The 115,343-nt window shown below is 71.6% G+C and carries 97 protein-coding genes and 4 pseudogenes (2 of these 101 only partly in view); 51 read left to right on the top strand and 50 right to left on the bottom strand.

Annotated elements, in window-relative coordinates:
• Positions 1-539, bottom strand: the beginning of a protein-coding gene (locus tag CEB94_RS31855) for a DUF2264 domain-containing protein (RefSeq protein ID WP_175435465.1). The gene continues 1,144 nt to the left of window position 1, outside the view; 539 of the gene's 1,683 nt are visible here — the first part of the coding sequence; its start codon is at positions 537-539; the stop codon falls past the left edge of the window.
• 79 nt (positions 540-618) lie between these two features.
• Positions 619-1,662 (bottom strand): rhamnogalacturonan acetylesterase, encoded by a 1,044-nt coding sequence (locus CEB94_RS31850; protein WP_175435464.1) that lies wholly within the window; start codon positions 1,660-1,662, stop codon positions 619-621.
• 190 nt (positions 1,663-1,852) lie between these two features.
• Here CEB94_RS31850 and CEB94_RS31845 point away from each other — a divergent pair, with 190 nt between their 5' ends.
• A complete protein-coding gene (locus tag CEB94_RS31845; protein WP_175435463.1) occupies positions 1,853-3,517 on the top strand; it encodes a rhamnogalacturonan lyase B N-terminal domain-containing protein in 1,665 nt (554 codons plus the stop codon).
• 24 nt (positions 3,518-3,541) lie between these two features.
• Here the strand turns inward: CEB94_RS31845 and CEB94_RS31840 are convergent, their stop codons facing one another.
• Complete coding sequence (locus CEB94_RS31840) at positions 3,542-4,954, bottom strand: RICIN domain-containing protein (protein ID WP_175435462.1); 1,413 nt, start codon at positions 4,952-4,954, stop codon at positions 3,542-3,544.
• Position 4,955: 1 nt separating this feature from the next.
• Positions 4,956-6,077, bottom strand: coding sequence for a glycoside hydrolase family 43 protein (locus CEB94_RS31835; RefSeq protein ID WP_175435461.1), 1,122 nt, complete (start codon positions 6,075-6,077; stop codon positions 4,956-4,958).
• Between the two features lie 218 nt (positions 6,078-6,295).
• Between CEB94_RS31835 and CEB94_RS31830 the strand changes: the two genes are divergently transcribed.
• Positions 6,296-8,386 (top strand): autotransporter, encoded by a 2,091-nt coding sequence (locus tag CEB94_RS31830; protein ID WP_175435460.1) that lies wholly within the window; start codon positions 6,296-6,298, stop codon positions 8,384-8,386.
• 13 nt (positions 8,387-8,399) lie between these two features.
• On the opposite strand, the gene CEB94_RS31825 is transcribed toward CEB94_RS31830, so the two are convergent.
• From CEB94_RS31825 to CEB94_RS31815, 3 genes are read right to left on the bottom strand one after another with little or no spacing between them, the layout of a single operon-like run.
• A complete protein-coding gene (locus tag CEB94_RS31825; RefSeq protein WP_175435459.1) occupies positions 8,400-9,227 on the bottom strand; it encodes an MOSC domain-containing protein in 828 nt (275 codons plus the stop codon).
• Positions 9,228-9,245: 18 nt separating this feature from the next.
• On the bottom strand, positions 9,246-10,364 hold the full coding sequence (locus CEB94_RS31820; protein WP_175435458.1) for an aminoglycoside phosphotransferase: 1,119 nt from the start codon (positions 10,362-10,364) through the stop codon (positions 9,246-9,248).
• Positions 10,365-10,373: 9 nt separating this feature from the next.
• Positions 10,374-11,750, bottom strand: a complete 1,377-nt coding sequence (locus CEB94_RS31815) for an amino acid permease (RefSeq protein ID WP_175435457.1) — start codon at positions 11,748-11,750, stop codon at positions 10,374-10,376.
• A 132-nt stretch (positions 11,751-11,882) separates the two neighbouring features.
• Between CEB94_RS31815 and mmuM the strand changes: the two genes are divergently transcribed.
• Together mmuM and CEB94_RS31805 are read left to right on the top strand one after the other, a co-directional pair.
• Positions 11,883-12,794, top strand: a complete 912-nt coding sequence (gene mmuM / locus CEB94_RS31810; RefSeq protein WP_175435456.1) for a homocysteine S-methyltransferase — start codon at positions 11,883-11,885, stop codon at positions 12,792-12,794.
• Between the two features lie 156 nt (positions 12,795-12,950).
• The gene (locus CEB94_RS31805; RefSeq protein WP_175435455.1) at positions 12,951-14,009 is read left to right on the top strand and encodes a LacI family DNA-binding transcriptional regulator; all 1,059 of its coding nucleotides are present in this window, start codon (positions 12,951-12,953) and stop codon (positions 14,007-14,009) included.
• Positions 14,010-14,012: 3 nt separating this feature from the next.
• On the opposite strand, the gene CEB94_RS31800 is transcribed toward CEB94_RS31805, so the two are convergent.
• The 8 genes from CEB94_RS31800 to CEB94_RS31765 form a co-directional block, all read right to left on the bottom strand.
• A complete protein-coding gene (locus CEB94_RS31800; RefSeq protein WP_175435454.1) occupies positions 14,013-14,825 on the bottom strand; it encodes a MerR family transcriptional regulator in 813 nt (270 codons plus the stop codon).
• Positions 14,826-14,900: 75 nt separating this feature from the next.
• Positions 14,901-16,418 carry a carboxylesterase/lipase family protein gene (locus tag CEB94_RS31795; protein WP_175435453.1) on the bottom strand — a complete coding sequence of 506 codons (1,518 nt, stop codon included), beginning with the start codon at positions 16,416-16,418 and terminating at the stop codon, positions 14,901-14,903.
• A 102-nt stretch (positions 16,419-16,520) separates the two neighbouring features.
• On the bottom strand, positions 16,521-17,768 hold the full coding sequence (locus CEB94_RS31790) for an alginate lyase family protein (protein ID WP_175435452.1): 1,248 nt from the start codon (positions 17,766-17,768) through the stop codon (positions 16,521-16,523).
• Positions 17,769-17,793: 25 nt separating this feature from the next.
• Entirely contained in the window at positions 17,794-21,135 is a 3,342-nt protein-coding gene (locus CEB94_RS31785) for an alginate lyase family protein (RefSeq protein WP_175435451.1), read from the bottom strand.
• The gene (locus tag CEB94_RS31780) at positions 21,132-22,655 is read right to left on the bottom strand and encodes a glycosyl hydrolase family 28 protein (protein WP_175435450.1); all 1,524 of its coding nucleotides are present in this window, start codon (positions 22,653-22,655) and stop codon (positions 21,132-21,134) included. Before CEB94_RS31780 ends, CEB94_RS31785 begins: the two co-directional genes overlap by 4 nt.
• 33 nt (positions 22,656-22,688) lie before the next feature.
• The gene (locus CEB94_RS31775) at positions 22,689-23,552 is read right to left on the bottom strand and encodes a carbohydrate ABC transporter permease (protein ID WP_175435449.1); all 864 of its coding nucleotides are present in this window, start codon (positions 23,550-23,552) and stop codon (positions 22,689-22,691) included.
• Entirely contained in the window at positions 23,549-24,547 is a 999-nt protein-coding gene (locus tag CEB94_RS31770; protein ID WP_175435448.1) for a carbohydrate ABC transporter permease, read from the bottom strand. Before CEB94_RS31770 ends, CEB94_RS31775 begins: the two co-directional genes overlap by 4 nt.
• Complete coding sequence (locus CEB94_RS31765) at positions 24,544-25,896, bottom strand: ABC transporter substrate-binding protein (protein WP_175435447.1); 1,353 nt, start codon at positions 25,894-25,896, stop codon at positions 24,544-24,546. The genes CEB94_RS31770 and CEB94_RS31765 overlap by 4 nt, the downstream gene beginning before the upstream one ends.
• A gap of 419 nt (positions 25,897-26,315) precedes the next feature.
• Here CEB94_RS31765 and CEB94_RS31760 point away from each other — a divergent pair, with 419 nt between their 5' ends.
• From CEB94_RS31760 to CEB94_RS41190, 8 genes and pseudogenes are all read left to right on the top strand, one after another.
• A complete protein-coding gene (locus tag CEB94_RS31760; protein WP_175435446.1) occupies positions 26,316-27,329 on the top strand; it encodes a hydroxyacid dehydrogenase in 1,014 nt (337 codons plus the stop codon).
• Between the two features lie 544 nt (positions 27,330-27,873).
• Entirely contained in the window at positions 27,874-28,962 is a 1,089-nt protein-coding gene (locus CEB94_RS31755) for a LacI family DNA-binding transcriptional regulator (protein ID WP_175435445.1), read from the top strand.
• 423 nt (positions 28,963-29,385) lie between these two features.
• A complete protein-coding gene (locus CEB94_RS31750) occupies positions 29,386-30,723 on the top strand; it encodes an ABC transporter substrate-binding protein (RefSeq protein WP_175435444.1) in 1,338 nt (445 codons plus the stop codon).
• Between the two features lie 8 nt (positions 30,724-30,731).
• Positions 30,732-31,616, top strand: a complete 885-nt coding sequence (locus CEB94_RS31745) for a carbohydrate ABC transporter permease (RefSeq protein WP_175435443.1) — start codon at positions 30,732-30,734, stop codon at positions 31,614-31,616.
• Positions 31,616-32,530, top strand: coding sequence for a carbohydrate ABC transporter permease (locus tag CEB94_RS31740; RefSeq protein ID WP_175435442.1), 915 nt, complete (start codon positions 31,616-31,618; stop codon positions 32,528-32,530). Before CEB94_RS31745 ends, CEB94_RS31740 begins: the two co-directional genes overlap by 1 nt.
• A gap of 92 nt (positions 32,531-32,622) precedes the next feature.
• A complete protein-coding gene (locus CEB94_RS31735) occupies positions 32,623-34,218 on the top strand; it encodes a glycoside hydrolase family 43 protein (RefSeq protein WP_175435441.1) in 1,596 nt (531 codons plus the stop codon).
• Positions 34,219-34,404: 186 nt separating this feature from the next.
• Positions 34,405-35,448 carry a LacI family DNA-binding transcriptional regulator gene (locus tag CEB94_RS31730; RefSeq protein ID WP_175435440.1) on the top strand — a complete coding sequence of 348 codons (1,044 nt, stop codon included), beginning with the start codon at positions 34,405-34,407 and terminating at the stop codon, positions 35,446-35,448.
• A 6-nt stretch (positions 35,449-35,454) separates the two neighbouring features.
• A pseudogene (locus CEB94_RS41190) lies at positions 35,455-35,604 on the top strand (RidA family protein); the annotation flags it as partial.
• A gap of 384 nt (positions 35,605-35,988) precedes the next feature.
• Here the strand turns inward: CEB94_RS41190 and CEB94_RS31725 are convergent.
• Positions 35,989-37,219: pseudogene (locus CEB94_RS31725) on the bottom strand (GNAT family N-acetyltransferase).
• A gap of 262 nt (positions 37,220-37,481) precedes the next feature.
• Here CEB94_RS31725 and CEB94_RS31720 point away from each other — a divergent pair.
• Complete coding sequence (locus CEB94_RS31720; RefSeq protein ID WP_175435439.1) at positions 37,482-37,886, top strand: VOC family protein; 405 nt, start codon at positions 37,482-37,484, stop codon at positions 37,884-37,886.
• Here the strand turns inward: CEB94_RS31720 and CEB94_RS31715 are convergent.
• The gene (locus CEB94_RS31715; RefSeq protein WP_175437232.1) at positions 37,866-38,555 is read right to left on the bottom strand and encodes a helix-turn-helix domain-containing protein; all 690 of its coding nucleotides are present in this window, start codon (positions 38,553-38,555) and stop codon (positions 37,866-37,868) included. The genes CEB94_RS31720 and CEB94_RS31715 overlap by 21 nt on opposite strands.
• 146 nt (positions 38,556-38,701) lie before the next feature.
• Positions 38,702-39,637: an AraC family transcriptional regulator gene (locus CEB94_RS31710; RefSeq protein WP_175435438.1), complete on the bottom strand. Its 936-nt coding sequence runs from the start codon at positions 39,635-39,637 to the stop codon at positions 38,702-38,704.
• An 81-nt stretch (positions 39,638-39,718) separates the two neighbouring features.
• On the opposite strand from CEB94_RS31710, the gene CEB94_RS31705 reads away from it, so the two are divergent.
• Positions 39,719-40,576 (top strand): Rossmann-fold NAD(P)-binding domain-containing protein, encoded by an 858-nt coding sequence (locus tag CEB94_RS31705; protein WP_175435437.1) that lies wholly within the window; start codon positions 39,719-39,721, stop codon positions 40,574-40,576.
• Between the two features lie 12 nt (positions 40,577-40,588).
• Here CEB94_RS31705 and CEB94_RS31700 read toward each other — a convergent pair whose 3' ends face one another.
• Positions 40,589-41,755 carry a YihY/virulence factor BrkB family protein gene (locus CEB94_RS31700; protein ID WP_175435436.1) on the bottom strand — a complete coding sequence of 389 codons (1,167 nt, stop codon included), beginning with the start codon at positions 41,753-41,755 and terminating at the stop codon, positions 40,589-40,591.
• A 110-nt stretch (positions 41,756-41,865) separates the two neighbouring features.
• Here CEB94_RS31700 and CEB94_RS31695 point away from each other — a divergent pair, with 110 nt between their 5' ends.
• The 17 genes from CEB94_RS31695 to CEB94_RS31615 all read left to right on the top strand — a co-directional run bounded on the left by CEB94_RS31695 (position 41,866) and on the right by CEB94_RS31615 (position 61,620).
• Positions 41,866-43,500, top strand: a complete 1,635-nt coding sequence (locus CEB94_RS31695; protein WP_175435435.1) for an acyl-CoA dehydrogenase family protein — start codon at positions 41,866-41,868, stop codon at positions 43,498-43,500.
• Between the two features lie 261 nt (positions 43,501-43,761).
• On the top strand, positions 43,762-45,039 hold the full coding sequence (locus CEB94_RS31690; RefSeq protein ID WP_175435434.1) for a GAF domain-containing protein: 1,278 nt from the start codon (positions 43,762-43,764) through the stop codon (positions 45,037-45,039).
• Between the two features lie 174 nt (positions 45,040-45,213).
• Positions 45,214-46,524 carry a hypothetical protein gene (locus CEB94_RS31685; protein ID WP_175435433.1) on the top strand — a complete coding sequence of 437 codons (1,311 nt, stop codon included), beginning with the start codon at positions 45,214-45,216 and terminating at the stop codon, positions 46,522-46,524.
• 66 nt (positions 46,525-46,590) lie between these two features.
• Positions 46,591-47,163, top strand: coding sequence for a GNAT family N-acetyltransferase (locus CEB94_RS31680; protein ID WP_175435432.1), 573 nt, complete (start codon positions 46,591-46,593; stop codon positions 47,161-47,163).
• 126 nt (positions 47,164-47,289) lie between these two features.
• Positions 47,290-47,373 (top strand): putative leader peptide, encoded by an 84-nt coding sequence (locus CEB94_RS41955; RefSeq protein WP_311241247.1) that lies wholly within the window; start codon positions 47,290-47,292, stop codon positions 47,371-47,373.
• A gap of 129 nt (positions 47,374-47,502) precedes the next feature.
• Positions 47,503-49,200, top strand: coding sequence for a nitrite/sulfite reductase (locus CEB94_RS31675; protein WP_175435431.1), 1,698 nt, complete (start codon positions 47,503-47,505; stop codon positions 49,198-49,200).
• On the top strand, positions 49,197-49,385 hold the full coding sequence (locus tag CEB94_RS31670; RefSeq protein WP_175435430.1) for a hypothetical protein: 189 nt from the start codon (positions 49,197-49,199) through the stop codon (positions 49,383-49,385). The genes CEB94_RS31675 and CEB94_RS31670 overlap by 4 nt, the downstream gene beginning before the upstream one ends.
• Positions 49,382-50,092: a phosphoadenylyl-sulfate reductase gene (locus tag CEB94_RS31665; protein WP_175435429.1), complete on the top strand. Its 711-nt coding sequence runs from the start codon at positions 49,382-49,384 to the stop codon at positions 50,090-50,092. The genes CEB94_RS31670 and CEB94_RS31665 overlap by 4 nt, the downstream gene beginning before the upstream one ends.
• Before the next feature lie 23 nt (positions 50,093-50,115).
• Entirely contained in the window at positions 50,116-50,652 is a 537-nt protein-coding gene (cysC, locus tag CEB94_RS31660; RefSeq protein WP_175435428.1) for an adenylyl-sulfate kinase, read from the top strand.
• The gene (gene cysD / locus CEB94_RS31655; RefSeq protein ID WP_175435427.1) at positions 50,649-51,584 is read left to right on the top strand and encodes a sulfate adenylyltransferase subunit CysD; all 936 of its coding nucleotides are present in this window, start codon (positions 50,649-50,651) and stop codon (positions 51,582-51,584) included. The genes cysC and cysD overlap by 4 nt, the downstream gene beginning before the upstream one ends.
• Before the next feature lie 2 nt (positions 51,585-51,586).
• A complete protein-coding gene (locus CEB94_RS31650; protein WP_175435426.1) occupies positions 51,587-52,921 on the top strand; it encodes a sulfate adenylyltransferase subunit 1 in 1,335 nt (444 codons plus the stop codon).
• 222 nt (positions 52,922-53,143) lie between these two features.
• Entirely contained in the window at positions 53,144-54,247 is a 1,104-nt protein-coding gene (locus CEB94_RS31640; RefSeq protein ID WP_175435425.1) for an aliphatic sulfonate ABC transporter substrate-binding protein, read from the top strand.
• A 49-nt stretch (positions 54,248-54,296) separates the two neighbouring features.
• Entirely contained in the window at positions 54,297-55,085 is a 789-nt protein-coding gene (locus tag CEB94_RS31635; RefSeq protein WP_175435424.1) for an ABC transporter ATP-binding protein, read from the top strand.
• Complete coding sequence (locus CEB94_RS31630; protein ID WP_175435423.1) at positions 55,072-55,968, top strand: ABC transporter permease; 897 nt, start codon at positions 55,072-55,074, stop codon at positions 55,966-55,968. Before CEB94_RS31635 ends, CEB94_RS31630 begins: the two co-directional genes overlap by 14 nt.
• 5 nt (positions 55,969-55,973) lie before the next feature.
• Complete coding sequence (locus CEB94_RS31625; RefSeq protein ID WP_175435422.1) at positions 55,974-56,714, top strand: sirohydrochlorin chelatase; 741 nt, start codon at positions 55,974-55,976, stop codon at positions 56,712-56,714.
• Between the two features lie 155 nt (positions 56,715-56,869).
• Complete coding sequence (locus CEB94_RS31620) at positions 56,870-60,826, top strand: AAA family ATPase (RefSeq protein WP_175435421.1); 3,957 nt, start codon at positions 56,870-56,872, stop codon at positions 60,824-60,826.
• Entirely contained in the window at positions 60,823-61,620 is a 798-nt protein-coding gene (locus CEB94_RS31615) for a serine peptidase (protein WP_175435420.1), read from the top strand. The genes CEB94_RS31620 and CEB94_RS31615 overlap by 4 nt, the downstream gene beginning before the upstream one ends.
• Before the next feature lie 3 nt (positions 61,621-61,623).
• Here the strand turns inward: CEB94_RS31615 and CEB94_RS31610 are convergent, their stop codons facing one another.
• The gene (locus tag CEB94_RS31610) at positions 61,624-62,451 is read right to left on the bottom strand and encodes a GvpL/GvpF family gas vesicle protein (RefSeq protein ID WP_175435419.1); all 828 of its coding nucleotides are present in this window, start codon (positions 62,449-62,451) and stop codon (positions 61,624-61,626) included.
• A gap of 152 nt (positions 62,452-62,603) precedes the next feature.
• On the opposite strand from CEB94_RS31610, the gene CEB94_RS31605 reads away from it, so the two are divergent.
• The gene (locus CEB94_RS31605) at positions 62,604-63,461 is read left to right on the top strand and encodes a transglutaminase-like domain-containing protein (protein WP_175435418.1); all 858 of its coding nucleotides are present in this window, start codon (positions 62,604-62,606) and stop codon (positions 63,459-63,461) included.
• Here the strand turns inward: CEB94_RS31605 and CEB94_RS31600 are convergent.
• Both CEB94_RS31600 and CEB94_RS31595 read right to left on the bottom strand, forming a co-directional pair.
• The gene (locus tag CEB94_RS31600; RefSeq protein WP_175435417.1) at positions 63,442-63,816 is read right to left on the bottom strand and encodes a nuclear transport factor 2 family protein; all 375 of its coding nucleotides are present in this window, start codon (positions 63,814-63,816) and stop codon (positions 63,442-63,444) included. The two genes, CEB94_RS31605 and CEB94_RS31600, sit on opposite strands and share 20 nt — an antisense overlap.
• Positions 63,809-64,357, bottom strand: coding sequence for a DUF1697 domain-containing protein (locus CEB94_RS31595; RefSeq protein WP_175435416.1), 549 nt, complete (start codon positions 64,355-64,357; stop codon positions 63,809-63,811). The genes CEB94_RS31600 and CEB94_RS31595 overlap by 8 nt, the downstream gene beginning before the upstream one ends.
• A gap of 339 nt (positions 64,358-64,696) precedes the next feature.
• On the opposite strand from CEB94_RS31595, the gene CEB94_RS31590 reads away from it, so the two are divergent.
• Positions 64,697-66,946 (top strand): MMPL family transporter, encoded by a 2,250-nt coding sequence (locus CEB94_RS31590; protein WP_175435415.1) that lies wholly within the window; start codon positions 64,697-64,699, stop codon positions 66,944-66,946.
• A gap of 114 nt (positions 66,947-67,060) precedes the next feature.
• Here CEB94_RS31590 and CEB94_RS31585 read toward each other — a convergent pair whose 3' ends face one another.
• The 3 genes from CEB94_RS31585 to CEB94_RS31575 all read right to left on the bottom strand — a co-directional run bounded on the left by CEB94_RS31585 (position 67,061) and on the right by CEB94_RS31575 (position 69,770).
• A complete protein-coding gene (locus CEB94_RS31585; protein WP_175435414.1) occupies positions 67,061-68,878 on the bottom strand; it encodes a caspase family protein in 1,818 nt (605 codons plus the stop codon).
• Positions 68,875-69,330: a hypothetical protein gene (locus tag CEB94_RS31580; RefSeq protein ID WP_175435413.1), complete on the bottom strand. Its 456-nt coding sequence runs from the start codon at positions 69,328-69,330 to the stop codon at positions 68,875-68,877. The genes CEB94_RS31585 and CEB94_RS31580 overlap by 4 nt, the downstream gene beginning before the upstream one ends.
• A gap of 122 nt (positions 69,331-69,452) precedes the next feature.
• Positions 69,453-69,770 (bottom strand): hypothetical protein, encoded by a 318-nt coding sequence (locus CEB94_RS31575; protein WP_175435412.1) that lies wholly within the window; start codon positions 69,768-69,770, stop codon positions 69,453-69,455.
• Positions 69,771-69,970: 200 nt separating this feature from the next.
• On the opposite strand from CEB94_RS31575, the gene CEB94_RS31570 reads away from it, so the two are divergent.
• Positions 69,971-70,921, top strand: coding sequence for a zinc metalloprotease (locus CEB94_RS31570; RefSeq protein ID WP_175435411.1), 951 nt, complete (start codon positions 69,971-69,973; stop codon positions 70,919-70,921).
• Between the two features lie 14 nt (positions 70,922-70,935).
• Here the strand turns inward: CEB94_RS31570 and mgt are convergent, their stop codons facing one another.
• The 5 genes from mgt to CEB94_RS31545 form a co-directional block, all read right to left on the bottom strand.
• Positions 70,936-72,141 (bottom strand): macrolide-inactivating glycosyltransferase, encoded by a 1,206-nt coding sequence (gene mgt, locus CEB94_RS31565; protein ID WP_175435410.1) that lies wholly within the window; start codon positions 72,139-72,141, stop codon positions 70,936-70,938.
• Between the two features lie 48 nt (positions 72,142-72,189).
• Positions 72,190-72,969 (bottom strand): 23S rRNA (adenine(2058)-N(6))-methyltransferase Erm(O), encoded by a 780-nt coding sequence (erm(O), locus tag CEB94_RS31560; RefSeq protein ID WP_175435409.1) that lies wholly within the window; start codon positions 72,967-72,969, stop codon positions 72,190-72,192.
• Between the two features lie 266 nt (positions 72,970-73,235).
• Positions 73,236-74,510, bottom strand: a complete 1,275-nt coding sequence (locus CEB94_RS31555) for an ABC transporter substrate-binding protein (RefSeq protein WP_175435408.1) — start codon at positions 74,508-74,510, stop codon at positions 73,236-73,238.
• Complete coding sequence (locus CEB94_RS31550; protein ID WP_175435407.1) at positions 74,510-75,343, bottom strand: carbohydrate ABC transporter permease; 834 nt, start codon at positions 75,341-75,343, stop codon at positions 74,510-74,512. Before CEB94_RS31550 ends, CEB94_RS31555 begins: the two co-directional genes overlap by 1 nt.
• Positions 75,340-76,296, bottom strand: a complete 957-nt coding sequence (locus CEB94_RS31545) for a carbohydrate ABC transporter permease (protein ID WP_246111968.1) — start codon at positions 76,294-76,296, stop codon at positions 75,340-75,342. The genes CEB94_RS31550 and CEB94_RS31545 overlap by 4 nt, the downstream gene beginning before the upstream one ends.
• A gap of 160 nt (positions 76,297-76,456) precedes the next feature.
• Here CEB94_RS31545 and CEB94_RS31540 point away from each other — a divergent pair, with 160 nt between their 5' ends.
• Positions 76,457-77,320: a phosphotransferase enzyme family protein gene (locus CEB94_RS31540; protein WP_175435406.1), complete on the top strand. Its 864-nt coding sequence runs from the start codon at positions 76,457-76,459 to the stop codon at positions 77,318-77,320.
• A gap of 24 nt (positions 77,321-77,344) precedes the next feature.
• On the opposite strand, the gene CEB94_RS31535 is transcribed toward CEB94_RS31540, so the two are convergent.
• The 4 genes from CEB94_RS31535 to CEB94_RS31520 all read right to left on the bottom strand — a co-directional run bounded on the left by CEB94_RS31535 (position 77,345) and on the right by CEB94_RS31520 (position 81,741).
• Positions 77,345-78,067: a 3'-5' exonuclease gene (locus CEB94_RS31535; protein WP_175435405.1), complete on the bottom strand. Its 723-nt coding sequence runs from the start codon at positions 78,065-78,067 to the stop codon at positions 77,345-77,347.
• 130 nt (positions 78,068-78,197) lie between these two features.
• On the bottom strand, positions 78,198-79,439 hold the full coding sequence (locus CEB94_RS31530) for an SAV2148 family HEPN domain-containing protein (protein ID WP_246111967.1): 1,242 nt from the start codon (positions 79,437-79,439) through the stop codon (positions 78,198-78,200).
• 102 nt (positions 79,440-79,541) lie between these two features.
• A complete protein-coding gene (locus tag CEB94_RS31525) occupies positions 79,542-80,864 on the bottom strand; it encodes a copper amine oxidase (RefSeq protein ID WP_175435404.1) in 1,323 nt (440 codons plus the stop codon).
• 58 nt (positions 80,865-80,922) lie between these two features.
• On the bottom strand, positions 80,923-81,741 hold the full coding sequence (locus CEB94_RS31520) for a Tat pathway signal sequence domain protein (protein ID WP_175435403.1): 819 nt from the start codon (positions 81,739-81,741) through the stop codon (positions 80,923-80,925).
• 181 nt (positions 81,742-81,922) lie between these two features.
• On the opposite strand from CEB94_RS31520, the gene glgX reads away from it, so the two are divergent.
• Both glgX and treY read left to right on the top strand, forming a co-directional pair.
• Entirely contained in the window at positions 81,923-84,055 is a 2,133-nt protein-coding gene (gene glgX / locus CEB94_RS31515; RefSeq protein WP_175435402.1) for a glycogen debranching protein GlgX, read from the top strand.
• Between the two features lie 106 nt (positions 84,056-84,161).
• A complete protein-coding gene (gene treY / locus CEB94_RS31510) occupies positions 84,162-86,531 on the top strand; it encodes a malto-oligosyltrehalose synthase (RefSeq protein ID WP_175435401.1) in 2,370 nt (789 codons plus the stop codon).
• 2 nt (positions 86,532-86,533) lie between these two features.
• On the opposite strand, the gene CEB94_RS31505 is transcribed toward treY, so the two are convergent.
• Positions 86,534-86,683 carry a hypothetical protein gene (locus CEB94_RS31505; protein WP_175435400.1) on the bottom strand — a complete coding sequence of 50 codons (150 nt, stop codon included), beginning with the start codon at positions 86,681-86,683 and terminating at the stop codon, positions 86,534-86,536.
• Here CEB94_RS31505 and CEB94_RS41185 point away from each other — a divergent pair.
• Together CEB94_RS41185 and CEB94_RS31500 are read left to right on the top strand one after the other, a co-directional pair.
• Positions 86,669-86,835: pseudogene (locus CEB94_RS41185) on the top strand (dihydrolipoyl dehydrogenase); the annotation flags it as partial. The gene CEB94_RS31505 and the pseudogene CEB94_RS41185 sit on opposite strands and share 15 nt — an antisense overlap.
• A gap of 117 nt (positions 86,836-86,952) precedes the next feature.
• On the top strand, positions 86,953-88,203 hold the full coding sequence (locus CEB94_RS31500) for a M14 family zinc carboxypeptidase (protein WP_175435399.1): 1,251 nt from the start codon (positions 86,953-86,955) through the stop codon (positions 88,201-88,203).
• Positions 88,204-88,215: 12 nt separating this feature from the next.
• Here the strand turns inward: CEB94_RS31500 and CEB94_RS31495 are convergent, their stop codons facing one another.
• Positions 88,216-89,556, bottom strand: a complete 1,341-nt coding sequence (locus tag CEB94_RS31495; protein ID WP_175437230.1) for a M14 family zinc carboxypeptidase — start codon at positions 89,554-89,556, stop codon at positions 88,216-88,218.
• Between the two features lie 176 nt (positions 89,557-89,732).
• The gene (locus tag CEB94_RS31490; protein ID WP_175435398.1) at positions 89,733-90,284 is read right to left on the bottom strand and encodes an FHA domain-containing protein; all 552 of its coding nucleotides are present in this window, start codon (positions 90,282-90,284) and stop codon (positions 89,733-89,735) included.
• Between the two features lie 175 nt (positions 90,285-90,459).
• On the opposite strand from CEB94_RS31490, the gene treZ reads away from it, so the two are divergent.
• Positions 90,460-92,205, top strand: coding sequence for a malto-oligosyltrehalose trehalohydrolase (gene treZ, locus CEB94_RS31485; RefSeq protein ID WP_175435397.1), 1,746 nt, complete (start codon positions 90,460-90,462; stop codon positions 92,203-92,205).
• Positions 92,206-92,217: 12 nt separating this feature from the next.
• On the opposite strand, the gene CEB94_RS31480 is transcribed toward treZ, so the two are convergent.
• The 3 genes from CEB94_RS31480 to CEB94_RS31470 are packed head-to-tail and all read right to left on the bottom strand — an operon-like array spanning position 92,218 to position 95,132.
• The gene (locus CEB94_RS31480; protein WP_175435396.1) at positions 92,218-92,928 is read right to left on the bottom strand and encodes a hypothetical protein; all 711 of its coding nucleotides are present in this window, start codon (positions 92,926-92,928) and stop codon (positions 92,218-92,220) included.
• Between the two features lie 40 nt (positions 92,929-92,968).
• A complete protein-coding gene (locus CEB94_RS31475) occupies positions 92,969-93,997 on the bottom strand; it encodes an aminoglycoside phosphotransferase family protein (protein ID WP_425472505.1) in 1,029 nt (342 codons plus the stop codon).
• A gap of 7 nt (positions 93,998-94,004) precedes the next feature.
• Positions 94,005-95,132, bottom strand: coding sequence for an aminopeptidase P family protein (locus CEB94_RS31470; RefSeq protein WP_175435395.1), 1,128 nt, complete (start codon positions 95,130-95,132; stop codon positions 94,005-94,007).
• A 185-nt stretch (positions 95,133-95,317) separates the two neighbouring features.
• On the opposite strand from CEB94_RS31470, the gene CEB94_RS31465 reads away from it, so the two are divergent.
• Positions 95,318-96,073, top strand: a complete 756-nt coding sequence (locus tag CEB94_RS31465; RefSeq protein ID WP_175435394.1) for a phosphodiesterase — start codon at positions 95,318-95,320, stop codon at positions 96,071-96,073.
• A gap of 9 nt (positions 96,074-96,082) precedes the next feature.
• On the opposite strand, the gene CEB94_RS31460 is transcribed toward CEB94_RS31465, so the two are convergent.
• The 5 genes from CEB94_RS31460 to CEB94_RS31440 all read right to left on the bottom strand — a co-directional run bounded on the left by CEB94_RS31460 (position 96,083) and on the right by CEB94_RS31440 (position 103,156).
• A complete protein-coding gene (locus CEB94_RS31460) occupies positions 96,083-96,511 on the bottom strand; it encodes a PDZ domain-containing protein (protein ID WP_342790149.1) in 429 nt (142 codons plus the stop codon).
• A 367-nt stretch (positions 96,512-96,878) separates the two neighbouring features.
• On the bottom strand, positions 96,879-99,044 hold the full coding sequence (gene cyc2, locus CEB94_RS31455) for a germacradienol/geosmin synthase Cyc2 (protein ID WP_175435392.1): 2,166 nt from the start codon (positions 99,042-99,044) through the stop codon (positions 96,879-96,881).
• Positions 99,045-99,184: 140 nt separating this feature from the next.
• Complete coding sequence (locus CEB94_RS31450; protein ID WP_175435391.1) at positions 99,185-100,375, bottom strand: damage-control phosphatase ARMT1 family protein; 1,191 nt, start codon at positions 100,373-100,375, stop codon at positions 99,185-99,187.
• 55 nt (positions 100,376-100,430) lie between these two features.
• Positions 100,431-101,078, bottom strand: coding sequence for a ScbR family autoregulator-binding transcription factor (locus CEB94_RS31445; RefSeq protein WP_175435390.1), 648 nt, complete (start codon positions 101,076-101,078; stop codon positions 100,431-100,433).
• Positions 101,079-101,359: 281 nt separating this feature from the next.
• Entirely contained in the window at positions 101,360-103,156 is a 1,797-nt protein-coding gene (locus tag CEB94_RS31440; protein ID WP_175435389.1) for a S8 family peptidase, read from the bottom strand.
• Positions 103,157-103,530: 374 nt separating this feature from the next.
• Here CEB94_RS31440 and CEB94_RS31435 point away from each other — a divergent pair, with 374 nt between their 5' ends.
• Complete coding sequence (locus CEB94_RS31435) at positions 103,531-104,466, top strand: lytic polysaccharide monooxygenase (RefSeq protein WP_175435388.1); 936 nt, start codon at positions 103,531-103,533, stop codon at positions 104,464-104,466.
• A gap of 18 nt (positions 104,467-104,484) precedes the next feature.
• Here the strand turns inward: CEB94_RS31435 and CEB94_RS31430 are convergent, their stop codons facing one another.
• Positions 104,485-105,126 carry a Tat pathway signal sequence domain protein gene (locus CEB94_RS31430; protein ID WP_175435387.1) on the bottom strand — a complete coding sequence of 214 codons (642 nt, stop codon included), beginning with the start codon at positions 105,124-105,126 and terminating at the stop codon, positions 104,485-104,487.
• Positions 105,127-105,756: 630 nt separating this feature from the next.
• Here CEB94_RS31430 and CEB94_RS31425 point away from each other — a divergent pair.
• Together CEB94_RS31425 and CEB94_RS31420 are read left to right on the top strand one after the other, a co-directional pair.
• Entirely contained in the window at positions 105,757-106,428 is a 672-nt protein-coding gene (locus CEB94_RS31425) for a DUF6230 family protein (RefSeq protein ID WP_175435386.1), read from the top strand.
• Complete coding sequence (locus tag CEB94_RS31420) at positions 106,428-106,874, top strand: DUF6114 domain-containing protein (RefSeq protein WP_175435385.1); 447 nt, start codon at positions 106,428-106,430, stop codon at positions 106,872-106,874. Before CEB94_RS31425 ends, CEB94_RS31420 begins: the two co-directional genes overlap by 1 nt.
• On the opposite strand, the gene tatA is transcribed toward CEB94_RS31420, so the two are convergent.
• Complete coding sequence (tatA, locus tag CEB94_RS31415) at positions 106,871-107,095, bottom strand: Sec-independent protein translocase subunit TatA (protein WP_175435384.1); 225 nt, start codon at positions 107,093-107,095, stop codon at positions 106,871-106,873. The two genes, CEB94_RS31420 and tatA, sit on opposite strands and share 4 nt — an antisense overlap.
• Here tatA and CEB94_RS42295 point away from each other — a divergent pair.
• A pseudogene (locus CEB94_RS42295) lies at positions 107,066-107,680 on the top strand (LCP family protein); the annotation flags it as partial. The gene tatA and the pseudogene CEB94_RS42295 overlap by 30 nt on opposite strands.
• A gap of 88 nt (positions 107,681-107,768) precedes the next feature.
• Positions 107,769-108,446 carry a LytR C-terminal domain-containing protein gene (locus CEB94_RS42290; RefSeq protein ID WP_381107064.1) on the top strand — a complete coding sequence of 226 codons (678 nt, stop codon included), beginning with the start codon at positions 107,769-107,771 and terminating at the stop codon, positions 108,444-108,446.
• On the opposite strand, the gene CEB94_RS31405 is transcribed toward CEB94_RS42290, so the two are convergent.
• Positions 108,437-108,916 (bottom strand): cation-transporting P-type ATPase, encoded by a 480-nt coding sequence (locus CEB94_RS31405; protein WP_381107062.1) that lies wholly within the window; start codon positions 108,914-108,916, stop codon positions 108,437-108,439. The two genes, CEB94_RS42290 and CEB94_RS31405, sit on opposite strands and share 10 nt — an antisense overlap.
• On the bottom strand, positions 108,906-109,253 hold the full coding sequence (locus CEB94_RS31400; RefSeq protein WP_175437228.1) for an ArsR/SmtB family transcription factor: 348 nt from the start codon (positions 109,251-109,253) through the stop codon (positions 108,906-108,908). Before CEB94_RS31400 ends, CEB94_RS31405 begins: the two co-directional genes overlap by 11 nt.
• Positions 109,254-109,657: 404 nt before the next feature.
• Between CEB94_RS31400 and CEB94_RS31395 the strand changes: the two genes are divergently transcribed.
• The 5 genes from CEB94_RS31395 (at position 109,658) to CEB94_RS31375 (ending at position 114,733) form a co-directional block, all read left to right on the top strand.
• A complete protein-coding gene (locus tag CEB94_RS31395; RefSeq protein ID WP_175435383.1) occupies positions 109,658-110,665 on the top strand; it encodes a substrate-binding domain-containing protein in 1,008 nt (335 codons plus the stop codon).
• Between the two features lie 191 nt (positions 110,666-110,856).
• Positions 110,857-113,355: a sensor histidine kinase gene (locus CEB94_RS31390; protein ID WP_175435382.1), complete on the top strand. Its 2,499-nt coding sequence runs from the start codon at positions 110,857-110,859 to the stop codon at positions 113,353-113,355.
• 14 nt (positions 113,356-113,369) lie between these two features.
• Positions 113,370-113,801 (top strand): roadblock/LC7 domain-containing protein, encoded by a 432-nt coding sequence (locus CEB94_RS31385; RefSeq protein ID WP_175435381.1) that lies wholly within the window; start codon positions 113,370-113,372, stop codon positions 113,799-113,801.
• A gap of 1 nt (position 113,802) precedes the next feature.
• Positions 113,803-114,162 carry a DUF742 domain-containing protein gene (locus CEB94_RS31380; protein WP_175435380.1) on the top strand — a complete coding sequence of 120 codons (360 nt, stop codon included), beginning with the start codon at positions 113,803-113,805 and terminating at the stop codon, positions 114,160-114,162.
• Positions 114,149-114,733 carry a GTP-binding protein gene (locus tag CEB94_RS31375; RefSeq protein WP_175435379.1) on the top strand — a complete coding sequence of 195 codons (585 nt, stop codon included), beginning with the start codon at positions 114,149-114,151 and terminating at the stop codon, positions 114,731-114,733. The genes CEB94_RS31380 and CEB94_RS31375 overlap by 14 nt, the downstream gene beginning before the upstream one ends.
• Before the next feature lie 2 nt (positions 114,734-114,735).
• Here the strand turns inward: CEB94_RS31375 and CEB94_RS31370 are convergent, their stop codons facing one another.
• On the bottom strand, positions 114,736-115,343 hold the 3' portion of the coding sequence (locus tag CEB94_RS31370) for an ABC transporter substrate-binding protein (RefSeq protein ID WP_175435378.1). 349 nt of this gene lie beyond the right edge of the window; 608 of the gene's 957 nt are visible here — the last part of the coding sequence; its start codon lies off the right edge, out of view; its stop codon occupies positions 114,736-114,738.

The raw sequence follows: 115,343 nt of genomic DNA, 5'->3' as shown, positions 1-115,343 counted from the left end.
TCCAGACCGCGGTCGATCGCCGCGCGGGAGGCGTCCGGCTCGTGGCCGATCTCGGCCAGGAAGCCGCCCACGGTGACCGGGAACAGCTCCCAGTTGCAGGGCCAGGGCTCTGCCGTGAGGGCGTCGGCCAGCCAGGCGGCCGTCCGCTGGCGTACGCCCTCGTCCAGGCGGTCCCACAGCAGGTCCCGGGTGAGGCGGAGGGCCAGGGCGATGGACGCCGCCTCCACCAGGGGCTGGCTGCGGTCCTCGATACGGGGCCAGACGCCCGAGACGCCGGCGGCGAGGCCTCTCGCGTAGCGCTCCAGGGCCTTCTCGTCGCGGCGGAAGGCGGCGAGCAGCAGGGTGCGGGCGTAGCCCTCCAGGCCGTCGGAGAGGCGGCCCGACCAGCTGGCTCGGTCGCCGGGCAGGTGGTAGAGCGCGCGGTCCTCACTCGCGTACGGCTCGACGGCGGTGAGCAGGGAGTCGGCTGTCACCTCCCAGTGGGCGCGGGTGTAGCCGGTGTACGGGGACGTCGTGCGGTCGGCGGGAGGCAGGTGCATCGGTTGTCTTTCGTGCTCGGGCCGGGGGATACGGATCGGACCTGGAGCGCCCCGGTTCCGGTCGGGGCGCCCCAGGGGTTCATCCCACCCGCACCTTGCCCTTCGGCACCAGATGCCGGGTGACGAGTTCGTCGCGGACGAGGCCCGCGTAGGCCGTCGCACCGCGCACGGAGGTGTGCGTGTTGTCCCGCGCCTCGTTGTAGAGGTACAGCGCCTTGGAGCCTTCCACGCCGAGGGACTCCACCAGCGCCTTGGTCTTCGCCGTGAGGTCGATCAGCGGGACGTCACGCGCCGCGGCGACCGAGCGGGTGACGGCCGGGTGGTCGACACCGAGGCCGTTGACCAGGAGCGCGGTTCCGTTGTTCAGGGTGCCGTCCGGGTTGAACCAGCGCCGCACGATGGGAGTGACAAGGACCGGCTGTCCGCGCCGCTCCCGGACGCCTGCGACCAGGGTCTCCAGGTTGGCCCGGTAGGTGGCCTCGTCCGTGGTCTTGTCGTTGTGCGCGAGCTGGACGAGAACCAGATCGCCAGGGCGGATCAGGGGCCGTACGGTGGCCCACAGCTGCGGGTTCCCCAGATACGAGACCGTACTCTCCCCGGAATCGGCGTAGTTGGCGACGGACACGCCCTTGCGGAGGTACTGGGGAAGCTGCTGGCCCCAGCCGGAGTACGGGTCGCCGGGCTGGTCGCAGACGGTGGAGTCGCCGACCAGGAAGATCTGGCGGGCGTGACGGGCGCGGGTGACCTCGATGCCGGCGAGGGCCGGGGCGGAGCCGCCGATCCGCAGGTCGAGGCCGGGGGTGCCGTCAGGGCCGGTCGGCTCGCCCTCGGGGGTGCGGACGTTCACCGTGAAGCTGCGGGTGATCCGCTCGCCGGCCGGTGCGGCCGTCTCCGGGAGCAGGGAGCGGCGGGTCTCACCGCCGACGCTCGTGCTGGACGCCGCCTTCCCGCCGAGTGTGACCCGTACGTCGTACGTGCCCGGCGGGACGTCGAAGTGGCAGGTGCCGGCGGCGCATCGGGCGAGCCCCGAACCCTTGCCCGCCTCGCCCGCGTGGGCGGGTACGGACGACAACGCGGTACCCAGGGTCACCGCCGCCACGACGGCAATGCTGAAACGTCTCACTCCGGGCTCCTCCCAGCGCACGACAAGACCTGGACGGGGACCGTACCGCTCCGGACAAGCGCTTTCTAGACCCCGAGCAGCATTCACCAGATCTCCGGCCGCGCATCCGTGAAAGCCCTTTCGCGAAATCGATTCAACTGTCACTCTCGCTCCCACCGCATTCCCCCCACCTTCCGCGGGAGGCACCCCCATGCCCGGAGCCATGAACAGACCGGTCGGCCGCCGCACCGTCGTCCTCGCCGCCACCGCCGGTGCCGTCGGCGCGGCCCTCGGCCGACCGGCGCACGCCGCCGGTTTTGGCTACACCGACGACGGCGCGCACTACGTCGTCGACACCGGCGCCCAGCTGGTCTTCAAGGTCGCCAAGTCCACCGGCGACCTGACCTCCCTGGTCTACCGGGGCACGGAGTACCAGGGCTACGGCGGCCAGAACTCGCACATCGAGTCCGGCCTCGGCGCCTCCACCGTGAGCATCAGGCAGTCCGGTTCCACCATCCTGATCTCCGTCACGCACGGCACGCTGAAGCACTACTACGCGGCCCGCAGCGGCGAGAACAACGTCTACCTGTGGACCCACAAGGCCGACACCTCCGTCTCGGCCACCCGGTACATCGTGCGCGTGAAGAAGGGCGCGTTCCTCAACGACGAGCCCGACTCCTACACGTACGCGCCGACCACCATCGAGGCCTCGGACGTCTTCCGGAAGTCCGACGGCCAGACCCGGTCCAAGCACTACTCCAAGCGGCGCGTCATGGACTACGACCACGTCGGGTGGTCCGCCGGCGGCGTCGGCCTGTGGATGGTGCGCAGCAATCACGAGAAGGCCTCCGGCGGCCCCTTCTACCGCTCCCTGCTGCGCCACCAGAGCGCGGACGGCGGCGGCCTCTACGAGATCCTCTACTACGGCCAGAACCAGACCGAGCCGCAGCGCTTCGGCCTCCAGGGGCCGTACGTCATCGCCTTCACGGACGGCGGGGCACCCTCCTCCGCGCTGTACCCGGGCACGCTGACCACGCCGTGGGCCGATTCGCTCGGCATCGCGGGGTACGTGCCGGCGAGCGGCCGGGGCGAGGTGGCCGGTGTCGGGATCTCCGGGCGGAACACGGCCTACCCGTACACCGTCGCAATCGCCAACCCGTCGGCGCAGTACTGGGGTGCGGCGCGCTCCTCGGACGGCTACTTCTCCTTGTCCGGGGTGCTGCCGGGGACGTACACGCTGACGGTCTTCAAGGGTGAACTGGCGGTGCACACCACGTCGGTGAGCGTGTCGGCGGGCGGCACGACGACCCTGAACACGATCGCGATCCCCTCCTCCAACGACCCGTCCACCGCGGGCGCGATCTGGCGGATCGGCGACTGGAACGGCACGCCGGGCGGGTTCAAGAACGCGGACCTGATGACGTACGCGCATCCGTCCGACGCACGGGCCGCGTCCTGGACCGGGAACGTGGTCGTCGGCAGCGGCGAGACGGCGGCCTTCCCCTGCTACCTCTGGAAGGACGTCAACAGCGGGATCCTGGTGTACTTCCGGCTGACGGCGGCCCAGGCGGCCGCCGCGCACAACCTGCGCATCGGCGTGACGACGGCGTACGCGAACGGCCGGCCCCAGGTCACCGTCAACGACGCCTGGACCTCGCCGATCCCCGCCCCGCCCACCCAGCCGGACACCCGGTCGCTGACCAACGGTTCCTACCGCGGCAACAACCACACGTTCACGTACAGCGTCCCGGCGTCCGCCTGGAGGGCGGACACGAGTCAGTACAACGTGCTCAGGATCGACGTGGTGAGCGGGTCGGGGGCGAGCGGGTTCCTCAGCGCGGGGACGGCGATCGACGCGATCGACCTGCTGGCCTGAGGACCCTCAGGACCGTCCGGGGTGTCATGTCCCGCGCGTCCACTGCTGGTTGGTGCCTCCGTTGCACGTGTACGTGATGAGCGCGGCGCCGTTGGCGGTGGACGCGCCGTTCACGTCGAGGCACTCGCCGCTCGCGCGGGACTTGACGTTCACGTACGAGCCGGTGGTGGTCAGCGACCACTGCTGGCTCGTCGCGGAGGAGGCGCAGTTCTCCTGCGTGACCGTGCTCGCGTTCTCCTGCACGCACAGACTGCTGTTTCTGACCATCAGTTGGTAGTAACCGCTTCCGACGGACTTGAACCAGTACTTCTGGTTGTCGCCGCCGTTGCAGTCGTACTGCTTGAGCTGGGCGCCCGCCCAGAGCGACTGGCTCGTCACGTCCGCGCACTTGGAGGAGTGGCGGGCGATCAGCGTGTTGTACGTGGCGCTCGTGCCGGAGACAGTCCCGGCGGCCGTGTCGATGGTGAGCTCCGGGGACCAGGACATGGACATCGTGGTCGAGTTGGAGAAGGTCAGCGGCAGCCACACGTACCGCGAGTCGTTGACCGTCCCGCTGAAGGAGTTGCCCCAGCGGTCGCCCATGTACAGGTACGAGGTGCCCGAGCTGCCCTGCACCGGCAGGACGTAGGCGGTCTGTGAACCGTACGTCGTCGAGTCGCCGATGTTCTTCATGGCCGACCAGGGGCCGGCGATGCTGGTGGCCGTGGCGTACTGCTGCTGGTTGGGGTTCCAGCCCGTGGCGCCCGAGGTCAGCATGAAGTACACGCCGTTCCGCTTGAACAGCGCCGGGGCCTCGCGGTGGCCGCCGGGCCAGGGGTTGGCGACCAGGCTCGCGATGCCGGTGTAGTCGGCGGTGAGGCGGTAGATCTGGAGGTCGTAGTTCTCGCGGGCGGCGGAGATCATGTAGCCGGCGCCGTCGGTGTCCACGAAGACCGTGATGTCGCGGGACATGTGCTGGCCGAGCGGCCGGAAGCTGCCCTTCCAGGTGTAGTCGCCGTCGACGGTGTCGGAGACGGCGACGGCCGCGCGGGCCTCGCTGTAGTCGGTGCCGTTCTCCTTGTGCATCCACATCACGAACTTGCCGGTGGAGGCGTTGTACATGACCTTCGGCCGCTCGATGTTGGCGGTCGCGAGCTCCGGGGCGCTGGCCTCGGTCAGGACGTGGTTGCGGAACTCCCAGTTCTTCAGGTCGGTCGAGCGGTAGGCGTCGACGTAGCGGAATGTGTTGTCGGCGTTGCGGTGCTCGCCGAACCAGTAGTAGTAGGTGCCGACCTTGAGGACGCCGCCGCCGTGCGCGTGGACGGGGCTGCCCGAGGTGTCCGTGAACTGGGTGCCGTTGGTGATGGTCTGGGGCGCGGCCTGGGCGGGCCCGCCGGTGGCGAGGGCTCCGAACAGGCCCAGGCACAGGGCGAGGAGGGTCGCGTACGCACGTCTCATGTCAGTCACTCACCTTCACCGAGTCGGCGACCGGGACGCCGAAGTCGGGAGTGCCGTCGCGCTTCCAGCCGAGTTTCTGGACGCGGGTGTGGCGGTTGGGGTCGTTCAGGGGATCCCCGTTGATCTCCTTGTACTGGCGGGCGTGGTAGACGAGGACGTCGGTGCGGCCGTCCTCGGCGACGGTGAAGCAGTTGTGGCCGGGGCCGTACTGCTTGGTCGTGTCGTTGCTGGTGAAGACCGGAGTCGGCGACTTGGTCCAGCTCAGGGGGTCCAGGAGGTGGCTGTCGGCGTCGGCGGTCAGCAGGCCCACGCAGTAGTTGAAGTCGGTGGCGCTGGCCGAGTACGTCATGAAGAGGCGGCCGTTGCGCTTGAGGACGTACGGGCCCTCGTTGACCTTGAAGCCGATGCACTCCCAGTCGTACTCGGGGGTGGAGAGCCGCACCTGCGGGCCCTTGAGGGTCCACGGGTTCGCCATCTCCGAGAGGAAGATGCCGGTGTTGTTGTCCAGTCCGGGCTCGTGCTGGGCCCAGGCGAGGTAGCGCTTGCCCCGGTGGGTGAAGGTGGTGGCGTCCAGGGAGAAGGTTTCCCAGGCCGTCTTGACCTGGCCCCTCTCCACCCAGGTGCCCTTGAAGGGGTTGGGGTGGGCGTTCTCCAGCACCCATATGCGGATCGCCCAGACGTCCTCGGCGGGCGCGGAGGCGAAGTAGATGTACCACTTGCCGCCGATGCGGTGCAGTTCGGGCGCCCAGATGTGGGCGCCCATGGGGCCCGTGGCGTGGGCGCGCCAGATGACGGACTCGTCCGCCGTGCCGAGGCCGCCCAGGGTGCGGGAGCGGCGCAGGATGATGCGGTCGTACTCGGGGGCGGTGGCGGTGAAGTAGTAGAAACCGTCCTTGTGCCGGTGGATGTGCGGGTCGGCGCGGTTGCGGACGAGCGGGTTCACGAAGGGGGCCGGCTTGGGGCGCCCGGCGGGTGTTACGGCAGCGGTTTCTGCCTGGGGCGCCGCCTGGGCGACGCCGGGGAGGGCGGGGACGGCGGCCAGGGCACCGGCGGCTGCGGCGCCCTTCAGCAACAGTCTGCGGCTGGGGGGTTCGGGCAGAGCGTGGTCGCGGTCGCGGCTCATGCGGAGGGGCCTGCCTCTCACTGGGGGACACACGGCGTTGTCGTCCGATGTGGGGTACGAGATTTCGAACACCATCTGTCATTACGAACGCCGAAAAGGTAAGGGGGTGGCACGGGGAGGTCAACGGGTCTGACGGGACGAACCCCGCCCGGCCGGTTTCCGAAACGGCGGATGCCGATTTTCTGTTATCGGCGGGGACCTGGCCCGTCTCCGGTGATGTGCGCAGCCTCACCCACACCACAGCAGCGGCCGCGGGCGTCCTCGCGGCGGTCGCTTCCCTGGTCACCGCTCCCTCGGCGGTGGCCGCCGGAGCCCGGGACGTCACGTCCGACGTGCTGGCCGGCCGGGACGTGACGCTCGGCGGCGACACCGTCGTCACCGTGCCGCCCGGAACGACGACGTACGACGGCGTGTTCCGCGGCGAGGGCACACTCACGGTGCGCGGCAGCGGGACGCTGATCCTCACCAGGGACAGCGACTTCACACTCCCCGCGTCCCGGCAGCGGCAGCGGGTGGGGACGCCTGGCGGCAATCACCCCTACGTCACGGTCACCCGGCCCGACCCCCCTGCGGTCACGGTCGAGCGCGGCGCGACGCTCCAGTACGGCGACGGCGGGACGACCGGCCTGATCGGCCACTTCCCGTACAACACCCCGGCGTTCCGCCTCAACCAGGACAACATCCGGGTCGACGGCACCCTCCGCCTCTCCCTCAAGAGCGCCTACAACCTGGGCACGATCAGCGGCTCGGGCCTGATCACGCAGCCCAGGTTCCTCTGGGGCACCTGGGACCTGTCCGGCACCCACTCCTTCTCCGGGGTGATCGACAACGGCACGCAGGCCAACGCCGGGCGGCCCGAGTACGCCACGTCGCTCCCACGCGTCCGCAAAATCCTCAACCAGGGCACCTGGACGGTCGACACCCCGCTGGGCCGGACCGTCACCATGGGCATGGACTTCTACCAGCGCGAGTACGGCAGCGACATCAACGTCCAGTCCCGGCCGGGCGGCAAGGTGGTGCTGACCGGCCAGTACAGCTGGTCGGACCGGGGCGGCGACACCGACCCGTCGCTCAGCGACCCGGCCCTCAACTGGACGCCCGCCCGCAAGAACGTCAACAAGCGCGGCACCAACATCAAGGGCGCGAACGTCCAGTGGGGCGACGGCACAACCGACCGGATCTTCATGCCCGGCACCGCCGAGACGGTCTACATCAACCTCCTGGCGGCCCGCTCACGCTCCCGGCTCACCTTCGACTACAACGGCCCGGTGACGCTCGGCGCCCCCATCGGCGGCGGCAGATTCCACGACACCCTGTCGGCCCCCGGCGCCGGCGACATCGTCATCGCGGGCACCCCCGGCAACGACGTGACCTTCGCGGCCGTCCAGTACTACGACGGCTCCACGACGGTCGAGAAGGGCGCGGTCCTGCGCCTGGGCAGCGGCGAACGGGGCGGCGACGGCGGCCTGTACACGGGCGGCACCCACTACCGGCTCGTCAACGACGGCTCCCTGATCCTGCGCAACACCAGCAGGCCCCTCACCCTGTCCCGCATCGACGGCAGCGGCTCCCTCACACAGTCGGGTACCGCCACGACGACCCTGACGGGCGGGGCGGTGACGTACACCGGGCCGACCACGGTCTCGCGAGGCACCCTCGCGCTGCGCGGCGGAGCCACACTGGCGCACAGCAGGTCGATCCGGCTCACCTCCGCCGGGGCCAGGCTGGACGCGGGCCGGTCGGGCCTGCGCGTGGAGACCACACTCACCGGCAAGGGCACGGTGAGCGGCACGGTCACCAACCACGGCACGGTCACGACGGGCCTCACCGTCAACGGCCCCTACACCCAGACCCCGAAGGGCTCACTGGTCCTGCGGGACAGGCCGCTGACAGCGACGGGCCGGGTCCGGCTGGCCGGGGCCCTGGACGCCTCGGCCGTGTCCGGGGCCGCTCGTGAGATCACCGTGCTCGATCACAAGGGCGAGGCCAGGACCTCGGGAACCTTCACCGGCTTGAAGGAAGGCGCCCGCCTGAAACTCGCCGGCACGACTTACCGCATCAGTTACCGGGGCGGCGACGGCAACGACGTCGTCCTCACGCCCGACCGCGCTCCGGGCCCGTCCCCCACCGCCTCCGCGCCATCCGCCGTGACTCCCCGCAGCGCAGGCGCCTCGGAACACGCCGGCTTCGGCTGGTGGCCCTACGCCCTCGGCTCCGCCCTGGTCATCAGCCTCGCGGTACCGGTCGCGGCGCGACGGGGCCGGGGTGGTCGCGGCCGTGGGCGGCACGCGGGCCGCGTGCGTCAGTGACCCGCCCCGGCGATCACAGCTCGGACTCGCCCCACACCGGCACGCCCACCTCGTCCCCCACCGCGACCCTGCCGGGCCGCAGTACCGCGTACTTCGTGCCGAAGGCGACTCCGCCCTGAGCCGCGCGGCGGCATCCGGCGAGGGTGCGCAGGGGTTCCGGGCCTGCTCGGGTGCCGGACTGCTGGTCGACCAGGGTGACCGCGCAGCGGATGGCGAGTTTGGCGTAGCCCAGCTCCGTGTCGCCGATGCGGAGGCGGTGGGCGCGGTCCTCCGTGTGGGGGTCGTCCCAGCCGTCGATGACGACGTTGGGGCGGAAGCGGTCGAGAGGGAGGGGGTGGGCGCCGCGGGCGGTCAGCTCGCTGTTGAGAAGGTCGAGGGTGGAGCGGGAGATGATGTGCAGGGCGCAGCTGTCGGCGTAGCCGGAGGTGCCCGGTGTCCGACCGTCGGTCACCCGGTCGTGTTCCGGCGGGACCCGTACCAGACGGCTCCGTGCGCCGAGCACGCCCGAGAGCCAGTCAGCTGCCTCGTCGCCCTGGTCGATGCCCCGGTAAGCGGTTCCGAACAGATCCACCTTCCGGCGGGTGCCGGAGGTGTCCACCCGGAGGTGGAGGGACTCGGCGCCGGGTGCGGTGAGCGTGAGGTGGTCGCCGTCGGGTGTGATGAGAGGGCGGATGACGGCCAGCAGCGGATCGCGGCGCTGCGTCCGGTACACGCCCTCCTCGCTGACGACCATGAAGCTGCGGTCGTGCGCCAGTCCGGCCGGGGTCAGCGGCGCCTCCCGTACCGACGTCCCGGCGCAGCCCTTGACGGGGTAGTACGACAGCTCGACGACTCGGGCCATGACCTTCCGTTCCGCGGTTCAGCGGCCGCTCGGGGCTTCGGGGAAGCCGAGCCGGGGAGCGAGCAGGCGTGCCTCCGCTGCCCACTCGGCCAGGTACGCCAGGGCCAGGCCCCGTTCCCGGTAGCGGAGTTCGGCCGGTACGGTGCCCTGGCCGCCGTAGGCCACCTGTTCCTCGTCCGCGCGGGCCAGCATCAGTGCCGTGAGCCAGTCGTACTTCACCGCGGAGGCGCACACGCCGAGTCGTACGAGGTGTTCGTCTCCGCGCCAGCCGCTCTCGCGCAGTCCGTGCACGTAGGCGTCGTACGCCGCCTTGGCCAGGCCCGGCAGGTCGGCGGCGGGGACGAACAGGTCGAAGACGCAGTCGGGCAGGTAGTTGCCGAGGTCCTCGCCGAGGGCGCCGTCGCCGGTGAACGCCCAGTCGAGCAGGACGCCGTCGCCGGGGCCGTCGGAGCGGACGTTCGCCGGCCACTGGTCGAGGTGGCAGAGGGTGCGGGGCAGCGACTCCATGACCGTGAGGAACCACTCGCGGTCGTGGTGGAGGCGGACCATGTCCTCGCGCAAGCCGGGCGGGAAGTGCCGCCGGATCAGAGGGTGCTGCCAGGCCTCGTCGTCGTCGAGCAGGGCCTGGCCCGTCGTCTTCCCCGACGTGTAGTCCCGCAGGAAGCCCTGCGACAGCCACGGAGCGTCCTCCCCCGCGCCGACCGCGCCCTGCGCTGCGCCCAGGCGGTGGGCGTGGTCGATGTGGCGGGTGAGGGACCAGGTGGTCGCCGGTTCGCCCGGCGCCTCCTCCAGCCACAACGCCACGTCACCGTCCGGGCGTTCGGCGCACTCCAGCAGCCGGGGTGCCCGGATGCCGTGCCGCTGCCAGACCTGGGCGAGCCCGGACCGGTAGACGTACGCCTCGCGGCGCCAGAAGTTCCAGTGCCGCGGGTCGTTGGACGCCGACCAGGCGACCCCGGTCTCCTTCGTCCGCGTCAGCACCTTCAGGACGGCCGAGCGGTCCCCGCCGGTGACCCGCCACACCCCGGCCGTGACGCCGTTCGACGGGTTGTGCGTGAGCGGCTCGAACACCGCCTTTTCCGCCGGGACTCCCAGGATTTCACGTACTTCGGCATGCGCTGCAGCGACCTCGGGCATCCCCCGATGCTATGCCGAGACCCCGTCCCTGTCCTTGCGTCCCCGCAGCCACACGTACACCGGGATCCCGGCGAAGAGGAAGAGCACGCCTTGGTAGACGGCCGCGTACCCGGCACCGGCGATCAGCCAGAAAGAGAACCCGAAGGAGAGGACGGCGACCGTCAGGTCCCGGGCGAGCCCTGCGGGCCGGACGCGGTCGCGGGTGCCGCGGGCCAGCCAGTACAGCTGGGCCGCCGCCGACAGCAGGTACGGCACGCAGCCGGTGAACGTGGTGATCAGCACGAGGACGCGGAACGTGGTGTCCGGGCCGGCCGTGTAGTTGAGGGCGATGAGCAGCGAGCCGAGGATCACGCAGGCCCACACCCCGAAGCCGGGCACGCCACCCTTGCCCAGCCGCGCGAACGGGGCCGGGAAGAGGCCGTCGCGGGCTGCGGCGTACGGCATCTGCGCGGCCATGAGGATCCAGCCGTTGAGGCAGCCGGTGATCGAGGCGACCGCGACCAGGGCGATGACGGTGCCGCCCCAGCCGGCGCCGGTGATCGCGTTCACCGCGTCGGCGAAGGGGGCGCCCGAGTCGACGAGCCGGTCGTGCGGGACCAGGCCGAACACGGCGACCGTACCGAGGATGTACACCAGGGCCGAGGCCAGCGTGCCCAGGACGCTCGCCCGGCCGACCGTGCGCTCGGGGTCGCGGACCTCGCCGGCGCTGACCGCGGCCGACTCGACCCCGAGGAAGCTGTAGAGCAGCAGCGCGGCGGAGGCGGCCAGCGCACCGGAGACGCTCTGGCCGGAGGCGTTGAACGGGCCGAAGTTGTCCGCGTCGACGAAGAACAGCCCGATGGTGGCGAGCAGGAGCAGGGGTACGAACTTCAGGATCGTGGAGACGACCTGCACCGTGCCGACCCAGCGCGTGCCCGCGAAGTTCGCCGCGGCCGGCAGCCAGAGGGCGGCCAGGGCGACGACGGCCTGGAGGGCGTGATTGCCGTGCAGGGGTATCAGGACGTCGACGTAGCCGACGACCGCGACGGCCAGGGCGGCGATGCTGACCCAGCACATCGTCCAGTACGACCAGGCCGACAGGAACCCGGCGAACTCGCCGAAGGCGTCCCGCGGGTAGATGTAGAGCCCGCCGGTGACGGGGCTGCGCCGGGCCAGCCTGCCGAAGAGCAGCGCGAGCAACACCGCGCCGACCGAGAGCACGACGAACGCGAGCAGGCTGACCGTGCCGTAGGGGGCGACGGTGGCGGGCAGGGCGAAGATGCCGCCGCCGATGATGTTGCCCATGACGAGGGCCGTGGCGGCGGCGAGGCCGAAGGTGCGGCGAGGAGCGGGCGCCGGGGCCGGCTCGACGGGTTCGGCGGCCTCGGCGGGGCTGGGGACGGTCATGGGCGTTCCTGACGAGCGGAGAGGGGGGAGGGCCGTGATCGTAACCCGCCGTCCCACATGTTGGGCGACCTGTTCATGCACTGGACACACTCGGCTGGGGTCCGTCGCCGGTTCTCGACTACCGTCGTCGGCATGACCAGCACCCTCACCCTCGCCGAAGCCCTCGCCGCCGGGACGGTCGTCCTGGACGGCGGCATGTCCAACCAGCTCGAGTCGGCCGGGCACGACCTGAGCGACGAGCTGTGGTCGGCGCGGCTGCTCGCGGAACAGCCGGAGGCGATCACCGAGGCGCATCTCGCCTACTTCCGGGCGGGTGCGGATGTGGCGATCACGGCCAGCTACCAGGCCACGTTCGAGGGCTTCGCCAAGCGCGGGATCAGCCATGACCGGGCGGCCGAACTCATGGCGCTGAGCGTGGAGTCGGCCCGGGAAGCGGCCCGGCGGGCGCGTGTCCCGCGGCCGTTGTGGGTGGCGGCCTCGGCTGGCCCCTACGGGGCGATGCTCGCGGACGGCTCCGAGTACCGGGGGCGCTACGGCCTCACGGTCGACGAACTGGAGCGCTTCCACCGCCCCCGCCTGGAGGTGCTGGCCGCCGCCCGCCCCGACGTGCTCGCGCTGGAGACGGTCCCCGACGCCGACGAGGCCACCGCCCTGCTGCGGGCGGTGCGCGGGCTCGGAGTACCGGCCTGGCTGACGTACTCCGTCGCCGGTGGCCGCACGCGCGCCGGGCAGCCGCTGGAGGAGGCCTTCGCCCTGGCCGCCGACGCGGACGAGGTGATCGCGGTCGGGGTGAACTGCTGCGCTCCGCAGGACTTGGACGGCGCGGCCGCGACGGCGGCGCGGGTCACCGGCAAGCCGGTCGTCGTCTACCCCAACAGCGGCGAGACCTGGGACGCCGACGCCCGCGGCTGGACCGGCCGCTCCACCTTCACCGCCGACCAGGTGAAGGGCTGGCAGCAGTCCGGCGCCCGCCTGATCGGCGGCTGCTGCCGGGTGGGGCCGGAGGCGATCTCGGGCATCGCGGGGGCACTGGGAGCGGCGTAGCGCGACGGTAGCCCCGCACCGCCCGGCAGTCCGCGCACACCCCTCCTCCGCCCCGCCCGCCACTGCTAGCCTCCGTCATGGGAACCGGTTGCTACGGCGTTGCCGCAGTTCCCGAGGGGGTGGGCGCGGACCGGTGCCCGGAGAGACGAGGCAGGCATGACGAGGAAGAGCGGGGACGCGAGCCGCAGCACCATCCGGGACGTGGCGGCGCGCGCGGGGGTCTCCGCGTCGACGGTGTCCCGGGTGCTGGGCGGCGCGTATCCGGTGAGCGCGGCGACGCGCGGGCGCGTGATGCGGGCGGTCCGTGAGCTGGACTACGTGGCCGACGCCCGGGCGAAGGCGATCGCCGGAGTCGGCACGCCCACCCTCGCCTTCGTCCTGGAGGACATCACCGGCCCCTCGTTCGCGCACATGGCCCACGGCGTCGAACGCGAGGCGACCCGCCTCGGCCACCTCTGCCTGGTGTGCAGCACGGAGGGCGACGTCCGGCACGAGCTGGAGTTCGTCGAGATGATGCGCGCCCAGCGGGCCGCCGCCGTGATCCTGGTCGGCGGCACGGCCGACACCCCCGAGTACCGCGAACGCACCCACCGCATGGCCGACTCCCTCGCCTCGGCCGGCTCCCGGCTGGTCCTCTGCGGCCGGCCGCCGCTGGACCCGGGCGCCCCGGTGACGGTCATCGAGTACGACAACGAGGGCGGCGCCCACACCCTGGTCGCCCACGTGCTCGCGCAGGGCCACCGCCGGGTGCTGTTCCTCGGCGGCCGGGCGGACCACACCACGGCCCTGGGCCGCGAACGCGGCTACCTCGCCGCGCACCGGGCCCGGGGCCTGACCCCGGACCCGTCCCTCGTCCTGCACGGCGACTTCACCCGCGACGCGGGCCACCGCCTCATGCAGCAAGCGCTCAAGGACGACCTCGACTTCACGGCGGTGGTGGCCGCCACGGACATGGTCGCGGCGGGTGCCCTCACCGCCCTGCACGAGGCGGGCCTGAAGGTGCCGGACGACGTCTCCCTCGCCGGCTACGACGACATCCCCTTCGCCCGTGACCTGCACCCCGCCCTGACGACGGTCCACGTCCCCTACGAGGAACTCGGCCGCCTCGCCGTCCGCACGGCTCTGGAGCACACCCCGGGCGCCCCGGACGAACACCTGCTGCTGGGCACGCACGTCGTCGTACGCGACTCGGTGGGACCTCCGCCGGCCCACTAGTACTCAGCGGCGAGCGACCGGCTCCTGCAGCTCGGTCACCGAGTGATCGCCGCAGTTGGGGCAGGAGAGAGTCACCTCGCGGGCGGGGCCGACCGACGTGTAGCCATGGGCGTCGATCCAGCGGGCTAGCGCCTGGACGTTGGGGATGACCTGTTCCATCGGGCCGTCATGCACCAGCGTCGCGACCTCCGCCGCCGGCAGATCGACCACCGCGAAGTCCCGCGAAGGGTCTGGTTCGGCCCCGACAGGGATGGCCGCGCGCACCGTCACCGGCCTATCGAGGTTCTCGTAGTAGGCGACGGCCGCACCGCTCGCCCGGAGCCCGGCAGCCTGCATCCGGCTCCACAACTCCTCGTAGAGCGGGGTGATCACCGGGGTGTTGAACCGCGGCTCGAAGCTCTCCACCACGGCCGTCAGCTCCGCCACACGCATCGCCGGGACCTGCTTGATCACCACGTCGTCGAACGACTTCTGTCCCTCACTCTCGATCACCCGGAGCCTCGCCTCGACCTGCGCCAGCCGGGCGGCATCGGCCGCCATGGCCGACTCCAGCTCCGCACGGCGCAGCCGCAACATGCCCCGCAAATCGATCGCGTCCATCTTCTCGTCGAGGACGGCGCGCACCTGTTCGAGCGTGAAGCCCAACTCCTTGAGGGCGATGGGGCGGTTGAGCCGAGCCAACTGCTCGGCCTCGTAAGACCGGTAGCCGGTGTGCGGATCGACATGGGCGGGACGCAAGAGGCCCACGGCGTCGTAGTGGCGCGGCATGCGAACCGACACGCCGCCGTACTTGGCGAATGCTCCGATACCGAACATGACGTCGTCCAGTTCACTGGCTGACACGGGGAGACGGGCGCACCCCCGCCGCCTGGACCCCTTTCCTGTCCACACTCAGCCGAACATACGCCCCGCAGGCGTGAGCGCCGCCTCGGTCGCCCAGAGGGCGAGTTCGCGGTCGCGGGGGCCGTACGCCGTGTAGGCCACACCGTTCTCGGCGTCCGGTGCGCGGTCTCCGAAGACGCGCACCGGGTAGGCCGCGTCCCAGCGTTCCCAGCCCGGGTCACCGTCCGTGGCGAAACGCACCCAGGCGGCGTGCATCTCGTCGGCCAGCTCCTGCGGGGCGCCTTCTCCGGCCAGTTTGCGGGACTCGGGGGCCTCCCCCGTGTCGAAGACGAAGCCGAGCTCCAGCGCGTGGCAGGCGCCGAGGTCGGGCAGGTTCGAGGGCCAGGCGAACTCGTAGACGTACGACGGTTCCGTACGGGCGTCGGCCAGCTGGCGCAGGGGGATGCGCAGGAGGTGGTCGGTGACCAGCTGGCCGACGATTTCCGCCGTACTCGCCTCGGGGTGCAGGGCGCGGTAGCCGCGCGGGACCTCGCTGCCGCAGTGGCAGCGGGCCATGGCTCCCGCGAAGGCGACGGCTCCCAGGCGGTCGACGCGCTCCAACAGGCCGCCCGGGACCAGCCACAGCCGGTATTCGTCGCGGGTCCAGCCCATCAGCAGCTCGACGCCGGGGGCGGCGCCGCCGTCCGTGAGGGCCTCCAGGGGGTCGCGCGGGACGGTGTCGCCGTCGATGACGACGCCGAAGGCGGGTCCGCCGACCACCGGGCTGCTGAGCTTGCCCACTTCGGCCTGGGTACGCAGCAGCAGGTCGCGGTCGACGGCGGCGAAGGCCTCGGCGGTGGCGGGAATCTTCAGCCGGGAGGCCATACGGCGCACCATCCGCCGTACCTTGGCGCGCTCGGACGCCTCGGGCGGTCCGCTCTGCAGAACCGCCCGCCGGACCAGCCCCTGCGTCTGCGGGGCGGCGATGAGGGCGCCGACGCTGATGGCACCGGCGGACTGGCCGGCGAGGGTGATGCGGCCGGGGTCGCCGCCGAAGGCCTCGATGGACTCGTGCACCCAGGTCAGGGCGGCGATCTGGTCGCGCAGGCCGGGGTTCGGGGGCGTGTCCGGGAACAGGCCGTAGCCCTCCACGCCCAGTCGGTAGTTGATCGAGACGCACACCACGCCGTCACGGGCGAAGGCGTGGCCGTCGTAGACGGGTACGGCGGAGGAGCCCCGGGTCAGGGCGCCGCCGTGCAGCCAGACGAGGACGGGCAGGCGGGCTGCGGGGCCGGGCTGCGGGGTCCAGACGTTGAGGTTGAGGCAGTCGTCCCCTGGCACGACCGGGTCGGACAGGTAGTGGGCGAAGGCGTCGGAGTACGGCGGTTTCGGCGGGGTGGGGCCGAAGGAGCCGGCGTCGCGGACCCCGTCCCAGGGCGGCAGGGGTACGGGCGGTCGGAAGCGGCGGGGCCCGAAGGGAGGGGCCGCGTACGGGATGCCGCGGAAGACCGCGACCCCGCGCTCGTACCGGCCCCTCAGGGCACCGTGGGGCGTGCTCACCACGGGGTCCGCCTGGTCTGCCGTCATACGTCCACCAGCCCCCTCACCGCGCTCGTGCACCGTGAAGATCAGAGCAACTCATTGTGGCCCGGTATTCCGGTGCACGAGCGGGTGTGAGGGCTGTTCGGGTTACTTCGCGTACATCAGCGTGCCGAAGCCGAGCTGATCGAATCCGCCGCTGGTGGTGCCGTAGTCACCCCCTCCGCCCTCGGGGGCGACGGAGAAGCACATCTGGGAGATGTACTTGTCGTCGAGGAGCAGCCGCCTGCCGTAGTGGTAGTGGAGCATCGCCCACACGGGGCGCGCCTGGCCGCGGGATCCGGAGCCCAGTACGGTCTGCGACTGCTGGGCGCAGTTCTGGCCGGTGCCCCAGGTGTACGTGGTGAACGGCACGTTCATGTTCAGGTTGTACTTGGCGACGTACTGGGCGGCCTTCATGAAGCGGCGGCCGTCGTACGAGTAGAGGTCGTCGCCCTGGTTCCAGGCCATCTCGCAGAGCGCTCCCATCTGGCCCATGCCCATGACCGTGTGGCCCTGGTCGCGGCCGGACTCCTGCCACTGGCCGAGGTCGTAGCCCTCGACGTTGCCGTACAGGAACGGGACGGCGTGCTGGATGGAACCGTTTCCCGCGCCGGACTTGAAGTAGGTGACGGCCTGGTCGTACTTCGCTGCGTTGTCGGTGAGGATCCCGATGGCCATGACAGAGGCCATGTTGCACAGGTCCCAGTTGGCCCAGTAGTTGGTGATGCAGGCGTCGTTGTGGCCGGTGAGGAACTGGTTGTTGAGCGGGTAGAAGACTCTGACCATCATGTCCTGGGCGGCGGCGAGGTCGAACGCCGGGTAGTCCCGCATCAGTTCGCAGGCGTTCGCGAACTGCCAGCCGTAGAGTCCGGCGGCGAGGAACCGGTCGGCGTTACCGGTGACCGTGGTCAGGGTGCGCGACCAGGCGTTGAGGATGTTCGCGGCGCACTGGGCGTTCGCCTCGGTGCCGCCGACTTTCCAGCGCAGCGCGTTCTGGTAGGCGGCCGCGATGTCGTTGTAGAGCTGCGGGTAGTTCTCTCCGGTGCCGCCGCGGATGATGGTCGCGGTGGCCCGGTTGGTCCAGGTGGACTGGGAGTGGGAGTTGGCGGTCAGCTTGTTCCAGCCGGACAGCCAGGGGTCGTCGCCCGCGGCGACCCTGACCTTGGCGCGGTTGATGTCGCCGGCGTTGTGGAGCATGCCGGGGTGGGTGAAGGCGGCGGGGGCGGCGTCGGCCGTGGTGGCGGTGGCTCCGGCGCCGAGGGCGAGGGCCGCGGTGAGGCCGCCGGCGGTCTTGAGCAGACCGCGGCGGCTCACCTGGCCGTCCTCGTGGTGCGTGTGGGGGGAAGTGCGGCTCATGTGGTGCTCTCCGATCCGTGGAGTACTACATGGGGGTGATGCTCACCTCGTCGAACTCGGTGGTGCTGCGGGCCAGGGGGTCACGGGAGCAGACCACGAGGCCCACGTAGTAGGGGGCGTCACCGAAGCCGGGGATGTCTCCCTCGGCGAGGGGGGTGAAGGTGGCGCCGTCGTCGGTCGAGGCGGATGCGGTGAAGTGCGTCCCGGTGCGCTTCAGCCGCAGCAGGCAGCCGGCGGAGACCGCCGCGTTGCCCGTGAACGTGGACTTTCCGGCGACGGTCGGGCGCAGCATCAGCTGGGCGCTCGTGCCACCGGTGACGATCGCCCCGGCCGCCTGGTCGAACGGCGACAGGGACTTGGCCATGAGCAGGCCGACCCGGTCGCCGGTGGCTCCGGCGCGGGAGACCAGGCGGACGGTGACCTCGCAATCGCCGCTGACGGGCCGTCGTACGAACTGGCCCGTCATGCCCTGGTTGTTGACGGTGAGGTCGGTCCCGGCGCCCCGCACCACGAAGGTCCCGTCCTCGTGGGCGGTGCTGCCGGGGGTCTGGACGGCGACCACGCCGAGGGTGCCGTAGGCGCGGTCGTCGAGGATGACGTCGCCCAGGTCGCCGTGGGTCCAGGGCGCGGGTGGCGGGGTGCCGACCGTGAGGGTGAGCGTGCCGGTGGCGTCTCCGGCGGCGTTGCCCGCGGTGATGGTGACCGTGAACTCGCCGGTCCGGGTGGGGGTTCCGGAGACCAGGCCGGTGCGCTTGTCGAGGCGCAGGCCGTCAGGGAGCCCCTTCGCGGTGAAGCGGACGGGCTCGTGCGTGGCGCGCAGGAGGTGGGTGAAGGGTGCGCCCTTGTTCGCGAACGCCACGGTCGACGAGGTGAGTCGAGGCGCGCTCGGCGTCGGCATGGCCGCCTTCGCCGGCTCCGACAGCGGGCCGCGTCCGGCGCGGTTCGTCTTGGCCACGGCGTAGTGGTACGTCGTGCCGGGCCTGCCGGTCGCGTCGGCGTACCGGACGCGGGTGCCGAAGCCCACGGCACCGATGCCGGACGCGAGGGTCTCGAACGGGCCCGTGGCGGAGGTGGAGCGCAACACCGTGTAGCGGGCCGACAGGTCCGGGTCGGTCCAGGTCAGTTCGACGGCGTCGGCGTCCTGGACGGCCCGCAGGTCGCCCGCGGCCCGTGCCGGGCGTGGCACGGACCAGATCTCGCCGCCCGTGCGGGAGGTGACGCCGACGTTGTCGAAGGCGCCGGTGCCGGTCTCGGCGTAGTCCTCGTCGACGCCGAGGCAGGAGGTGAGGGTGAGACCGACGTAGGCCGTCTTGCCCAAGTCGACCTCGCTGGAGCCGACTTCGGTCCAGTGGGTGCCGTCCGGGGAGATGGCGCCGGTGCAGCGGTCGCCCCGGCGGGTCACCCGGACCCAGTAGGGCATGCGCAGCCGGTAGCCGTCGCCCGCGCCCTCGACGTACGGGGCCTGAAGCGGGGTCGCCGACTCGGGGAGGTCGCCGAGGGAGGAGATCGGGAAGGCGGCGCCGGTGGTGATGGTCTGCTGCTGTGAGGGTGGCACGGGTGTGCTGCCGGTGCCCTTGACCGCGGCCCCCGCCTCGGGCCGTACGGACCACACGCCGCTCCAGGTGTGCAGCGGCAGGCCCTGGATCAGCATGGCGGCGTGCGCCGCGTCCGCGTCCAGGCCTGCGCGGACGGTGACGCCGATCTTTGAATACTGGGAGCTGAGGGGATACACGATCCGGGCGGTGATCGTGCCGTCGCCGCGCAGCGGCAGGTACGCCAGGCGGTGGGTGTCGGCGGTGCCGGACGCCTCCAGCACGAACCGCTCGCCGTCGAAGACGGCCGAGCCGGGGATCCTCACGTCCCCGACGTCCCGCGTCTCCCAGGGGTCGGGCAGCCCGGGGACCGCCGCCGACCAGGCCGAACGGGCGCTGGTGCCCAGGGAGTTGATGGCGGTGATCCGGTAGTAGGAGGGCCTGCCCGCGCGGGCGTCACGGTCGGTGTACGCCGGTTTGTCGAGGCCGGTCGCGATCGTCCCGTACGGTCCGTCGGCACCGGTCGCCCGCAGGACCGTGTACGACTCGGCCCACGCCGACGGCACCCACGCCACGGTGACGGACTTGTGGCCGCCCACCGCCGTGACACCGGCCGGAGCCGTGGGCCTGGCCGGGGACGGGGCCTTCGTGCCCGCGAAGGTGAGGGTGCCCCAGCTCGGCAGGTCGTCGTTGCTGCCCTCGACGACGCGGGCACCGCCCGTGCCGCGGAAGACGGCCGCCTTGGTGTAGGGGGCGTCGAGGCCCCGGACACCGGCGTAGTGCGCGTAGGCCATCTCGTAGATCGGAGGCAGGTTTCCGCGCCCGACGGCGGAGACGGACTTCTTGACGTACTTGCCGGTGCGGTCCAGGTCGGGGACGAAGGGCACGTCGCCGCCGAGGTTGTAGCGGGCGGCGTACTCCACGTTCTTCAGCAGCCGGTCGTCGTCGAAGGCGTACAGGTCGACGCCCTGGTTCCAGGCGACCTGCGCGGCGTCCGCGAGCAGGCCGGCGGCGAGCTGCTCGTGGCCCTGGTCGCGGCCGGACTCCTGGCCCTGTCCCGCGTCGGTGACGATGCGGTGCGGGACACTGCCGTTGCCCGCGCCGGCGGCGGCGAAGCGCAGGGCGTCCTCGAAGAGGGTGGGCTCCTCGCAGAACACGCCGATGGCCAGGATCGACTGGACGGACGTCAGGTCCCAGTTGCCGTTGGCGTAGAGCATGTAGCCGGAGATCGCCGGATACCAGACGCGCAGGAAGGACTCCTCGCAGCGCGCGATGTCCTCCTTCGCCCAGCCGTCGTAGCCGCTGTGCCGCAGCAGTTCGGCGGCATTGACGAACTTGAAGACCTGGAGGCCCGCGCCGAGCGGCCCGTCGGCGCCGGTGACGGCCGTCACGGACGCCGACCAGGCGTTGAGGATGTCGCGGGACTTGTCGGCGTAGGCACGCTCGCCCGTGACGCACCACATCAGCGCGGTCTGGTAGGCGGCGGCCGAGTCGGCGACGCCCTGGTTCTGGAAGTTGGTGGGGCCGCGACCCCAGGAGGTGATCTGGCCGGTGTTCTGGATGGTGTAGGTGGCCTTCGAGCGGGCGTGCGCCGCGAGCGCGAGGTAACCGTCGTAGACCGGGGATTCCTTGGCGGCGACGGCGGCCTTCATACGCGCTATGTCGTCGGCGCTGTGCAGCAGCCCGGGGTGCGTGAAGGCGCGGAGCCCGGTGGTGCCGTCCTGGCCGGCCGCCCGGGCGGTGCCGGGCGCGAGCAGTCCGCTCGCGCCCGCCACCAGCAGCAGGGCCGCCGTGCCGCCGAGGAAGTTCCGGCGGCTCGGAGCAGATGTGGTCATGACGCGGCCGCCTCGGCGGTGGTGAGGAACTTGAGGTTCGTCACGTGCTCGTTGACGAACATGGGCACGCCGTCCGAGGCCAGGTACCACGTCGGCTTGCCCGTGCTGTCGGCGATCACCCTGCCGTTGACGCGGAGGTTCTCGAAGGTGACGTCCTTGATCGCGTGCTCCGCGTCGAGGCCGGCGATGATCGAGAGGTCGGCGTTCTTGCCGTTGTAGCTGAGGTCCTTGATGTAGACGGACTCGATGCCGCGGCCTGCCGACGTGTTGTACTTCGGGTTGTACTCGACCCGCATGTGGATGAGCTGGCCCCAGCGGAAGTCCTCCACGCGGATGTCGTCGAACCTGACGTCCCGGACGACGTTGCTGTCGCCGACCATGAAGGCGATGGCGCCCTGGTAGGTCACCTGCGGCTCGCGGTGGTCGAGGATGTCGATGTTCTCGTAGCGCAGGTTCTCCAGCATCTCGGGGGTGTCGGAATTGCCGTGCACGCCGATGTTGATCGGGTGGGCGACGTCGGCCCAGAGGGAGCAGTTCTTGACGGTGATGTTGCGGGTGTCGCCGTAGAAGTCCCAGCGGTGGGTGTAGAGGGCGACGCAGTCGTCGGAGGTGCGCAGGAAGCAGCCGTCGATCGTGACGTTCTCGGAGCAGTAGAGCTGGATGCCGTCACCCCAGCCCTGGTGGCTGAAGGCGCGCAGATTCCTGATGGTGAGGTTGTTGGACTCGGCGACTCTGATGTTCTCGTACCGGGGGTTGAGGATCGTGACGCCGTCGATCGTGACGTTGTCGCACTTGCGGACGAAGACCGCGCCGCCGGTCGTGTCGTAGACCACGCCGCGGCCGATCAGCCGGCAGTTCTCCACGCCCTCGAAGATCACGCTGGACGTGAGGACGGCGCCCGGGGCCAGGTAGACGGTGGTGCCCGTGGGCACCTTCAGGGTTCGGTCGGGGTGAGTGTGCAGACCGGGCCCGAAGTACATGACCTTCTTGTCGCCCTCGGTGGGCACGTTCCGCTCGAGCGGGTTCGCGAACAGGTGCAGGCAGTCGAAGATCTTGTCGTCGACCTGGACGACCAGGTTGCGGGGCCGGTCCAGGGTGAAGCGCGCGGTGCTGCCGAGCACCTCGGGCTTGATGCCGTACGAGTCCGGGCGGATGCGGACCTTCTCGCCGCCGCCCGGGTTGTACGTGACCTCGACCTCGACGGTGCCGGAGAAGTCGAAGGCGGCCCACGAGGAGCTCTGGGCCTTGTTGCTGCCGGTGTTCGCGTCGATCAGTGCGAGCTTGGCGAGGTAGACGCCGAGCTTCTGCCAGGTGCCTCCGAGCGGCCGGACCTTGACGGTGAAGGAGTTGTTGACAGGCACCTTCGGAAGGGTCGGGTGGATGACCACGCGGTCACCGGCGGTGCCGTTCTCCTCCGCCGCGGCGGCCTGTGCGGTGCCCGCGATGCTGCCGGCCAAGCCGGCGGCAGCGATGACACCGGCGGCCTGGAGGGTGGTTCGGCGTGACAGAGGCGTGTTCATGCGTAACTCCTTGCAAGAAGTTCGGTAAGAGGGTTACTTCAGGCCGGTCGTGGACATCCCGGCGACGAACCCGCGCTGGGCGATCAGGAAGATCAGCAGGATCGGCACGACGTACATCACGGAGGCCGCGGCCTGGAGGTTGGTGATCGGCGAGCCGGCCTGGGTGACGTAGGTGGACATGATGGCCACGGCGAGTGTGGTGCGGTCGGTGGAGAGCAGCAGCTGCGGGGCGATGTAGTCGCCCCAGGTCCAGGTGAAGGCGATGATGAAGCTCGCGGACAGCACCGGCCAGGACTGCGGCAGGAAGATGCGCCAGAAGATCATGCCGTAGCCGCAGCCGTCGACGATCGCGGCCTCCTCCAGCTCACGGGGCAGACCGGCGAAGAACTGACGGAAGAGGAAGACCAGATACGGGGCCGCGGCCAGCCCCCAGAGCACCCACGGCCAGTACGTATCGACCATGCCGAGCTTCGCGAAGATCAGGTAGGTCGGCAGCAGGGTGATCATCTGGGGCAGCATCATCGAGCCGAGCAGGATGCCGAACAGCCACTTCTTTCCGGGCGCGTCGAGGCGGGCGAAGCCGAAGCCGACCCAGGCGGAGCTGAGGGTGACGAGCGTGGCGTAGAGGAGGGCGATGATCAGGGAGTTGCGGGCGTAGCCGAGGAAGTCGACGAGGTTGAAGGCGTCGGCGAAGTTGTGCCACTCGAAGTGGGTGGGCAGCCAGTGCACGGGGGCGGCGGCCGTCTCCGCGGAGGTCTTCAGGCCGGTGAGGACCAGCCAGCCGAAGGGCCCGAGGAACAGTCCGGTGATGACGACGAGGACCGTGTAGAGGACGAGGCGGTTGACGCGGACCTTCACGCGGACCGGCGAACTGGGGGGAAGACTGGTGGCGGTCACTTCTTCGCCTCCGGGTCGACGTTGTAGAACACCATGCCGGAGGTGAACTTGAAGATGATTCCGGTCACGATGAGGATCAGGACGAAGAGCACCCACAGCAGTGCGGAGGCGTAGCCGTAGCGGCCGAGCGCGAAGTACTGCGCGAACACGTGCATCATGTAGAGGTAGTTGGACTGCGGGACCGTCGTGACGCTGCCCGTGGTGCCGACCGGGGCCAGCAGCAGCGGCATGATGGTCTGCACGGACGCGATCACCCCGGTCACCGTCTGGAAGAGCAGCACGGGGGACAGCAGCGGCACGGTGATGCTGCGGAAGGTGCGCCAGGCGCTCGCGCCGTCGATACGGGCGGCCTCGTGCAGTTCACGCGGGACGTCCTGGAGTCCGGCCAACGAGATGATCATGATGTTTCCGGCGGTCCAGAGCACGGTCATCAGCAGGACGTAGCGGGCGTAGGGGTCCGCCATCCAGCCCACGGCGTCGAAGCCGAAGAGGGTCAGGACGCCGTTGGCGGCACCGGAGTTCTGGTCGAAGAGCGTCTTGAAGGCGATACCGGCGCCCACCGGAGGCACCACGGCCGGCAGATAGAGCAGGGTGCGCAACAGCCCCCGCACCTTCAGGGGCCGGTTGACCAGCACGGCGAGGCCGAGTCCGGAGAGGATGGACAGCGGTACCGAGGTCAACGCGAACAGCCCCGCACGCCCCAGGGAGTCCCACGTCGTGGGGTCCGAGAAGAGCTCGCGGTAGTTGCCGAGCCCGACGTACGTCCAGTGCGGCGAGATGCCGTCGTACGTGGTGAAGCTCAGCCACAGCGCGTACGCCATCGGCACGATGGTCAGCAGCAGGAAACCGATGATCCACGGCGAGGTGAACATGTAGAACGCGCGGTGTCGGCGCGCTGTCATGGAGACCCGCGGCCGGCCTGCCTGCCGGGCCCCGTCGGCGGTCACCGTCGAGCGGGTCCGCCGTGCGGCCGAGGAGAGCTGATCGACGGTCATGCCACCTGCTCCTTACCGCGCTTGATCTGCTCGTTGATGACCGAGTTCAGGCGCCTCGCGAGGGTGTCGACGGACATCTCGCCCTTCATCGCGGTCGGCGCGATCTGGTTGAACAGGGCATCGAAGGAGTCGCCGGTGATGTAGGGGCTGAAAGCGACCACCGAGAAGTGCTTCAGCTCGTTCTCCTGCACCTTCAGCACCCGCTTCTGGTACTCCGTCTGTGCCGGCATCAGCGGCCGCAGGGACTTCAGGGTGGGAATGCCCCAGCCGCCGGCGGCGCGCGCCTTGGCCGGCGCCTCGCCGAAGAACCACTCGAAGACCCGCCACGCGGCGTCCTTGTTCTTCGCCTTGCGCGGCATCCACATGCCGGTGCCGCCCTGGCAGGGGCTGAGCCGGGGGCCGCCCTCGAACTTCGGGGCGGGGGCGAGGCGGGAGACCTCGGCCAGCTTCTTGTCGGTGTTGATCATGCCGCCCATCCAGTAGCCGGAGTTCGACATGGCCATGCGCCCGGCCTGGTAGGTGGGCCCGTCCCAGCCGTTGGGGTCGAGCAGGATGAGGCTCGGCCCGACCTTGGCCCTGCAGAAGTCGATGTACCAGGTCAGCGCCTTGCGCGCCTCGGGGGTGGTGAAGTCGACGCGGGAGAAGTCGTCGCTGAAGAGGTTTCCGCCGGCGGACGCCGTCAGGCCGGTCAGGAGGGTGGCCCGGGTCAGCCCGCTGTAGGTGCCGCCGAAGACGGTCGTCTGGCCGTTCTTGCGCTGCACCAGGCGCTTGGCGTTCTCGAGCCACTCCTCGAAGGTGATCGGCTCGAGCTCCGCCGGGTAGTCGACCCCGGCCTTGTCGAAGGACGCGGTGTTGTACCAGTACATCGAGTCCTGGGAGAAGTCCTTCGCCATGCCGTAGCGGGGGCCCTTGCCCTGGGTCTTTCCGTCGAACCGCCACAGGTCGTTGACCGGGTCCAGGTCGTCGAGCTTGAGAACGCCGCTCTTGGCGAAGTAGGGGTCCAGCTCCTCCATCACGTCACGGGCCGCGAAGTACGCCGTGTCCGTGGCGCCGACGGCACGCACCAGGTCGGGCGGGTTGCCGGCGGTGAGCATGGCGATCAGCTTGGTGATGTCCTGCTGCACCGTCCGGATCGTGATCCCGGTGTCCTTCTGGCACTGCTTGATGAGTTCCGGTGCGATGTCCTCGGGCTTGACCATCAGGGTGACGCTCTCGCCCGAGCCACCGCTCACGCCGTCGGACACCTGCAGGGCGCAACCGCTCAGGGCTGCCGCGCCGGACACGGCGCCACCCGCGGAGAGGCTGAGGAATCGGCGGCGGCTCAGGGATGCACCAGCACGTGGGTGCATGAACGCACCACCTCCTGCTCTTGCTGTTCGATATACCGGGCAGATGTCGATACACCGACCCGAGAGGGTTGCTGTGGCAACCGGTTGTTGTGCGTGGGCAGAGCTTCATCCGGCCCGCATGGTGCGTCAAGAGCCTGAGCGAGTTTTCGAAAAGACTGTGGGGCGGGAACCGGTTGCCGTAAGACCCCTTGTCGCTGCGTAGCGCCGACGACGGACCGCCCGGGACTGACCCTCCGCCACCGAAACCGCAGTAATCGATTTCCGGAAACAGTCGCGCTGCGGAGTGATGACGCAGGAGTGGTGCCGAGTCGGCCCCTTCAAAGCTCGCCCCGGCCAGGCGATTGACCACCGCTTCCCTGCGGATCTACGGTAGAAGGCGCTTTCTGAAACTGTTTCCGTCCCTCTGCTCCAGGAGAGTCATGCCCAGCCCTCAGCTGCCGCGGGCCGTGTTCGCGATGGACCCGGTGCACCTCCCGCTGCTCTTCCCTCCGCCGCTGATGGAGCGGCTGAGGCGCACCGCCGACATCGATCCCGGGTTGGTGGTGCGGGACTTCGCCGATCCGGCCGGCGCCGCCGCCCTGGCCTCCGCCGAGGTGCTGATCACCGGCTGGGGCTGCCCGCATCTGGACTCCGGTGTCCTCACGGCCGCCCCGAAGCTCGACGCCGTGCTGCACGCGGCCGGCTCCGTCCGCTCCCTGGTCGGCGAGGCCCTGTGGGAACGCGGGGTCAAGGTGTCCAGCGCGGTGACGGGCAACGCCCTGCCGGTCGCGGAGTACACGCTCGCGATGATCCTGCTGCTCGGCAAGGACACCTTCGACCACCGCGAGCGTTTCCGCCGGACCCACGCCTACCCGGGCCCGGCCGAGACCGCGGCGACCGGCAACCTCGGCCGTCGCGTCGGCGTCATCGGCGCCTCGCGCGTGGGCCGCCGGCTGCTGGAACTGCTGCGGCCCTTCGACCTCACCGTCCTGCTGCACGACCCGTACGTGAGCCCCGCCGAGGCCGCCGCCCTCGGGGCCGAGTCGCTGTCGCTGGAGGACCTGCTCCGGCACAGCGACATCGTGAGCGTGCACGCCCCCGACATCCCCGCGACCCATCACATGATCGACCGCGACCGGCTCGCGCTGATGCGGGACGGCGGCGTGCTCGTCAACACCGCCCGCGGCGCGCTGGTCGACCACGAGGCGCTCACCGACGAGTTGGTCTCCGGCCGGCTGAACGCGGTGCTGGACGTCACCGACCCGGAGCCGCTGCCCGCCGGATCGCCGCTGTACCACCTGCCCAACGTGTTTCTCACCCCGCACATCGCCGGCTCCCTCGGCAACGAACTGGAGCGGCTCGGCCGCATCGTCGTCGAGGAACTGGAGCGCCTGGCGGCAGGCGTACCGCCGCTCCACGAGGTGCGGCACGCGGATCTGGCGCGGGTGGCGTGACGCCGGGACGGCGGGGGTGTGACGCCCGTTGTCCACAGGCCCTCGATGCCGTTGTCCACAGGCCCTCCAGCCTGGAGGAACAATGGGATACGGTTTCCGCACGGTGGCCTCGGCGGCCGGCTCGGTCGGTTCGATCGGGCCGGAATGTCCGGGCCGGGAGCGTCGGAGACGTCGGGACCGCGAGGGGCCGGTTCGCAGCCGGGCCGGACCGCCCGGCGCCACCGCGTCGTGTGGCCGGCCGGGTGGCAACGGACCGGGCCACGGCGGACCGAGGCGCGGCGGACCGAGACACCACGGGCCGGCGCACCGAGCCCGCGGCACCACGGCCGGCGCACCAAGGCCCGGAGTCCACGGCCCCGGCCGCCGACCGCAACACCCCGGTCTCACCACCGGCCGGACACCGCAACACCCCGGGCCACCACCGGCCGGACCGCGACACCCCGGGCCACCACTGGCCGGACCGCAACACCCCTGGCCACCACCGGCCGGACCGCAACAACCGGACCACAACGGACCGGGTCACTACCGTGAAGGAGCCGCAAGGGTGAGTCAGCGCAAGGCGACGAGTGACGCCGGCCGGGCGACCATCCGTGATGTCGCGGAGCGCGCGGGCGTCTCCGTGGCCAGCGTCTCGCGGGTGCTGTCCGGCAACTACCCGGTGTCGGAGGAGCTGCGCCGCCGGGTGATGAAGGTGGTCCGGGACCTGGACTACGTCACCAACGCCCACGCCCGTTCGCTCGCCGGCGGCGGTACACCGACGGTGGCGATCCTCATCAACAACATCACCGGCGCCGCCTTCGCCCACGTGGCGAAGGGCGTCGAGGGCGCCGCCACCCTGCGCGGCTGGCTCTCCCTGGTCGGCACGACCGGCGACGACCCCGAGCGGGAACTGGCGCTGGTGAACCTCATGCGCCAGCAGGGCGTCGCCGCCGTGATCCTGCTCGGCGGCGCCTACGACTACGACGAGTACCAGCTGCGCATGGCCCGCTTCGCCCGTTCTCTGGACGCGGCCGGCTCGCACCTGGTCCTGGTGGGCCGGCCCCCGCTGGAGGGCGACGTCCCGGCGACGACCGTCGACTACGACAACGAGGGCGGTGCCTACGCGATGGCCAGCCACCTGCTGTCGGCCGGCCACCGCCGCGTCCTCGTCCTGCCGGGTCACGCCGAACTGACCACCGCCCAGGCCCGGTCGCGGGGCGCCCAGCGGGCCTTCGAGGCGTACGGGGTGCCGTTCGATCCGGGGCTGGTGCGGCACGGTCGGTACGACTACGAGCACGGGTACGAGGCCGTCGAGGCGGCCCTGCACGAGACGCCGGACTTCACCGCGGTGCTGGCCGGGACGGACGTGGTCGCCGCAGGCGCCATGCAGGCGCTGCGCGCGGCGGGCCTGCGGGTGCCCGAGGACGTCTCGATCGTCGGCTACGACGACATCCCGCTCGCCTCGCAGCTCACGCCCCAACTGACCACCGTGCACGTGCCGTACGAGGAGATGGGCCGGGTCGCGCTGCGGGCGGTGGCCGACCGGCGCGAGGGCGGCGCGGGCCGCCGCAGGAGCGCCGACGGCGACCATCTGGTGCTGGGCACCCATGTCGTGGTCCGCAACTCGGTCCAGCCGCCTCCCCGACGCGGATAGCCACCTGCCCCACGCGGTGGGCCGCCCGCCCTGGACGGTCAACCGCTGCCGCAGAGAGCGTTACGTAACCGGTTTCCCGAGACTTTACGGCCTGTTCCAGCGCCTGTCGCCATACCCTCCGAACCTCGGACCGGCGCATCCGACAGAGCCCTGACCTGCGCCCATGCGCCGCAGGACGGAAACACCTCCGGTGCACCCAGCCCTAACCAGCCGGACCACCCGCCGTAACAAATTGCCGCGCACCTCTTGCTATGAGCGGACACCTCCGCCTACCGTCCCAGCAACCGCTTACTACAGCTTCCGCTTGGCCGAACCCCCCGCAACCGCGAGCCGACGTTTTCCGGCCGCCGTTCCTGGCCGGCACCCCAGAGCCGCCCCGCCCTCTCGTTCTGAGAACGCCCTATTCCGAAGGATCACGGTCAGATGAACTTCACGAGCCCCCGGAGAAGGTTCGCCTCCGCCGCTGTCGCGGGTATCGCGCTGACAGGTCTGCTCTCCGCCTGCGGCGGATCCGGCTCGGATGACGACGCCGCGTCGAAGTCCGGCCCGGTCACGCTCCCCTTCTGGGGCTGGGCCAACGGCCAGGAGGCGGTCGTCAAGGCGTTCAACGCCTCGCACAAGGACGTCCAGCTGAAGTACACCAAGGTCACCGACCAGCTGACCATGCAGAAGCAGCTGACCAACGCGGTCAAGGCCGGCAACGCCCCCTGCCTGGTGCAGAACACCGCCGAGTACGTGACGAGCTGGGTGTCGCAGGACGCGCTCGCCGACATCACGCAGTACGTCGAGGGCGAGAAGAGCAAGTTCAACACCGGTGCCTGGGCGAGCGCGCAGGTGCAGGGCAAGCTCTACGGCGTGCCCACCAGTTCGGCGCCCCAGTTCACGATCTACCGCACGGACATCTTCAAGAAGTACGGGCTCGAGCCCCCGGCGACCTGGGACGACTTCATCGCCGCGGGCAAGGTCCTGAAGAAGCACAACATCAAGATCACCAACTACGCCGGTGAGGACCCGAGCACCCTGGAGGTGCTCGCGATGCAGGCCGGGGCGCACTGGTACGCCATCGACGGCAACGCCTGGAAGGTGGACTTCCAGGACGAGGGCACCCTGAAGGCCGCGAAGGTGATCCAGGAGATCATCGACAACGACCTGAACGCCAAGCTGTCCTTCGCCGACTACGCGGCCGTGCAGCGCAGCTACGACTCCGGCGCCACCGCGACCCGGCAGATCTCCACCTGGCAGATGGCCGGCATGGTGCAGAACTTCACCAAGTCCTTCGGCGACTGGGCCCTGGCCCCCTGGCCGGCGTACCAGGGTGAGGCGGCCAAGACCCCGGCCGGTACGAACCTGACCGGCAGCGTGACCCTGGTGACCAAGCAGTGCGAGGACCAGGAGCAGGCGGCCCGGGCGGCGCTGTGGATGTCGACGAACCAGGACGCGGTCAAGACGATGGCGAGCCCGGAGACCGGCAACGGCGTGATGCCGGCGCTGGCCGACAGCGGCTCCTACGTCGGTGAGTCGATCTCACAGAAGCTGCTCGGCAAGAACTACGACCCGGCGAAGAAGGTCGTCACGGACAGCCTGGGCACCGTCACCACCGACTGGACCTACGGACCCAACTGGACCGCGATGTTCACCGAGCTCCAGGCGGGCTGGGCCAAGGTCGTCAACAAGCAGGAGAAGGTCACAGACCTGCTCGCGCACATGCAGGAGTGGACGGTCGAGGACCTGAAGTCCCGCGGTATCAGCGTCAAGGGCTGAGGCATTCCATGATTCGCTCCATGCGCTGGAAGGGTGCCGCGTTCACGGTGCCCTTCCAGCTCGGCTTCGTGTTTCTGTATCTGCTCCCGATCGGCTACGCCGTCTACGAGTCGCTGTTCACGGAGAAGCAGTCCGGGCTGGGCCTCGGCGGTGCGACGACGGAGTTCGTCGGGCTCGACAACTACACCCAGGGGCTGACGGACTCGGCGTTCATGACCTCCATCCTGCGGGTGGTGCTCTTCGCCTGTGTCCAGATCCCGATGATGCTGGTGATCAGCCTGTTGCTGGCGCTGTTCCTGGACGCGCTCACGTCCCGGGTGGCGGGCAGGTTCCGGATCGTGCTGCTGGTGCCGTACATGATTCCCGGCGTGGTCGCGGCGATCGTGTGGGTCAACCTCTACAGCCCGGACGTCGGCCCGCTCACCGCGATCGGCAAGGCCCTCGGTTTCGACTGGAACTTCTTCGCGCCGTCGATGGTGTGGCCGTCCATCGGCAACCTGCTGACCTGGCACGGCATCGGCTACAACATGGTGATCATCTACTCGGCGCTGCAGGGCGTGCCCCGCGAGTTGTTCGAGGCGGCCCGGCTGGACGGCGCCTCCGAGCTGCGGATCGCTCGCAGCATCAAGATCCCGTTCGTGCGCGGGGCGCTGGTCCTGACGGGTCTGCTGTCGATCATCCAGATGCTGCAGATCTTCAACGAGCCGGCGCTCTTCCGGAACATCACCCCGCAGACGGTCAGCGACAGCTTCACCCCGATCATGATCATCTACAACCAGGCGTTCAACGCGGGCAACTACAACTACGCGGCCGCCCTGTCGGTGCTGCTCGCCCTGATCCTGGGCATCGCCTCCCTCCTCTTCTACCGGCTCACCTCGAAGGAGGCGGACTGATGACGCTGACCGAGCAGGCCACCGAGCGGCCCGAGGTCCGCGGCGTCCGGCGCCTGTCCCAGCCGGATCCGGCCTCCCGCGGGCGGGGCGGCCAGCGCTTCCTCCTCGTCGGGCTGACCCTGGCCAGCGTCTACAGCCTGTTCCCGGTGTGGTGGCTGATCGTCGCCGCGACCAAGGACCGCACGGCGCTGTACCAGAGCAACGGCCTGTGGTTCTCGGGGTGGCACCTGTGGGACAACCTGCATCAGGTGTTCACCTACCAGGACGGGATCTTCCTGCGGTGGACGGCCAACTCGTTCCTGTACGCGGGCGTCGGCTCGCTCGGCGGCACGCTGATCGCGCTCGCAACCGGTTACGGACTGGCCCGCTTCGACTTCCCCGGGCGTAACGCGATCTTCGCGTGTGTCGTGGGTTCGTTCCTGATCCCGATCGCGCTGCTGACGCTGCCGCTGTATCTGCTGTTCTCCGCGATCGGCATGGTGGACACGCCGTGGGCGATGCTGATTCCCTGCCTGATCAACCCGTTCAGCGTGTACCTGGCCAAGGTGTACACCGAGGCGACGATCCCCTACGAGCTGCTGGAGGCGGCCCGGATCGACGGCGCCGGCGAGCTGCGGATCTTCTTCAGCATCGTGCTGCGGATGATGACGACGGGCGGCGCGACGGTGTTCCTGCTGGCCTTCGTGAACACCTGGAACGCCTTCTTCCTGCCGCTGACGGTGCTGCGCGGCAAGGAGAACTGGACGCTCAACCTCGGCCTCTACAACTGGACCGGCACACGCCTGGAGTCCGGCATCGACCTGACGGGCCTGGTGCTGACCGGTGCGCTGCTGTCCATCGTCCCGATGGCGATCATGATGGTCGCGATGCGCCGTTACTGGCGCTCGGGCGTGACCCTCGGCGCCCTCAAGTGATCCCCCTTCGCCGTATCCCCTGACTCCTGGGGGCCGCAGGTGAGCCTGACTCCCCGGGGCCCCCAGGTGACCAACGCTCCGGGAGCCCTCGCGTGACCGTCCTGCACAACCCCGTCCTCCGCGGCTTCGCCCCCGACCCGTCGCTGGTCCGGGTCGGCGACTGGTACTACGTGGCGACCAGTTCCTTCGAGTGGTTCCCGACGATCCCGCTCCACCGCTCCCGGGACCTGTCGCACTGGGAGTACGCGGGTCACGTCCAGGGGGCGGCCCCCGGGGACTCGCTGGCCGGTGTGCCCGACTCGGGTGGCGTCTGGGCGCCGTCGCTGAGCTGGGACGGGGAGCGGTTCTGGGTGACGTACACCGTCGTGCGCTCGGTCGGCACGCCGTACTTCGACCTCGACACGTACATCTCGACGGCCACCCGCATCGGCGGCGAGTGGAGTGCTCCGCGCCGGGTCGCGAGCCACGGCTTCGACCCGGCCCTGTTCCACGAGGACGGCCGGCTGTGGCTGCTGAACCTGCAGAACGACCACCGGCCGGGGGGTGAGCGGTTCGCGGGGATCGTCGTGACGGAGCTGGACCGGGACAGGCTGGAACCGGTCGGCGACACGCACCTGCTGCTCCAGCACGACCGGTTGATCGAGGGGCCGAAGCTGCTGCGGCGCGACGGCTGGTACTACCTGGTGCTCGCGGAGGGCGGCACGGGCTGGGAGCACGGGGTGCGGGTGGCTCGGAGCAAGGAGCTGACGGGGCCGTACGAACTCGACGAACGGCCCCTGCTGACCACCCGGGACGACCCGGACGTGCCGTTGCAGAAGGCCGGGCACGGCGAGCTGGTCGAGACGCCGGACGGGCAGTGGCTGCTCAGCCATCTGACGGCCCGTCCGCTGCACACCCCGCAGGGCCGCCGCTGCACGCTCGGCCGGGAGACCGCGGTCCAGGCGGTGACCTGGGACGCGGACGGGTGGCCCCGGCTGCGGCAGGGGGGTTGGCACCCCGCGGTCGAGGTCGACGCACCGACGCGGCCGCACCCGCTGCCACCGCCCGCAGTGCCGGAGGATCTGTCCTGGCCGTGGAGCACCCTGCGCGAGCCGCCGGACCCGTCCTGGGCCGATACGACGGCCCGCCCCGGGTGGATCCGGTTGCGCGGCCGGCACGGGCCGGAGTCCCGGTGGGCGGCCGGTCTGCTGGCCCAGCGCGTCACCGAGCACCGCGCGGAGGCCGAAGTCACCGTGGAGGCCCAGCCGGTCACCTTCACCCAGGCGGCCGGGCTGGTGCTCTGGTACAACCCCGAGGCGTATCTCGCCCTGGACCTGACGTGGGCGGAGCCGGAGGGCGAGCCGCAGCGCGGACAGCAGTGGGGAAGCACCGCGGGCGGCCGTACGGTGCTCGTTCTCGTCGAGCGCGACGAGGACGGCGTGCGGCAGGTCGCCGTCGTCGACGTGCCGGAGGACGGGCCGGTCACGCTGGGGGTGACGGTCGAGGGGGCCGACGCGCGCTTCTGGTACGTACGCGACGGGGTGCGCACGGCGGTCGGTCCGGTGCTTGATTTCGGCCGGCTGTCCGACGACCACGGCTCGCGGCTGCGGTTCACGGGGGCGATGGCGGGGATCCACGCCCGGGACCTCGTGGAGGCGGCGTTCACGGCGGACTTCACCGGGTTTCGGCTGACCTGCACACCTGGCTGAGGGTGTTGTTCGGGGTTTCGAAAGTTTTGCCCGGCACGAACCAGTGAATTCACTTGCCTTCCCGCCGGACTGCGCCGCACCTACAGTAGGAAGCGCTTTCTGCCCGGCCGGATCCCGTGACCGCCGTGTGCAGCGCTGGTCGAAACTTTCCACGGCCCTCGGGCGGGCCGGAGAGGTGGGTTCCCGATGGTCCGTACGGCGAGTGCGAGCGTGGCGGCAGGTCCGACGCTGGCGGTCGTGGCGCGCGAGGCGGGGGTGTCGGTGCCGACCGCGTCGAAGGTGGTCAACGGCCGCGAGGACGTGGCACCCGAGACCCGCCGCCGCGTGACCGAGGCACTCGACCGGCTCGGTTACGTGCGCAGACCCCGCTTCGACGCGGCGAAGGCACCCCGGCTGGTCGATCTGGTCGTGCACTCGCTGGAGAGCTCCTGGTCGGGTGCGGTGCTGCACGGGGTGGAGGAGGCGGCGCACGACGCGGGCCTGGAGGTCGTGGTCTCGGCGGCGCTGATCCGCTCCCGGGTGGGCCGCCCGGAGCGCGGCTGGCTGGACAAGCTGGTCGCCCGGGGCTCCTCCGGGGTCCTGTTCAACCTGGCCGAGCTCAGCGACTCGCAGTACGCGTGGCTGGAGCAGCACCGCATCCCGTTCGTGATGATCGACCCGGTGCAGGAACCGCCGGAGGGCGTGGTCTCGGTGGGGGCGGCGAACTGGCAGGGCGGTCTGACGGCCACGGAGCATTTGCTGTCCCTGGGGCACGAGCGGGTCGCCGTCATCGCGGGTCCCCGGCGCACGATGTGCAGCAGCGCCCGGGTCGCCGGGTACCGCTCGGCGCTCGCGTCGGCCGGGGTCCGGCACCGCCCCGAGTACGTCCGGCACGCCGGTTTCGACGAGAGTGTCGCCCACCGCCGCATGCTGGAACTCCTCGACCTGCCCGAGCCGCCGACCGCCGTCTTCGTCTGCTCGGACCTGATGGCGCTGGGTGTCTACGAGGCCTTGGCCGAGCGGGGGTTGAGGGTCCCGGACGACATCAGTGTGGTCGGCTTCGACGACCTGCCCGAGGCCCGCTGGGCCTCCCCCGCCCTGACCACCGTCCGCCAGCCACTGTCCGAGATGGCGGCGACGGGCCTGCGGTCGCTGCTGCGCATGATGGACGGCCATCATCCGGAGAGCACGCGCACCGAGTTGTCGACGCGACTGGTGGAACGGTCGAGCACGGCGGCGCCGCGCGCGTAGGAGGGGCTGGAGACGCTGGGCAAGGTCCTGCCCGCCAGCTTCGGGGAGCGGTTCCCCGCGCAGACGCTGAGCGGGGTCGCCTCGCCGGCGCTGCCGGGGATGCTGTGCGAGGTCGACGCGGTCGCCGTACGGCCCGCGGCGCCGGACGGGGCCTGACGGACCCGCCCCCGGACGGGGCGGTCGTCGGTGAAGCAGGAAACCCAGCGGGCGACCGCTGGAATCCCCCGCCTTCAGGCGGGGGAGGAAGTCAAGCGGTTGTCCTTTCCGAACCGCCGCGCCGTCCCCCGGCGGGTCTCCCCTGGGGCGGCTCGTCTCCTCTGGCACGGCACAGCGTCACGGGCCGGCGGCACCCACGGCGAGCCCTGGCGGCGTACCCGGGCCGCCCAGGGACGGTTCACGCACGGGGGCGGCGGCGTCCCGGCCGGGGGCGGGCCGCCGGGGGCCCGCCCGGGTCGGGGGCCGGCGGCGGTGGGCTCGTACCTGGAGAGCGGCCAGCGCGTGGCCCGGCTGACGGGACTTGTGCCGGGTCCACGAGCGAGGTCAGAACCAGTGCAGGCAGTGCGGGGGGCGGTCGGCGCGGAAGAGGGCGTCAGCGAGGGGGGCCGCGCCCGGATGGTGGGCCCGGATGTGTCCGGCACGTACGAGCGTGCTCGGGGCGGTGCCGCCGAGGTAGACCGAGCCCAGGTCCCTCACGTCCAGGGACAGGTCGGGCTCCCGGTCCGTCGGGACGCAGTCGGGCTTGCCGTCCCGTACGGTCAGCAGGTACCGGCCGTGCTCGCCGAGGAACGGGTCCTCGACGTCGAGGACGAGCTCACCGTCCGCGAACCAGCCGCGCGCGGTCAGCGCACGCGGGACGTCCAGCAGGCGCACCCAGAGCCAGTCCATGTCGCCGCCCACCTCGCCGGCGCGGAAGTCCGCGAACTGCCAGCGCAGCGGATGCCCGGGTGGGACGTGCTGGAACACGACCTTGGAGACCAGGTCGTGGCCGAGCACGAACCGGGCCAGGGCCGTGAAGACGGCGCTGTCGGTGGCGATGGTCTCGTCGACCGTCAGGGTGCCGGACTCGATCGAGTAGCTGGCGTACCCGTCCGGGACACCGTCGGCGTCCCGGTGAACGGCGACGTAGCGCGGTGCCGGCGAGATCGGGGGCTGCCCGGCACGCAGGGCCCACCAGCGGTGCGGCCGGGACAGCGCGCCGGGCTGGGCGCGGCGGTACCGGTCGTAGACCTCTTCCAGGATCTCGCCGCACTCGGCACGACGCAGCACCTCGACCGAGCCGTGGTCCGGGCCGGTCGCCGGTGCGTCGGCTGTTCCGCCCGCCCGGGGGAGAGCGAGGGCGGACCGGTGGCGCGGCACCGTCAGCCGCTGCGTGTAGGTCGCCGGTCCGTAGCCGAATCTGCCGTAGATCGAGGCCTCGGAGCACAGCAGCACGGAGAGGACCTCCCCGCGGGCCCTCAGCTCGGCGAGCTGATGCCGCATCATCGCGTTGAGCACGCCCTGGCGCCGGTGCGAGGGCAGGACGCCGACGGCGGTCACCCCGGAGACGGGGACGAGGGTCTCCCCCGGGCAGGGTGAGCTCGAAGGAGTGCGCGGCGGCGGTTCCGACGGGCCGCCCGTCCGCCGTCAGGGCGAGCAGGCAGCGGTCCGTTTCGAGCGCCGACCACCAGAGCCCGCCGCCCTCGACCGGGGTTTCCGGGAATTGCCCGAACGCGGCATGGAGCGTGTCGACGAAGACGTCGAGATCGTCGTCGGTCGTGGGACGGATCTCCATGGCTGCCGCTGCCTCCTCGGGATACCGGACACCACGACTCGTGGTGTCCGGGCCACAGTGCAGCCTTGCCCCGCCCCCTCGGTCAAACGAATTACGGCCGGTCACGGCAGAGTCCGGCCCCAGCCCGACCGCCGGGGGTGAGTCGCGATCCGGCGCCCCCACCCGGCCGCCGGGTGGGGGTGAGTCGCGATCCGGCGCCCGCCGCCCGGAGGCGTCCGATTCCTTCAAGACCGGGAGTCGTGGGCCTGCCTACGGTGGCTCCATGACTGCACGATTCGATGCCATCGGCCTGGTCGTCTCCGACATGGCCGCCTCCGTCGCGTTCTACCGCCGGCTCGGGTTCGCCTTCCCGGACGGTGCCGAGAACCAGCCGCACGCCGAGGCCGCACTGCCCGGCGGGCTGCGGCTGTTGTTCGACACCGAGGAGACGGTCCGTTCCTTCCTGCCCGGGTGGCAGCCGCCCGCGGACGGGGGCCGGTCCTCGCTCGCCCTGCGGTGCGACGGGCCGGAGGAGGTGGACGCGCTGTACGACGAGCTGGTCGGCTCGGGCTGCCACGGCGAGCTCACGCCGTGGGACGCCTTCTGGGGGCAGCGGTACGCCGTGGTGCACGACCCGGACGGCAACGGGGTGGATCTGTTCGCCCCGCTAGCCGCCGCGGCCGAGTAGCTCCCCCAGCGGCAGACCCGACAACTGCCTGACGTCACGGGCCAGATGGGCCTGGTCGGCGTAACCGGCCCGTGCGGCCGTCTGCGCGAAGGGCACACCGGCCCGGGCCAGTGCGAGGGCGCGGCGCAGCCGCAGGATGCGGGCCAGGGTCTTGGGGCCGTAACCGAAGGCGGACAGCGAACGGCGGTGCAACTGGCGGGCACCGACACCGAGTTCGTCGGCGGTGGCGGCGACCGGACGGCCCGCGTCGAGGGCGGTGACGACCTGCCGGAGCAGGGGGTCGGGGGGTTCGGCACCGGCTGCCTGCCGCAGCGCCAGCTCCTCCAGGCCGCTCGCCGGGTCGGGGGCCGCGTTCACACGGTCGGACATGCGCCGCACCCGCGAGGCCGGCCACAGGTCCGCGAGCGCGACGCGCCGGTCGCGCAGCTCGTGCGCCGGCACGCCCAGGAGCGCCGGGGCCGTGCCCGGGTAGAAGCGGACTCCGGCCCAGGGGCCGGTCACGCCGTTCGGGAGGTACGCGCGGGTGTCGGGCCCGGCGACCATCAGCCGCCCGTCGTGCCACAGCAGATCCATGCACCCGTCGGGCAGGACCCGCCCCACCCCGGGCCGCAACGGGGTGTTGGTCCACACGACTGCCCCGGGCAGCCGCGACGCCCGCTCCACATACACATGGGCCAGGCTACGCCGCGACACCACAGGCCGCTGCGGCTCTCTGCCGACCCGCACTCGCACTCGCACTCGCACTCGCACTCGCACTCGCACTCGCACTCGCACTCGCACTCGCACGACAACGGCGGGCCCGGCGACCGGTGCCGCTACGCCGCCCGCCCTCGGTACTCCACCGGGCTCACCCCGTACACCCGCTTGAACGCCGTCGACAGGGCGAACGCGCTGCCGTAGCCCACCCTGCGGGCCACCGCGTCCAGGGTGTCGGCGGAGTCGCGCAGACGGTCGGCGGCGAGAGCGAGGCGCCAGCCGGTCAGGTAGGTCATCGGGGGTTCGCCCACCAGGCCGGTGAAGCGGCGGGCCAGCGCGGCGCGGGACACCCCGGCCTTCGCGGCGAGCGCGGCGACCGTCCAGGGGTGGGCCGGGTCGTCCTGGAGCAGGCGCAGGACGCCGCCGACGACCGGGTCGGCGAGGGCCCGGTACCACGCCGGGGCCTCCGCCTCGGGGCGTGCGAACCAGGCCCGCAGCGCGGCGATGAGCAGCAGGTCCAGCAGCCGGTCCAGGACGACCTCCTGCCCCGGCTCGTCCCGGACGATCTCCTCGGTGATGTACGCGGTGAGCGGGCAGGCCCACATGTCGGAGGTGAGGCTGAGCAGCGGCGGCAGGGCGTCCAGCAGCCGCCCGCTGACCTCACCCTGTGTCGGGTAGGTGCCGATCAGCACCACGGTGTTCCCGTCGAGCCGGTCGCCCCAGGTGCGCACGCCCAGGTCCATGGAGCCGTTGAGGGACTGCCCGTCGGGGTGGCGGCACTCCTGGTGCGGCAGGATCACCGCCTGCGGTGCCGTGCCGGGGGCGTCGGCGCACGTGTACGGGTCCGGGCCGCGGGCGATGGCGAGTTCCCCGGCCTTCAGCCCCGTGCGCTCGCCCCGGTCGGGCAGGATCCAGGCCTCGCCGCGGACGACGAGCATCACGGTGAGCGGGGCCCGGTCCTCCACGCGCACCGCCCACGGCGGGTCGAAGCACGCCCTGATCATGAACGCGCCCCGCGCGCGGGGCCCCTCCAGCAAGCCTGCGAGAGCGTCCATGGGACCAGCGTAGACGCGGTCGTATGGGAATGAGCCGTTCAGCGATGGTTCCGTGCGGTGTACGGCAGTTGACTCGATGACATGACGAACACGGCGGAGAACGCGGCACGGAACACGCGGGGTATGACGGTGGTGGTGACGGGCGCCTCGGGGCGTACCGGGAGCCGGGTGGCGCGGGCGGCGGAGGCGGCCGGGCTCACGGTGCGGGCGGCGTCCCGGGCGACGGGCTTCGACTGGTGGGACGGCTCGACCTGGGCGGACACCCTGCGGGGCGCCGACGCGGCCTATCTCGCCCACCCCGCGGACGTCGGCGCTCCGGGCGTCGCGGAGGCGGTCGGCGCGCTCGCACGGGAGGCGGCCGGGCTCGGGGTGCGGCGGCTGGTGCTGCTGTCCGCGCGGGGCGAGGACCAGGCCCTGCCCACCGAGGAGGCGCTGCACGCCTCGGGGGCGGACTGGACGGTCGTGCGGGCCGCCTGGTTCGCGCAGAACTTCAGCGAGGGGCCGCTGGTGGCGGAGCTGCGGGAGAGCGGTGAGCTGGTCTTCCCGGCCGGAGAGGTGCGGGAGCCGTTCCTCGACGTCCGGGACATCGCGGACGTGGTGGTGACCGCGCTGACGTCCGGCGACCGGTACGTGCGGCGGACCCTCACCCTCTCCGGGGCTCGGCTGCTGACCTTCGGGGAGGCCGTCGCGGAGATCGCCGGGGCGACGGGGCGCCCGCTGACGTACCGGGCCGTCTCGACACGGGACTACGAAGAGGCGCTGGTCGGTTTCGGTGTGCCGCCGGAGGAGGCGGCGGGCCTCACTGCGATCTTCGACACCCTCCTCGACGGCCGCAACGCGCATCTCTCGGACGGCGTGCGTGAGGTCCTGGGCCGTGCGCCCCGGGACTTCGGCGACTTCGTGCGCGAGGAGGCCGCCGCCGGGACCTGGAAGGCCTGAGAGCGGCGCCCGTCACGTGTCCTCGGGCGGCTGCCCCTCCCCGTTGAGCTGGGTGCTCTTGACGTGAGTGTTCTTCACGTGGGTGCTCTTCACATGCGTGCGCAGGCGGGCCGAGACGTCCTCCGGCGGCAGGAAGCGGGACCAGCGTTCCGGGAACTCGGAGGGCATGTCGGGGTCGGCCTCGCCCGCGGCGGTGGCGCGGGCGACGTACTCGGCGACCTGGGCCTGCCGCAGCCGCTCGTTGGCCTCGCGGGCCGCGGCCGTGGCGGCGGCCGGCCAGACCCGGTCGATGGCGGCGTTGACCGCGGCCCCGACCAGGACGGCGAACGCGGCCACACCGATCCACAGCAGCACGGCGACGGGCGCGGCGAGGGAACCGTAGATCGTGGGGCCCTCGACCGTGCTGGTCAGGTAGATCCGCAGCAGGAAGCTGCCGAGGACCCACATGCCGAGGGCGACGAGCGCGCCGGGCACGTCCTCGATCCACGGGGAACGGACCGGGACGGACACGTGGTACAGCGTCGTCAGGAAGGCGATCGACAGGAGGATCACCACCGGCCAGTACAGGACCTGGACGACCGTCGTCGACCACGGCACGATCCGCACCACCGCGTCCGGCCCGGCCACCATCAGCGGCAGCGCGACCGAGCCGATCAGCAGGGCCACGATGAACAGCAGAAAGGCCATGAGGCGGGTCTTGACGATGCCCCGGACGCCGTCGAGGCCGTACATCACGGTGATGGTGTCGATGAAGACGTTCACCGCGCGGGAGCCGGACCACAGGGCGAACAGGAAACCGATGGAGATGACGTCGGGCCGGCCGCCCTTCGTGACGTCGTGCAGGATCGGCTCGGCGATCTCCCGTACGCCCCGGTCGGACAGCACCGTGCGCGCGGCCTCCAGGAGGTTGGTCTGCAGGCTCTGGATGGTGTCGGCGCCGGTCCAGGCGTCGACGTAGCCGAGCAGTCCGATCATGCTGAGCAGCAGGGGTGGCACCGACAGCAGGGTGAAGAACGCGGCCTCGGCCGCGAGGCCCAGGATGCGGTACTCGATGCAGGAGTTGACGGTGTCCTTCAGCAGCAGCCAGGCGGTTTTGCGCTTGGAGACGTTCCGGTAGAGGGCTCGCGCCCGGTGGAGGCGCCCGGAGGGTGTGTCGGGGGTTTCACTTGCTGGCTGCACCCCCTAACGGTATCCGTCGTGCCCGGCCCCACTCACCCACAGGCCGGGTCTTCGCGGACCGGGCCGGGTCCGCCGGGTGCCAAGGTGCCGGTGCGGGGTACTTTCGCAGCATGGCAGGCAGCACCCACACCGTGACGAACCAGGCCCCGCCGCTGGTCGGCTACGACGTCTTCTCCGCCGACCGGGCCCTGGCCGCCGCGGTCGGCCGGCATCTCGATCCGGACCTGCGCGAGGAGGTCCTCGGCGAGCTGTCGGCACTCGGCCGGACCTCCGGCTCGGCCCAGGTGCAGGAGTGGGGGAGGCTGGCCAACGAGAACCCGCCACGGCTGCTCACGCACGACCGGTACGGCGACCGCCTGGACGAGGTCGAGTTCCACCCCTCCTGGCACCGGCTGCTCGGCAAGGGCGTCTCGGCCGGTCTGACGGCGGCCTGGGACCGGCCGGCCGGGCATCTGCGCCGGGCGGCCGCCTTCCTGGTGTGGACGCAGGTCGAGGCCGGCAACGGCTGCCCGCTGTCGATGACGCACGCGGCGGTGCCCGCCCTGCGCACCGACCCGGACCTGGCCGCCGAGTGGGAACCGCGGCTGACGTCCATGGTCTACGACCGTGAGCTGCGGCCCGCGCACCTCAAGGCCGGGGCGCTGTTCGGGATGGGCATGACGGAGAAGCAGGGCGGCAGCGACGTACGGGCGAACACCACGTCGGCGCGGCCCCTCGCCGAGGACGGGACGTACGAGCTGATCGGGCACAAGTGGTTCTGCTCGGCGCCCATGTCCGACGGTTTCCTGGTGCTGGCGCAGGCTCCGGGCGGGCTGACGTGCTTCCTGGTGCCGCGGGTACTCGCTGACGGCACGCGCAACGTGTTCCGGATCCAGCGGCTCAAGGACAAGCTGGGCAACCGGTCGAACGCCTCCGCCGAGGTCGAGTTCGACGGAACCTGGGCACGCCGGGTCGGCGAGGAGGGGCGCGGGGTGCGCACCATCATCGAGATGGTCGCGGCGACCCGGCTGGACTGTGTGCTCGGCTCGGCCGGGCTGATGCGGCAGGCCGTGGCGCAGGCGGTGCACCACTGCACGTACCGCGAGGCGTTCGGCGGGAAGCTCGCCGACAAGCCGCTCATGCGCAATGTCCTGGCCGATCTGGCGCTGGAGTCGGAGGCGGCGACGACGCTGGCGCTGCGGCTCGCGGCGGCCTACGACGACGGCGGTGAGCAGGAGCGGGCGCTGCTGCGGATCGTGGTGCCGACCGCCAAGTACTGGGTGACCAAGCGGTGCCCGCCCGTCGCGGTGGAGGCGGCGGAGTGCCTCGGGGGCAACGGGTACGTGGAGGAGTCCGGAATGCCGCGGCTGGTGCGCGAGTCGCCGCTGAACTCGGTCTGGGAGGGCGCGGGCAACGTCCAGGCGCTGGACGTGGTGCGGGCGTTGCAGCGGGAGCCGGGGGCGCTGGACGCGTATCTGCGGGAGGTCGGGCAGGCGCGCGGCGCCGATCACCGCCTCGACGGGGCCATCAAGGACCTGCTGACCGAACTGGCCGATCTGGAGGGCGTGGAGGGGCGGGCGCGGCGGCTGGCGGAGCGGCTCGCGCTGGTGCTCCAGGGCTCGCTGCTGGTCCGTTTCGCGCCACCGCAGGTCGCCGACGCGTTCTGCGCGGGGCGGCTCGGCGGCGACGGGGGCGCGGTCTTCGGGACGCTGCCGCACACGCTGGATCTGGCGTCAGTGGTGGAGCGGGCCCGGCCGGTGTCCTGATCCGGTCCGCTGTTCCGGGTGGGTGAAAAGCGGGGGTGGTGCTGCGCCGACACGGCACCACCCCCGCCGCACTGGCCCGTTCGAGCCGCTGAACGCCGCTCGGGACGGCGCCGCTCAAGTTTCGGACACGGCCGGGCCGTCCACCAGGGTTGCAGGGGGTTGCAAGTTGCTGCTGACTGTGTGCGGACTGGGCGCGCGCCCCCGGGGCAGACGGCACTATGAGACGCACAGTCAAAAGGCGACTCCGGGGGGCGCACGCGTATGGACGTCACGCACTTGGCAGCCGTCGACAGCACGCGCGCGGCCAGGGTTCTCAGCGAGGTCCGTTCCGCCCGGCTGGCAGGGCAGCCCGCCGCGGTGTCGCCGCGTCCGGTGATCGAGCGGTCCTGGGAGCGGATGCTGCGCAGCGGCGTCGACCCGGACCATGACTTCCGTGCGGATCCGCTGTCCCGCGAGGAGGTGCAGCGGCGGCGCGAGACGTCGGTATTGCGCCATGTGCTGCCGGTGCTGCGGGAGGGGTTGCTGGCGGCCGCGGACGTCGCCCACCACATCATGGTGGTGGCCGACGAGGACGGCCGGGTGCTGTGGCGCGAGGGCAGTCCGCCGGTGTTGCGCAAGGCCGACGGGCTGGGTCTTGAACTGGGCGCCGACTGGCGTGAGGACGTCGTCGGCACGAACGGTGTGGGCACCCCGGCGGTGGTGCGCCGGCCGGTGCAGGTCTTCGCCTCCGAGCACTTTGTGCGCTCCCAGGCCGGCTGGACCTGTGCGGGGGCTCCCCTGACGGATCCGCGGGACGGCCGGCTGATCGGCGTGGTGGACGTGAGCGGTCCGCTGGAGACGATGCATCCGGCCACGCTCGCCTGGGTCGGCTCGGTGGCCGGACTCGCCGAGGCCCGGTTGCGGGAGATGCACACCGAGTCGCTGGAGCGGCTGCGCGCGGTGGCGGCGCCGGTGCTGGTCCGGATCGGCGGCCGTGCCCTGGTCGTCGACCGGGACGGCTGGACCGCCGCGGTCAGCGGAATGCCGTACGTGCGGCGTGTGGCCCTGCCGAAGTCGCTGTCGGCGGGCCCGAGACGGCTGCCGGCGCTCGGGCTGTGCTCGGTGGAGCCGCTGGCCGGGGGCTGGCTGGTGCGGGCGGCCGCCGACGAGCCGGTGCCGCGCGGCCCGGCCAGGATCGTGCTGGATCTCAGGCAGGCGCGGCGGTGGTCGGTGGAGGTGCTCGGCGGGGCGGGCTCCTGGACCCGGGAACTGAGCCCGCGGCACGCGGAGTTGCTGTACCTCCTCGCGGTCCACCGCTGCGGCCGCAGCGCCTCGGGCCTGGCCGGGGACGTGTTCGGCGACCCGGCCCGCACGGTGACGGTGCGTGCCGAGATGTCGCGGGTACGGCGGTATCTGGGGGCGTTCCTGGAGCACCGGCCGTACCGGTTCGCCGAGGACGCCGAGGTGGAGGTGCTGCTTCCGGACGACCCACGGGATCTGCTGCCGCACTCGACCGCACCGGCGGTGAGCAGACGGCGCGGGTCCGCACCGGCGCCCTGAGGTTCACTGCGCGTGCCGTACAAGCCGCCCCGAGGGGGGCATCTTTCGCATATTTGCAGGGTCTTCGCCCCCCGCACGCTCACCTGCCGTAGCATCCCTGTACGGGCCACCCCACCTGCTCCTCCGTCAACGTACGGATCAACAGGCGCAGTTGGCCTGCCTCGGGAGGACGTTATGAAGCATCGCGGCAGACACCGGCGGCGCAGGCGGGGCAGGGCGCTGCGCGCGACCCTGGCCGGGACGGCTCTCGCGCTCACCGCCGCCGCCACCATGATCAGCGCCTCGCAGGCCACCGTCGCCGACGCCCCCGGGGCACTGAAGCCGGTCTCCGCGTCCGACGGGGCCGGGCGGCTGCCGCTGGCCGAGCACCGGGTGCCCGGGGAGTGGCTGGACCGGCTCGCGTCGGAGATGGGCCGGCCCGTCGGCGTCGGCGCGGTGCTGGAGGGCGCCGACCTGCCGCTGCATGAGGCGGCCGACTGCTCGGCCTCCGAGAAGCACAGCCTGCCGGTGGAGCCGGCGGCCTCGCGCGCGTACTGCTTCGGCGGCTCCGACACCCGGGGCTGGCGGGCCGGCGCAGTCACGACCTCGGGCGACGCGGACGACGACGGCCGCTGGGGCGGGAACCGCGTGATCCTGTCCGGCTGGACCCGGGGCGCCGAGGGCGGCTCCCTGGACGGCCCGGCCCCCGGGCAGGGCCTGGCCAAGGTCGCCTTCGTCGACGCGAACGACCCCGCCCGGCTGCGCTACACCTGGGCCCTGCTGGCCGTTCCGGTGGACGGCGGGCGGGACTACCGGGGGCTGGTCTCCCCGCTGTCCGGCATGGTCTGGTACCAGGACAAGCTGCTGGTGACGACCCGCGAGGGCGACCGGGACGCGTTGTACGTGTACGACATGGACCGCATTCAGCGCGCCACCGTCGACTCCGGCGCGGTCGGACGGGTGGCGGGCGGCTGGGCAGCGCACGGTTACCGGTTCGTGCTCCCGGCCGTCGGCTCGTACACACTGCCCGGCGGGGACGGCGCGTCCCGCCCGGCCACCGTCTCCCTGGACCGCAGCACCGCGCCCGACAGCCTGGTCGCGAGCGAGTGGGTGCCCACGGACGGCGACCGGCGCACCCGGCTGTGGCGCTACGCGCTGAGCCGGGACCCGGCCCGCTCCGGCCTGCTCGCCACCGACTCCTCCGGGGAGGCGGACCCGGTCGAGGCGTACGAGACGAAGACGGCCGACGTGCGAGGCGTGCTGTCCCGCCGCTCGGGCTGGTACCTGGACCGCGCGGCGGGCCGTCCGGGCGGGCACGGGACGCTGTGGCGCCAGGACACGGACGGCGCGCGGGCGGCGGAGTGCGGCACGGACGAGACCCGGCACTGCTGGAGCGGCGGGTCGGGTTCCCTGTCCTACTGGGAGGAGACCGGCGAGGTCTGGTCCCAGTCGGGGCGGATGCTGTTCGCGCTGCCGCTGACCTCGATCGGCAGGGCCCTGGACTGATCGGCGCCGCCCGCGGAGGACGGGGCCGATCGACAGACGCGTAGGTCAGATGATTTTCTGACCCGCATGACCTCCATCGCCGTGACCACCTGGTCCCTGGAGCAGACCGCCCCGACCGACCTGCTGCCGGCCGTCGCGCCGGACGGGGACGTCCGGGTCGTCCGCTCCGAGGTGCCCTCGCCCGAGTTCAGCCGGTTCCTGTACGCGTCGGTGGGCGGCGACATCCTCTGGACGGACCGGCTCAGCTGGTCGTACGCGCGGTGGGTGGAGCATCTGGAGCGGCCCGGCGTGGAGACGTGGGTGGCGTACGACCGGGGCACACCCGCGGGATACGTGGAGCTGGAGGCACAGGACGATGCGGTCGTGGAGATCGGCTACTTCGGGCTGCTCCCCGCCTTCCGGGGCCGGCGCATCGGCGGGCATCTGTTGTCGTACGGCACGGCCCGGGCCTGGGACCTCGCGGACCGCTGGGCGGGACTGGCGCCGACGAAGCGGGTCTGGCTGCACACCTGCAGCAAGGACGGCGAGCACGCGATGGACAACTACCAGCGGCGGGGCTTCAAGCTGTTCGACACCAAGGTCGAGGAGGAGGCGGACGCCGCCGCTCCGGGACCGTGGCCTGGGGCGTTCCCCGTCTGACCTGGACGGACACCTCAAGGGCGACCGATGTGACCAACGACACCCTTGTCTTACTCTGCGAGACAAGGGTGTCCGCATCTTGGACGAAGCTGGACTGTGTCCAGATCGCCGTGACACGCTTCCGTCATGTCTGGAACTGGGATTGCCTTGGTGAGTCGGCGGCACGTCGACCTCGGCCGCATGTCCAGCGCCATCTGTCCGGCGCACTGAGCGTACTCAGCCCGCGCCCGACATCTTCCTTTCCTGCCTCACACCCGCGCAACGACGCGCCCTATGCCCATGCGCTCGCATGCGCAGGTCAGAGCCGCTTTCCCGCCTGTCCCGAAGGACGTATCAACCATGGCCGCCACCCCGCAGAAGCCTGCCGCCGCGACTCCCCGCCGCAAGGTGAGCCGTCACCGCGGTGAGGGTCAGTGGGCCGTGGGGCATCACACCCCACTGAACGGCAACGAGCAGTTCAAGAAGGACGACGACGGTCTCAATGTGCGGACACGCATTGAGACGATCTACTCCAAGCGGGGCTTCGACTCGATCGACCCGAACGACCTGCGCGGCCGCATGCGCTGGTGGGGCCTGTACACCCAGCGCAAGCCCGGCATCGACGGCGGCAAGACGGCGATCCTGGAGCCCGAGGAGCTGGACGACGAGTACTTCATGCTGCGCGTCCGCATCGACGGCGGCCGTCTCAGCACGCGGCAGCTGCGAGTGATCGGCGAGATCTCGCAGGAGTTCGCCCGCGGCACCGCCGACATCACGGACCGGCAGAACGTGCAGTACCACTGGATTCGCATCGAGGACGTGCCCGCGATCTGGGACCGGCTGGAGGCGGTCGGCCTGTCCACCACCGAGGCCTGCGGTGACACGCCCCGCGTGGTCATCGGCTCGCCGGTCGCGGGAATCGCCGACGACGAGATCATCGACGGCAGCTCCGCCATCGACGAGATCCACCGTCGGTTCATCGGCAGCAAGGAGTTCTCCAACCTGCCGCGCAAGTTCAAGACGGCGATCTCCGGATCGCCGCTGCTCGACGTGGCGCACGAGATCAACGACGTCGCGTTCGTCGGTGTGAACCACCCCGAGCACGGCCCGGGCTTCGACCTGTGGGTCGGCGGCGGCCTGTCCACGAACCCGAAGCTCGGCGTCCGGCTCGGCGCCTGGGTGCCGCTGGAGGAGGTCCCGGACGTCTGGGCGGGCGTGATCGGCATCTTCCGCGACTACGGCTACCGGCGCCTGCGCACGCGCGCCCGCCTGAAGTTCCTGGTCGCCGACTGGGGTGCGGAGAAGTTCCGCCAGGTGCTGGAGGACGAGTACCTCAAGCGCCCGCTGGCCGACGGTCCCGCGCCCGCCGAGCCCGTGGCGCGCTGGCGCGACCACATCGGTGTGCACCGGCAGAAGGACGGCCGCTTCTACGTCGGCTTCGCCCCGCGCGTGGGACGCGTCGACGGCGCGACGCTCACGAAGATCGCCGACCTCGCGGAGGCCCACGGCTCGGGCCGGGTGCGCACCACCGTCGAGCAGAAGATGATCGTCCTCGACGTCGAGGAGAACCAGGTCGAGTCGCTCGTCGAGGCCCTCGAGGCACTCGACCTGACCGCCCGGCCCTCCTCGTTCCGGCGCGGCACGATGGCCTGCACCGGCATCGAGTTCTGCAAGCTCGCCATCGTCGAGACCAAGCAGCGCGGCTCTCAGCTGATCGACGAGCTGGAGCGGCGTCTGCCGGACTTCGACGAGCCGCTCACCATCAACCTCAACGGCTGCCCGAACGCCTGCGCCCGGATCCAGGTCGCCGACATCGGTCTCAAGGGCCAGCTCATGCTCAACGACCAGGGCGAGCAGGTCGAGGGCTACCAGGTGCACCTGGGCGGCGCCCTGGGCCTGGAGGCCGGCTTCGGCCGCAAGGTGCGCGGTCTGAAGGTCACCTCCGAGGAACTGCCGGACTACGTCGAGCGCGTCCTGAAGCGGTTCCAGGCCGAGCGCGAGGACGGCGAGCGGTTCGCCGCGTGGGCGGCGCGGGCCGGCGAGGAGGCCCTGTCGTGAGCGAGCGCGCGGCACCGTTCTACTGCCCCTACTGCGGTGATGAGGACCTGCGTCCGAGCGAGGCCGCCGAGGGCGGGCACGGCGCGTGGGAATGCGCGGCGTGCAGCCGGGCCTTTCAGCTGAAGTTCCTCGGGCTGCTGGCCCAGGGGCTGAAGCGATCCGATTCCGGAGGGGCACAGATATGACGACCGTTCAGGAAGAGCGCACCACCGAGGACCTGAAGAAGCTCGCCGAACAGGCGGGCCGCGATCTGGAGGACGCCTCCGCGCTGGAGATCCTCCAGTGGGCGGCCGGAACGTTCGGCAAGCGCTTCTGCGTGACCTCCTCGATGGAGGACGCCGTGGTCGCCCACCTCGCCGCCCGCGCCATGCCCGGCGTCGACGTGGTCTTCCTCGACACCGGCTACCACTTCGAGGAGACCATCGGCACCCGCGACGCGGTCGAGGCCGTGATGGACGTCAACCTCATCACGCTCACCCCGGTCCAGACGGTCGCCGAGCAGGACGCCGAGTACGGTCCGAAGCTGCACGACCGCGACCCCGACCTGTGCTGCAAGCTGCGCAAGGTGCAGCCGCTGGAGCAGGGCCTGAAGGACTACCAGGCCTGGGCGACCGGTCTGCGCCGCGACGAGTCCCCGACCCGGGCGAACACCCCGGTGGTCGGCTGGGACGAGAAGCGGCAGAAGATCAAGATCTCGCCGATCGCCCGCTGGACCCAGGACGACGTGGACGCGTACGTCACGGAGCACGGTGTCCTGACGAACCCGCTGCTGACGGACGGCTACGCCTCCGTCGGCTGCGCCCCCTGCACCCGTCGCGTCCTTCAGGGCGAGGACGCGCGCGCCGGCCGCTGGGCGGGCCGCAGCAAGACCGAGTGCGGGCTGCACGGATGACGACGACGATTCAGGAGAGTGACGTGACGACCGGAGCCACCGTCTGGCTCACGGGTCTGCCGAGCGCCGGCAAGACCACGATCGCCCACGAACTGGCCGGCCGGCTCCGCGAGGAGGGCCACCGGGTCGAGGTGCTCGACGGCGACGAGATCCGCGAGTTCCTCTCGGCGGGGCTCGGCTTCAGCCGCGAGGACCGGCACACCAACGTGCAGCGCATCGGCTTCGTCGCCGAACTGCTCGCCCGCAACGGCGTGCTCGCCCTCGTCCCGGTCATCGCGCCGTACCAGGACAGCCGGGAGGCGGTGCGCAAGCGCCACCAGGCCAACGGCACCGGGTATGTCGAGGTGCATGTCGCGACGCCCGTCGAGGTGTGCAGCGAGCGTGACGTGAAGGGCCTGTACGCCAAGCAGGCCGCGGGCGAACTGACCGGGCTGACCGGGGTCGACGACCCGTACGAGGCACCCGAGTCGCCCGACCTGCGCATCGAGTCGCAGAACCAGACCGTGCAGGAGTCCGCGGCTTGCGTGTACGCCCTGCTGACCGAAAGGGGACTGGCATGACGACCGTCGCCACCGTTTCCGAGGAGACCGGCAGCCCGTACGCGCTGTCGCACCTCGACGCCCTCGAGTCCGAGGCGGTGCACATCTTCCGCGAGGTGGCGGGCGAGTTCGAGCGGCCGGTGATCCTCTTCTCCGGCGGCAAGGACTCCATCGTCATGCTGCACCTGGCGCTGAAGGCGTTCCGCCCGGCGTCGGTGCCGTTCTCGCTGCTGCACGTGGACACCGGGCACAACTTCCCCGAGGTCCTCGAGTACCGCGACCGCACGGTGGAGAAGCACGGGCTGCGGCTGCACGTGGCCTCCGTGCAGGACTACATCGACCGCGGTGTCCTCAAGGAGCGCCCGGACGGCACCCGCAACCCGCTGCAGACGCTGCCGCTGACCGAGAAGATCCAGGCGGAGAAGTTCGACGCCGTCTTCGGCGGCGGCCGCCGCGACGAGGAGAAGGCCCGGGCCAAGGAGCGGGTGTTCTCCCTGCGCGACGAGTTCTCCCAGTGGGACCCGCGCCGCCAGCGCCCGGAGCTGTGGAACCTGTACAACGGCCGGCACGCGCCCGGCGAACACGTCCGCGTGTTCCCGCTGTCCAACTGGACCGAGCTGGACGTGTGGCAGTACATCGCCCGCGAGGGCATCGAGCTGCCGCAGATCTACTACGCGCACGAGCGCGAGGTGTTCTCCCGCAGCGGCATGTGGCTGACCGCCGGCGAGTGGGGCGGGCCGAAGGACGGCGAGACCGTCGAGAAGCGGCTCGTGCGCTACCGGACCGTGGGTGACATGTCCTGCACCGGCGCGGTGGACTCCGACGCCGACACCATCGAGAAGGTGATCGTGGAGATCGCCGCCTCCCGGCTCACCGAGCGGGGCGCCACCCGCGCCGACGACAAGATGTCCGAGGCCGCGATGGAAGACCGCAAGCGCGAGGGGTACTTCTAAAGATGACCACGATCACCACCGAGGAACTCGCGGAAACGACCCTTCTGCGGTTCGCCACCGCCGGCTCCGTCGACGACGGCAAGTCCACCCTCGTCGGGCGGCTGCTGCACGACTCCAAGTCGGTCCTCACCGACCAGCTGGAGGCCGTGGAGCGCGTCTCCGCGAGCCGCGGCCAGGAGGCCCCGGACCTCGCACTGCTGACGGACGGCCTGCGGGCCGAGCGGGAGCAGGGCATCACCATCGACGTGGCGTACCGTTACTTCGCCACGCCCCGGCGGCGGTTCATCCTCGCCGACACGCCCGGCCACGTGCAGTACACCCGGAACATGGTCACCGGTGCCTCGACGGCCGAGCTGACGGTCATCCTGGTCGACGCCCGCAACGGTGTCGTCGAGCAGACCCGTCGGCACGCCGCGATCGCCGCCCTGCTGCGCGTCCCGCACGCGGTCCTCGCGGTCAACAAGATGGACCTCGTCGGGTACGACGAGAAGGTGTTCGCCGCCATCGCCGAGGAGTTCACGGCGTACGCGACCGAGCTGGGCGTCCCCGAGGTCACCGCGATCCCGATCTCCGCGCTCGTCGGCGACAACGTGGTGGACCCGTCCGCGAACATGGACTGGTACGGCGGCCCGACCGTGCTGGAGCACCTGGAGACGGTCCCGGTCGCGCACGACCTGAGCCACTGCCACGCCCGGCTGCCCGTGCAGTACGTGATCCGGCCGCAGAGCGCCGACCACCCGGACTACCGGGGCTACGCCGGTCAGATCGCGGCCGGGTCCTTCCACGTCGGCGAGGACGTCACCGTCCTGCCGTCGGGCCGCGCCTCGAAGATCTCCGGCATCGACCTGCTGGGCGAGCCGGTCGACGTCGCCTGGACCACACAGTCGGTGACCCTCCTGCTGGAGGACGACATCGACATCTCGCGCGGTGACCTGATCGTGCCCAGCAAGGACGCGCCCCCGACAACGCAGGACGTCGAGGCGACCGTCTGCCATGTCGCGGACGCCGCGCTGACCGTCGGGCACCGGGTGCTGCTCAAGCACGGCACCCGCACGGTCAAGGCGATCGTCAAGGACATCCCGTCCCGCCTCACGCTCGACAACCTGTCCCTGCACCCGCACCCGGGACAGCTCGTCGCCAACGACATCGGCCGGGTGAAGATCCGTACCGCCGAGCCGCTGCCCGTCGACTCCTACGCCGACTCCCGGCGCACCGGCTCGTTCATCCTGATCGACCCGAACGACGGCACCACCCTCACCGCGGGCATGGTCGGCGAGTCCTTCGCCGCCCCGGAGCCGGTCAAGGACGCGTCCGGGGACGACGGGTGGGACTTCTGACATGACCTCCCCCGACTTCTACTCCATGTTCGCCAAGGAGGGCGGCCGCGTCGGCAGCGGTGCTCTGGGCAGCGGGCAGGGCGGAGTGGCGCGATGTGTGCGCTGACGTACGCGCACTGCCTGCGCGCCCTCACCCCCCACCGCCGTAGACGAAAACCCGCCGACCTCCCGGCCACGACCTGAGTAACCGTGACCGCCGGGCCTTCGAGAGGACCACCTCCCGTGCCTGCTTCATCCGCTCTTCGCCGCGGTTTCGCGGTCGTCGCCGCACTTCCCCTGCTCACGCTGGCCGCCTGCGGCTACGGCTCCCAGGCCAAGGACGACGGTGCCGCCAAGGTCGCCGCCGGGGCGAAGAAGATCGAGGGTCTCGACAAAGTCAAGATCGGCTACTTCGGCAACCTGACCCACGGCACCGCGCTGGTGGGCATGCAGAAGGGCATCTTCCAGAAGGCTCTCGGCGCCACGGAGGTCGAGCCGGCCGTCTTCAACGCCGGTCCCTCGGAGATCGAGGCGCTCAACTCCGGTTCCATCGACATCGGCTGGATCGGCCCCTCCCCCGCCATCAACGGCTACGTCAAGTCGAACGGCAAGAACCTGCGCATCATCGGCGGTTCGGCGTCCGGCGGCGTGAAGCTGGTGGTCAATCCGGACAAGATCAAGTCGCTGAAGGACGTCAAGGGCAAGCGGATCGCGACTCCGCAGCTGGGCAACACGCAGGACGTGGCGTTCCTCAACTGGGCCGCGGAGCAGGGCTGGAAGGTCGACCCGCAGAGCGGCAAGGGTGACGTCACGGTCGTCCGCAGCGACAACAAGGTCACCCCGGACGCCTTCAAGGCCGGGTCGGTCGACGGCGCCTGGGTGCCGGAGCCGACCGCGTCCAAGCTGGTCGCCGAGGGCGGCAAGGAGCTGCTCGACGAGTCGACGCTGTGGCCGGACAAGAAGTTCGTGATCACGAACATCATCGTGCGGCAGGACTTCCTGAAGAAGTACCCGCAGGTCGTCGAAGCCGTGCTCAAGGGCTCGGTCGAGACCAACAAGTGGATCAACGCCAACCCGGACGCGGCGAAGGAAGCGGCGAACAAGCTGCTGGAAGCGGAAACCGGCAAGGCGCTGCCCGCCGACGTGCTGGACCCGGCGTGGAAGTCGATCCGGTTCACCGACGACCCGCTGGCCTCCACCCTCAACACCGAGGCCGAGCACGCGGTGAAGGCGGGGCTGCTTCAGAAGCCGGACCTGAAGGGCATCTACGACCTCGCGCCGCTGAACAAGGTTCTGAAGGCCGAGGGCGAGCCCACGGTCGGCGACGCCGGTCTCGGCGCGAAGTAAGCCCGCATCCCCAAGCCGCATTGTGAACAGTTCCCAGGAGGTGACGACCATGGCCACGACCCTCGCCAAGGCCGCCGACGGCACCGAGGCGGCCACGCACGCCGCCCGGATCGACCACGTGTCGAAGTCGTTCTCGGGCCCCGCCGGGCAGCAGCTCGTCCTGGACGACATCACTCTCGATGTCGCGCCCGGAGAGTTCGTCACCCTCCTGGGGGCCTCGGGCTGCGGCAAGTCAACGCTGCTCAACCTGGTGGCGGGCCTGGACCGGCCCACCGTCGGCGAGATCGCCACGGACGGCCGCCCGGCGCTGATGTTCCAGGAGCACGCGCTGTTCCCGTGGCTGACCGCGGGCAAGAACATCGAACTCGCCCTGAAGCTGCGGGGCGTGCCGAAGGCCGAGCGCCGGGAGCGGGCCGAGGAACTGCTCGAACTGGTGCGGCTGAAGGGCGCGTACGGCAAGCGGGTGCACGAGCTGTCGGGCGGTATGCGCCAGCGCGTCGCGCTGGCGCGGGCGCTCGCCCAGGAGAGCAAGCTGCTGCTGATGGACGAGCCGTTCGCGGCGCTGGACGCCATCACGCGGGACGTGCTGCACGACGAGCTGACCCGCATCTGGCGCGAGACGCAGCTGTCGGTCCTGTTCGTCACGCACAACGTGCGCGAGGCGGTCCGGCTCGCGCAGCGCGTGGTGCTGCTGTCCTCCCGCCCGGGCCGGATCGCCCGTGAGTGGACGGTGGACATCGCGCACCCGCGCCGTATCGAGGACACCCAGGTGGCGGAGCTGTCCGTCGAGATCACCGAAGAACTGCGTGGGGAGATCCGCCGTCATGGCCAGCACTGAATCGACGACCGTCGCCAAGGACGGCAGCGATCTCGAGGGGCTTGAGGCGGGCCTCGACGCGCTGGAGTCGCGGCAGACGCTCCGCACGCCGTTCCGGCAGACCTTCGTCCAGAAGATCCTGCCGCCCGTCCTCGCCGTCGCGCTGGTGCTGGCCCTCTGGCAGGCGCTCGTCTCGTTCAAGGTCGTCGACGACCCGACCAAGCTGCCCGCGCCGTCCGCGGTGTGGGACGTCGTCGAGACGGCGTGGCTTCAGGGCGAGCTGCTCGGCTACATCTGGACCAGCGTCTCGCGCGGTCTGCTCGGCTTCTGCCTCGCCCTGGTGATCGGCACGCCGCTGGGTCTGATCGTGGCCCGGGTGAAGTTCATCCGCGCGGCGATCGGTCCGATCCTGTCGGGTCTGCAGTCGCTGCCGTCGGTCGCCTGGGTGCCGCCGGCGGTGATCTGGCTGGGTCTGAACAACTCGATGATGTACGCGGTGATCCTGCTCGGCGCGGTCCCCTCGATCGCCAACGGCCTGGTCTCCGGCGTCGACCAGGTGCCCCCGCTGTTCCTGCGCGCGGGCCGTACGCTCGGCGCGACGGGCCTGAAGGGCACCTGGCACATCGTCCTGCCCGCCGCGCTGCCCGGCTATGTGGCGGGCCTGAAGCAGGGCTGGGCCTTCTCCTGGCGCTCCCTGATGGCCGCCGAGATCATCGCGTCCTTCCCCGACCTCGGCGTGGGCCTCGGCCAGCTGCTGGAGAACGGCCGCAACGCCAGCGACATGGCCATGGTCTTCGAGGCCATCCTCCTGATCCTCATCGTCGGCATCGCCATCGACCTGCTGATCTTCAGCCCGCTGGAGCGGTGGGTGCTGCGCAGCCGCGGTCTGCTGGTGAAGAGCTGAAGCCCATGAACAGCAAGCCCGTCCTCCTCGTCATCGCCCACGGCAGTCGCGATCCGCGCCATGCCGCGACGGTGCACGCCCTGGTGCGCCGGGTGCGCTCGCTGCGCCCCGACGTCCGGGTGGAGACGGGCTTCCTGGACTTCAACGTCCCCTCGGCGCAGGGGGTTCTGGAGTCCCTGGCGGTGCAGGGCGTCCGCGACGTCGTCGCCCTCCCCCTCCTCCTGACCCGGGCGTTCCACGCGAAGGCGGACATCCCCGCGGTCCTCGCGGACGCGCCCCCGCAGCTCCGCGTCCACCAGGCGGACGTCCTGGGTCCCTCCCCCCTCCTCCTGGCAGCGCTGGAACGACGCCTGTACGAGGCGGGCCTGACCCCCGCCGACAAGTCCTCGACCGGCCTCGTCCTGGCCTCGGCGGGGTCCACCGACCCGGAGGCGATCGCAGTGATCGCAGACATCGCGCGGGAGTGGCGGCACACCGGTTGGTGCGCCGTGCGGCCTGCGTTCGCCTCCGCATCCCTTCCGCGCACCGAGGACGCCGTCCGCGAGCTCCGCGAGCTGGGCTGCTCCCGGGTCGCCGTCGCCCCGTACGTCCTGGCTCCCGGCTTCCTCCCGGACCGCATCGCCCGGGGCGCGGCGGACGCGGATGTCCTGGCGGACGTCCTGGGGCCGGCGCCGGAGGTGGCGCGGGTGGTGCTGGAACGGTACGAGGCGGCCCGGATGCCGTTGCCGTCGGCTGTGAGCGCCTGACGGGCCGCCGGGCCGGTCCGTGACGGCCGGCCGTCGGTGCCGCCGGCCTGGGCGACCCGATCGGCCTTGTGTCCGGCGGGTGATCGGGTAGCGTCGGAGAGCGACGCTGACGACTGACCCCGGCGCCGTCCCGAACCAGGTGCCAGGGAGGCCAGTTGGAGAGCGAGACCCGGCGGCCCGCATCTCCCGACGTCACCGTGCTGTCGATCGGTGTGGGGAGCTTCGACGACGGCTCCGACATGGAGGAACTCGGTTTCGTCCCGGCACGGATGAGCGAGGTCGAGGAGGCCTTCGGCCGGCTCGGCGCCACGGTCGCCACCTCGCTGGATCCGACGGAGATCGAGGTGGAGGCGCTCCTGCGCGGCCGGCTCGTCGACGTTTCCCAGCCGACCGGTGTCATGGTCGTCCATCTCATCGGGCACGGCAGGATCGACCGGAGTCACCGGCTGTCGTTCGTCGCTCGCGACAACCGCGAGGTGGACGTCGACCGGTGGATCGAGAAGGCGCAGCAGGAGGTCGAGCGCGGTGGCACGCGGCACCGTGTCGTCTTCCTCGTCGACACCTGTTCGGCCGGCGTCGCGACGGGCCGGCAGCCGTTCACCGAGATCGACGCGGACCGGGGCGTCTGGGCCCTGGGCGCGGCCGTCAGCACCTCCCCCACCGAACGCGGTCAGTTCAGCGGCCGGATCGCCGCCGCACTGCACCGGCTCGCGGACCTGGACCTCCACATCGACGAGGAGTCGATCAGGTTCAGCCGGTTCGTCCGCGAACTGATCCGGGTGATCCGCAGCGACCCGGCCGACCAGCGCCTCTCGCTCGGCTTCAGTGTCGAACAAGGCGACGCCGACTGGCCGTTCCTGCCGAACCCCCGTCTGGTCGCACTGACCCCGGAACAGCTGCGGACCCGGCGCCTCTCACTGGGCCACGTCCCCGGTGAAGGCGGTTCCGGCGCCCCGGCGGCCGGCGGGCAGGCCGACGACACCGCCTACTTCGCCGACCGCGCCTCGGGCCGCGGCCTCGTCCCGGTCGACACCGGCACCGGGTTCTTCTCCGGCCGCACCGCGGAACTGACCCGCGCCATGGAGTGGGTGTCCGGAACGGGTCCTCTGCTGACCGTCACGGGTGCGGCCGGCGCGGGAAAGTCCGGGCTTTTGGGGGTCACCGTCTGTGCCGCGGACCCCGGACTGCGCCGGCGCTTCCGGGAACTGTGGGAGTCGTCCGGGCTCGACCTGCCCGAGGTGCCGGACATGGTGGCGGTGCACGCGCGCCAGCGGTCGGCTCAGCAAGTGCTGGCCGCCATCGCCTCCGCGGTATGGGCGCGGTGGCCCAAGCAGACCGACGAAGAAGGAGAGGGGAGCCGGGGGCCGGGCACGCCGCCGCAGACGTCCGAGGCGCTGCGCTTCCTGCTGGCGCGGGAGCAGAAGAACCGTCTCATCGTGCTCGATGCCGTGGACGAGAGCACCGAGCCCCAGGCGGTTCTGCGTCTGGTGGCCGATCTCCTGGCGCCCCGGGAAGCGGGCGAGCGGCCAAGTGCCCCCGCGCCGTGCAGGATCCTGCTGGGCGGCCGCCGGGAAGTGGTGACCGCGCTGTCGGCTCTGGACGAGGCGGCGGACATCGAAGGCGTGCACATCGACCTCGACGCGGCGGAACCCGCCGCGGTCGAACAGGACGTCCGGCGCTACATCCGGCGTCTCCTCGACGCCCAGGGGCCCTTCGCCACCGGCCCCTCGTCGGAATTCGCCGGCCTGCTGGCCAAGAAGGGCGCGGCGTACATCGTGCGCGGTGCGCGAGGGGACGAACCGTGGGGTCCGTTCCTGCTCGCCGGCCTGTACGTCCATTTCCTGCTGACCCTGAAGTACCCGCCCCGTGACGAGGTGGGTGCCGACATGTATGCCAAGGCGGCGTCGCCCCATCTGCCGGCGCTGCTGGAATCGATCCTGAAGACGCGGCGCCACGACTACCCGCATCTACGGGCGGTGCTCGCCGTGCTCGCGCGCTCGCGCGGCGACGGCATGCCGCGCACGACCTTGAAACGCGCCCTGCGGGCTCTGGGCGTCGACTCGATCGACGAACAGCACTTCCAGGACACCCTGTGGGAGGCCTCGCCCTTCCTGCGGTACGGGAGCGACCCGCACAGCGGTGAGACCCTGTACCGGCTCTTCCACCAAGGCCTGGTCGACTACCTGCACGACCATCCGACGAGTGAGGACCCGCTGGACGAGGCGGCGAGCCTCGACCTCGAAGAGAAGCTGTTGTCGGAACTCGTCGGGCCGTACGCCTCGGGAGCGCAGGACCGCGAGGACCCCTGGGAGGCCGCCGAGGGCGAACCCTACGTGCTGCGCCATGCGCTGGGACATGCCGCACGGGCACGCTCCGTCGCGCATGCCGAGTCCTTGCTCACCGATCCGCACTTCCTCGTCCGGTTCGACCTCCGTGAGGACCATCGCGCTCTCGACCTCGTCCGGTCGGAGCGGGCTTCGGACTTTCTGCGGCTGCTCAGCGCCTCGTGGGTCGCCCACGCCCGGTTGCGCAGCGCCGCGGAACGTGCGTCCGTGTTCGCTTTCGACGCCGATCGACTGGGGCTACGGGAAGTCAGGGAGCGGTTCAGCCGTATCGCACGGGACGCCGCAGTCCAGCCGGAGGCAGCGGCGGCCGCGCTCCTCTGGTCGTGCGGCGGCCACGTGAACTCCAACAGCCGCTCCGTGGCGACCGCGGGCACCTCGGTGTACGACATCGCGTTCTCGCCGGACGGCTCGCTGCTCGCCGCAGCGACCAACCGCGGTGTGCAGGTGCTCGAGACGCAGACCTGGCAGTCGGTCGCCCCCCTCTTCGGCAGGACGTCGCACACCGGGGTCAGCAAGGTCGCCTTCTCCCCCGACGGTCGCCTGCTCGCGTTCGCCGTACGCTCGTTCACCCGAAGCGTGCACCTGTGGGACGTGCACCACCGCGTGCCGGCCGGAGCTGCCTGGCCGTACAGAACCGGCACGGTGACCGCACTCACCTTCTCGTCCGACAGTCGTCGGCTCGCGGTGGCCAGCGAGGAACTCGGCGTCTCCGTGTGGGACATCACCGGTGACTGCCCGTCGGAGGAGGCGCGGTGGGATCCCGCGGAGACGGAGGATTTCACCAAGGTCCGTGCTGTGGCCTTCAGCCCCGTGGGCCATGTGCTGGCGGTGTCTTCTTCCAGCGGGACGACGCTCTGGGATGTCGCGGGGGGCGACCGCACACTGGTGGACCGCGGGAGTTACACCCGATCGGTCTGCTTCTCAGCCGACGGCGGCCTTGTCGCCGTAGCGGCGCAGGGCCGAGTCGCCCTGTACTCGGTGGCCATGCGCGCCCAGCTCGGCAGCGTGGATCTGCCGGGCGGGAATCACCTGGCCTTCACGTGCGACGGGAGCCTCCTGGTCGTGGGCGGCTGGAGGGAGTTCCACGTCGTCGACACGGCGTCGATGCACGTCGTCAACCGGCTGCCGGTCGCGGCCATCTCCGCCTGCATCGCCGTGAATCCCGACACCTCGGTCCTGGTGAGCGGTGATGAGGACGGGCATCTGCGGCTGTGGAAGAGCCTCACCGGCGAGGCGCCCCTGCCGGAGCTGCCGCGCTTCGACGGGGGCGTCGTCGGCTCACCCGACGGACGCTTCATCGCCGTCCAGGACGCCGGAAACAGGCTGCTGAGTCTGCGGAACCCGGTCACCGGGGAAGAGATCGCCAACTGCCCCTGGACGGAGCAGCTCACGGGTCTCACGAGCTCACCCGACGGCTCCCTCCTGGCAGCGCTGTCGTACGAGCGGCTGTGCGTCTTCCCGACCGACCCGGCGCTCCTGCGGGACTTCAGGAGTGTCCGTCTGCCAGGCAAGGGGTCCGCCTTGCTGCCGTCGCTGGTCTTCTCTCCCGACAGCAGGCTCGTCGCTGTGGCCCTCGGACGGCGAGGGAGTGTTCAGGTCGTCGAGGTCTGGGAAGCCCGGACGCTGCGCCTCTGCGCCACGATCCCTGTCTCCGGACAGTTGTCCTCCTTCGGCTTCACCGGCCCTGAGCTCGTCTACGTCGTCATCGACGGCGCCCTGGGCACCTACAGTTGCACTCCCCCGGAACCGGAGGCCCCGCTGCCATGACCCGCCTCCTCGGTATCCACGGCGTCCGCAACTACAAAGCCGCCGACACCACCCCCGACCTCGGCGGCAAGCGCCTGCGCGCGGACTGGCTGGAAGCGCTCGGCGACAGGATCCCCGGGCTCGAGCTGGAGACGGCGTACTACGCCGATCTGCTGCGCGGTGAGCGGCAGAGTGACGAGCTGGACGACACAGACGTGGTGCTCGTCGAGCAATGGGCGCGGGCCTGGGGGATCGACCCGAGCGGTGTGCAGGGGCGTGCGACCGGGTGGGTCCGGTGGATCTGCGGGCAGGTCGCTCAGCGGTCCGGGCAGCGCCCTGCCGTGGTCGAGAAGACGGTCCGGATGTTCTTCCCGGAGGTGGCCCGCTACTTCGCCATCCGACGGGCGGCTGTGCGCGAGCGGGTGCGGGGCGCGCTGCTCCGGCACCGCCCCGATGTCGTCGTCGCGCACTCGCTGGGCAGCGTCGTCGCCTACGAGGTGCTGCACGAGTTGGCGGACGAACTGGACGTGCGGCTGCTGCTCACCCTCGGCTCGCCGCTGGCACTGCCCCACGCGGTCTTCCACCGCCTCGACCCCCTCCCCCGGGACGGGAAGGGCGCGAAGCCCGCGGGTGTGCGGCGGTGGGTGAACGTCGCCGATGCCGGGGACTTCGTGGCCGTCCCCAGGGGAGAACTGGCCCGGGTGTTCGCGGGTGTCGAGGAGCTGCCGGACATCAGCATCGCGCCCGCGTGGCCGCACGGCGTGCTCGACTACCTGCGTCACCGCTCGGTGTCCGAGGCCATCCGGTCACGATGACGCTCACGCGGCCGTTTCCTCGTGGGGTTGCGGCTGGAGGGCGAAGGAGTACGGGGCCCAGGGGCCGCTGAACTCCACACGGAGGCCGGGGACGCCCTGGGCGGCCGCGAGGATGCCCGTGCGGAAGGCGTCGACGCGGTCGGCCGGGACGAGGTAGGCGTCGTTGCCGACGTTGGTGCCGGGGGCCGAGCCCGCCAGGCTGCCGCGTTCGGGGGTGTGGGCGACGCGGTCGACGGCGAGGGTACGGGCCGTTTCGGTGACGCGGGTGGCGGCCAGGGCGACCGTACGCCATGCCTCCTCGTTCCTGCGCTGTCTGCGGCGGCGGATCACCTGGTAGGCGCGGCCGACCCCGAGGCCCGTGAACGGGTCCGGTGCGGACTCCGTGCCGGCGTCGGGCGGGGTGATGTCCGGGGCGGCGTAGATCTTGACGCCGAGTTCGACATGGCCCGTGAGGCGGTCGAGGAGGGAGAGGAAGTAGCTGCGGCGGGTGTCGAGGGCTTGGCGGGCACCGTGCACGTCGCGGTAGACGGTGGCGAGGCGCAGGGGCAGCACGGCCGCGCCGGAGGCGACCAGGGCCGCCACCACGGCGTGGTGGGAGCGGACCGTGGACTCCAGCCAGTCCAGGTCGTCGAGGTGGGCCTGGAGGGGAGCGGCTGCGTAGTCGGCGGGCGGTACGTGGCCGACGGCGAAGGCGAGCTGCGGGCCGGTGACCGCCGGGTCGACCAGATGGATCGGCTCTCCGGCGACACCGCGCAGGCGGGCCGTGGCCGCCTCGGCCTCGGGTGTGCGGCGCAGGACCGCGTAGGCGTAGACGAGGTTCGTGTCGCTCATGACTGCGGGCTCCTGTCGGTGGCCGTGCGATTCCTCTCGCGAGACTCCGTTCTCGTGCCGTCCTCCCGTAGGTACGCAGGGAGCGGCCGAGGCGTTCACATGAACGGCCGGCGGGTTGACCTTGCCCCTGGGGCAGGGCGGAGGGTCCCGGCATGAACGAGGATTTCTCTCTGCGTCAAACGCCGTACAGTGATCCCGGGGACCTCGACACGAGAGGGCTGCCCCACGAGCCGCACCGACTGGCCGCGATGGTCAGGGGCCTGATCATCCACCGGGGCGAGAGCGGGCTCCTGGGGTACGCCATGCCCGAGGAGCGGCTGCACCGCGACGCCGAGTCCCGGTACGTCACGGAGATTCTGCGGATCCTGCGGGAGCGCGGGGACACCCCGCTCACCGAACGACGGGCGCCCGGGGGGAGGTTCGTGGGGACCTGCCGGGACTTCTCGCTCCTGCTGTGCTCGCTGCTGCGGGCCACGGGCACGCCGGCGCGCCCGCGCTGCGGGTTCGCCACCTACTTCGTCGACGACTGGTACGAGGACCACTGGGTCACGGAGTACCGGGCGCCGGACGGCGGCCTGCGGCTGGCCGACGCGCAGGTCCTCAGCGGGTACGACGTGCCGTTCGACCCGATGGACGTGCCGCGGGACGCCTTCCTGGTGGCCGGTGACGTCTGGCGGGCCTGCCGCCAGGGGCGCGTGGATCCGCGGACGTGCGGGTTCAGCGCGGGCGAAGGACTCCGTGGCCTGTGGTTCGTGCGCGGCAACGTGCTGCGGGACCTGGCCGCGCTGAACGGCGTCGAACTGCTCCCCTGGGACGGCTGGGACCCTCAGCTCCGCAAAGACGCGCCCCTCTGCGCGGACGACCTCGCGGCAGCCGACGCGGTCGCCGCGGCCCGCTCCGGGGACGACCGGCGGCGCCTCTTCGCGGACCCGCGGCTGACCGTGCCGGCCGAGATCACCTCGTACACGCCCTACCTGGGGGACCGCCGGGTCACGTTGCCCGTTCGCTGAACGGGGTCGCCTGGTGGAAGTAGAGCAGCCAGTGGCCTTCCGTGCGCCGCCACAGCGAACTGCGGTGGGCGCGACTGCCGTCGTACTCCGTGTCGTAGGTGAGGTGGACCAGGTCCGGGGCGAGCTGGACGCCTCTCAGTGCGGAGACTGCGACGGGGCGGGCTGCCGGCTCGGTTGTCGCGGCCAGGGAGGCGATGATCGCGGCCCGGCTCCAGTGCCGGCCGGAGGCGCCGAACTCGTGGAAGTCGGGGTGCAGCAGCGCCCCGACCCGCTCGGGCGAGCGGCGGACCTTCGGGGTGAGCAGGGCCAGTTCGCCCTCCATGGCGCTCTCGACCGCCTGGTCGTGCTCACGCACCCGTCATCTCCACCAGTTTGACGACGGTGTTCCAGTTGCGGGTCGTGGCGATCACGCCCTTGGTGATACGCGGTTTCGACAGGTGTTCTCCCAGTTTGGAGCGGCCCAGGCCGTTCGGGGCGTACAGGTACAGAGCCCGGTCGCCGAGCCGGAACTCCTCGGGGAGGTAGGCGTTTTGATGGATCTCCGCGAAACGGTCGGGGGTGACGGGCGCGGAGAAGTAGGTGACGTGCAGCTGCTTGGGCTCCAGGTCGGCGGCCGGGAAGGGGCAGGCGTCGGCGACGGCCCGCAGATAGGCGTGGTCGCGCACGATCACGTCGACGCCGAAACCGAAGTGCTTCTCGATGGCCTGCGCGATCTCCCCGGCCAGTGACTCCTCGTTGCCGTGGCCGGAGGAGAACACGGCCTGGCCGCTCTGCAGGTACGTGCGGACGTCGTCGTGGCCGAGGTCCGCCAGGAGCGTGCGCAGGTCGGCCATGGGGACCTTCCTGCTGCCACCCACGTTGATTCCGCGCAGCAGGGCCGCGTATGTCGTCGTCATCCGCTCACGATAAGGCGGTCGTCGTGCCCCGTGGGGGTGGGCACGACGACCGCTGCGGGCAGCTGCCCGGCCCGTAAATTACTCACCGGGCTTCGCGGGGCACAACCGTCTGCCCAGGATCCACACACCCGAGGAGCCCGACATGTCCTGCGATAGGTGTAAGGGGCCACAGTCCGCGGGGCTCCTCCCCAGTGGGGAGGGGGCTCGCTCCATGGGGATGAGTTCCCGTGCCGCCACGTCACCGGGAAGCACGACGAGATGGCTTTATACGGCCCATACCTTCGAAACGAAAGGGGGCGGCAGGGGGCCGCCACCGCATCTCGAGGGGGCAAGCCCGTCATGGGGAACGGAGACATACGGGTGCGGGGTCTCGCCGCCCGGGCCGGCGGCTGGAGCGCCCGGCACCGATGGGCTGCCGTCGGAATCTGGGTGCTGTTCGTCGTCCTGGCGATGGGGCTCGGTTCGGCGGCGGGCCGGGTCGACGTCAAGGACAGCGACCAGCTGAAGGGCGAGACGCACACCGCCGCGCGGATCATCGAGGACGCCGGGATCGACGAGCCGGCCGGTGAGACCGTGCTGATCCAGGCCAAGGGCGGTGGCCTGAAGGCAACGGACGCCGAGTTCCGGGACGCCGTCGACGCCGTGGTGCGGGCCGTCGAGGGGACCGGCCGGGTCACCGAGGTGACCTCGCCGTACGACACGAAGACGATCTCGAAGGACGGCCGCAGCGCGCTCGTGCAGTTCGACATGCGCGGCGAGCCGGACACGGCCGGTGAGCGGGTCGAGCCGGTGCTGGAGGCCGTCGAGGGCGTCCAACAGGATTACGAGTCGCTGCGGATCGAGGAGATCGGCGGCGCCAGCATGATGAAGACGTTCGACGACGCGTTCGGCGACGACTTCAAGAAGGCCGAGTACTCCGCGGTGCCGGTGGCCCTCGGTATTCTGCTCATCGCCTTCGGCGCCCTGGTCGCGGCGCTGCTGCCGGTGCTGCTGGCGATCACCGCGATCATGGCGACGATGGGTCTGATGGGCGTCGTCAGCCACGTGATGCCGATGAGCGAGACCGCGAACTCCGTGATGCTGCTGGTCGGTCTGGCCGTCGGCGTCGACTACTGCCTGTTCTACCTGCGCCGTGAGCGCGAGGAGCGCGAGGCCGGCCGGGACGCGCAGACGGCCCTCAGGATCGCCGCCGCGACCAGTGGCCGGGCGATCGTCGTCTCGGGTGTCACGGTGTGTGTGGCCATGGCGGGCATGCTGTTCACGGGGCTCGCCGAGTTCGAGGCGATGGGCCTGGCCTCGCTGATGGTGGTGGCCGTGGCGATGGTGGGGTCCGTGACCGTGCTGCCCGCGCTGCTGTCGCTGCTGGGCGAGCGCGTCGAGAAGGGCCGCATACCGTTCCTGCGCCGGCGCGAGCGGGGCGGCGGTCAGGACAGCCGGTTCTGGACGGCCGTACTGCGACGCGTCCTCGCCAAGCCGGTCATCGCGGTGGTGGTCGCGGCCGGAGCGCTGCTCGCCATCACGGCCCCCGCGCTCGGCATGAAGACCCAACAGCTCACTCTGGACCAGGAGTTCGGCGACTCGCTGCCCATCGTGCAGACGTACAACCGGCTCAACGACGCGTTCCCGGGCGGATCCGAGCCGGCCGAGGTGGTCGTCAAGGCGGACGACATCAACGCGCCGGAGGTGAAGTCCGCGCTCGCCGACTTCCGCGACCGGGCGATCAGTTCGGGCGCTTCGCGCGGCCCGGTGGAGATCAAGCTGCACGACGCGCAGAACGTCGCGTTCGTCTACGTCCCGCTCGTCGGCGGCTCCGACCAGGACAAGGCGGGCGCGAGCCTGGACACGCTGCGGGACGAGGTGCGTCCGGCCACGCTCGGCAGGGTCGAGGGGGTCGAGGCGCCCATCACCGGGCAGGTGGCCGGGTCCAAGGACTTCAACGACCAGCTGGCGGGCGCTGTCGTCCCGGTGTTCGCGTTCGTCGTGGTCTTCGCCTTCGCGCTGATGCTGCTGTCGTTCCGCTCGCTGACCATCGCGGTCACGTCGATCGTGCTGAACCTGCTGTCGGTGGGCGCCGCGTACGGCATTCTCGTCGCCGTGTTCCAGCACGGCTGGGGCGCGTCCCTGGTGGGCGCGGAGGGCGTCGGCGCGATCATCACCTGGCTGCCGCTGTTCCTCTTCGTGATCCTGTTCGGCCTGTCGATGGACTACCACGTGTTCGTGGTCTCCCGGATCCGTGAGGCGCGGCTGCGGGGCCTGGCGACGAAGGACGCGATCCGGCACGGCGTGGTCACGACGGCCGGGGTGGTGACCAGTGCCGCGGTCATCATGGTCGCGGTGTTCGCGATCTTCGGGACGCTGTCCATGCAGTCCATGAAGCAGATGGGCGTCGGCCTGGCGGCCGCGGTGCTCATCGACGCGACGATCATCCGGGGCGTGCTGCTGCCGGCGGTGATGGCGCTGCTCGGCGAGCGCAACTGGTACCTGCCGAAGTGGCTGCACCGGCTGCCGGACCTCACGCACGACGAGACGCCGCAGGCGGTCGCCGGACCGGCGGCGCGGGACGACGAGGGCGAGCCCCTCAGGGTCTGATCGCCGCGGTGCGAAGGGCCGGTTGGTTTCCGGGGGAACCGACGGGCCCTTCCGTACCTCTCGCCGAGCAGGTGTTCCGGAGCACCGAACCAGCTCTGATCCCGCGGCAGATGATCACCACTCGCTGCTGCCCACCAGGTAGGCGATGCCCGCGAGGACGGCCAGGACCAGCGCCGGGATGGCCAGGCCCTTCGCGACGGAGGTCAGTGTGTGCGTACCGCTCACCGCCCGCCTCGTGTTGTGCTCCCCCCGTGTGCCCAGGTCGTGCCGGGCGAACGCGCCCACGACCAGCGCCACCGCACCGGTGATCAGACACACGATGAGCGGTGTGAGCGCTGCGTGCTCGCGGATGTTGTCCTCGACGTTGCCGTGCATCCCCGCGTCGCCCCGTTCCACGACGGCCACCACCCCCCTCTGGATGGCCAGTACGAGCGTGGCGACCGCCGTCACGGCGAGGGCGAGAGCTGCGCCGGCAAGGGCGGGAGCCCGTCGGGACGGGGAGGACTGGTCCGGTCGCTTCCGGTGTGCGGTGGTCAGGGGCGGCTTCTCGGGCCGGGGCGGGACGCGCGAGGGCTCGATGACCACTGTGTCCCGCTTGTCTTCCGATCGGGGCTTCGGGTTCGTGGAGTCGTTCGAGGCGTCGGGGCCGGGCTCCGTGCGGCCGGCCTCGTTTGCCGGGGTTACCTCCGCCTCGACGTGGATCACTGACTCGTCGGCCACGCCCTTCAGCACGATGTCGCCGGACAGGTGCCCCGCGGCGGCCGTATCGACGTGGACCTCCAGACCGCTCCGGGCCGGATCGACCCGCAGCCACGGCTGTTTGGGCTGGACCACGCAGTGTCGGGCCAGCGGTGGGCCGTGCATGGTAACGGACCGCTTCCTGGGGGTCGAACTCCTCGGTACACGGCCGAAGTCCAGGTGGTCCGGGGACGGTGCCAGGCGGATCTCGCTCAGGGCCTCGGACGCCAGATCGGCGATCTGCTGGATGTCGTTGCGCGCGACTTCCTCCAAGTGCTGACGCGCCCCTTCCGCCACGGGCAGCTCCGTGTGCCGCAGTCGTTTGTGCAACTCCAGCACGGCGCCCTGCCGTGTGAGGACCTCGTCACTCGTCAGGGCGGCCTGCAGGGCGGGCGGCGAGGGAATGGCGACGATCTTGATGCGGCCGCGCCTGCTGTGTGCCAGATGCAGCTCCCCTTGCAGCTCCGCCGCCTTCTTCGGCGTCTGATGGGGGTTCTGCTCCCGTACGTGTCTGTAGACGTACTCATACAGGTCGTCGAGGGAGACATTCCCGTCCGCGTCGAGGTCGGCCTCACCGGTCTCCAGGCCTTCGACCACCGCGTGTGTGAACACCGAAGGCCGCGGAGCGGAATTCTCCGCGAGTTCGTTGCCCTCGAAGGAGTACTCCATGGAGTCGGAGGCGGTGATGACAGCCCAGCCCCGCCCGCTGACCGGTTCGTCCTTCGGAAACGACTCGAGGACGTGGACCTCTCCGGAGGCGCGCACAGAGGCCGAGCCCCGGGAGAAGGCGCCGCCGTAGCAGCAGTCGAGGAACAGGACGCTGCGGCCCGCCCGGGTGCCGGCCATGCAACCGCGGACGAACTGGGAGGCGACAGCCGTGGCGGCCAGCAGCGGGGGTTCGGTGTCGCTCGCGGCGAAGTACAGCTCGCCGGACTCGCTCTTGAGGCCGTGGCAGGAGAAGTGCAGCAGGAGCGTGTCGGCGCGGCGGCGGTCGTTGAAGAAGGCCTGGATGCGCCTGCGCATGAGGTCGGCGGAGGCGTTGTGCACGACCTCCACCTCGAAGTCGCCGATCTGCGGGTCGCGCAGCACCCGCTCGAGAGCCGCGGCGTCCTGGGCAGGCGCCCTGAGCTTCTTGAGCCCCTGGTCGGCGTACCGGTCGTTGGCGATGATCAGCGCGTGTCTGGAATCCGTCATGGCCCGGCTCCAGCCGTGGAATGGCGCTCGACGAAGATCTTGAACGCCTCGGCGACCTGGTCGTCGGTCGCCTCGGACACCTCCAGGACGTCGTCCCCCATCCGCAGGTGCAAGGACGGGTGGGTGTCATGGCGACGGCCCACCCACGACCGGATCACGGTCATCACCTGGCTCAGGGCGGTCGCCGAGCTGCCCAGGGTCACCAGCAGGGCACCGATCTGGGTGACGTCCACGGCCCGCGCTCCGGGTGGGACCTCCCCGCCGGGGAGCGCTGTGACGTCGTCCACGTCGAGGTCGAGCAGTTCCTCGCGCAAGTAGCCGGTCAGCTCCGCGACGCGCTCGGCTTCCGCGTCCTCTTCGGTGAGGAGGATATGCAGTTCGTTCTCCACCGGGTCACCCCTTTGTTCGTGCTCGTCGGGGCGGCGCAGAGTCGGAGTGTCGGTGGGCTCCACGTCATCGTTTACAGTCTCCGCTGCTCAGAGCGGGGTGGCAAGTCACCCAAAGTGGAATGAACTTGACCGCTCAACCGTAAGGTTTCTCGTTCAACTTGGGATGGCGGGTTCGCATACGGGCACTACGTCAGCCGGCGCACACGCAGCACATGCTCGTCGCAGTGCACGATCTCCAGCTCCCGGTCCGGGCGGGCGCCCCCGAAGGTGAGCGCGATGTGACGGTCCGACACGAGCCGCCAGCGACCGGGCACGGCGCCGGGGGCGTCACCCCGTCCCAGGGGGCGGTCGACGAGGGTGCCGTCATGTACGAACTCCATGCCGCGGCGCCCGCGGGCGGGCGGGAAGGGGAAGTCGTCCGGCCGGTAGACCCGTACGTCCTCGTGATCCTCCTCGTAGGAGTGGAGCCACGAGCGGAACAGGCCCGGCGGAGGCTCTTGCATGACCCGGTCACCTCACTCGTCCCAAGCCGTCCACATTGCCGCTCTTGTTCCGAAGTGACTAGAATTACAAGTGTATGGGTTCGGAGGGAACGGGCAACCGGCCGCTCCGCCCGGCGTCGCCCGGCCCTCGCGGCGCGTGTCAGACGCGCAGTTCCGCAGCCGCGTGCGCGGCATACCCGAAGCTCCCCGGGGGGCACCCCATGTCCGATGCGCAGGCATTCCTTCGCGCCACCTCGCCCGACTACAGCCGCTGGTGCGGCGCCATGGAGGTGCACCGCAGACTCCTCAGCCTGAACCCGCAGTACGCCGAGAACCGGGCCCTGATCGAGAACACCGCGTTCGCCTACGAGTCGATGGAGCAGGTCGCCGCCCGGCAGGGCCTCATCGACGTCCCCGTCGTCGTGCACGTCGTGCACGGCACCCCCGAGCAGAACGTGAGCGACGCCCAGATCCACAGTCAGATCGACGTGCTCAACCAGGACTTCCGCGCGAGCAACCCGGACGTGAGCAAGGTGCCCGCCGTCTGGCAAGACCTGGTGGCCGACGCACGCCTGCAGTTCCACCTCGCCCGGACCGATCCGCTGGGCCGCCCCACGGACGGCATCACGCGGACCCGAACCACGAACCCGGACTGGGACACTGACGACCTGGTCAAGTTCAGCCTGAGCGGCGGCCAGGACGCCTGGCCGGCGGACATCTACCTGAACCTCTGGGTCTGCCAGTTGCGCCGCGGGCTGCTGGGCTACGCCCAGTTCCCGGGCGGGGCCGCCTCCACGGACGGCGTGGTCGTGACGCACACCGCCCTCGGGACCACCGGCACCGCCACGGCGCCGTTCGACGGCGGCCGCACGGCTGTGCACGAGATCGGGCACTGGCTGAACCTGCGGCACATCTGGGGTGACGACGACGAGGGGTGCAGCGGCAGCGACTTCGTGGCGGACACCCCCAACCAGGCCGGAGGGAACGCCGGTTCGCCCGCCTTCCCTCATGTGACATGCGGCAACGGCCCGGACGGCGACATGTTCATGAACTACATGGACTACACCGACGACGCCGCGATGTACATGTTCACCAAGGGCCAGTCGGCGCGCATGGACGCCACCCTCGACAACGCCCGTCTGACCCTCACCCGTCAGGCCGTCGCGGTGTGACGACGCCCGACGCGCTACGACGGCCAGGGCTTGTCCAATGCGGCCTCGATGAGGTCGGCCGCGCGCCTGGTGCCGCCCTCCTGGGCCGTCTCCGCCTGCAGTTGCTTCAGCCGGCGGGCCACCTCCGGGTCGCCGGTCAGCGCGAGGGCCGCCGCGCGCAGGGTCTCACCGGTTGCCTCCTCCGTGGGCAGGTACCGGGCCACGCCGAGGCCTTGGAGCATCTCCGCGTTGCCGAACTGGTCCGCGGCCTGCGGTACGGCGATCATCGGCGTGGCGGTGGCGAGGCCCTCCTGGCTGCCACCGGCGCCCGCGTGCGTGACGAACAGGTCGGCCTGCTTCAGGATCGCCAGCTGCGGCACCCAGGTGCGCACCTCGACATGGGCCGGGACGTCCGCGAACCCGGCCGGGTCGACGTGCTTGCCGACCGAGAGCACCAGGTGCCAGCCCGGCAGGTCGCCGAACGCCTTGACGCACTCCCGGTAGAAGCCGGGCTGCTTGGTGAAGGCGGACCCGAGGGACACGAGCACGACCTTCTCGGCACCGGCCGGCCGCTGCCAGCCGCCCTCGGCGGTGCGGTCGCCCTGGCAGGCGCCGACGAAGGAGTAGACCCGCTCGTCGACACGGTCCGCGTTCGGCTGGAGCGCCTTGGGAAGCAGGACGATCGAGCGGTCGGGCCGGCCCCCGAAGTCGTCGGGGTGCAGGGTGATCCCGTTCTCCTCCAGCCAGGCGTGGAAACGGGCGTAGTAGGCGCGGCCCCGTTCGGTCTTCTTCGGCTCCTCCCACAAGGGCCGGGCGACCTCCTCCTCGTACCCCTCCCAGGCGACCATGGCCGGGGAGAGGGAGACCGCGGGGACGCCCCAGCGGTGGGCGAGGACCCGGCCCGGATAGGAGGCGATGTCGTGCAGGACGAGGTTTGGCTCGTCGCCCTCGTAGGCCGCGATCAGCTGCGGGAGAGCCTGGATCGCGTCGTCGAGGAACGGCTCCACGTTGTCCAGCAGCGTGGTCCCCCACGCCTCCGGGTCGTCGTCGGGCGAGGGCAGTGTCGAGTTCCAGGGCTTCACCTCGGCGCCGGTGCCCGCGACCTTGTCCGCGAGGGCGGGCGGGATGGCGTAGGTCACCCGGTGGCCGCGTGCCACGAGCTCGCGGATCACCTCCAGACTCGGGTTCACGTGGCCGTGGGCGGCGATGGAGAACATGGCGATGTGGGCGCGACTGGTCATGCACCGAGACTAGACGAGACGATACGTCTCGTGCAATCTCTTTGTGTTCTACGAGGTCAGCACCTCGTGCAGGCGCAGCCAGCGCGCCGGGGCGACCTCACCGACCAGCACGCCCGGGTCCAGCCGCGCCGCCCGGAACGCGGCGTCCACCCGCCGCCTCGGATGGGCCCTGCGCAACGAGGCGTGCAGGGAGCCGCCCACCCCGGAGAAACCCAGCTCGACCAGGGACCGCCAGCTGCGGCAGGCGGCGTCGTCGAGCAGCGGGGCCGGGCGCCGCTCGATGCGGAGCACGCCGGCGTCCACGCGCGGCACCGGCCGGAAGCTGCGCCGGCCGACCCGGCCGAGCAGCCGCCACTCGAAGCGGGGCCAGCTCCGGACCGTCAGCAGCGTCCAGCTGCCGTAGTCCCCGGTGCGTTTGCGGGCGTACTCGAGCTGGGTGAGCAGGGTGGCGTCGGTGAGGGCGGGGGCGCGCAGGCACCAGTCGACGACGTCCGCGGTCCGGGAGAACGGCACGTTCCCGGCGACCGAGAAGGCCGTACGCGGCGCACGCGCGGCCAGGAAGTCCCCGGCGACGACCCGCACGTGCGGGGCGCCGGAGAACCGGGCGCGCAGCACCGGCACGAGCCGCGGGTCGATCTCGTACGCGCGCAGTTCCCGGCAGCGCGCGGCCAGCGGGGCGGTCAACGCACCTTTGCCCGCGCCGACTTCGAGGAGCAGCGGGAGGGGGCCGGTCCGTGGGACGACGAGCCGGGCGAAGCGTTCCGCGGCGGCGCGGTCGGTGAGGAAGTTCTGCGAGAGGGCGCGGGAAAGCGCGGTGGGGCGGGCCATGGCCTGCGGGTCCTTGTCTTCCGAAAGGTGGAAAAGGGCGGACGAGGGCCCTGACCGGAAGACAGGTGAGAACGAGGGAGGCGGGACGCCGGGCTCAGTGGCTCAGCGGGCGTGGCTCCCCGGGCCGGTCAGGGCTCCGGGGCGGCGGCGCGTCCTGGCGGCGTGCGCACAGCCCCGGGCGTGACCGGAGATGTAGATCGCGTTGATACCCACGGACAGCACGCTAGGCGGTCCCGGTGCGGACGGCCAACGGGTTTTCGCCGGGGTCAGCGCTGATAGCGGGCGAGCACCAGGTTGCCGTCCCCCTCCAGCCGTTCACGCAGTGCGCCGAGTCCGATGGCTCCGCTGTAGTACTCCTGCAGGGCGGGGGTCGCCACCTTGTCCTTCCACTCGGGGTAGCCCCGGACCGTCTGCGCGGGCGCCGGGCGCAGCTGGGCGGCGAGGGCGGCGCCGGTGGCCCAGCCGTGCCGCGTGGTGCGCAGGGCGGAGTCCCTGAGCGCCTGCGTGCCGGTGGGCAGCATCCAGTCGCCGAGGGCGAGGCGGACCATGTTCGGTGGTCTGAGGAGGAAGTCGAGGAATGCGGCGGCCTCCTTCTTGTGCGGGCAGTCCTCGGCGATGGAGAGGGTCTGGGGGCTGACGCCCTGGGTGAGTCCGCCGGCGCCCGCCGGAGCGGGCAGCACCTGCCAGTCGAAGCCCTTGGGGGCCTGCTGGACGATCTGCTGGCGGTAGGAGAAGCCGAGCGGGACCATCGCGTACCGGCCTGCGAAGAAGCCGGGCAGCGTGTCGGAGCCGCCGCTGCCCAGGGTCGTGGGCGAGGCGCTGCGGTCGGTGTTCGCCTGGTCGTGGATGGTGCGCGGCACCACCTGATCGGCCGCCCCGAAGCGGACGGTCACCTTGCCGTCCGGCCCCCGGTGGAAGAGCTGTCCGCCCGCCGACAGGGAGAGGTTGAGCGTGGCGGAGACGGGTTCCTTCAGCGGCCAGGCGACGCCGTACTTCCCCGGGCCGCTGAGGCGTTCGGTGATCCGGCGGAACTCGGCCCAGCTCCACGGTTCCTTCGGGGTCGGGATCCGTACGCCGGACCGTCTGAGCCATGTGGCGTTGGCGATCAGCACGCGCGGTTCCTGGAGGAACGGCACACCGTAGACGCCGTTGCCGAAGGTGGCCGTCTCCCAGCTGCGCCGCGGGATGTCCGACTTCAGTCTCGCGGGCAGCAGGCCGGTGAGATCGGCGAGGTAGCCGCCGTAGGCGAAGTCCGCGAGGTCGTCGGAGGCGTCGTGGATGACGTCGGGTGCCTCGCCGCCCTCGAACGCGGTGAGGAGCTGGTCGTGGACGCTGTCCCAGCTGCCCTGGACGTACTCGACGCGGACGTCCGGATGGGCGGCGTTCCACTCCTTCACCAGGCGCTTGTTGGCCTCGACGGACTCCTCCTGCCAGGCCAGGGACTGGAAGCGCAGGGTGATCCGGCCGTCGTCGCGGGTGCCGCCCGAGGAGCAGCCGGCGAGCATCAGCAGGAGGACCAGGGCCAGCAGCCGTGCGCGCATCAGCTCTTCACCGCCCCGGTCAGCATGCCGCCCGTGATCCGCCGCTGGATGATCGCGAAGACGACGAGTGAGGGCAGTGTCGCGAGGAACGCGGCTGCCGCGAGCGGGCCGAGGTCGGCGACGCCCTCGGCGCCGATGAAGTGGGTGAGGACCACGGGAAGCGTCTGTTTCTCCGGTGTCTTGAGGAGCACGAGCGCGAAGAAGAACTCGTTCCACGCGGTGATGAACGCGAACAGCCCGGTCGCCACGATGCCCGGCGCGAGCAGCGGCGCCGTCACCGACACCAGCGTCCGTACCCGGCCCGCCCCGTCGACCGCAGCCGCCTCCTCCAGTTCGGGCGGCACGGCCCGTACGTACCCGGCGAGCATCCACAGCGCGAAGGGCAGCGCCCACACCACGTAGACCAGCACCAGCCCCGGTACGGAGTTGATCAGGCGGAGGTTCTTCAGCACGAGGAACAGCGGGATGATCAGCAGCACGAACGGGAACGCCTGGCTGACCACCACCCAGCCCGTCACCGCCTTCGCCAGCCGGGTGCGGCGCCGGGCGACGACGTAGGCCATCGGCGTCGCGATCAGCACGGCGACGACGGCCGCTCCGAGCGCGGCGATCAGGGAGTTGAACGCGGCGTGCAGCAGCGGCTGTTCGTCGAAGGCCTGCCGGAAGTTGCCGAGGGTGGGGTCCTTCGGGATCCACGTCGGATGCAGGCTGCCCAGCTCGCGCGGCGGCTTGAACGCGGTGGAGACCAGCCAGAGGAACGGGAAAGCGAGGAAGACGAGATACGCGAGCAGCGCGGTGTACTGGCCGACGCGGGCCGCACGGCTGATCCTCACGTGTCGTCACCTCCCCTGAGGCGGCCGGCGAGGAACACGGCCAGGGCGATCGAGATCACGGCGACCATCACGCAGCCCATCGCCGCCGCGTAGCCGAACTGCCCGTAGCGGAAAGCCTCTTCGTAGGCGAAGAGCATGGGCAGCCGGGTCCGGCCACCCGGGCCGCCGCTGGTCAGGACGTAGACCAGGGCGAAGGAGTTGAAGTTCCAGATCAGGTTGAGCGCGGTGATGGCGAGGGCGATGGGCCGAAGGGCGGGCCAGGTGACCGTGCGGAAGCGGCGCCAGGCGCCCGCGCCGTCGACCGCCGCCGCCTCGTGGAGTTCGCGCGGGGTGTTCTGCAGCCCGGCGAGCAGCGCGACCGTCGTCTGGGGCATGCCCGCCCAGACGCCGACGAGGATCACGGCGGGCAGCGCGGTCGCCAGCCCGCTGAGCCAGTCCCGGCCGCCGCCCATGCCGAGGTCGCGCAGGGTCTCGTTGAGGATGCCCGCGTCCGGGCTGTAGACGAGCCGCCACATGATGCCGACGACCACCTCGGGCATGGCCCACGGGATGATCGCCAGAGCACGGGCGAGCCAGCGCAGCCGCAGGTCCTGGTTGAGCAGCAGGGCGAGGCCCAGCGCGAGCAGGAACTGCGGCACGGTCACGCCGACCGCCCACACCAGCCCGATCCGGAACGACTCCCAGAACAGCGTGTCGTGCAGCAGGTCGCGGAAGTTGAGGGCGCCGATCCACTGCGTGGGCTCGGTGCGCCCCGACTGGGCGTCGGTGAAGGCCAGCAGGATCCCGTACAGCAGCGGTCCGGCGCTGAGGACGAGGATCGGGATCAGGGCGGGAAGCACCAGGAACCAGGCGCCGTGGTCGACGGCTCGCCGGGGCCGGTCTTCGCCGGACCGTCTGCGGCCGGCCCGCCTCCCCGGTGGCGAAGGTGGCGGAGCCTCGGTCACCGTTGTCAAGGAATCAGCCCCTTTTGCACGCTCGGCCGGCCTGGTCATGCTCGTGAAGGCCGTCTGCCTCGTCAAGGCACCGCGTACGCCGTCCGACCTGTGCCGATGCGACACTGACCGGTGGATGGCCGGAACCCGACGGTCGAAGCGTGGACGACGGAGGCGGACGATGGACGAGGCGCGGGCGCGGGACGTGGTGGCCGCGGCGGGCGTGCTGCCCGGTGCGGCCCGGGAGGCGCGGTTGCTCGCCCTGGGCGAGAACGCGGTGTTCGCCGCCGGTGACCTGGTCGTCAAGGTCGGCCGCGACCCAGGACTCCTCGACCGGGCGCGCCGCGAACTGGACGTCGCGGTATGGCTCGCCGAGGCGGGCGTGCCGGTGGTGCGGGCGGCCGAGCCGAAGGCGCTGCTGGTCGACGGGCATCCGGTGACGGTGTGGCATCGGCTGCCGGATGCCGTGCGGCCCGCCGAGCCGCGGGATCTGGCCGAACTGCTACGGGTCGTGCATGCCACGCCCCTTCCTCCCTTCGAACTTCCGGCCCGTGATCTGCTGGGCGGTGTGGAGCGGTGGCTGCGGCTCGCGGGGGACGCGATCGATCCCGCGGACGCGGCGTATCTGCGCGAGCGGCGGGACGGGTTCGCCGCTCGGGCCGCCGCGCTCACGCCGCATCTGCCGCCGGGGCCGATCCACGGGGACGCGCTGCCGCGCAATGTGCATGTCGGACCGGACGGGCCCGTGCTGGTGGATCTGGAGACGGTGTCCGCGGATCTGCGGGAGCACGATCTCGTGGTGATGGTGCTGTCCCACGACCGCTACGGCGTTCCGGACGAGGCGTACGCGTCGTTCGCGGAGACCTACGGCTGGGACGTACGCGGGTGGGAGGGCTGCGGTGTGCTGCGCGGGGCCCGGGAGACCGCCAGTTGCGCGTGGGTAGCTCAGCACGCCCCGGGCAACCCGAAGGCGCTGGCCGAGTTCGAGCGGCGGGTGCGGTCCTTGAGGGACGGGGACGAGACGGTGCGGTGGTTTCCGTTCTGACAGCGTGACCGCCTGGCCGCCGGCTCAGACCGGCTCGTCGGCCAACTCCCGCAGCGGCCACGTCCCGTCGACCAGGGCCGTCGCGTCGCCCTTGCCGCGCAGGAAGCTCTGGAAGTCCGCCGCCCACTGCGCGTACCACTCGATCTGGCGGTGGTGCAGGGCCGCCGGACCGAGCGTGGCGATCTTGGGGTGGCGGTCGGCTATCGCGCCGGCCAGGCGGGCCGCCGCCAGGGCGTCGGCCATGGCGTCGTGGGCGGCGTCGAGGACGACGCCGTACTCGGCGCAGACCGCTTCGAGGTTGCGTTTGCCGCGGCGGTAGCGGTCGACCCAGCGGTCGATGGTGTACGGGTCGATGACGGGGGCCGGGTCCGCACCGCCCAGGCGCTCGCGCAGGGACGGCAGGCCGTGGCGCCGCAACTCCGCGGAGAGCAGGGTGAGGTCGAAGGTCGCGTTGTAGGCGACGACCGGCACACCCGTCTTCCAGTAGGAAGTGAGCACATCGGCCAGCGCGTCCGCCACCTGGTCGGCCGGCCGGCCCTCGGCCGCCGCCCGCTCGTTGCTGATGCCGTGCACCGCGACCGCGTCCTCGGGGATCGGCACGCCCGGGTCCGCCAGCCACTCCCGGCGCCCTATCGGCTCCCCGCCCCTGACCTCGATCACGGCCCCCGTGACGATGCGCGCCTCGCGCGGATCCGTGCCCGTCGTCTCCAGATCGAAGCCGACCAGCAGCTCCCGGTGCCAGCCCATGGGCCATCCCCCTTCTTGTGGTGCGTTCCCCCAGTGGTCCCCACCTTCCCATGCACCACTGACAATCAGAGGATCGCGTTCCGCTTACCCGCGACGGCGGGCCGGGGGACCACCTTGCACCCGGCACAGCTCATGACACCGGCCGCGAATCCGCCCACATCACCTCGAACTCCTCGCGGTAGGTGGGGAAGAGGCCCGCTTCGTCCAGCTCACCCGACTTGACCACCTTGCCGCTGTTGCGCAGCACGAACACCGGCGCCTCCATGCCCCGGGTGCGGCGCAGATAGTTCTGCACGACCGCGATGCCGTCCGCGCCGTCGCCGTCCACCAGATACGCCGTGAAGCGGGGCGTCTCGTCGAAGACCTGGATCTCGAAGGCGCCCGGGTCGCGCAGCCGGGCGCGCACCCGGCGCATGTGCAGGATGTTCATCTCGACGGCCCGGCTGAGTTCGCCCCGCTTGATGCCCAGTTCGCGCTCACGCCGCTTGACCGCGCTGGAGGCCGGGTTGAGGAACAGCAGCCTGACCCGGCAGCCGGACTCGGCCAGCCGCACCAGGCGCCGGCCGGAGAAGTTCTGCACGAGCAGGTTGAGGCCGATGCCGATGGCGTCGAGACGTCGGGCGCCGCCGAAGATGTCCTCGGCCGGGAACTGCCGCATCAGCCTGACCCGGTCCGGGTGGACGGCGACCACGTCGGCGTACCGGTCGCCGACCAGGTCCTCGACCGCGTCGATGGGCAGCCGGCGCGCCGACGGCACGTCCCCGCCCGCGCCGAGCATCTCCAGCAGCCGGGCCGAGGCCCGCTCGGCCTGGCTCAGCACGGCCTCGGACAGGGCCCGGTTGCGGGAGACCACGTTCCGGGTGACCTCCAGCTCGTCCAGGGCGAGCTCGACGTCCCGGCGGTCGTCGAAGTACGGCTCGAAGCAGGGCCAGTGCTGCACCATCAGTTCGCGCAGCTGCGGCAGGGTGAGGAAGGAGAGCACATTGTCGTCGGCCGGGTCGAGCAGGTAGCCCTTGCGGCGGCTGACCTCGCGGACGGCCACCGCGCGCTGCACCCACTCCTGGCCGGCCGGTCCGGCGGCGGCCACCACCCAGTCCTCGCCGTGCACGGGTTCGTAGACGGGCCGCAGCACGGCGGCGACCACCGCGCGCAGCCGCTGTTCGACGAGGTTCAGCCAGATGTAGGCCCGGCCGGCCCGCTGGGCGCGGGTGCGCACCTCGCGCCAGGCTTCGGCGTCCCAGTCCAGCTCCGGGCCGATCGAGCCCGTCGCGTCCATCGGCCGCGCCAGGGACACGGCACCGGTCGGGACGTCAGTGGAGTTCCCCTCGTGACCCTCGTCACCAGGGGGCAGCTCCAGCCCTCCCGAGCCCACCCGCGCACCGCCTTCCGCTCCCCCGAGCACTCCCCTTGTCAACGATCAAGGAAGGGTACTCCGGGAGCGGTCGGCGGTGCAGCCGGATGGGCAGGGTGGTTCTCAACCGCGGGGCTGCCAGTGCCCGTTCTGCCAGCCGAGCTCGGCCGGAGTGAGCGGATTCATGGCGGTGACGTCGCGCGGGGCGATGGAGAACCCCTGCCAGTGGACGGGCATGGGCTGCTGGTCCTCGTCCCGGGCTATGTGGTGGAAGCCGATGTTCATCCAGACCACCGGGTGGGTCAGGGCCTGTCCGTTCACCCACTTGTCGACGGACTTGCCCGCTCCTGCTGCGCAGTTGCCGGGGTTGTGGCTGGCGAACAGCTCGCACTTGTTGTACTGCGTGACGTACACGTCGTGCTTGGTGTAGCTGCGGCCCGGGTACTTGGTCGTGGGTCCGGGGACGATCTCGTAGGAGCGCGCGTGTCCGTCCTTGTTCTTTCCGGTCGCGCTGACCATGCGCCACCAGCGGTAGTTCTTGCTGTCCCCGGCGAGTTCCTTGCCCACCTTGGTGCGGGTGGTCTTGGTGGTGGGGGCGCGCTGGCCCCTGACCGGGGCGGTGACGGTGGAGTCGTACTGCTCGACCCTGTTCTTCGTGGAACCGTCCAGGGCGAAGTCGAGCCGCCAGAACGCGTTGTGGCTGTGGCTGGTGGACTTGGCGCTCGCGCCCTTGCCGATGGGCCAGCCGCGGCCGTCGCCGGCGTCGTAGTCGTCCCAGGACAGGCTGCCGGTGGCGCCGACGTTCATGGTGATGGCGCCGTCGTCCTGGAAGCGCCACTCGGTCATGTACTCGTACCAGCCGACCTGGTTGACCGTGTAGACGAGGAGGTCCTTGCCCTCGGCCTGGAAGACCTTGTTCGCGGTGTCGCCCTGCATGCGGTAGGCGTGGCCGCGGGAGCGGGTGGTGGTGCACAGGCCCTTGACGTTCGGGTCGTCGTTCCAGGAGTCCGGGACCTTGACGGTCTTGATGGTGCCCCCGGGGCACTCGCTCGGCGCCAGGTTCATCAGGCCCTGGGCGAAGTCGAAGCCGGTGAGGTCGTCGTACTCGATGTTGCCGTCGTCGTAGGGGACGTGGATCTGGCCGAGCCGGGCGCTGTTGAGGACCCTGATCGGTTTGGGCTCGCCCTTGGGCTGGTACGAGATCTTCTCCAGCACCAGGCCGGCCTTGCCGTCGTAGCGCCAGCACATCCGCCAGGTGGTTCCGGAGGAGAGCTTCTGCTCGATGCGGTAGGCGGCGCTGCAGTCGGCGGCGGGCGGCGCGGCGGGGGCGGCTTTGGGCTGGGCGGTGGCCGGTCCCGCGCCGGCCGTGGCGCCCGTGGCCAGCGCGGCCACGGTCAGGCCCGCGGCCACCCGGGTGCGGGCCTTGATGCTGCTGTTCACGCGCATGACGAGATGACTCCCTGACGAGGAGGACCGGGGTGGAGGGGTGAGCGAAGAGGGCGGGTCAGCGGCCGAGCCGGGCGACCTTGCGGGCGCTCAGGTCGATCACGAGCGACCTGGCGTCGACCCACGGACCGTTCTTGATCTTCGGGAAGAGCCGGACGCAGCGGTGCTCCCCGCACCGGTCGAGCACGGCGGGCTGGGCGCCCGGCGCGGCCCGGTAGACGGCTCCGCTGAGCTGGAGCTGGTCCGGGGAGGTGAGCGCCTTGCCGGTGGCGTCCTGGTAGTCGGCCTTCAGGCCCGAGCCCAGCGGGTCGGCGACCAGGAGGCCGGCCGCCTCGGCCTTCTCGGCGCGGCTCAGGGGCGGCTGGACGCCGTGCTGGGTGCCGGTCGCCACCACCTTGCCGGTGCCGAGATCGACGGTCCGGGTGACGAGGGTGTCGTCCCGGTAGTCGTAGAACGTCACGTCGGCACGCCGGGGCGCGTCCGGCTTGCCCGCCTCGTCGGCCTCGGGTTCGGCGAGGTCGATGCCGAGGCGCTGCGGACCGCGCTCCCCGTCGACGCTCTCGCTGCTTTGGAACAGCTGCCGGCTGAGGGCGATCTTCTCGACCCGCTTCAGCTCGTCGTCGGTCAGCGGATCGCGGCCCTGGCCCTTCTGCCCCTCGGCGGGCGCCGCCTCGACGACCCCCGGCGCCACGGCCCTCCGGCCGCCCGCCGCCGCATCGCCGGCCACCTGCGGGACGGACCGCCCCGCCCGGGTCCCGGTGTCGTCCGCCCCCGCCGTGCCCGGCAGGGTCACCGCCACCATGACGGCGGTCCCGGCCACCGCGATGGTCGTACCGGCCACCATCTTGCCCAGGTGGCGGTGCACTATGTTGCGCACGTCTTCCCCCTACTCCCCCAACAGCCCCGGGAGTATGTGTTGGCCCCAAGAGTTCGGCATACCGCGTATGCACTGGTCACTCGGTTAGAGGGAGATAAGTCATAGGAGGTTCCCTCACTTTCGGGGAGACTCGGGACCAAGGCGTCCCCACCGGCGCCGCACACCTGAAAGAGTCGTATCCATGCAGGTCTGGCCTGGCGAGGCGTATCCACTCGGTGCCACGTACGACGGCGCCGGTACCAACTTCGCGGTCTTCACGGAGGCCGCGGACCGAGTAGAGCTGTGTCTGCTGCACGACGACGGCTCGGAGACGGCGATCGAGCTCCGGGAGAGCGACGCGTTCGTGCGGCACGCGTATGTGCCGGGCATCATGCCGGGACAGCGGTACGGGTTCCGGGTGCACGGTCCGTACGCCCCGGAGCGCGGGCTGCGCTGCAACTCCGCGAAGCTGCTGCTCGACCCGTACGCGCGTGCGATCAGCGGTTCGATCAGCTGGGGCGAGGAGGTCTACGGCTACCACTTCGACGATCCCGACCGGCGCAACGATCTGGACTCGGCGCCGCACACGATGACGTCGGTCGTGGTCAACCCCTACTTCGACTGGGGCGACGACCGGCGCCCGCGCACGGAATACCACCACACGGTGATCTACGAGGCCCATGTCAAGGGCCTCACCATGCGGCACCCGGGCCTGCCCGAGGAGCTGCGCGGCACGTACGCGGCCCTCGCGCACCCGGCGATCATCGAACACCTCACCGAGCTCGGGGTGACCGCCCTGGAGCTGATGCCCGTACACCAGTTCGTGAACGATCACCGCCTGGTCGACATGGGCCTGAACAACTACTGGGGCTACAACACCATCGGCTTCTTCGCCCCGCACAACGCCTACGCGTCCTGGGGCGACCGGGGCCAGCAGGTGCTGGAGTTCAAGTCGGCGGTCAAGGCGCTGCACGAGGCCGGGATCGAGGTGATCCTCGACGTGGTCTACAACCACACCGCCGAGGGCAACCACATGGGCCCGACCTTGTCCTTCAAGGGCCTGGACAACTCGCGCTACTACCGGCTGACGGAGGACCCCCGCTACTACATGGACACGACAGGGACGGGAAACTCCCTGCTCATGCGGTCCCCGCACGTGCTCCAGCTGATCATGGACTCGCTACGGTACTGGGTCACGGACATGCACGTGGACGGGTTCCGCTTCGACCTGGCGGCGACACTGGCCCGGCAGTTCCACGAGGTGGACCGGCTGTCGTCGTTCTTCGACCTGGTGCAGCAGGACCCCGTCGTCTCCCAGGTGAAGCTGATCGCCGAGCCGTGGGACGTGGGCGAGGGCGGCTACCAGGTGGGCAACTTCCCGCCGCTGTGGACCGAGTGGAACGGCAAGTACCGGGACACCGTGCGGGACCTGTGGCGGGGCGAGCAGCGCACGCTCGCGGAGTTCGCCTCGCGGCTGACCGGCTCGTCCGACCTGTACCAGGACGACGGGCGCCGCCCGCTGGCCTCGATCAACTTCGTGACCTGCCACGACGGCTTCCCCCTGCACGACCTGGTGGCCTACAACGACAAGCACAACGAGGCCAACGGCGAGGACAACCGGGACGGCGAGAGCCACAACCGGTCCTGGAACTGCGGGGCCGAGGGCGAGACCGACGACCCTGACGTACTGCGGCTGCGGGCCCGGCAGATGCGGAACTTCATCGCGACGCTGATGCTGTCCCAGGGCGTGCCCATGATCAGCCACGGCGACGAGTTCGCCCGCACCCAGGGCGGCAACAACAACGCCTACTGCCAGGACAACGAGCTCGCCTGGGTCGAGTGGCCCGAGGAGGGAGAGGACGCCGAGGGGAGCCTCAGCAGGGAGCTGCTGGCCTTCACGCGCGCGATGGTGTGGCTGCGCCGCAACCACCCGGTCTTCCGCCGCCGGCGCTTCTTCCACGGCCGGCCCGTGGAGGGCACGCACGACGACCTGTCCGACATCGCCTGGTTCACCCCGGACGGCCGGGAGATGACCCAGCGGGACTGGGACTCGGCGCAGGCGGGCGCGCTGACGGTGTTCCTCAACGGCAACGCGATCTCCGAGCCGGACGCCCGCGGGGAACGCATCACCGACGACTCGTTCCTGCTGATGTTCAACGCCTCGCCGAAGACGCTGGAGTTCGTGGTTCCGGTCAATCACGGGCGGCAGTGGGAGGTCGTGGTCGACACGGCGCTCCCGGAGGGTGCGCCCTCGGCCACCGGCCCGAAGGTGCAGGCCGGGGACCGGCTGACCCTGACGGACCGGAGCATGACGGTGCTCCAGCGGCCCGTCTGACCGCCCAGCGCGGGCGCGTCGCCCGGAAGCCACTCGTCCGGGCGACGCGCGGCGCACCTGGCGCGGGCGATGACACGAACGGCGGCGGGGCGGGTACGTACGTTCCATGACACCTGAGCGACTTGACCCGGTGGTGCCCACGGCCACGTACCGGCTGCAGCTGCAGCCCGAGTTCCCGTTCGGAGCAGCCGCGGCCGTCGTGCCGTACCTGGCCTCGCTCGGCGTCTCGCACCTGCACCTGTCCCCCGTCCTGGAGGCGGTGCCGGGCTCGACCCACGGCTACGACGTCGTCGACCACGCGCGCGTGCGCGAAGAGCTGGGCGGCGAGGAGGGGCTGCGGGCACTGGCGCGCACCGCGCGCGAGCACGGCCTCGGCCTGGTGGTGGACATCGTCCCGAACCACATGGCCATGGCCCCGCGCCACAACCGAGCGCTGTGGGAGGTGCTGCGCGAGGGCCCGAAATCGCCGTACGCGCGGTGGTTCGACATCGACTGGGAGGCGCAGGACGGGCAGGTGCTGCTGCCGGTCCTCGGCGGACCGCTGGGCGAGGTGCTGGGCGAGCTGCGCGTCGACGGTGACGTGCTGCGCTACTACGACCACGCCCTCCCGCTGCGCGAGGGCACCGAGGACCTGCCGCTGCCGCACCTGCTGGACGCGCAGTGGTACCGCCCGGTGTGGTGGCGGCTGGCCCGGACCGAGCTCAACTACCGGCGGTTCTTCAGCATCTCGGAACTCATCGGGGTCCGGGTGGAGGACCCGGAGGTGTTCGAGGCCACCCACGACAAGATCCTCGAGCTGCTGCACGAGGGCGTGATCGACGGGCTGCGCATCGACCACCCCGACGGGCTCGCCGACCCCGACGGCTACCTCCGGCGGCTGCACGAGGCGACCGGGGGCCGCTGGACGGTCGTGGAGAAGATCCTGGCCGACGGCGAGCACCTCCCCGCGTCCTGGCCCGTCGCCGGGACCACCGGCTACGACGCCCTGCGGCACGTGGACGGGGCCTTCACGGACCCGGCCGGGTTCGGGGACCTGCTGGGCCGGTACCGGCGCTTCGCGGCCCCGCAGACGGACCGGGGCGGGCAGTGGGAGGCGACGGTGCGGCGGGCGGCGTACAAGGTCCTCACGCACGAGCTGGCCACCGAGACCGAACGGCTGACGAGGGTGGCGGCCCGGCTGTGCGCGACCTCGCCGGAGCCGGCGTTGCGCGACCGCGCGCCCTGGGCGCTGCGCACCGCCCTCCAGGAGCTTCTCGTACGGATGGAGGTCTACCGGCCCTACGAGTCCGCCGACGCCGCGTCCGTGGTCACCGCGGAGGCCGCGGCCGAGGCCCGGCACGCCTTCGCCGTGCCCGAGGAGGCCGGGGCGGTGGACGTCGTGCGGGACCTGGTGCTGGGCCGGTACGGGGACGGGCCCGCGCAGGTGGAGTTCCGGACGCGGTTCGCGCAGACCTCGTCGGCTTTGCGGGCGAAGTCCGTGGAGGACACGGCGTTCTACCGGTACGTGCCACTGCTGTCGGCGACCGAGGTGGGCGGCAATCCGGGCGCTCCCGCGCTGTCGCCGGAGGAGTTCCACGCGTACTGCGCGCGCGTGCAGCGCGACTGGCCGGTCTCCGGGACGGTGGCCACCACGCACGACACCAAGCGCAGTGCCGACGTCCGGGCGGCGCTGCACGTACTCACCGAGTGCCCGGACCGCTGGGCGGACGTCCTCGCGGAGGTGACCCGCACCGGGGAGGGCGTGCCGGACGCGCAGCTGGCGTGGGCGGCCTGGCAGACGGTGTTCGGGCTCGGCCCGGCGTCCGGGGCACGGGAGCGGGTGCAGGGGGCGCTGCTGAAGCACGTGCGGGAGGCGGGCCTGTACACGAGCTGGACCGAGCAGGAGCCACCGTACGAGGAGGCGGTGGAACGGTTCGTGGCGGCCGGGCCGTGCGGGGCGCCGGGCGAGCGGGTCGCCGCGTTCCGGGAGTCGCTGGCGCCGCACATCCGGGCCAACGTGCTGGGCACGGCCCTGGTGCATCTCACGATGCCGGGCGTCCCGGACGTGTACCAGGGCACGGAGGCCGAGTACCGGGCGCTCGTCGACCCGGACAACCGGCGGGCGGTGGACTTCCCGCCCGCGGAGTCCGGCGGCACGTCCGGGGAGAAGGCGGCGGTGACGCGGGCGGCGCTGGGGCTGCGGGCCCGGCGGCCCGGCGCCTTCGGCGACACGGCGACGTACATGGCGCTGCCGGCCGAGGGACCGGCGGCGGCGCACTGCCTGGCGTTCGTCCGCTCCGGCGAGGTGCTGACGGCCGTGACACGCCTGTCCCTGCGGCTCGCGGAGGCGGGCGGCTGGCGGGACACGCGGCTGCCGCTGCCGCCGGGCCGCTGGGCGGACGTGCTGGAGCCGGGGCGGGAGTTCACAGGGCACGCACGCGTGGCGGAACTGTTCGCGGGGCTGCCGGTGGCGTTGCTGGAGAGGGTGGGTGACTGACTTCAGGCGACCGCGGGGCCGTCCTCGGGGCAGTCCACCACGAGGACGATGTCCTCCCGGCCCACCGGTTCGACGATGCCCGGCGGGTCGGCCGGTGCCGGGCCGGCGGCGGCATCGGCGGTGCCGGGCCCGATCTGCTGGTGGGGCCGCACGGTTCGGGGATGGTCGCCGATGGCCTGCCGATCGTCGGCTGGGAGGCCGAGCCGTCGGACGTGGCCCGGCACATCCACCCGCACCGACCCTGGCCGAGGCGGTCGGTGAGGCGTTCCTGACCCTGGCGGGGCGGGGGCTGCACCAGCAGTGACGGCGCGCCGGCCGGCAGTGCTTCCGGGCGCCCCCTGGAGCCTCCCCCGCCGCGCCCTTGACACCGCACCATGGCCGTGGGGTACTGCGATGGCGAACTCGGGCGGATGTGACGGGGGTGAGTGTCCTGCCGGAGCTGCGCTACCCGACGGTGACCGAACAGGTCGCTGCTGCCCGGGCGTTGACCGCTCAGCGCCCCGGCGTGTGCACCCTGCGGCAGGTGGGTGCCTCGCGCGCGGGCAGACCCCTGCACCTGCTGTCCGTGGGCCGCGCTCGCCGCGCCGTACTGGTGGTCGCCGGCGCCCACGCCAACGAGCCGACCGGCTCCTGCACCCTGCTCGCGGTCGCCCGGCGGGTCCTGGAACAGCGGGAGTTGCGCGACGGCATCTCCTGGCACTTCCTGCTGTGCGCGGACCCCGACGGGGCGAGCCTGCACGTGACGCCGGCGCCGCGCAGCCTCTTCGACTACCACCTCGGCTTCTTCCGGCCCGCGGGCCCGGAGCAGCCCGAGTGGGCGCCGTCCGTGCTGCCGCCGGACCGGCTGCCGCCCGAGACCCGGGCCCTGACCGGCGTCATCGACGAGCTGCGGCCCTACCTCCAGGTGACCCTGCACGGCACGGATCTGGGGGGCAGCTGGGTGCAGTTGACCAAGGACGTGCCGGGGCTCGCCGAACCGTTCGTGAAGTCCGCGGCCGAGCTGCACATCCCGGTGGAGACCGGCGCGTCGGACGCCGCGGGCTGGCCCGCGTCCGGGCCGGGCGTGCATGTGATGCCCGCGCCGGGGATCGGGCCGGCGTATCCGAGCCTGCCGGACGACGCGCGGCACAGCACCTGGTACCACGCCCATCGCTACGGCGGGCTGACCGCGGTGGTCGAGGTGCCGATGTGGGCGAGCGACCTGGTCGACGACCCGGCTCCGCATCCTGCTCCGGCGGCGGCGATCGGGCGGCTGGCGCGGCGGCTGCAGCGGGACGCGCTGGAGGTGACGCGGGTGCTCGACGGCGCGCTGCCCCGGCTGGCGGACCTGGACGGGCCGTTGCTGCGGGCCGCCCGGTGGGGGCTGGAGCTGGTGCCGGGCCTGGCCTCCGACCTGGTCCACACCCCGCCCGCCGACCGCACCCGGGCGTACGTCGGCAGCGTGGACGCGTTCGCGCGCCGTGTGCCGCTGCGGGCGGCGGCCATGCTGCTGCGGGTGCTGCGCGGGACCGACGACGAGGCGGCGAAGCAGCTCTTGGAGCTCGTCTCGACCTGGAGCGACGCCTTCGCGGAACGCTTCCGCGCCCGCTGGGTGCCCTTGGAGAACCAGGTCGAGCACCAGTCCCGCACGGTGGTCGCGGCGGCGCTGCACGCGCGCGAGGAGACGCAGTAGCGCCTGCGGCCGCTACGGCACGGGCGCCCCGGACCCCCGCCCCGGGTCGCTGGACCGGGCCGGCGGGCGCACGTGCCGCCCGGCCAGTTCGAACGCGGCGAGCACCACCCGGGCCTGGTACTCGGCCTGGCGGGCCACCGGGATCCAGCGCGTCCGGCAGCCGTCGCGGTAGTCGGCGCACCACGCGTCGATCAGCCGGTCCAGCTCCGGCAGCGCCCCGGCAGGGTCGCGGCCGGCGGCGCGGACGAGCTGGTGCAGCAGTCCCGCCGTGCGCAGCGCGAGCCGGCGCCCCGAGATGCGCAGGGCGACCAGGTGGGCGGTGCTCAGGGGCGGGAGGGGGTGGGCCGGGCTGTCTGCGGTGTCGGGGTCCCAGGCGTCGGCGAGGCCGGGGCAGACCAGGAGGTAGTCGTCGACCGGGGCGAGCAGTCGGGCCGCGTCGGGCACGGTGGCGAGGTGAGGCCGGATCCGGGACAGCAGCTGCCGCAGGAGGCCCGTGTCGTGGCGCAGGGTGCGGCTGACGGCCCGGAGCACGGCGTCGCGGTCCGCGGGCGGGGAGCCGTCCGCCACGGCCGTCACGCCCCACATGGGCGCCTCGACGACCGCGGTGACGGTGCCGTGCCGGTACGGGTGGAACCATGTGGACTCGACGGCGGCCTCGGTTATGGCGGCGGCCAGATCGGCCCGGCGCGGCGGCGGGATCCGGTAGACGGCGGGGCCGAGGCCGGGCCAGTACAGGGCGTCGTACGCGCCGAGTTCGCGGGGGATGCCGAGCCGGGCGGCGATGCGGGCGAGGCGCTGGGCGAGGCCGGGCAGGTCGTGGGTGAGTTCGACGAAGCCGCCGCCGATGTCGACGCCGTGCAGGGAGCACTGGAGGAACGGGCGCAGTTCGTCCTGGAGGTCGAGCAGGGCGCGGGTCTCCGGCAGGGCGGCGCCGGCCGCGCCGTCGGGCAGCCACTCGGGCTGCTCCAGGAAGCCGGGCCGGAAGAAGTTCCGGACGTACTCGCCGAGCGTGTAGGGGCCGGGCAGCCAGCCCTCGTTGCGGCGCGACCCGTCCGGGTCGAGGCACAGCAGCAGGTTCCAGGTGGCGTCGGCGCCCTGGGTGAGCCGCGGGTCGGCCAGGGCCCGCTCGGCCAGGCGCAGCACGGTGGCGCCGCCCACCGGTTCGTTGGCGTGGGGGCCGGCGACGACCAGGGCCTGGCGGCTGCCGTGGCCGACGGAGAGCAGCCACATGGGGGTGCCCGCGCGGGAGGTGCCGACCCGGCGCAGCCGGGCGTCACGGGGGTGGCGGGCGACGAGGGCGGCGGCCCGGGCGCCCAGTTCGTCGACGGTCGGATAGCGCAGGAGGGGCGGCAGGGCACACCTCCCCCATGCGGTGCCGTCGGTTCACCAGGTGTAGATGGCGTACGCACAGTCAGTCACGACTTCAGGGGTACGTCAACACCGTGGACCACAAAGGGATTTCAGCCACGCACGCGGGACCGACATTCGGTAATCCCCAGGCCAGAGCTGAGGCGTGGCTTCGTTTCCGGTCAGCCGGCCGACAGCCGGAACGCCATCCGGCCGAAGCCCACCTGGTCGCCCTCGCGGACGACGGCCGCGCCGACGACGCGCCGTCCGTTCACCGTCGTGCCGTTGGTGGAGCCGAGGTCGCGCAGGACCCACAGGCCGCCCTGGTGACGGAGTTCGGCGTGCACGCGGGAGACGGTCTCGTGGTTGAGGCGCAGTCCGCTGGCCGGGTCGCGGCCTATGCGCAGCGGATGGCCGTGCGACGGGTGGGGCAGCTGCAGCTTGGGCAGCCGCTCGGCCTGCCAGGCCCTGCGCAGCCGTACGGTGAATCCGGAGACGGCCTCGACGGTGCCGAACACCAGGCGCGAGAACCGGCCCTCCGCGCGCAGGTCGGCGGTGAGCACGGCGAGTTCGTCCGGGCGGCGGGCGGCGAGCGCCAGTTCCATGCGGCGGACGAACGTGTCGTGGGACAGGCGGCCCATGGCGACGCCGTCACGGAGCACCTTCAGCGCCCGGTCGCGCTCCGCGTCGGAGAGCCGCGCGGGGAACGTGTTGAACTCGAAGGACGACGTCACGCTGGTGATTGTCGGGCAGCGCGGCCGGGCTGTCCAGAAAACGGGAAATCGGCCGCCACGCGCCGCGTACCCCGGTGAGACCCGCCGCAAATGGGTGGATGCACCGGCGGATTGATCTCGTTTGACGCACCATGGACGGGCTACATCACGGTGAGCAGACGAAGGGGAACCGTCCGTGCAGTTCGAGGTGTGGGCACCACAGGCCGGCCGTGTGACGCTCCGGTGCGACGACGTCACCCGCGCGCTGGAACGCGATCCGGAACGGGCGGGGTGGTGGCGGGGCGAGGCCGAGGCGCGCGACGGGTCCCGGTACGGCTTCGCGCTGGACGACGGGCCCGTGCTGCCCGATCCGCGCTCCCGGCGGCAGCCGGACGGCCCGGACGGGCTGAGCGCGGTCGTCGATCACGAGCGGTACGCGTGGCGCGCGCGGTGGCGGGGGCGGCCGCTGCCCGGCGCGGTGCTGTACGAGCTGCACGTGGGGACGTACACGCGCGAAGGCACCCTGGACGCGGCCGCCGAGCGGCTCGGCCATCTCGCCGAACTGGGCGTCACGCATGTGCAGCTGATGCCGCTGTGCCCCTTCCCGGGCACGCACGGCTGGGGCTACGAGGGTGTGTCGCTGTGGGCGGTGCACGAGCCGTACGGCGGGCCCGAGGCGCTGAAACGCTTCGTCGACCGGGCCCACGCACTCGGACTGGGCGTGGTCCTCGACGTGGTGCACAACCACTTCGGCCCGTCCGGCAACTACCTGCCCGCCTTCGGGCCGTACCTCACCGACACCCACCACACCCCCTGGGGCGCCGCGGTCAACCTGGACGCGCCCGGCTCGGACGAGGTGCGCGCGTTCCTGATCGGCAGCGCGCTGGCGTGGCTGCGCGACTACCGGATCGACGGGCTGCGCCTGGACGCGGTGCACGCGCTGGTGGACACCCGCGCGCTGCACTTCCTGGAGGAGCTGTCGACGGCCGTGGACGCGCTGGCCGCCGAGACGGACCGGCCGTTGTTCCTGGTCGCCGAGTCGGATCTGAACGACCCGCGCCTCATCTCCTCCCGGGACGCGGGCGGCCTCGGGCTGCACGCGCAGTGGAACGACGACTTCCACCACGCCCTGCACACCACGCTGACCGGCGAGTCGCAGGGCTACTACGCCGACTTCGCGCGCGCTCCCCTGGGCGGGCTCGCCAAGACGCTGACGGGCGGCTACTTCCACGACGGCTCGTACTCGAGCTTCCGGGAGCGGTACCACGGGCGCCCCCTGGACCGTACGCGCGTGGCCGGGCACCGGCTGCTCGGCTACGGCCAGACACACGACCAGGTCGGCAACCGCGCCCAGGGGGACCGGCTTTCGGCCCTGCTCTCCCCCGGGCTGCTGGCGTGCGCGGCCACGCTGATCCTGACGGCGCCCTTCACGCCGATGCTCTTCATGGGCGAGGAGTGGGCCGCGGGCACGCCCTGGCAGTTCTTCACCGACCACACCGACCCGGAGCTGGCGGACGCCGTACGGCGGGGCAGGCGGCGGGAGTTCGCCGCGCACGGCTGGAAGGAGGAGGACGTGCCCGACCCGCAGGACCCGGCGACCCGGGACCGCTCCTGCCTCGACTGGTCCGAACCGGAACGCGAGCCCCACGCGCGCGTGCTGGCCTGGTACCGGCAGCTCCTCGCGCTGCGCCACGGGCAGCCGGACCTGACCGACCCCGACCTCGCCGACACCAAGGTGGCCTACGACGAGGAGCGGCGCTGGATCGCCTTCCGGCGCGGGGACGTCCTGGTGGCGGTGAACCTGGCCTCCGAGCCGGCCGTGCTGCGGCTGGGCGTGCCCCACGCGCGCGTGCTGGCCGCGTGGGAGCCGGTGGAGAAGCCCGGGGCGGACGGGGCGGTGCGGCTGCCCGGGGAGTCGGCTGTGGTGCTGCTGCAGGAGTGAGCGCCCGGCGGGTCAGGGGAGCTTCGCGTCCTGCGCCTCGATGACGGGCGCGAGGAGCCCCGGCCTCGCGATGCGGGCGCCGCCCACCGCGGTGCAGACGGTGATGGTGTCCCCGTGGCGTACGACGGTGGTGCGGATCGGCCGGGTCCCGCCGCCCTCCTCCGTGACGGCGCCGCGGTAGGCGAGGGCCTCGTCGCCGACGTTGGGGGTGTCCTCGGGCTCGAACGGGTAGTACAGCTCGCTGGTGCCGTGCGCCTTGACGGTGAAGCCGAGGGAACAGCCCTGCACGGCGTCGGCGAGGAGGGTGTCCATCGCCGTCATCGCCATGCCCTGGCCGTAGGTGGCGAGGGTGACGTAGATCCGGGTGCCGGGCGCCTCATCGGTCGAGACGACGCGGCTCAGGTGGGCCTGCGGCGTGCCGAGGGGCAACTGGTGCGTCATGGCGGCCAGCGGTATGCAGGGCCCGTCGCCGGTGATCTCTCGCGCGGACCTGGCGAAGACGGACTTCCCCTTGGCCGGGTCGAACTCCCGTACCGAGTAGCCGGTTCCGAGGTCGCCCGGGGTGACCAAAAGCGCGGTGACGCGTTCCGCCGGGGTCGGCTGCCGCTTGTGGGGAGCCGTGGCGCCGGGCGCGGACGCCGTGGCCGTGCCGGAGCAGCCGGCCAGGGAGATGATCGCGGCGGAGGTCAGCAGGGACACGGCCGCCGCGGTGGTGCGCTTCATGAGCGGAGGATAGCCCCGCGCGACGGCGCCGCCCGGCCCGCTACAGGGCGTCGTCCGCGTCCCCCAGGTCCGTGACCCGTTCCAGCAGGATCGGTTCCCAGGCGCGGCGCAGCCGGGTCCGCGGCAGGGTGGCGTTCTTGCCGGTGAGGGCCTCGGCGAGGTGGACGACGGTGTCGCAGCGGGCGAGCCACAGGCCGCGCAGGCAGGGGCGGGCGCCGTAGCCGGCGAGGGTGGCGGCGCGTACGGCGGCGGGTGAGCCGACGGCGAGCGCGAGGCCCGCGATGTCCTCGGCCGGGTCGCCGACGACCGCGCCGGCCCAGCCGAGCACGCCGCGCACCCGGCCGTCGGCACTGACCACGAGATGGCCGCCCGTGAGGGTGTGGTGGGTGAGGACCGCCGAGCCGGGCTGGGCGGCGAGCTGGGACGCGGCGGGCGGGGTGAGCTGGTTCAGGCGGGCGGCGTCGAACTCGTCGGCCGCGGCGAGGCGTTCGGCGGCGCGTACGGCGGTCCGGCGCAGCGCCTCCAGGGAGCGCGGCGCGGCGCGCGGCACGCCGAGCGTCTCGGCCTGCCGGACCGGCACCTCGCGCAGGCCCGTGAGGAGCCCGGCGAGGTCCGCCTCGCCGACGGCGGACACGTCATGCTCCTCCCCCGAGCCGCCGGGCACCTTGGTGTCCAGTGTGTAGCTCAGTCCGGGTGCCCATTCGCCGTGCGCGACGCTGGCGGGCACCGCCACCGGGACGTGCGGGCGGACGAGGTCGCGCAGGCGCAGTTCGCGGCGCTGGCGCAGGGTGGCCTCGCGGTCGGGGGCGAGGCGCAGCACGTGGCGGGTGCCGACCCACCAGGTGACGGGTTCGGCGCCCTGGGTGGCGGGCCGGACGTCGGGGCCGGAACCGCTCCCGCCCTGCCGGGTCTCCTTGCCGCCCCGGCTGCCCCTGACGTCCCTGGCGTCCTTGGCGTCCTTGGCGTCCTCGAGGAGGGACAGGACCAGTCGGCGGACGGTGTCCGCGGTGGGTGTGGGTGCCTGGGTCATGGTCGCGCCGTTGCCGTTCGGGAGGCGAGCTGGGGACATCGGGGCCTCACTCCACTATGACCAGCTCGCGCGTGGTGGTGTTCAGGCGCCGCCCGCCGTCCTCGGTGACGGTCACGATGTCCTCGATGCGGACCCCGAACCGGCCGGGCAGGTAGATGCCCGGTTCCACGGAGAAGCACATGCCGGGCACGAGGGGCCGTTCCTCGCCCTCGATCATGTAGGGCGGCTCGTGGGTGGTGACGCCGATGCCGTGTCCGGTGCGGTGGATGAAGTACTCGCCGTAGCCGGCGTCGGCGATGACCTGGCGGGCGGCCCGGTCCACGTCCTGGCAGGCGGCCCCGGGCCGCACCGCGCGGAAGCCGGCCTCCTGGGCCTCGCGCACGATCGCGTGCACGCGGCGCTCCTCGTCGGTGGGTTCGCCGACGTGGACCGTGCGGGAGGTGTCGGAGCCGTAGCCGTCCCGCAGGCCGCCGAAGTCGAGGACGACCATGTCGCCCCGGGCGATGACGCGGTCGCCCGCCTCGTGGTGCGGGTTGGCTCCGTTCGGGCCCGAGGCGACGATGGTGAAGTCGACCTGCTCGTGTCCGTGCCCGCGCAGCAGCCGGTCGAGGTCCGCGGCCACCTCGCACTCCCGGCGGCCCGCGAAGGGGACGTTGCGGATCTGCTCGAACGTCGCGTCGGCGGCGGCACCGGCGGCCGCCATGAGGTCCAGCTCGGCCGCGTCCTTGACGGCACGCAGCATGGGCAGGGCCTCGGTGAGCGAGGCGTAGGAGCTGCCGGGCAGGGCCTGCTGGAGGGCCAGCAGGTGCAGGGCCCAGGCGTTGTCGCTGATGCCGAACCGGCCGGAGGCGTCGAGGAGGGCGGCGGTGGCGGCGTAGGGGTCCTTGCCGTCGGTCCAGTCGCGCAGGGTCAGGGCGGGCGCGCCGGCCGCCCGGCGCGCGTCCGGGGCCTCCAGGGCGGGCACGACGAGGACGGGGTCCTGCCCGGCGGCGAGGACCAGCAGGGTGAGCCGCTCGGTGACCGCCGGGGGTGTGTAGCCGGTGAGCCACACCAGGTCCGGTCCCGGGGCCACCAGCAGGCCCGCGAGAGAGGCCTCGGCGGCCGTCCGCGCGGCGCGCTCCATGCGGGCCCGGTAGTCGTCGGCGGTGAACGACACGGCCGTGCTTCCGGTCATCCGGGCCTCCCAGGGCGGACGAAGGGGCTACGGGCAGCATCCTGCCCGGCCGGAGGGGGCGGCGCGAGCCGTCTGCGGGCATTCACCCCGGCAACCTGCCTAACGGCAGAGGATTGCTCAGGCGTTAGTTCTAATGCTTAGATTCAACCCTTCCATTAAATGTTCGGCCGAGGGGGCGTACGACGGTGCTGGTACTCGCGCACATCAGCGATCTGCATCTGGACGGGAGCGCGCGGGCGACGGAGCGCGCCGAGCGGGTGCGCGAGCGGTTGTGGGAGCTGTCGGGCCACGTGGACGCGCTGCTGGTGACGGGGGACATCGCGGACCACGGCACGGAGCCGGAGTACGAGGAGGCCGCCCGCATCCTGGGGCTGCGCGCCGCTGACGCCCCCTTCCCGGTGCTGACCTGCCCGGGCAACCACGACAGCCGTACGCCCTACCGCAAGGCGCTGCTGGACCGGCCCGGGGGCGAGGGGCCCATCAACAGCGTGCGGGTCTTCGACGACGGCGCGGTGCTGATGTGCGACTCCAGCGTTCCGGGCAGCGACGACGGGGAGCTGGACGAGGAGACGTACGACTGGATCGAGACGACGCTCGACGAACTCGACGGCGGCCTTCCGGCCCTGCTCGCCTTCCACCACCCGCCGGTGGCACTGCATCACCCCCTGCCCGACTCCTGCCCGCTGCGGCACCCCGGCCGGCTGGCCGGCCTGCTGGCCCGCCGGCCCGAGATCGCCGGGCTGATCACCGGCCACGCCCACACCCCCGCCGCCACCTCGTTCGTGGGGCGGCCGCTGGTCGTCGGGCCCGGCGTGACGTGGACGCTGCGGCTGCCCTGGGAGGGCGAGCAGATCGCGGACCGGGAGGCGCCGCCCGGGCTCGCGTTCCATGTCCTGGACGACTCGGGGCGGCTCACCAGCCACTTCCGGGTCGTGCCGTGAGGGCGTGCTTCAGGCGGCGACAGCCGGTACGAGAGTCAGCTGCTCGTATCCGCCGCCGCGGTGGCGGACCGTCAGCCTGACCTCGGAGCCCGGCCGGGCGCGGGCCACGGCCCGGACCAGATCGGCGGCCGTGTCGATCCGGGTCGTGCCGAAGGCGAGGAGGACGTCGCCGCGCACCAGCCCGGCGGCCTGGGCCGGCCCGGGCACGTGCAGCCCCACGACCACGGCCCCCGGCTTGCGGGCGTCCATGACCTGTACGCCGAGCGTCGCGACGACGGGCACGGAGGGAGCGGCGGCGGGCGAGGGACCGGGGAGCGACGGCGTGTGCCATCCACGCGGGTCGAGGCGCCCGCCCTTGCCGAGCATCGTGGTGCCCATCGCCCCGAGTCCGATCCCGGACAGCACCAGGACCGCGCCGGCGAACCCTGCGAGAGCCACGTTGAGGAGCCGCCGCCCCCGTCGCCGGGTGGCATGCGGGCGGGGCCGTGACGGGCCGGGCCCTGTCGCCGGCGCGGCCCCGTCGGGCTCCTGACCCGGCATCGGCTTGGGTCGCAGCGCGGTGTGTTCCATGGCTCGCCTCCGGATGGTGCCGATCGTCTCCGGCGGATCCCGGAACGATCACGGCAGGTGCTCTACCCGGTACATCGGCGGCCGACGAGCCACGAACGAGTGAGACTGACCGGGACCGAGGCGGTCGGAGGGGTGGCCCGAACGCGGGCACGGCCCGTACCGCACCCGGTCGTCGGGTGCGGTACGGGCCACGGGAACAGGTCCCGTCGCGAGTCGGTCCGGCCGGATCGCCGCCTCAGCGAAGAGCGGGCACGGGCATGGCCGGTGGCCGGTCCGGGAGGAAGCCGTGGGCGCGGCGGGACAGCCACTCGCCCTTGTAGCGGTCCACCTCGCGATGCCAGTTGAGGATGCCGGACAGCCAGTTCCGCAGGTCCGCCACGTATGTCCCCATCGCCGCGCGCGCCTCCTCATTGAGCTGGAAGTCGTCGTACAAGATGGGCAGTTCGTGTTCGACGACGTGCTCGAACTGGCGCATGCGCTGGCTCATCAGGTCGTGCACGATGCCGAGCCCGGTCGGATAGTCGCAGCCGAAGAAGGTTTGCACGACGAGGATCGCGTTGTGGATCTCGCCCTCGAACTCGATCTCCTTCTGGTACGAGAAGACGTCGTTGAGGAGGCACGCGAAGTCCATCGCGGCGTTCTCCAGGGAGCGGACCGGGCCGCTGTGGTAGACCTCGGGCGGGACGGCGGGGCCGTGTCCCATCCGGCACAGGCTCAGGGTGAGGTCGGAGCCGAAGGTCGCCCGGCGCATCTCCAGGTAGTCGACCGGGTCGGGGACGCGGTTCTGGAGCTGGTTGAACAGCTCCCACACCCAGCTCTCGGTCATGACGTTGATGGCGTCCTTGAGCGTGCGCCGCGCCTCGGGTGTCATCCCCGCGGTGGTGCGCACCCACAGGTCTACCAGGCCGCGCTCCATGGCGTTGACCGGGAGCAGCGGCTCCTCTCCGGCGGTCGGCATGCAGTCGGACAGGCGGGCCGTGGTCAGCCGGGCGGCGGCGAGGTCGCGGCGGTGGCCGTAGACCAGCGGGTAGTAGTCGTCGCCGTAGGTGCCCCAGGCGAGCCACTGCGCGCTGAGGTCGAGGGCCTCGGGCGTGGCGTCCGGGTCGAGGCCGGCCGAGCAGAGCGGGAGGTCGTAGGCGCGGAGCTTGTCCTCGTCCCAGACGCCCTCGGTGAGGATGCCCATCCGCTCCACCCAGTCGCGCAGGCTCCGGCGGGCGTGGTCCAGGTGCGGACTGAGCTCCAGCGGGAACGGCATGCGGATGTCGGGGATCCGCGACGGCCCGACCTTCTGGTACGGCACGTGCGTGTAGGAACGCAGCCGCTCCGCCCCGGCCGTCGCGAGCAGGGCGCGGACGTCGGCGGCGGAGGTGCCGATGCCGGAGCATCCCGGCCATGGGCCGCTGCCGCGCGCGGCGTTCTCGTTCATGTAGCGGCTGGAGCGCAGATGCCATTCGTGGCCGCCGGACTGCCAGTCCTGCAGCCCCTTCGTGTACGCCGCCACGGCCGCCACCTCGTCCGGCCCGATCCCCTTCTCCAGGGCCACCGCGGGCACTTCGGTGAACGCCGTGTGCTCGAACTGGTGGAGGCGGGAGGTGAGGACGTCGTTGACGGTGTCGGCGGCCTCCTGGGTGGTGCAGCCGAAGAAGGTCTCCAGGACGAGCACGCCGTTGCTGTTCTCGCCCTCGTCCTCGACCTCGCGCTGGTAGGAGAACAGGTCGTTGCGCAGGTGCACGGCGTCGGAGAACGTCTCCATCAGCACCCTCAGCGGCCTGGTCTCGGCGACGGAGGCGGGCACTTCGGCGGTCGCGTACTCCACGAGCCCCGCCGACCAGGGGGCGCCGCCGACCTTGCGGCGCATCTCGATGTACTCGACGGGGTTGGCGATCCGCCCCTCGTTGATGTTGGACAGCTCCCACATCGACTCGTTGAGGAGGTGCTCGGTGGCCACGGCGAAGCGGCGGCGCCAGTCGTCGGACATCTTCGGCACCGTGCGCGTCCACAGGTCGGCCAGGCCCGCCTCGACCGGGTTCTCCGGCTCGGGCACGGGAGTCGAGAGGTCCAGCGGCATGAAGAGGGGCAGCCGGTCCAGGTGGGCCTTGCCGGCGGCGCGGTCCTGGCTGCGCTTGTACATCTCCAGGAAGTGGTCGTCGAAGAAGAAGACCCACACGTACCAGTCGGTGATCAGGGAGAGGGCGGGGCCGTCGCAGTCGGGGTGGGTGTAGGCGCAGAGCAGGCCGTAGTCGTGCGCGTCGAGGTCGGCCTGCTCCCAGACGCCGGATCCCTCCAGCATGCCCATCTCCCGCGCCCACCCGGTCGAGTGGGCGCGGGCCTCGTCGAGATGGGGGTTCAGCCGCGCGGGGTGCGGCATGTAGAAGTGCGGGAGTTCGAACGGCTGCGTCATGGCCGGGCCCTACCCGGCGCCCCGCGGCGGCATCCGCCGGGCGGGACATGATCACACCATCGCGTGAATCAGAGGCGAATGCGGGAGTTCTGCCCGGCCCTTGTGGCGTTCTTCCTCGACCGGATGTCTCCTCGCGCCCGTTACCGGTTGTTCCGTACCTGAATCAGCGCATGCGTGCCGCTGGTGCGCCAGCGCTGCTCCTCCGCCGCGACCAGGGCGGCCTCGGTGCGCGCGTCGAGGCCGGTGATCACGTCCGACTTCAGGGTGCGCAGGGCGGCGACCGGACCGGGGAAGTAGGCGGTGACGTCCGCGAAGGAGGTGGTCGGTTCCCAGAGCCGGTCGCCCACCAGGCGGCGGTAGTTGAGGTCGCCCTTGACGATCGTGAGCGTGGCCGACGCGAACTCCGCGCGCAGGTCGCCGGGCATCTTCTCGTACGGCAGCGGGGCACTGGAGAAGGGATGGGCGCGCAGGGTGAGACGGCCGTCGGCCAGGGCGGACCACAGCTGCCGCCCGTACGTGGCGGCCGCTCCCCCTGCGCCGGTCAGCCGGCGCAGGGCGTCGACGACGTCGGCGGTGGTGGCGTCGGAGACGTAGTAGGGGTAGGGCTTGACGTGCAGGACCGCCCGTCCGATGCGGCCGCTCTCCAGGAGGTGGGCGATGAGGAGGAGATCGGGGACGAGTTCGCGGCCCGCGTTGTCGGCGACCAGGCACAGCGTGCCGTCCCCCGGGGCCGTGGTGTCGAGCAGCGACCAGAGCCGGTCGCTGTCGTCGGCCACCAGGCCGGGCGCGGCGTCCGCGTCCCGCGCGCCTTCGGCGGAGAGGCGGAAGCCGAGGTCGGCGCGGTTGCCCCACAGGGAGCCGTGCAGCAGCGCCTGCGCCTGCTCGGCGGCGGGCCGGCCGGTGAGGTCGTCGAGCGCGGCTAGTTCCTCGTCGGTCTCGGCGGAGTCGAGTTCGGCGAGTTTGAAGGGGCGGAAGGGGTCGATGCCCTGCCACGGTCCGGTGCCGAAGTAGCCGACGGCCTGGAGCAGGATGCGGTAGAACCAGCTCTCGGACCAGAGCCACGGCACGTCGAACCATGAGCGGCCGGTGTACTCGCGCAGCCCCCAGATCTCCCAGTGGTCCCGGTCGTGCGCGTCGGCCGGGAGGGGTTCGATCTCGCCCTTGGTGCAGTTGGCGAGCAGTTCGTCGAGGGCGCGGTGCTGCCCTGGTTCGTACGGGAAGGCCTCGCGGACCTGCTTGATGATCGCGGGGTGCCGCTCGGCCAGCACACTGTGGGGGAAGGAGCCCGGCTGGTTGCCGAGGAGCAGGGGTGCGGAGGGGGTGTCGGGCATGGGCCTCACCGTAACGCGCGTGCCCTTCGCACGGGTCGACCCGCCCCGCGCCCGGTCACACCGGTGCGATCTCCCGCTCCAGACGCGCCGCCAGGCTCAGATAGCGGGCCCTGCGGGTCACCGGGACCAGGCCGCGGATGAGTATGTTCCACATCTCGGCCGTCCGGCGGGGCTGGCGCGCGACCGGCTCGCGGGAGCGGCCCACGACGCGGGTGCCGACGAAGAAGCAGACCAGCGAGTGGGCCACGACGTCGATATCGATCTCCGGATGGACGTCGGACTCCTTGACCGCGCCGACCAGCCGGGCCGTGACGATGTCCAGCCACTCGGTGAAGGGGTGGCTCAGGGGCGGCCGGGGCCGGATCCCGCCCGTCGCGAGCCGCAGCCCGGCCCGCAGTACCGGGTCCTCCACGGACATGCGGGTGATGCCGAACGTGAGGCGCATCAGCGCCTCGAGTGAGGTGTGGCCGCGGTTGTCGGTCTCCGTCGCCAGCCGGCGGGCGGTGTGCGACTGGAGTTCGAGGATCGCGTGGGCGAGATCCTCCTTCGCCGCGAAGTGGAAGTACAGGGCACCCTTGGTGACGTGGGCGTGCTCCACGATGTCGCTGAGACTGGTCGATTCGTAGCCGCGACGGTCGAACAGGTCAGCGGCGGCCGTGATGATCGTCGAGCGGGTCTGCTCGGCTCGCAACTGCCTCGCCATCGGCTGAACTCTCCCGGGACGGAAATGAACGGGTCATGCCGTTTGTTTTTACCCCGCGTACACGATAACTCACCCTGAGACGGCGCTCATCACACCGGTGTGCCGGAGTACGGGTACACATCCGGCAAAACAAGCGCAACTGGTGAAAGAAAACAGCGCGTTCGGTATCTAATTGTGGGGGCTGTGGGGCCAGACGTAAAGGCGGGCCGGCCGGTGCCCCATCCGCACCGGCCGGCCCGCCCGCTTCGCGGCCTGCCTCGTTCAGAGTTCCCGAAGAAGGATCAGAAGGTCAGCTTCCAGCCGTTGAGGGTGCCCGTGTCCTGCGCCGCGGTGTCCTGGACGCGCAGCTTCCAGGTGCCGTTGGCCACCTCGCTGGAGGCGTTCACCGTGTAGGTGGTGTTCACGTTGTCGGCGGAGTCCGACGCCGCGGACTTCAGGCGGTACGCCGACCCGTCCGGCGCGACCAGGTCGATGACGAGGTCGCCGCGGTAGGTGTGGGTGATGTCGACGCCGACCTGGAGGGCCGAGGGGGCGTTGCCGCTGCGGCCGGTGACGCTGACCGGCGACTCGACGGCGGCGCCGTTGTCCGGGATGGCGACGGCGGTGGTGCTGGAGAACGTCGTGCCGGTGGACGACCCGCCCTTCACGGCCTGAACCGTCTTGGCGGCGTCCGCGAGGCCCGCGCCGCAGCCGCCGGAGCAGGTGCCCGGCAGGGCACGGGCGTTGGCCTTGATGGCCGACTCGATCTGCGCGGGGGTGAGGGCGGAGTTGGCCGACTTCATCAGCGCGGCGAGGCCCGCGACGTGCGGGGTGGCCATGCTGGTGCCCTGGTAGTAGGTGTAGTTCTCGCTCGACGGCGTCTTCGAGCCGGAGTTCAGCGTGGAGAGGATGCCGTTGGCGGTGGTGCGGGTCTCACCACCGGGGGCGGAGATGTCCACGACCGAGCCGTAGTTGGAGTACGAGGCGCGGCTGCCCGCGCGGTTGGTCGCGGCGACGGTGATGACGTTGCCGCAGTTCGCCGGGGACGAGCTGGAGGCGTTGGTGTTCTCGTTGCCCGCCGCGACGACGACCGAGGTGCCGCGGCTCACGGCGCCGTTGATGGCGCTCTGGGTCGCGCTGGAGCAGGCGCCGCCCCCGCCGAGGCTCATGTTGATGACCTTGGCGACGTTGGTGTTGGCGGGCACGCCGGAGACCGAACCGCCGGACGCCCAGGTGATGGCGTCGATGATGTCGGAGTCGTAGCCGCCGCACTTGCCGAGGACGCGGACCGGGGAGATCTTCGCGCCGTGGGCGATACCGGCGATGCCCTTGCCGTTGTTGGTGGCGGCGGCGATGGTGCCGGCCACGTGGGTGCCGTGCCAGGAGGAGGTGGAGGCCGGGATGCCCGCGCCGCACTCGTTGGCGTTGTACCAGTCGCCCGGGTCGGCCGGGTTGCTGTCGCGGCCGTTGCCGTCGACCGAGACGGCCGTGTCGGAGATGAAGTCGTACCCGCCGACGATGTTCGCGGCCAGGTCGGAGTGGGTGACGTAGCCGGTGTCGATGACGGCGACGGTGACGCCGGTACCGGTGGTGGTGTCCCAGGCGCCCGGGACGTTCATGCCCGCGGTGGACTCGAACAGGTCCCACTGCTTGCCGTACTCGGTGTCGTTCGGGGTGACGGCCGTCGGCTTGTTCAGACGGTCCGGGACGACATAGGCGACCTGCGGGTCGGCCTGGTACTGGGCGACGACGTCGGCGACGGAGGCACGGGTGGGGTTGGTGCCCAGCTCGACGAGGGCGGCGCCGGTGCCGAGGCGGCGCTGGAAGTCGATCTCCTCGCCGGTCTTCTCGGCCTTGGACGCGGCGTCGGCGGCCGCCGCCTTGTTGGACTCGGCCTCGGTGGCGCCGGACTTGTAGCCGACGATGAGGCGCTCGGCCCGGACACCGGGAGCGGCCTCGGTCTGCGCGGCGGGGACGGCGGCCGGGCGGGGGGCCGGCTCCTGGGCGACGGCGACCGAGGCGGGGGCTGCGGTCAGCAGGGCGGTGGAGACGACGGCGACGGATATCAGCTTCCGTCTGAGCTCTGGGGAGATACGCACGGTCGTTGCCTTTCGTGGCCGGACTCCGGGCTGGGCGGAGCAAGGCGGTGGAGTCGCTTCGTCCTCGAAGCGGAGGGGGGTGGTTCGAAAAGCGAAGAGCGACGCGATGGCCGGCCAGGCGTGAGGCGGAAGCGGACCGTTCGGGGTTACCTGCGGGTCAGCTGTGGTCGAACGATAGGCAAAGGGGAGGTCACCGGGATACGGGGGAAACCCTCGATCCAACTGCCGTCCCACCCTCTATGGCGGTTCACTGGCGGGCAGTTGGGCGCCCAATGGTCCCTTTTGGCGCAGGTCGTGGCGCGATGAACGCGTCGGGCCGATTTCCCGTACTGCATGACCGAACGTCGCCGCCCGGGCCGAGGAGAAGCAGACGGATGTCTCGCACGACCGCACACCGCACCGCACTCGCGGCCGCCCTCCTGACCTCGCTGCTGCTGCCGCTGGGGACGGCGGGGCCCGCCCGGGCACACGGGGCGCCGACGGACCCGGTGAGCCGGGTGGTGGCCTGTTCCCCGGAGGGCGGTGACCGCGCGGGCACGGCGGCGTGCCGTGCGGCCGTCGCCGCGAACGGCGCGCCCTTCACGGCGTGGGACAACCTGCGGGTGCCGGACGTGAACGGCCGGGACCGCCGGGTCGTCCCGGACGGGAAGCTGTGCAGCGGGGGCCTGCCCGCCTACCGGGGCCTCGATCTCGCCCGTGCCGACTGGCCGTCGACCCGGATGACGCCCGGCGCGGCGCTGACGATGCGGTACGTATCGACGATCCCGCACACCGGCACGTTCCGGATGTATCTGACGAAGCCCGGCTACGACCCGGCCGGGCCGCTGTCCTGGTCCGATCTGCCCGAGAAGCCGTTCGCCGAGGTGACGGACCCGGCCCTGACGGACGGCGCGTACCGCATCCGGGCCACTGTGCCGTCCGACCGCACCGGGCGGCACGTGCTGTACACGGTCTGGCAGAACAGCAGCACGCCGGACACCTATTACTCGTGCTCGGACGTGGTGTTCCCGGAGACGAAGAAGGAGCCGCGGAAGACGCGGGAGGGGACGGAACAGAAGACGGCGGAACCGGAGAAGAGGGAGCCCGAGCGGAAGAGGGAGCCGGAGAAGGAGGAGCCGGGGAAGAAGGAGCCGGCGGCGAGCACCGCCGCGGACTCCCCCGGCCCGCGGCCTCAGGACGACCACACACCGCTGGCCACCACCTCCGGCCCGGCCTCCGGCCCGTCAGCGCCCGTACTGGCGGGCGGCGCCGCGGCGGTGCTGCTGCTCACCGGCGGCGCCGCCCTGGCCGTACGGCTTCGGCGACGCTGAACTACCGCTGCTGCGCGCCTAGTTGACGACGACGGCGACGCCGCCCTTGGTCACCGGGGCGTACTTGGCGGTGAAGAAGGCGTTGCTGAAGCACAGCGACGAGCCGGACACCTTGGTGAACTGCTGGTTGGCGAAGGAGATGCTGTTGTCGGCGTTGCTCGCCGTGCCGGTCAGGCCGGGAGCCTGGTAGACGCAGGTGATGGTGCCGAGCAGAGTGCGCAGCTTGACCGTGGACTGCACGGCGGAGCCCGCGGCCGGAGTCACGGAGACGGTGCCGTCGGAGGAGACGCTGGTGGTGTAGGGCAGGTTGTCGACGGTGATGCCGCTGACGCCGAGCACCCCGACGACATTGGCGGTGCAGCCGCTGGTGTCGAAGCTGTGCGAGGTCAGGGACTCGGTGGCGGTGCCGGGGGCGGCCGGGTTGTCGGTGACGGCGGCGGAGAACGCCGACTTGGTGCAGGAGATGCCGCTGGTGCCGGTCGCGCTGGAGTAGAAGGTGGCGGCGGTGCCGCTTGCCAGGGACGCGTCGAGGACGTCGCCGACCGCGACGGCCGCGCCGTCGGCGGTGGTCAGGACGGGGGTGTCGGCCGCGGAGGCGGGGGCGGCGAGGCCCAGGGCGGCGACGGCGGCGGTGAGGGCGAGGAGGGTGCGCGTACGCATGGGGGTGTACCTCTTTCCATAGCGGGGGGTGGGGGTGCGCCGGGCGTCCGCCGTTGCGGGCCCGTCACGCCTTCTCCGTACGTGACGGGCCGGCAACGGCAGGCCGGTCACCGGCCGGAGGTTCACACGGGAAGGGGCCTACGGCCGGGCCGGGCGGGGGGTGGCTGGTGGCGCGGTTCCAGGAAGAGCGGCCGCGCCGTGGCGGGGGAGCTCGGGCGAGGGAAAGCCCGTGCGGACGCACCGGGCGACGAGATGCCCTGACGTGGACGAGCGGGTCCGGGACACGCGGACGGGCCGCGTGGCGGATCCGGCGCCACGGATCCGGTGGGACGAGGAGAGTTGTAGACCCGTGCGTCCGCCAACGTCAAGGCTTCGCAAGGGAGTTGTGCGTGATCTGAGCCTTTCGGGAGACCGGCGACTCACCTGCGGCGCACAATCGCCACTCTTTGTTCACACTTCCCTTGACCCTTCATGTAACCCCCGGTAACTTCCTCGACGGCTACTGCGGCGTAACGAGAAAGTCCTTGCAACCGCCGGGAGTTGCGGGAGACATGCGTACGCGGTCGGTGTCCGCGCCAGGGCAACGTGCCACCGAAGTCCGATCCGCACCGACATGCACCTGGAGCAGACATGACCTCCTCCGCCGAGCACACCCCCGAAAGACCGGACGGCGCCGCCGCACCGGACGTCAGTGACGCCCCCGCGCGACGCGGGCGGGTCCGGGCACGCCGGGCCGCCGTGATGGCGGTGCCGGCCACCCTGGCCGCCGCAGGACTCGCGGTCCTCACCGCGGAAGGGGCGCTGGGCGTGCAGTTCGCCATCTCCGGCATGCCCTTCACGGTCACCGCGACCGAGCTGAACGGCACCGGCTTCGCACAGTTCGGGGGCCTGGACGAGATGGCCGAGGGCAGCCCCAACGCGGGTGACACCGGCGGTCAGGTGCTGGTCGTCACGTCCGTGATCAAGAACGCGACCCTCACCAAGCTGTGCCAGAGCGTGGACCTGGGCGGCACGAACCTGGTCATCAGGGCGGGCGAGGGCGCGCAGAAGGTCACCGCCAGCGATCTGACGACCGACTCGACCGAGCTGACCGGCGACGCCGCGTTCAACAACATCGAGATCGGCAACGACGCCAGCACGCTCAACAAGGCCGGGCCCAAGGGCCGCGGACCGAAGGGCGTGTTCAGCCAGCAGTCCGACACGGTGCACATCGCCAACCTGCGGCAGACCAACTACGCCACGACAGCCGGTGTGTTCAAGCTGCCGGGTCTGAAGCTGGGCTTCAGCGGATCGGGTTGCTGATGCCGCGCGGTCCGCGCGAGGGAGTCCGGCCCGCCTTCAGGCAGTGGCGGGCCGGCCGTCCGTTCTGGGGCGGGCTGCTGCTCGCCCTGGGCGGGGCGGAGGTCCTGCTCACCCTGAAGGCGTCGCTGGACGTCATCCTGCACGTCGGCATGCAGGGCCTGGCCGGCTATCTCCTCCCGGCCGTGATGCTGCTGTGCGGCGTGCTGATCCTCTTCAACCCCGCCCAGCGCCTGTTCTACTCGGTCATCGGGGTACTGGTCTCCCTGGGTACCTGGCTGACCTCCAACCTGGGCGGGTTCTTCGTCGGCATGCTCCTGGGCGTGACCGGCAGCTGCCTCGCCTTCGGCTGGCTGCCGGACCAGGAACCCCGCGTCAGCCGCAGGCAGCGCCGCAAGGAGGCCCGGGCGGCGAAGGCCGCGCCGCCGACGCCGGTGGGGCAGCCCTAGAGCGGGTCCACGGGCGTGGCGGGCCGGGGCTGTTCTCCGGGCGCCGCGTCCGCAGAGCCCTCCTCCTTCAGGGCCTTGGCCTCGCTCCTGAGGATCCGCATCGAGCGGCCCAGCGATCGCGCCGTGTCCGGCAGCCTCTTCGAGCCGAACAGGACGATCACGACGATCACGACGATCGCCACGATCAGCAGATGCCAGGGCTCCAGTCCGTTGCGCAGCACGTTCGACTCCGGCGGCCTCTCCGACAACCGCCCCGACGCCGGCTCGTCGAAGGGCGAGAACGTCCTGGTCATCGGCTCCGGCAGCCGCACCGGCGGCAACAACGCGCTGGGCGGCGGCGAGAAGGACGACGTGGGCCGCTCCGTCACCGCCTTCCTGCTGCACGTCTACGCCGACCACCGGCACGCGATCGCCGTGTCCGTCCCCCGCGACACGCTGGTCATCATCCCGCCCTGCAAGCTGCCCGACGGCACGTGGACCAAGCCCGGCCGAACACCATGTTCAACGCGGCGTACTCGGTCGGCCAGACCACCGAGGGCAACCCGGCCTGCACCCAGAACACGGTCGAGCAGCTCACCGGGGTGCGCGTCGACCACACCGTCGTCGTCGACTTCAAGGGCTTCGCGGAGCTGACGGACGTGGTGGGCGGGGTGCGGGTGCGCCTGCCGCGGAACGTCTACGAGAACGACCTCGACCCGCATCTCGCCGCCCCGGGCAAGCTGCTCTTCCCCCAGGGCGAGCAGACCGTGTCGGGGCAGAAGGCACTGGACTACGTCCGGATCCGGCACGGCATCGGCGACGGCTCCGACATCGGCCGGATCAAGCGCCAGCAGGCGTTCGTCGCAAGCCTGATGAAGGAGATCAAGAGCAAGGGCCTCACCCCCAACGCGGCTGTTGCCGCTGGCCGACGCCGCCACGAAGTCGCTCACCGTCGTCCCCGGCCTCGGCTCCGCCGACAAGCTGATCTCCTTCGCGATGTCCCTGAAGGACATCGACCTGCACAACACCAAGTTCGTCACCCTGCCCTGGCGCTACGAGGGTTCCCGGGTGGCGATCGTCCAGCCGGACGCGGACGCCCTATGGGCCGCGCTGTGGGCCGCGCTGCGGGCCGACCGCACGATCGACGGCGAGAACGCCGGCGGCAAGAAGACCGGAACAGCCGGTTCCGGGTCTTCCCCCTCCCCCGCGCCGGTCTCCGGTGAGGGCATCGACGTCGCCGTCCACAACGGCACCGCCGTTCCCGGCCTGGCCGCCCGCGCCGCCGCCCTCACCGGGGACGGCTTCACCGTCACGGGCACGGCGACGGCGACCGACCAGGACCACACCACCACGCTGGTCGAGTACGGGCCCGGCCTCGAGGACCGGGCCAGGACCGTGGCGCGGGCCTTCCCCGGGGCGGAGCTCCGGTCCTCGACCGGCAGTGGCATCAGTGTCGTCCTCGGGCAGTCGTACGCGGACAGCCCGGTGGCGGGCGCGTCCGCCTCCCGGGCCTCGACCGCCGTGCCGTCCGAGGTCGCCGACGGGGCCCGGTCCGCGGACGACAACCCCTGCTCGGACCTCACCTACGGCTGACGCCGCCGGTGCCGGGTCCGGGCCGCCGCCAGGGCGAGGACGGCGAAGGTGGCGAGGTCGGCGACCGGTGTCTCCCGGGGCTCCGGTGGCTCCTGGGCGTCAGGGCGGCGCAGCACCGTGGCGGTGCCGGCGACCAGTTCGCGCAGGGCGGTCAGAGACCGGTCGGCCCGGTGCTCCCCGCTCGCCCGCAGCACACAGCCGACCGCGACCAGGGCGAGGATCACCACGGCGGTGCCCCAGGAGGCGACGGCGGTGGACACCAGGCCGAGGCAGAGCAGTACGGCGGTGAGGGGATCGCGCAGGGCGCGTACGCACCGGCGGGGCCAGGACGGGGTACGGCTCTCCGGCAGCGTGTTCTCGCCGAAGCCGGCCAGCCGGGAGGCGGCCTCCGTCTCGGTCAGCCCCCGGGGCCCCGACTCCAGCCGCCGCAGCACCCCCAGGGTGGTGCACTCGGCGGTGTCAGAGGCCATGGAGGCGGCGGCGCGCCGGTGCCGCACGGCCGGTGAGCCGGTCCACCAGGAGTTGTACGACCTCGACGACGTCGGGGTCGTCGACGTAGTACACCTGCCGGCGGCCCTCGCGGCGGGAGCGGACGAGTCCGGCCAGTTTCAGTTTGGTGAGGTGCTGGCTGACCGCGGGCAGCGCGCCGCCGACCCGCTCGGCGAGACCGGTCACGTCGCTCTCGCCCCGGGCCAGCGTCCAGACGATGTGCAGCCGGGCGGGCGAGGCCAGCAGACCGAGGGCCGCGGCCGCTTGGGCGAGCACGTCCGGGGAGGGGTCCTCGAAGCCACCGCCGGCTGCCGCCACCGTCACCGCCCCTTCCGTCGCCTCCGTCGTCCCGCGCGCCGCACCAGTCTAGGCGGGCCTCGTGGGCCCACCTCGACGGCGTGTGCTGCACGCACCGGGCGGTGCGCGGCCTCGCCGCGGCGGCGCGGACACCTCGGCACCGGCACCGGCATGCGCCGGTTCCGAACCGCACGGACGGTACGGAAAGCCGAGGTGAGAGCATCCCCGGCGTCATCGTTCGACCCGTCGGACAGATCATCACGATGCGGCAGCATCAACTCACGGCACGTGGCTGCTCACTTGACGACCAGTGCTCACACACGGTTGGCTCCGGCCAGCGAGAGTCATCCGGTCGGTGCACACCCTGCGGCCCCGCCCGCACTCTCACCCTGCTCTTGCTCGGCCGCACAGCGAGGTCCGCCCCCATGAACACTCCTCCCCCGCCGCACGCCTCCGCGAGACGCACCCGTGTCGCGGCACTGGCGTCCGTCCTGTGTCTGCTGGTGTCCGGCTGCTCCTTCCTCGGCGCGGCCGACGACGGGGCGGACGCGGATACGGCAGGCCGGTCCGGCGGCATGAAGGTCACCCTGGTGACGCACGGGGGCAAGGGCGACGCCTTCTGGGACCTGGTGCGCAGGGGCGCCGAGGCGGCGGCCGCCAAGGACGGCGTCGACCTGACGTACGCCGGCGACGCGGACCCGGCCGCGCAGGCCGATCTGGTGCGGGACGCGGTCCGCGCCAAGGCCGACGGCATCGCGGTGACCCTGGCCAAGCCGGCGGCGATGCGCGGCCCGGTCGCCCAGGCCAAGGCGGCCGGCATACCCGTCGTCGGGCTCAACTCCGGCATCGACGCCTGGCGGCCGACCGGGCTCCTGGAGTACTTCGGCCAGGACGAGTCCGTCGCGGGCCGGGCCGTCGGCGACAAGCTGGACGACCTCAAGGCCGAGCACGCCCTGTGCGTGGTGCACGAGCGGGGCAACGTCGCGCTGGAGGCCCGCTGCGCCGGAATGCGCAAGACCTTCCGCGGCGACACCGACAACCTGTACGTGGACGGCAGCGACATGAACGCGGTGACCGCCACGATCGCCTCCCGGCTGCGGCAGGACTCGAGCATCGACGAGGTCGTCACCCTGGGCGCCCAGTACGGGCTCAGTGCCGTCAAGGCCGTGCGGCAGTCCGGCAGCAGGGCCGAGGTCGCCACCTTCGACCTGAACAAGGACCTGGTCAAGGCGGTCCGGAGCGGTGAGGTGCAGTTCGCCGTGGACCAACAGCCGTATCTGCAGGGCTACCTCGCGGTGGACGCCCTGTGGCTGTACCGGACCAACGGCAACGTCAGCGGCGGCGGGACGGCACCGGTGCTCACCGGTCCCGCCTTCGTGACCAAGTCGAACGTGGCCGCCGTGGCACGGTTCGCGGCCGCCGGGACCCGGTGACCGGATACTTCACGTGAGGGTGTCGCCAAAGTTTCGGTCAGGCCCGGCCCGCATGTCCACTTGTACGGATAACATCCTGCGCATCCCATGTGCCGTGCCCGGGACGGCACCACCCCCGCGCCCGTCCCCCACACCCCCCGGCCTTTCCGCCTCCCCGTTTCCCGCCCCCCGCTGATCGCCCTAGGACGACGATGCCTCGACGGACAGGTGCCCGGCGCCGCCTCGGTTCCATACGCCTTTCCCTGGTGCTCCTGGCCCTCGTGCCCAGCGTCACCCTCGCCGCCATGTGGGGCGTGACGACGATCCAGATGTTCTCGGAGGGCCTCAGGCTGCGCGACCAGACGGAGCTCAGCCGGTCGACCGGTGCCATGGGCACCGACGCGACGCTCGCGCTGCAGCGGGAGCGCAGCCTGTCGGCCGCCTGGCTGGCCTCCCCGAAGGGCTCCCGGGCCGCCCTCGGCGCGCAGCGCGAGGAGACCGACAAGGCGGTGGCCAAGCTGGTCGGGCAGGCGGACGCGATCGAGAAGGCGCCCTCCCGCATATCCGACCGGCTGTACTCGGTGCTGGGCTCGGTGGGCAGCCTGGAGTACTACCGGGACCAGGTGGACGACCCGACCGACATCACCGCGCAGCAGGCGCTGGACCAGTACTCCTCGATCATCGACGACCAGATCCACGCCTTCCAGGAGCTGTCCCAGGTCGACGACGGCGACCTCACCTCGCAGGCCGGGCCGCTGATCGGGCTGGAGCACGCGGCGGAGCTGGTGTCCCGGGAGGACGCGCAGCTGACCCTGGCCTGGCCCGCCGGGCATCTGGACGACGATGCGTGGACGCAGTTCACGGAACTGGTGAACACCCGGCGCTGGCTGGTCCAGGACCAGGTCGTGCCGCAGCTGACGGGCGGCGCGAAGGCGCAGACCGAGCAGATCCTGGCGAGCCGGGAGTGGCAGACGCTGCAGTCCGTCGAGGACGAGGTGCTGGCGTCGCGCAACATCGGCACCACCGCCGACCGGATCGCCCTGCCGGACGCGCAGAAGCGGTGGAACGCCGCCATGGACAAGCTGTCCGTGCGGTACTCGGGTCTCATCCAGCAGCAGACGACGGGGCTGCTGGAGCGCAGTGCCGACAAAGCGGAGGCCCTGCTGCTCAAGGCGGCTCTGCTGAGCGCCGGCGGGCTGCTCGCGCTGCTGCTGTGCGTCGGCATGTCGTGGCGGATCACCCGCTCGCTGTCCCGGCGGCTGCGCGGCCTGCGCCGGGCCGCCGTCAGCCTCGCGCAGGAGCGGCTGCCTGATGTGGTCGCGCGGCTGGAGCGGGGCGAGACGGTCGACCCGGAGTCGGCGACGACCGAGCTGGACTACGGCCACGACGAACTCGGCCAGGTGGCCCGGGCGTTCAACACCGCCCAGCGCACGGCCGTGCACACCGCGGTCGAACTCGCCGACACCCGGCGCGGCTTCCAGAAGATCATCCTGGGTATAGCGCGGCAGAGCCAGAACCTGGTCAACCTCCAGCTGAGCAAGCTCGACACGCTGGAGCGCGAGCACACCGACCCCGACATCCTCAAGGGCCTGTACGAACTGGACTCCACGGCCAGCCAGTTGCGCCGCTACGAGGAGAACCTCGTCATCGTCAGCGGCGAACGGCCCGGCCGCAGCTGGACCGAGCCGGTCGCGCTGATGGACATCCTGCGCAGCGCGGTCGGGGAGGTCGCCGAGTACCAGCGGGTGGAGGTGCTCACCGAGGAGGAGGTGTACGTCGCGCCGCCCGCGGTGGCCGACGTCATCCATCTGCTGGCCGAGCTCATCGACAACGCGACCGCCTACTCCCCCGCCCCGAGCCCCGTCACGGTGCGGGCCGGGATGGTGGCCAAGGGCCTGGCCGTCGAGGTCGAGGACCGCGGCCTCGGCATGCTGGAGGAGGACTACACGTCCTTCAACGAACAGCTGGCGGTGCCGCCGCAGTTCGACGTGGTGGCGCTCGCCGACGACCTGCGCCTCGGCATGTTCGTGATCGCCCAGCTGGCCCACCGGCACGGCATCACCGTCACCCTGCGCTCGTCGCCGTACGGCGGGACCACGGCGATCGTGCTGGTACCGCACGAGATCGTGGTGCGGGAGACGGCGGGCGGTGCGGCGCCGCAGGCGCGGACCGCCCGGGACGGGACCGGCGTCAACGGCCTCGTGGTCGCGGTCGGCCCGAGAGGCACGAGCGGCGGCACGGCGGACGGCGGCGCCCCCGAGGACGGTCTGGTGGCGGTGGACGGACGGGGTTCGATGGACGCCGAACACAGTGAGGCGCCCCGGCGCGCCGGGGCAGCGCGGGGCACGGAGCGTGCCGCCGGATCCGCCCGCGAGCCCAGGCCCCTCGTCACGGCCCGCACCGCCTCCGCCCTCCCGGCCGCCGGCCGCGAAATCGTCCCCCGCCGGGACGGTCTCACCCCGCTCCCCCGCCGGGTGCCGCAGACCAGCCTGGTGGAGGAGTTGCGCGAAGAGGCCGCGCCCGCCCGCGACGACGGCTCCCCGGACGACTTCACCGCGGAAGCCGCCGCGTCCTCCCTGGCCGGCTTCCAGCGCGGCACGCTCCGGGCCCGTGACGACGACGCCGAGCCGCCCCACGACGAGGAGGCGGCCGCAGTACCCCGGCAGGCCGCCGCCGGTCCCGTCCCCTCGACTCCGCCCGCCGACCGCTGACGAAGGACACCGCAATGACACGCCCCATCCCCGCCACGCACACCCAGCTCGACCAGCTGCTGACCGGACTCGTGGAGCGCGTCGCCGACGTGAACCAGGCCGTGGTGCTCTCCGAGGACGGCCTGGTGGTCAGCAAGTCCACCGGATTCCTGCGCGACGACGCCGAGCGGCTCGCGGCGACCGCCTCCGGGCTGATGAGCCTCAGCAAGGGCGTCAGCATGGACTTCCGCGGCGGCCCGGTGCGCCAGGCCCTCATCGAGATGGCCAACAGCTATCTGATCCTGACCTCCGCCGGTCCCGGTGCCCATCTGGTCGTGCTGACCGGGCCGGGCGCGGACGTCGGGGTGGTGGCGTACCAGATGAACATGCTGGTGAAGAAGATCGGCGAGCACCTCAGCGCGGCACCGCGGGGCGTGGCCGGACCCGTCCTCGATCCAGGCGTGTGAGGTGGGCGTAGGTGATTCGGCGGGAAGGCTCGTCCGGCCGTTCGCTCTGACCGGCGGCCGGACCCGGCCCAGTCGCGCCGACTTCACGCTCATCTCGACGGTCACGGCGATCGATCCGCCGCCCGCCACGACGGCCCGGTGCCAGCCCGAGCACACCCGGATCCTGCGGCTGTGCGCCGAGCCGGTCGCCGTGGCGGAGCTGGCCGCCCGTCTCGACCTGCCGGTGAGCGTGGCCGTCATCCTGCTGTGCGACCTGCTGGAGGCGGGCCGGATCACCGTTCGCCCGCCGCGCCTCGTTTCCCGCACCACTCCGGACCTGGACCTGCTGCAGAAAGTGAGGGACGGCCTTGGCCGGCTCTGACCTTGCCACCGACACGTCTTCGGCACCCGACACGGTCAAGATCCTCATCGCCGGGGGCTTCGGCGTCGGCAAGACCACCATGGTCGGGTCGGTCAGCGAGATCGTCCCGCTGCGCACCGAGGAACCCCTGACCATGGCCGGTCTGGGCATCGACGACCTCGACGGCATCGAGGAGAAGCGGGCCACCACCGTGGCCCTGGACTTCGGCCGGATCACCATCAGCCAGGAGCTGGTGCTGTACCTGTTCGGCACGCCGGGGCAGCAGCGGTTCTGGTTCATGTGGAACGACCTGGCGCTCGGCGCGCTCGGTGCCGTGGTCCTGGTCGACGTGCGCAGACCCGATTCCAGCTTCGCCGCGATCGACTTCTTCGAGCGCCGGGGCATTCCGTTCGTCGTCGGGGTCAACGGCTTCCACGGCGAACACCCGTACCCGCCCGAGGACATCCGGGAGGCGCTCGCGGTGCCGGAGCACGTGCGGGTGCTGCTGTGCGACGCCCGGGACCGGGAGTCGTGCCGCGATGTGCTGATCGCCCTGATCGACCAGCTGATCGCGTCGGCGGTGCGGAACTAGAGTCAGATCAGCCCCGCCGACTTCAGCCATGCCCGCGCCACGTCCAGCGGGTCCTTCTTCTCGAGTTGCACCTGCGCGTCCAGCTCCAGGAGCGTCTTCGTGTCCAGCTCGGCCGAGACCGCGTCGAGCGCGTCGACGCCCTTCTGGGAGAGGCCGTCCTTGTGGACCAGCGGGGTCACGTTCGCGAACCCGAAGAGGTTCTCCGGGTCCTTCAGGACGACGAACTTCTCCTTCACGATGGTCGGGTCCGTGGTGAAGATGTCGGCGGCCTGGACGGTGTTCCTGGTCAGCGCCGCCTGGGTCAGGGGGCCGCCCGCGTCGAGCGCCTTGAAGGACTTGAACTCCAGGCCGTACACGGACTTCAGGCCCTCCAGGCCCTGGTGCCGGGTCTGGAACTCGGGCGAGCCGCCGATCACCAGGTCCGGGGCGGCGTCCTTGAGGTCCGCGAGGCTGGACGAGGAGGTGAGCTTGTACTTCTCGGCGGTCTCGGCGTTGACGGTGACCGAGTCCTTGTCCTCGGCGGGCGAGGACCGCAGCAGCGTCAGCTTCTTGTCGAGCTTGGCCTTGACGGCCTCGTTCACCGCCTCGGCGGACTTCTGCCCGGCCTTGG

Source organism: Streptomyces hawaiiensis, assembly GCF_004803895.1.
Classification (GTDB): Bacteria; Actinomycetota; Actinomycetes; order Streptomycetales; family Streptomycetaceae; genus Streptomyces; species Streptomyces hawaiiensis.
The sequence above is the reverse complement of the archived record's forward strand: the minus strand, read 5'-3'. Positions and strand labels throughout refer to the sequence as shown.

Coding starts and splice junctions, on each gene's coding strand:
- CEB94_RS31845 (WP_175435463.1), top strand. CDS start 1,853: ATGCCCGGAGCCATGAACAGACCGGTCGGCCGCCGCACCGTCGTCCTC.
- CEB94_RS31840 (WP_175435462.1), bottom strand. CDS start 4,954: ATGAGACGTGCGTACGCGACCCTCCTCGCCCTGTGCCTGGGCCTGTTC.
- CEB94_RS31835 (WP_175435461.1), bottom strand. CDS start 6,077: ATGAGCCGCGACCGCGACCACGCTCTGCCCGAACCCCCCAGCCGCAGA.
- CEB94_RS31825 (WP_175435459.1), bottom strand. CDS start 9,227: ATGGCCCGAGTCGTCGAGCTGTCGTACTACCCCGTCAAGGGCTGCGCC.
- CEB94_RS31820 (WP_175435458.1), bottom strand. CDS start 10,364: ATGCCCGAGGTCGCTGCAGCGCATGCCGAAGTACGTGAAATCCTGGGA.
- CEB94_RS31815 (WP_175435457.1), bottom strand. CDS start 11,750: ATGACCGTCCCCAGCCCCGCCGAGGCCGCCGAACCCGTCGAGCCGGCC.
- mmuM (WP_175435456.1), top strand. CDS start 11,883: ATGACCAGCACCCTCACCCTCGCCGAAGCCCTCGCCGCCGGGACGGTC.
- CEB94_RS31805 (WP_175435455.1), top strand. CDS start 12,951: ATGACGAGGAAGAGCGGGGACGCGAGCCGCAGCACCATCCGGGACGTG.
- CEB94_RS31800 (WP_175435454.1), bottom strand. CDS start 14,825: ATGTTCGGTATCGGAGCATTCGCCAAGTACGGCGGCGTGTCGGTTCGC.
- CEB94_RS31795 (WP_175435453.1), bottom strand. CDS start 16,418: ATGACGGCAGACCAGGCGGACCCCGTGGTGAGCACGCCCCACGGTGCC.
- CEB94_RS31790 (WP_175435452.1), bottom strand. CDS start 17,768: ATGAGCCGCACTTCCCCCCACACGCACCACGAGGACGGCCAGGTGAGC.
- CEB94_RS31785 (WP_175435451.1), bottom strand. CDS start 21,135: ATGACCACATCTGCTCCGAGCCGCCGGAACTTCCTCGGCGGCACGGCG.
- CEB94_RS31780 (WP_175435450.1), bottom strand. CDS start 22,655: ATGAACACGCCTCTGTCACGCCGAACCACCCTCCAGGCCGCCGGTGTC.
- CEB94_RS31770 (WP_175435448.1), bottom strand. CDS start 24,547: ATGACCGTCGATCAGCTCTCCTCGGCCGCACGGCGGACCCGCTCGACG.
- CEB94_RS31765 (WP_175435447.1), bottom strand. CDS start 25,896: ATGCACCCACGTGCTGGTGCATCCCTGAGCCGCCGCCGATTCCTCAGC.
- CEB94_RS31760 (WP_175435446.1), top strand. CDS start 26,316: ATGCCCAGCCCTCAGCTGCCGCGGGCCGTGTTCGCGATGGACCCGGTG.
- CEB94_RS31750 (WP_175435444.1), top strand. CDS start 29,386: ATGAACTTCACGAGCCCCCGGAGAAGGTTCGCCTCCGCCGCTGTCGCG.
- CEB94_RS31745 (WP_175435443.1), top strand. CDS start 30,732: ATGATTCGCTCCATGCGCTGGAAGGGTGCCGCGTTCACGGTGCCCTTC.
- CEB94_RS31740 (WP_175435442.1), top strand. CDS start 31,616: ATGACGCTGACCGAGCAGGCCACCGAGCGGCCCGAGGTCCGCGGCGTC.
- CEB94_RS31730 (WP_175435440.1), top strand. CDS start 34,405: ATGGTCCGTACGGCGAGTGCGAGCGTGGCGGCAGGTCCGACGCTGGCG.
- CEB94_RS31720 (WP_175435439.1), top strand. CDS start 37,482: ATGACTGCACGATTCGATGCCATCGGCCTGGTCGTCTCCGACATGGCC.
- CEB94_RS31710 (WP_175435438.1), bottom strand. CDS start 39,637: ATGGACGCTCTCGCAGGCTTGCTGGAGGGGCCCCGCGCGCGGGGCGCG.
- CEB94_RS31705 (WP_175435437.1), top strand. CDS start 39,719: ATGACGAACACGGCGGAGAACGCGGCACGGAACACGCGGGGTATGACG.
- CEB94_RS31695 (WP_175435435.1), top strand. CDS start 41,866: ATGGCAGGCAGCACCCACACCGTGACGAACCAGGCCCCGCCGCTGGTC.
- CEB94_RS31690 (WP_175435434.1), top strand. CDS start 43,762: ATGGACGTCACGCACTTGGCAGCCGTCGACAGCACGCGCGCGGCCAGG.
- CEB94_RS31685 (WP_175435433.1), top strand. CDS start 45,214: ATGAAGCATCGCGGCAGACACCGGCGGCGCAGGCGGGGCAGGGCGCTG.
- CEB94_RS31680 (WP_175435432.1), top strand. CDS start 46,591: ATGACCTCCATCGCCGTGACCACCTGGTCCCTGGAGCAGACCGCCCCG.
- CEB94_RS41955 (WP_311241247.1), top strand. CDS start 47,290: ATGTCTGGAACTGGGATTGCCTTGGTGAGTCGGCGGCACGTCGACCTC.
- CEB94_RS31675 (WP_175435431.1), top strand. CDS start 47,503: ATGGCCGCCACCCCGCAGAAGCCTGCCGCCGCGACTCCCCGCCGCAAG.
- CEB94_RS31665 (WP_175435429.1), top strand. CDS start 49,382: ATGACGACCGTTCAGGAAGAGCGCACCACCGAGGACCTGAAGAAGCTC.
- cysD (WP_175435427.1), top strand. CDS start 50,649: ATGACGACCGTCGCCACCGTTTCCGAGGAGACCGGCAGCCCGTACGCG.
- CEB94_RS31650 (WP_175435426.1), top strand. CDS start 51,587: ATGACCACGATCACCACCGAGGAACTCGCGGAAACGACCCTTCTGCGG.
- CEB94_RS31635 (WP_175435424.1), top strand. CDS start 54,297: ATGGCCACGACCCTCGCCAAGGCCGCCGACGGCACCGAGGCGGCCACG.
- CEB94_RS31630 (WP_175435423.1), top strand. CDS start 55,072: ATGGCCAGCACTGAATCGACGACCGTCGCCAAGGACGGCAGCGATCTC.
- CEB94_RS31625 (WP_175435422.1), top strand. CDS start 55,974: ATGAACAGCAAGCCCGTCCTCCTCGTCATCGCCCACGGCAGTCGCGAT.
- CEB94_RS31615 (WP_175435420.1), top strand. CDS start 60,823: ATGACCCGCCTCCTCGGTATCCACGGCGTCCGCAACTACAAAGCCGCC.
- CEB94_RS31610 (WP_175435419.1), bottom strand. CDS start 62,451: ATGAGCGACACGAACCTCGTCTACGCCTACGCGGTCCTGCGCCGCACA.
- CEB94_RS31605 (WP_175435418.1), top strand. CDS start 62,604: ATGAACGAGGATTTCTCTCTGCGTCAAACGCCGTACAGTGATCCCGGG.
- CEB94_RS31595 (WP_175435416.1), bottom strand. CDS start 64,357: ATGACGACGACATACGCGGCCCTGCTGCGCGGAATCAACGTGGGTGGC.
- CEB94_RS31590 (WP_175435415.1), top strand. CDS start 64,697: ATGGGGAACGGAGACATACGGGTGCGGGGTCTCGCCGCCCGGGCCGGC.
- CEB94_RS31585 (WP_175435414.1), bottom strand. CDS start 68,878: ATGACGGATTCCAGACACGCGCTGATCATCGCCAACGACCGGTACGCC.
- CEB94_RS31575 (WP_175435412.1), bottom strand. CDS start 69,770: ATGCAAGAGCCTCCGCCGGGCCTGTTCCGCTCGTGGCTCCACTCCTAC.
- CEB94_RS31570 (WP_175435411.1), top strand. CDS start 69,971: ATGTCCGATGCGCAGGCATTCCTTCGCGCCACCTCGCCCGACTACAGC.
- mgt (WP_175435410.1), bottom strand. CDS start 72,141: ATGACCAGTCGCGCCCACATCGCCATGTTCTCCATCGCCGCCCACGGC.
- CEB94_RS31555 (WP_175435408.1), bottom strand. CDS start 74,510: ATGCGCGCACGGCTGCTGGCCCTGGTCCTCCTGCTGATGCTCGCCGGC.
- CEB94_RS31540 (WP_175435406.1), top strand. CDS start 76,457: ATGGACGAGGCGCGGGCGCGGGACGTGGTGGCCGCGGCGGGCGTGCTG.
- CEB94_RS31535 (WP_175435405.1), bottom strand. CDS start 78,067: ATGGGCTGGCACCGGGAGCTGCTGGTCGGCTTCGATCTGGAGACGACG.
- CEB94_RS31525 (WP_175435404.1), bottom strand. CDS start 80,864: ATGCGCGTGAACAGCAGCATCAAGGCCCGCACCCGGGTGGCCGCGGGC.
- glgX (WP_175435402.1), top strand. CDS start 81,923: ATGCAGGTCTGGCCTGGCGAGGCGTATCCACTCGGTGCCACGTACGAC.
- treY (WP_175435401.1), top strand. CDS start 84,162: ATGACACCTGAGCGACTTGACCCGGTGGTGCCCACGGCCACGTACCGG.
- CEB94_RS31480 (WP_175435396.1), bottom strand. CDS start 92,928: ATGAAGCGCACCACCGCGGCGGCCGTGTCCCTGCTGACCTCCGCCGCG.
- CEB94_RS31475 (WP_425472505.1), bottom strand. CDS start 93,997: ATGTCCCCAGCTCGCCTCCCGAACGGCAACGGCGCGACCATGACCCAG.
- CEB94_RS31470 (WP_175435395.1), bottom strand. CDS start 95,132: ATGACCGGAAGCACGGCCGTGTCGTTCACCGCCGACGACTACCGGGCC.
- cyc2 (WP_175435392.1), bottom strand. CDS start 99,044: ATGACGCAGCCGTTCGAACTCCCGCACTTCTACATGCCGCACCCCGCG.
- CEB94_RS31450 (WP_175435391.1), bottom strand. CDS start 100,375: ATGCCCGACACCCCCTCCGCACCCCTGCTCCTCGGCAACCAGCCGGGC.
- CEB94_RS31445 (WP_175435390.1), bottom strand. CDS start 101,078: ATGGCGAGGCAGTTGCGAGCCGAGCAGACCCGCTCGACGATCATCACG.
- CEB94_RS31435 (WP_175435388.1), top strand. CDS start 103,531: ATGTCTCGCACGACCGCACACCGCACCGCACTCGCGGCCGCCCTCCTG.
- CEB94_RS31430 (WP_175435387.1), bottom strand. CDS start 105,126: ATGCGTACGCGCACCCTCCTCGCCCTCACCGCCGCCGTCGCCGCCCTG.
- CEB94_RS31425 (WP_175435386.1), top strand. CDS start 105,757: ATGACCTCCTCCGCCGAGCACACCCCCGAAAGACCGGACGGCGCCGCC.
- CEB94_RS31420 (WP_175435385.1), top strand. CDS start 106,428: ATGCCGCGCGGTCCGCGCGAGGGAGTCCGGCCCGCCTTCAGGCAGTGG.
- CEB94_RS31405 (WP_381107062.1), bottom strand. CDS start 108,916: ATGGCCTCTGACACCGCCGAGTGCACCACCCTGGGGGTGCTGCGGCGG.
- CEB94_RS31395 (WP_175435383.1), top strand. CDS start 109,658: ATGAACACTCCTCCCCCGCCGCACGCCTCCGCGAGACGCACCCGTGTC.
- CEB94_RS31390 (WP_175435382.1), top strand. CDS start 110,857: ATGCCTCGACGGACAGGTGCCCGGCGCCGCCTCGGTTCCATACGCCTT.
- CEB94_RS31385 (WP_175435381.1), top strand. CDS start 113,370: ATGACACGCCCCATCCCCGCCACGCACACCCAGCTCGACCAGCTGCTG.